Origin of the sequence: Streptomyces sp. NPDC050703 (assembly GCF_040654435.1) — a bacterium.
Classification (GTDB): domain Bacteria; phylum Actinomycetota; class Actinomycetes; order Streptomycetales; family Streptomycetaceae; genus Streptomyces.
On the sequence record NZ_JBFAHX010000002.1, the window covers coordinates 115,344 to 230,686 of the forward strand.

Genomic DNA, 115,343 nt, shown 5'->3' on the forward strand with positions numbered 1-115,343 from the left:
TTATCCACAGGGGCAACCGGAGGCTCAACTTCCGAGGCAGAGTCGGCACATGACGAATCACAGCGAAGCAGCCGACCCGATCGAGCCCCACGAGCCGATGAGGTCGGGCGAGCCCATCGCACCCGAGAAGGCGACCCGTGTGGGCGACCCCATCGCACTCGACGCTCCGACCGACACCCGTGACCCGCTCGACGAGCCCATGGTCACCCTGCGAACCCCGGCCGAGCTGGCGGACGCCCTGCCCTATCTTCTCGGCTTCAAGCCCGAGGAGAGCATCGTGCTCATCGCCCTGCACGGGGAGCGCGGGCGGTTCGGTGGCCGGGTGCGGCTCGGTATCCCCGAGCGCGCCGAGGACTGGTCCTGCGTCACCGATCAGCTCGCCCAGTGCCTGGTGGGCGGCTGCGAGCGGCGCGGCGACCGCCCCGACGGCATCGTCGCCTTCCTCTGCCGCGAGCCTCGCGCCGGGGAGTCCGGACAACAAGTCGTGCAGCACCTGCGACCGCTCGCGCAGTTGCTGCGCACGTCCTGCGGTGCCTTGGAGGTGCCGGTGTTCGAGGTCGTGTGCATCTCGGACGGCCGCTTCTGGACGTACTGCTGCCCGGACACCCACTGCTGCCCGCCGGAAGGCACCCCCCTGCTCAGGCCCGGCACCTCCGTCCTGGCCGCCGCATCGACCTACATGGGAGTCCGAGTGGATGCCACGCAGAGCGGGATCAGGGGCCGGCTCGCGCCGTGGACGGTCGGCGGCGCGGTGGAACAGGAGCGCGCCCTCGACGCGGTGAGCCTCACGCTCATCCCCCGGATTCTGAGCGAGGAGGGGCACGACACCGCCGAGGAGACGCTCGACCTGGCCCGCCGAGTCATGGCGCGGCTGGCCGACGCGCCGCCGATGCCCGACACGTCCGCAGCGGACGGCAGGGACGACCGGCTGATCGCGCACGACGAGGCCGCCGCACTCATCATCGGCCTCCAAGTGCGGACGACGCGCGATCGCGCCGCGGCCTGGATGGAGGGTGCCACGGCACCCGCGGCCCTGCGGCTCTGGAGGGCGCTGGCCCGCCGCTGTGTCGGCGCATACACGGAGCACGCGGCGGCGCCCTTGTCCCTGGCGGGCTGGGTGGCCTGGTCCCTCGGTGACTTGGTGGAGGGGCAGGAGGCCTTGGACATGGCCCTGCGCGTCGACCCGGAGTACATGTTCGCCCTGCTTCTGCACCGCGCCTGCAACGACGGCATGGACCCGGAGTCCATCCGGCGCTGCTTGCGCAGCAAAGACAAGGACAGCGAAACGCTGGACAACGGAGCACTGGACAACGGGACACCGGACAACGGGACACCGGACAACCAATCCCCTCAGGCCGAATCAGCTGGTGCCGGCACCACCGGCACACCCCCTCGGCGCCGCCGCCCACGGCTGCCTCGCTCAGCAGGAACAACCGGCAGCATCCCCTCAGACAACACCCGTCCTTCCGGTGGCCCCGGCGCGGGGCCCCAGAGCCGGCGGCGCGCGGTCAGGCGCGGTGCCAGGAAGAGCCGATGAGCACCCGGTTCCCCTGGCGGGCAACCTGGCCGGCACGCCTGTGGTCCCCACTGGCGGCCATAAGAAGTTGGCTCCATGTGGTCGGCTTCGCGCCGCGCAAGCGTGACTTGCGGCGGGGAAGACCCGTTCACCTGAGTGGCGGTATCAGTGGCCGTTGCACGCCGCGGAATCGCCCCCGACCTACCCGGGCCACGCAGCCAACGCCGAAGAAGGCGCCTCATGCCCCCTTCCACTCCGTCACCCGTATCCGACAGAGAGGGGCCCCAGCGGGCCGAGCCGATCACGGCTCGCCCGCCCGGACCACCGGCCCCGACGCCGCGGCGCCCAGCCGGCCCCGCTGCTTCCCTCGAACTCCCGCCCGCACACGCCTCCCTCATCTGCGTGGCCCTGCCCGCCCTCGCGATCTCGTCGGAGAAGGGACAGTTGACCGGTCGAGGACTGGAAGGCTTCTACCGCGCGGGACGGCGGATACTGTCCCGCTGCCAGATGCGTGTGGCCGGCCGCGAGCCTGTCCCCCTCCAGGCCCGTATGGTCACGGCGGACTGCGCCCGCTTCATGGCGACCCTGCACCTGCCGACCGGGAGTGGCCCCGATCCGGAGATCGTCATCGAGCGTGTCCGGCACGCCGACGGCGCGGAACGGATCACCCTGCGCAGCTCGGCCCCGCGCCCCCTGCGGCTGCCAGTCGAGGTCGCGCTCGGCACGGATATGGCCGAGCTCGGCGCGGTCGCATCCGGCAGAGCCGGACCGGAGTTGCCGGCCGACGTGCACGCCTCCGGCATGCGGTGGTCATCCACCTCGGGCGACTGCCTGGTCACGGCCGACCCGGCGCCTGCCGACGCGCTGGCCTCGGCGGGAATGCTGCGTTGGGAGGTGGAACTGCCACCGCATGCTTCCTGGAGCGTGGAACTGCGGGTGCGCCCCATCGGCGCGGGACCGGTTCGCATGGCGAGACACGGCACGACGCACGCCCTGGCGGCGGCGCGAGCCGTCGGCGACGACGCCAGGCTGCAGCCGCTGCTCGACCGATCCGTGGAGGACCTGCGAGCACTGCTGCTGCGGGACCGCGAACACCCCGCGGACGTGTACGAGGCCGCGGGTGCCCCCTGGCGCTGCGGACTCGCACCGGCCGAGGCGTTGGCCACGGCCCGTATGACGCTACCGCTCGGGACCAGGCTCGCCGCGGGCACGCTGCGCACCCTGGCACGTGGCCGACTCACCGGACCGGGGCAGCGGTCGGGAATGATCCCCGGCCCGATGCGAGACGCGGGACCGCATCTGCCACCCGCCTGCACAGGGACCGAGGCGACCCTGCTCTTCCCGGCCCTCCTCGCCGAGGCACGGCGTTGGGGACTGCCGAGCAAGGAGGTGGAGGAGTTGCTCCCCGCCGCGGAGGGGTGCCTGCGGTGGCTCCGCGCCGCGGTGGGTGACGAGGTCTTCCTGTCGGACGCACAACCGAGCGGAACGGTGCGCGGCACCACCCAGGCTCACGCTCCCCGGGCCGCACTCCTCGGCGCGGACCTGCTCGACGCATACGGCCGCGAAGGCGCTGCCGAACTGCGGCAGTGGGCCCAGCGGCTCCGGTCCGCGTTCCGTGCCGAGTTCTGGGTCGACGACCGAGCGGGCGGACGACCGGCCTCGGCACGACTGGCCGACGGACGCCTCGTCCCGCACCTCACCGGCGGAGCGGCCCACCTCCTGGACACCGGCCTGCTCGGATCGGGAGCGCTCGCACCCGGTCTGCTCGACGACATCCAGACCGAGCAGCTGGCACGACTGCTCGGTGGCCCCGCCATGAACTCCGGGTGGGGACTGCGCAGCCTGGGCACGAGGGAGGCCGCGTACAACCCGTTCGGGCACAGGAGCGGGGCGGTCGGTGTGCAGGAGACGGCGGTCGCCGTCGCGGGGCTTGCCGCCGCGGGCCACGAGAAGGAGGCGAGTTCGCTGCTGCGAGGCATGCTGTCGGCGGCCGAGAGCTTCGGCCACCGACTGCCCGAGATGTACGCGGGAGAGCAGCGGACGGCGGGCGCGGCTCCCCTCCCGCACCCGTCCGCCTGCCGCCCCGCGGCCACCGCCGCGGCAGCAGGGGTGCACGTTCTCACGGCCCTCGTCGGCATCCGGCCTGACGCACCGGCGGGCACGGTGACGCTGCGGCCCGTCCCCGGCGCGCCACTGGGAGAACTGAGCCTCACATCGCTGAACGTGGCCGGGGCGCCCTTCTCCGTACGGGTGAACCGACTGGGTCTGGCCATGGTCGAGGAAGCGGCCGACGCACTGCAGCTGCGGGTCTGACCTTGGGTCTCAGTGGCAGAGGGCCGGTGAGAGAGGGCCGGACGGCGGCTTCGCGATGGCCGGGAATCAGACCGGGAAGCGGCGAGCGAAGGAGATGTTTATCGTCAGGCAGACGACTATGATCGCGGCATGTCGCCCTACGACCCGTCGGCCTTCCCGCCCTTCGCCGTCACCGTCGACCTGGTCGTGCTGACCGTGCGCCGCCACGCACTCTGCGCGCTGGCCGTGCGGCGCGGTGAACAGCCCTTCCAGGGGCGTTGGGCGCTCCCCGGCGGCTTCGTCCGCCCCGACGAGGACCTGTCGTCCGCGGCAGCACGCGAGCTGAGCGAGGAGACGGGCCTCTGCGCCCACGACCCCGCCGGCCCGGCCCAGGCGAACGGAGCGCACCTCGAACAACTCGCCACATACGGCGACCCCGAGCGCGACCCCCGGATGCGCGTCGTCAGCGTCGCCCATCTCGCCCTCGCCCCCGATCTGCCCGCACCCCGCGCGGGCGGCGACGCGCACAGCGCCCGCTGGACACCCGTGGAGACCCTGCTCGACCAGGGCGGATACGGACGTGAGGGGGAACCGTCGGCGCCACTCGCCTTCGACCACGGACAGATCCTCGCGGACGGGGTCGAGCGAGCCAGATCCAAGATCGAGTACTCCTCGCTGGCCACGGCGTTCTGCCCACCGGAGTTCACCGTCGGCGAGCTGCGGCGGGTGTACGAAGCCGTGTGGGGCGTCGTCCTCGACCCCCGTAACTTCCACCGCAAGGTCACCGGAACTCCGGGCTTCCTGGTGCCCACCGGCGGTACCACGACCCGGCAGGGCGGTCGCCCCGCCCAGCTCTTCCGCGCGGGTGGCGCGACGCTCCTCAACCCGCCCATGTTGCGCCCCGAGGTCTGACACAGACGTTCACCGCAGGCCGTCGGCCGGCCCGCCGATCGACCTCTCCCGCCACCCAAGGGGACACCAGCAACAGCCGCCTTGCCCGAAAAGTCATTTATATCGCGTTATCTTGCTGGGGTACCCACGGGGTTCGTCCCCCTGATCCGGTGGACGGGCCCCGGCTGTCGAGCGGTCGCACATCCTGCGAGAGAAGCGATGATCCAGGCCATCGGACTGACCAGCAATCCCCGCCAGGAGCTCCCGCCCGCCGTCGACGACGTGTCCTTCGAGGCACGCACCGGTCGGGTCACGGCGCTGCTGGGCGCCGAGGCCGCCGGGAAGACCACGGCGCTGCGGCTCATGCTCGAACTGCAACAGGGCCGCGGCGTGACGTACTTCAGAGGGCGCCCCCTGCACCGCATCGCCCAACCCTCACGCGAGGTCGGCGTCCTCTTGGGCGAGGCCCCGGGGCACCCCGCGCGCTCCGTCCGCAATCACCTGCGGATGCTCTGTGCCGCTGTCGCGGTGCCCACCACACGTGCCGACGACGTCCTTGAGGCCGTCGGCCTCGTCAGCCTCAGGGACCAGCGCCTCGGCACTCTTTCGCGCGGCATGGACCGACGGCTCGGTCTGGCCTGCGCCCTGCTCGCCGACCCTCACACCCTCGTACTCGACGGCCCGGCCGACGGCCTCTCGGCCCGGGAAGGCGCCTGGTTGCACGAGATCCTGCGCGCCCACGCCGATCAGGGCGGCACGGTCCTGTTCACGACCGACGACCCCAAGGAAGCGGCACGAACCGCCGACCGCGTCATCACCCTGGAAGCGGGGCGGCTCATCGCGGACCAGGAAGCCGCGGACTTCGCACGGACCCGGCTCCGCCCCCGCGTCGCCGTCCTCACCCCCCACGCGGCCCGCCTCGGAGCACTCCTCACCAAAGAGGCCCGCGCGGCACGGCAACCCGTCGAAGTGGTCAAGGAAGAGGGCAACAGGCTCTCCGTATACGGCAGCAACTGCGCCGAAGTGGGCGAGACCGCGTACCGGCACGGCATCCTCGTCCACCAACTCGCCGACGAGATCGGCGACGCGGGACCGTCAGCACATCCCGGACCACCGCCTCAGGCGAAGTTGTCCACCGAACCGGCACTCGCCGTCGCCGCGGCTGCCTCCGGCGACTGCCGTACCGCAGACGTTGGCGGGCCGCCCCAGACCGAGAGCAGGCAACCGGCACCGCCCGCCCAGACCCGCGACGAGCCGCAGCTTTCGACGGCCTGCGCCAAGGAGGACCCTCAAGCGCAGCCCGCCCCGACATCCGACGCACCCCTGACGCAGGCCGAGGGAACCCCGCCGGCCCAAGCCGACGCCGCCACCAAGAACCGGAGCGGGAACACGCTGCAGAAGGTCCATGACGCGGCGGCCACAGACCGGACCGAAGGCGGCGATGCGGCGGCCACAGGGCGGACCGAAGGCAGCGATGCGGCGCCCACTCGGACCGAGACGGCGGCCATCCGCCTCGTACCACTCAGGGACAGCGACAGGGCCCCGCTGCCGGAGGACGGCGGCACCGCCCCGTTCACCGACGGGGCCAATCCCCCCGCCCCGCCCCCACCCCCTCCCACCCCCGCCTCAGCCCTGCCTCCCCCCATCACCGTCCGCCCCGGCCGTACTCCTCTGTGGCCCCTGCGCTACGAGGTGCGTCGCCTCGTGGGTGTCGGCACCGGCTACCTCACCCTGGCGGCCGTCCTCGCCGCGTCCGCCCTGATCAGCCTTGTCGTGGCGCGGGTCGGGCACACCCCGCAGCCTCGGCTGCTGGCGGCCTGGCCGCACGCGCTTCCGCTGCCGCCCGCGGCCCTGGGAGCCGGGCTTCTGGGCGCGCTCGCCTTCGGCGATGAGTTCCGGCACCCCGCCCTCGCCGCGGACCGGGGTACTGTCCCGCGCCGCCTGAGCCTGCTCGCCGCCAAGCTGCTCGTCGCCGCCGCCACGGCGCTGCTGCTCGGCACGCTCGCGGTGGGCACCGATGGTGTGCTGCTTCACCTTGTATACGGAGAGGAGCTCGTCAGAGTTCCCGCGGGTTGGCTTGTTTTGTCGGCGAGTTGGGCGGCGCTGCTGGCGGGGTGTGCGTGGGCCGGGGTGCTGGCTGCCGGAGTCTTCCGTTCCACCACCGCTGGGCTGGCCGCGGTGCTCGCGGTGCCGATCCTCGTGGTGCCGGTCGTGCAGAAAGCCGTTGATGGTCCCGCGGTGCGATCGGCGGCCGGGTTTCCGGGACGGCTGCGGGATCTGGCGCTGGTGCAGTGGCCGTTCGGCAGCGAACGGATTCTGACCGCCGGTGTCCGCATGCTCGCCCAACCCGTGGGTACTGCACTGATGTTGTCGTTGACCACCCTGCTCTGCGCATATCTGCTCACCACGGTGCGCGGCAGGGTCAGATGATGACCATCTGGGCGTCGTTCGTTGCGGGGCCTGCGCGCAACTCCCCGTACGACGCTCATTTCTTTCCGATAAGGCGTCAATTACGGCAGGGTAAGCGATCACCCTTTCGTGTGCTTTTCACCAAAGACCTCAAGGGAGTTGGGGGCCACGCCGACAACTGATCCGTGAGTACCCTTGCGCACACCATGATGTCCACCGCCCGCCCCGCCGACTCCGGTCTCGCAGGCCCGGGCGACCTCGACCGCTACCCCTACGCGGAGTCCCATGGCCGGGACCGCGTGATCCCTCCTGTGTGGGACGGCCCCGACCAGGACCTGGGGCGCGTGGGCCGGCGCGCCGCGGGCAGCCGCGGCCGCGGGCTGCACGGTCAACTCGTCCAGCAGCTCGGTCAGATGATCGTCTCCGGTGACCTCGGTGCCGACCGTCCACTCGTCCCCGAGGAGATCGGCCAGCGCTTCGAGGTCTCCCGCACCGTCGTCCGTGAGTCACTGCGCGTGCTGGAGGCCAAGGGCCTGGTCAGCGCGCGTCCGAACGTCGGCACGCGCGTGCGTCCCGTCAGTGACTGGAACCTCCTGGACCCGGACATCATCGAGTGGCGCGCCTTCGGGCCGCAGCGCGACGACCAGCGTCGCGAGCTCGGTGAGCTCCGCTGGATGATCGAGCCGCTCGCCGCCCGCCTCGCCGCGGGGCACGGCCGCGAGGAGGTGCAGCAGCGCCTCGCCGACATGGTCGAGATCATGGGCCACGCCTTGGCGCAGGGTGACATGCTCACCTTCTCCCGCGCCGACGCGGAGTTCCACTCGCTGCTCATTCAGGTGGCGGGCAACCGCATGCTTGAGCACCTGTCCGGCATCGTCTCGGCGGCCCTGCAGGTCTCGGGCGGCCCGGGCTCCGGCTGTGACCGCCCCAGCGAGAGCTCTCTGGTGCACCACTCCCGCGTCGTCGACGCCCTCGCCGCGGGTGACGGACCCGGAGCCGAGACGGCCATGCGGCAGCTCCTCACCGTCCACCCCGAGGTGGAGCGCGTCGTGCCCGCCCCTCGCGAGCACTGACCGCGTCCTCACGCCGCCGCTGGTGCGCGCGCCTCGCCGTAGCGCTCCGTCGCCTCCGGGTGGCGACGGTCACGCGTGGCAGGCGTCGCCGGATCGCCGCGGGCTCGCATGAGCCCAGCGGGGTCCGGCGGCGAGATCGCGAGGATTGCTTCGCGGGACACCGGGGGATCATTCGTGCATGCGTATAAGTAGCTTCTGGCCATATATGGACGGTTTTGATCACTTACGGGGTGTGACTCGGGCCACGTGGATTGGGCGTAACGCTCCAAGGAACAGCGCGATGACCTAAGAGGTGATAGCCGAGGAGGGAATACAGCCGTCGTTCGTGGCGCTGTGCAGCTCCCCGGCCCCCCGCCCGCGCCGTCGGCCCAATCCCCTGCCGCCGGTCGTCGGCTCCGGTCCACCATGGACGGGGCCGGAAGCCGTTTTCCAACGTTCCGAGAGGTTGTTCGTGTCGGCCAGCACATCCCGTACGCTCCCGCCGGAGATCGCCGAATCCGTCTCTGTCATGGCGCTCATCGAGCGGGGAAAGGCTGATGGGCAGATCGCCGGCGATGACGTGCGTCGTGCCTTCGAAGCTGACCAGATTCCGGCCACTCAGTGGAAGAACGTTCTGCGCAGCCTCAACCAGATCCTCGAGGAAGAGGGTGTGACGCTGATGGTCAGTGCCGCGGAGCCCAAGCGCCCCCGCAAGAGCGTCGCAGCGAAGAGCCCGGCCAAGCGCACCGCGACCAGGACGGTCGCGGCCAAGACCGTCACGGCGAAGCCCACCGCCACCGCCGCCACTGAGGCGCCGACCGCGGATGACGCCGACGACGCGCCCGCGAAGAAGGTCGCAGCCAAGAAGACGACGGCCAAGAAGGCCGTCGCGAAGAAGACCACCGCCAAGAAGGCGGCGGCCAAGAAGACCACCTCCAAGAAGGACGCCGACGAGCTCCTCGACGACGAGGCGACCGACGAGGCACCCGCCGCCGGCAAGCCCGGCGAGGGCGAGCCGGCCGAGGAAGGCGCCCAGGGCTTCGTCCTCTCCGACGAGGACGAGGACGACGCGCCGGCCCAGCAGGTCGCCGCCGCCGGTGCCACCGCCGACCCGGTCAAGGACTACCTGAAGCAGATCGGCAAGGTCCCGCTCCTCAACGCCGAGCAGGAGGTCGAGCTCGCCAAGCGCATCGAGGCCGGCCTGTTCGCCGAGGACAAGCTGGCCAACGCCGACAAGCTCGCCCCGAAGCTCAAGCGCGAGCTGGAGATCATCGCCGAGGACGGCCGCCGCGCCAAGAACCACCTCCTGGAGGCCAACCTCCGCCTGGTGGTCTCCCTGGCCAAGCGCTACACCGGCCGCGGCATGCTCTTCCTGGACCTCATCCAGGAGGGCAACCTCGGTCTGATCCGCGCGGTCGAGAAGTTCGACTACACCAAGGGCTACAAGTTCTCCACGTACGCCACCTGGTGGATCCGTCAGGCGATCACCCGCGCCATGGCCGACCAGGCCCGCACCATCCGTATCCCGGTGCACATGGTCGAGGTCATCAACAAGCTGGCCCGTGTCCAGCGCCAGATGCTCCAGGACCTGGGCCGAGAGCCCACCCCGGAGGAGCTGGCCAAGGAACTCGACATGACCCCGGAGAAGGTCATCGAGGTCCAGAAGTACGGCCGTGAGCCGATCTCCCTCCACACCCCTCTGGGTGAGGACGGCGACAGCGAGTTCGGTGACCTCATCGAGGACTCCGAAGCGGTCGTTCCGGCCGACGCGGTCAGCTTCACGCTCCTCCAGGAGCAGCTGCACTCCGTCCTGGACACCCTGTCCGAGCGCGAGGCGGGCGTGGTCTCCATGCGCTTCGGTCTCACGGACGGCCAGCCCAAGACCCTCGACGAGATCGGCAAGGTCTACGGAGTGACGCGCGAGCGCATCCGCCAGATCGAGTCGAAGACGATGTCGAAGCTCCGTCACCCGTCCCGTTCGCAGGTCCTGCGCGACTACCTCGACTAGAAGCCGACCGCGATCAAGGCTCCGACCTGCACTCATGTGCAGGTCGGAGCCTTTTTCCGAGGAGTGAGCGACACGCGAAGGGCCTGGACGACATGACAGAGACGACCACCCGTGGCTCGGGCGACGCGACTGGCGCGCCGGTCATCCTGGGCAACGAACCCGGCTCGTTCGCCCGGAGCGTGCTGGCCGAGCGCCACCCTGCCCTCATTCAGCAGGTACGAGACGCCTTCCCGTACGGCCCCCGACAGCACGAGGCCCTCGACGCCTTGCTGGACGAGACCACCAACGGGGTGATCGAGCCGCTCAGCCCCGTGGAGCACGATCATGAGCGTTGGGCGAACTGGGGGCGCGAATACTTCGGGCGCTCGTGGTACGACGCCCCCTTCCTGTGGTCGGAGAGCTACTTCTACCGCAGGCTGCTCGGCGCGGTCGGGTACTTCGGCGCCGGGCCGTGGCGGGGCGTCGATCCGTTCGCGCCGTTCAAGCGGGCCGAGCTGCGGGGCGACGCCGTGGAGGAAGAGCTGCGGGCCCTGGACGCGCTCGCGGGCGTTCCGCTGGACGAGCGGGCCGCTGCCCTGCTCCAGGCCTCGCTCTGGGGCAACCGCGCGGACCTCGGCTTCCGCGTCTCGGCGGGGGAACCGGCGGTCGGTGACGCCGCGGCCTCCGCGCTGGTGGCCGACGACAGCGCTTCGCTGTGGGACCTGCTGCCCGCCGGGAACTCCTCGACGGTCGCCGTGGTCGCGGACAACGCGGGGCGCGAGCTGATCCCGGACCTGATCCTCGTCGACCACCTCCTCGAACAGCGGCATGCCGAACAGGTCGTACTCCATCTCAAGCCCCACCCCTACTACGTCTCCGACGCGATGACGGCCGACGTCGTCGACTGCCTCCGCCGCCTCACCGGGGCACCCGGCGCAGCCGGCGCGATCGGCGGTCGGCTGTGGAAGGCCCTGGCGGCAGGGGGCCTGGAGGTCCGCACGCACCCGTTCTTCTGCGCTCCGCTGCCGTACGAGGACATGCCCGATGACCTGCGCGGCGAGTTCGAGGGCGCCACGCTCACGATCCTGAAGGGCGACCTCAACTACCGGCGGCTGGTAGGAGACCGGCTGTGGGACGCCACAGCCCCGTTCGCCGATCGCACCGCGTACTTCCCCGGTGCCGTCGCGGCGCTGCGGACCCTGAAGTCCGACGTCGTCGTCGGCCTGGAGAAGGCGACGCTGGACGCCCTCGAACAGTCAGGCGTCGTGTGGCGTACGAGTGGAACGCACGCGCTGGTCCAGGTGAGACGGTAGAGCTGGGCGGTGCCGGCTCGCGGAGCCTCGCTGCGTGACGCGTTCCGCAGAGACCCGAACCCTTTTTCGATGGCGCGGGCCTTTCGCGCGAGGGTGCGCTCTCTGTGACTCTGGATGACTCTGGGTAGGCGTTTGGAGCCGAGAGTGAGGAGATCACATGCGTCGTCACATCGTCCGAGCATGGACCGGGGCAGTGGCCATGGCGGCTGGAGCCGCTGTGCTGCCGTTGGCCGCCCCGGGGTCCGCGGCGGCCGACAGCGTGGTCATCGGGGGCGGTCCGGTCCAGGTGTCCGACCACCCGTGGGTGGTGGCCATCGCCAGCCGTGACCGGTTCGGGGGCGCCCGATCAGGGCAGTTCTGCGGCGGGGCCGTGGTCAGCCGGACCACGGTTCTCACGGCGGCCCACTGTGTGGGGTCGGACGTGCTCGGCACGTCGCTGAGCGAGGTGCGGGACCTGAAGGTCATCGCGGGCCGCAACGATCTGCGGACGTCCGAGGGCAGCGAGATCACCGTGAGCAGCGTCAAGGCCAACCCGGAGTACGACAGCTCGACCAACTCCGGCGACGCGGCGGCGCTGACCCTGGCTGAACCGCTGCCCGAGTCGTACGTGATTCCCATGGCGGGCAAGGGTGACGCCGCCTACCGGGCGGGGACGGCCGCCCACGTCTACGGCTGGGGGGACACCACGGGAGGCGGCCAGTACGCGAACTCGCTGCACGCGGCGCAGGTGCATGTCTTCGCCGACACGGTGTGTGAGGAGGCGTACCCGGGCAGTTCCGACGGCAAGTTCACGGTGGCGACCATGCTCTGTGCCGGCGAACGGGAGGGCGGGAAGGACGCCTGTCAGGGCGACAGCGGCGGGCCGCTCGTGGCGCAGGGCCGGCTCATCGGCCTGGTGTCCTGGGGGAGTGGCTGCGGCCGTCCGGGGCGTCCCGGCGTGTACACGCGGGTCTCGGACGCCGCCAAGATCCTGCGCACGCGCTGACACCGAAGTCCGGCCGGGAGGGTCGGGCCGGGCGGCACAAGAGGGCCGAGAAGGGGCTCAGAGGCCCCTGTGACGAGAGCGGGCGGCGGTCCCTGCATGGTGGCAGGGGCCGCCGCCCGTTCGCCGGCCTGGTGTGCCGGAGCTGGCTCGTCGTGGTCGCGAGGTGTCAGCGTTCCTCTTCGGATGCGGTCTCCGGAACGGCGGTGAGGCGCTCCGTCTCATCCTGTATCTCAGCGGCGATCTTCTTGAGTTCCGGCTCGAACTTGCGACCGTGGTGGGCGCAGAAGAGCAGTTCACCGCCGCTCAACAGGACAACGCGCAGGTATGCCTGGGCGCCGCAGCGGTCGCAGCGATCAGCGGCCGTCAGGGGGCTCGCGGGGGTCAGAACAGTAGTCACGTCGCCTCTTCTCTAGCTCGACGAGCTGTCGTACCAGGGTCAACATCCAACCAGGCCGAAAACGTTCCCGCTCGTGGCTTTTCCTCGAAAATTTCTTCCGAGAGGTTGTCCGTTGCCGGTTGGCGGCGAATGTGCCGTATTGCGTCTCTTACGAGTCTTACGGTTTCGCGCTGTCTGTCAGGTCGGGTCCTCCCGGCTGGCTTGCCGGTTGTTCATGAGGACGTGCCCGGAGCCTAAATGGTTCATGCCTGGAAGGGAACGTGACGTGCGCTTCACTCCATCGTGCGATCGAACATGTATGCGAGTCTGGACTAGTCTGAGTTGAGCCGAGGGTGGCGTGACAACGGCTCTACCAGGCCTCGGTACCCTCTGACGGGCAACTGAAGCCGAGTCCTTACCCCAAAGGACCCCCTTTGAAATTCAGCGAGGAGCGAACCGCGTGACCGCCGAAACGTCCGTGCCGTCCACAGCGTTGCTGACCGGAGCAGACCGGGACGGTTCCAACTACACCGCGCGGCATCTCCTCGTCCTGGAGGGGCTCGAAGCCGTCCGTAAGCGCCCTGGCATGTACATCGGGTCCACGGACAGCCGTGGCCTGATGCACTGCCTGTGGGAGATCATCGACAACTCCGTCGACGAGGCCCTCGGCGGGTACTGCGACCACATCGAGGTCATCCTCCACGACGACGCCTCCGTGGAGGTGCGCGACAACGGCCGCGGCATCCCGGTGGATGTCGAGCCGAAAACCGGCCTCTCCGGAGTCGAGGTCGTCATGACCAAGCTCCACGCGGGCGGCAAGTTCGGCGGCGGCTCGTACGCGGCCTCCGGCGGCCTGCACGGCGTGGGCGCCTCCGTGGTGAACGCGCTCTCCGCGCGCCTCGACGTCGAGGTGGACCGCGCCGGGCACACGCACGCGATCAGCTTCCGGCGGGGCGTTCCCGGCGCCTTCGCGAAGTCGGGCCCCGACGCCCCCTTCGACCCGTCGGCGAAGCTCGCCAAGGTCAAGAAGATCCCCAAGGCACGCTCCGGCACGCGCGTGCGCTACTGGGCCGACCGGCAGATCTTCCTGAAGGACGCCAAGCTGTCGCTGGAGAACCTCCACCAGCGTGCCCGGCAGACCGCCTTCCTGGTGCCGGGGCTGACGATCGTGGTGCGCGACGAGTTCGGCCTGGGCGAGGGCGGCTCGAAGGGCGAGGAGTCCTTCCGCTTCGACGGCGGCATCAGCGAGTTCTGCGAGTACCTGGCCCAGGACAAGGCGGTCTGTGACGTCCTGCGCTTCTCCGGGCAGGGCACCTTCAAGGAGACGGTGCCGGTCCTGGACGACCACGGTCAGATGACCCCCACCGAGGTCACCCGTGAACTCGGCGTGGACGTGGCGCTGCGCTGGGGCACGGGCTACGACTCGACGATCAGGTCGTTCGTGAACATCATCGCCACCCCCAAGGGCGGCACCCATGTGAGTGGCTTCGAGCGTTCGCTGACCAAGACGCTGAACGAGGCGATGCGCAGCCAGAAGGTGCTGCGGGTGGCCGAGGACGACATCGTCAAGGACGACGCCCTGGAGGGTCTGACCGCGGTGGTCACGGTCCGCCTGGCCGAACCGCAGTTCGAGGGGCAGACCAAGGAGGTCCTCGGCACCTCGGCCGCCAACCGCATCGTGGCGAACGTCATCGCCAAGGAGCTCAAGGCGTTCCTCACGTCCACCAAGCGGGACGCGAAGGCGCAGGCCAGGGCCGTGATGGACAAGGCCGTGGCGGCGGCGCGCACGCGGATCGCCGCCCGCCAGCACAAGGACGCCCAGCGCCGCAAGACGGCTCTGGAGTCCTCCTCGCTGCCGGCGAAGCTGGCGGACTGCCGCAGTGACGACGTGGAGCGCAGCGAGCTGTTCATCGTGGAGGGCGACTCCGCGCTCGGCACGGCCAAGCTGGCGCGGAACTCCGAGTTCCAGGCGCTGCTGCCGATCCGCGGCAAGATCCTCAACGTGCAGAAGGCGTCCGTCACGGACATGCTGAAGAACGCCGAATGCGGCGCGATCATCCAGGTCATAGGAGCGGGGTCGGGGCGCACCTTCGACATCGACGCGGCCCGCTACGGGAAGATCATTCTGCTGGTCGACGCCGACGTCGACGGCGCGCACATCCGGATTCTGCTGCTGACGCTCTTCCAGCGGTACATGCGCCCCATGGTCGAGGCGGGCCGCGTGTTCGCCGCGGTGCCGCCGCTGCACCGGATCGAGCTGAGCCAGCCCAAGAAGGGCCAGGACAAGTACGTGTACACGTACTCCGACCGGGAGCTGCGCGAGACGCTGCTGGAGCTGCAGCGAAAGAACGTGCGCTACAAGGACTCCATCCAGCGCTACAAGGGCCTGGGCGAGATGGACGCCGACCAGCTCGCCGAGACCACGATGGACCCGCGCTTCCGCACCCTGCGCCGGATCAACATCTCCGACCTGGACTCGGCCGAACAGGTCTTCGACCTCCTGATGGGCAACGACGTGGCGCCCCGCAAGGAGTTCATCACCAGCTCGGCGGCGACGATGGACCGCTCGCGCATCGACGCCTAGCGGGCACTTCTCCGGCGGGAGCCGGGCGCTCCACCCACGGGTGGAGCACCCGGCTCCCGCCGCGTTCCCCCCTCGCACACACAAGATGACGTATCACCTGATGGGGTGAAGAGTCCGGAGAGAAGAGTGAGGGATCTTCCCGTTCTGTCCATCCTTGGGCACGCGGTCGAACGGGGCCGCGGGCAAGGAGAGTTCGGTGAAGAAGCACGATGTGCCCGAGGCCGGGACGGGCCGGGCCGGTGCGGGCCATGGCGGCGTCGGCAGCCCGAGGGACCCTTGGCATGACGCACTCGCCTCCGGCCGGAGAGAGCTGGACGGCGAGCCCCGCGCATCGGCCGCCGGCGTGGCGCCAGGCGTATTGCCACCGGGCTTGACCCGGAAGCCGAGCGCGGGCCCCGCGGACGTCTACCTCGAAGTGCAGCACAGCGCAGCCTTCCAGGAGGTGCGCAGGCGATACCGGAGGTTCGTCTTTCCGGGGGCCGCCGCCTTCTTCACCTGGTACGTGGCGTACGTCGTGACCGCGACGGCGGCTCCGGGGCTGATGGCGCGTCCCGTCGCCGGAGCCGTGAACGTGGCGATGCTGGCGGGGCTCGGGCAGTTCCTCACCACGTTCCTGCTGACGTGGGCGTACGCCAGGCACGCGCGACTGCGCAGGGACCGGGCCGCGCTCGATCTGCGGTGGTCGGTGCTGGAGCGGAAGCGGGAGCGTGAGCGATGACCGGGGACCATCAGATGCTCGCGCTGCTGCTGTTCGGTGCCTTCGTGGCCGTCACGCTCGCGATCACGACGTGGGTCAGCCGGGCCCGGCGGGGCTCGGCCGAGGAGTTCTATGCGGGGGGACGCCTCTTCACCCCCATGGAGAACGGTTTCGCCATCGCCGGTGACTACATGTCGGCGGCGTCGTTCCTCGGTATCTCCGGCCTGATCGCGCTGTTCGGGTACGACGGGATGCTGTACTCCGTGGGGTTCCTGGTCGCCTGGCTGGTCGTGCTGTTCCTGGTGGCCGAACTGGTGCGCAACTGCGGGCGGTTCACCCTGGCCGATGTCGTCGCCGCACGGATGAGGGAGCGTCCGGTGCGGATCGCGGCGGGAACTTCCTCGGTGACCGTGTCCGTTCTCTATCTGGTGGCGCAGATGGTGGGAGCCGGTTCACTGGTGGCGCTGCTGCTCGGCGGGACGAGCGGGGCGGCGCAGGTCTGGACGGTGGTCGGCGTCGGCGCGCTCATGGTGGTCTATGTGTCGTTCGGCGGGATGCGGGCCACCACCTGGATCCAGATCGTCAAGGCGGTCCTGCTGATGGGGGGCGCCGTCGCGTTGACCGTGCTCGTGCTGATGCGCTTTCACGGGGACGTCGACCAACTGCTGCGGACTGCCGCCGATCGCAGTGGGCAGGGCGAGCGGTTCCTCGCGCCCGGACTGAAGTACGGCGGGGACTGGACGGCGCGACTGGACTTCATCAGCCTCGGGCTCGCGCTGGTGCTGGGCACCGCCGGGCTGCCGCACATCCTGTCCCGCTTCTACACGGTGCCGACCGCGCGGGCCGCCCGCCGCTCGGTCGTCTGGTCCATCGGGCTCATCGGCAGCTTCTATCTGATGACGATCGTGCTCGGTTTCGGGGCGGCCGCGATCGTGGGCTCCGATGCGGTCCGCGGGTCGAACGCCGCGGGGAACACGGCGGTGCCGCTGCTGGCGCTCGACCTGGGCGGCGGCGCGGACTCCACCGGGGGCGCGGTGCTGTTCGCGATCGTCGCCGCCGTCGCCTTCGCCACGATCCTCGCCGTGGTCGCCGGCGTCACGCTGGCCTCGTCGGCGTCGGTGGCCCATGACCTGTACGCGTCCCTGCGGCGGGGTGAGGGCACGCCGCGGGGCGAGGTGGCGGTGGCGCGGATCGCCGCGGCCGGTATCGGCGTGGTCGCGATCGGGCTGGGGCTGCTGGCCCGCGACCTCAACGTCGCCTTCCTCGTGGGGCTCGCCTTCGCGGTGGCGGCGTCGGCCAATCTGCCGGTGCTGCTGTACTCGCTGTTCTGGCGGAGCTTCACCACGCGGGGCGCGGTGTGGTCGGTGTACGGAGGGCTGCTGCCCGCGCTCGTGCTCGTCGTGCTCTCACCCGTGGTCTCCGGGGGGCCGGGATCGCTCTTCCCCGACGTGGACTTCCAGTACTTCCCTCTGGAGAACCCCGGCCTGGTCTCCGTCCCGCTGGGCTTCCTCGCGGGCTGGCTCGGCACGGTGACCTCGCGCGAACCGGCGGACGAAGCCAAGCACGCGGAGGCGGAGGTACGGTCGCTGACGGGGGCAGGGGCAGCGTAACGATCCCCTGCGAGCGGGACGGGCTAGCCGCTCGCCGCCCACTCGTAGCGGTGCTCGGGGCGGCCGGTGTCACCGTACTTGAGGCTCAGCCTGACCCGGCCCGTGCGCTCCAGGAGCTTCAGATAGCGCTGTGCCGTCTGCCGGCTCAGCCGGGTGAGGTCCGCCAGCTCCGCCGCGGAGAGCGGGCCCTCAGCGGCCATCAGGGCCCGGCGCACGAGCTCCGCCGTGGTGGGGGAGTGGCCCTTGGGCAGCTCCGGCGCAGGCGTCGCCGACAGGGCGCCGAAGATCCTGTCGACCTCGGACTGCTCGGCCTCGCCTCCGCCGTCCAGCGTGCGGCGCAGCGTCGCGTACGCGTCGAGCTTGGCGCGCAGACCCGCGTAGGAGAACGGCTTGACCAGGTACTGGAGTGCGCCGTGCCGCATCGCCGCCTGGACCGTGGCTACGTCGCGCGCCGCCGTCACCATGATCACGTCGGTCTGGTGCCCGCGCTCGCGCAGCCGTCGCACGACGGCCAGGCCCGTCTCGTCGGGCAGGTAGTGGTCGAGGAGCACCAGGTCCACCGGGACGTCCTCGACCAGCCGCAGCGCCTTGGCGGCGCTGTGGGCCTTCGCCGCCACGCGGAATCCGGGGATCTTCGCGACGTAGGCGGCGTTGACGTCCGCGACCCGGACGTCGTCGTCCACCACCAGGACCTCGATCATCGCGCCTCCTCGGTGGCGGCGAACGCGGGCTCCGTGAGCGCTTCGGGCAGGACCACGGTGAATTCCGCGCCTCCCCCGGGGCCCTCGCCGACCCGCGCGCTGCCGCCCTGCCGCTCGGCGAGCCGCCGGACCAGGGCGAGGCCGATGCCGCGCCTGCCGTGGGCGGGCGGCTCCTTGGTGGACCAGCCCTCGGTGAAGATCGTCTCGCGACGCTCGACGGGCACCCCGGGGCCGGTGTCGCGCACCCTGAGGACGACGGAACGGTTCTCCGCGCGCAGAGCGACCTCCACGCGTGCGTGGCCGGTGCCCGCGGCGGCGTCGAGCGCGTTGTCGACGAGGTTGCCGACGATCGTGACGAGGCCGCCCGGGTCGACGAGCCGGTCCGGCAGCGCCGTGTCCGACGGTACGGAGAGCGTGACGCCCCGCTCCGCCGCCACCGTGGCCTTGCCGACCAGGAGCGCCGCGAGCAGCGGATCGCGGATCTTCTCCGTGATCTGCTCGGCGGTCACCCGATGGGCGCCGGCCACCTCGCCCACGAACTCCGCGGCCTCCTCGTACATCTCCAGTTCGAGCAGGCCCAGGAGCGTGTGCATGCGGTTGGCGTGCTCGTGGTCCTGGGCGCGCAGGGCGTCGATGAGGCCGCGGGTCGAGTCCAGCTCACGGCCGAGCTGCTCCAGTTCCGTGCGGTCGCGCAGGGTGGCGACGGCGCCTCCGTCGTCGGTGGGCATCCGGTTGGCGACCAGTACCCGCTGGCCGCGGACGGTCAACAGGTCGGTGCCGCTGACCCGTCCGGACAGTACGTCGGTGGTGCGCCCGGCGCCCAGCGCGGCGTCCAGCGGCTGTCCGATCGCCTCCGCCCCGAGACCGAGGAGCCGCTGCGCCTCGTCGTTGAGCAGCCGGATACGGCCGCCGCGGTCCAGGGCCACGACCCCTTCGCGGATGCCGTGCAGCATGGCCTCGCGTTCCGCCAGCAGGGCCGAGATATCGGAGAAGGCCAGGTCACGGGTCTGCCGCTGGACGCGCCGCGAGATCAGGTACGCGGCGATCGCTCCGACGGCGATGGCGCCGCCGGCGTAGGCGAGCAGCTCCGGGATGGAGTGGATCAGGATGGCCCGCACGCTGTCGTACTCGATGCCCACGGAAACGGCGCCCACGATGTGCCCGGCGTCATCCCGCAGAGGTACCTTGCCGCGCGCCGAGCGGCCCAGGGTGCCGTCGTCGATCTCCATGACGTCGCGGCCCGCGAGCGCGTCGCTGGGGTCCGTCGAGACGACCTTGCCGATCTGACCGTGGTCGGTGTGCGACCAGCGCACCCCTTCCTTGTTCATGATGACGACGTACTCGGCGCCGCTGGCCCTGCGGATCCGGTCGGCCGCCGTCTGGACGGGTCCTTCGGCGGAGGGGCCCGAGGACCGGAGATCCTCGGCGATCCCCGGGTGCGCCGCTGTCGTCTGCGCGATGGCGAGCGCGCGGCGCATCGCCTGGTCGTCCAGCTGATCGCCGAGCGGCGCGAGGAAGAGCCCGGTGGCGAGCACCGCGACACCGGCGGCGATGGCCAGCTGCATCAGCAGCACCTGCGAGAACACGCGTCTCGGCAGGCCGAGGCGGAGGCGTCGCGCGCGAGGGGTCGGGCTCATGTGTACGAACGGTACGGCCGTGAGCGGGCTACTCCGAAGCCGGTGTGGCGGGGATCTCGTGCGCAGAGCCGTTGCGTCCGGTGGGGCGCGGCGCCCGCGGGCGCGTGGTCTCCCCTTCGGGCGGCGTCCTAGGGCCTAGGGGCCGACTGGCCCCGGGAGCCCGCCCGGCGCGCAGGGGACCCCGTCCGGAATCGTCCGGACCGCCACCACGTCCATCCGCGCCGGTGTCTTGAGGGCCGCGCCGCAGCTTTCCGGGCGGGGCGGCAGCGAGGCGCCGCTCGCGACCGTGACCTGCCAGCGGCGGCCGTCGGTGTGCGCGACGGTCACCTCCCAGCGGCCGTCCGCGCCGTCCGCCCCGTCCGCCTCCCGCGTGCCGGCGACGTCCAGGGCTCCGGCGCCGTCCTCACCCGTCGCCGCGCGCACCGCGAGCTCGGCCACCTGTCCGGGCCGTTCCCAGGCGGAGCCGCCCCGGCAGCCCCGGAGGACCACACGGCCCGCGCGCACCGCGGCGAGGACCTCCTTGACGGTGTGCGCCTCGGCTCTGCCGTAGGCGTAGCCGTACGGAAGGACGAGCACCGTGGGCGCGAAGCGGTGCCCGCCCAGGTGCGTGATCTCCCAGACGCCCTCTTCGCCCGCGTCGGCCAGCTCCGCGGCGAGCGGTCTGCCGAGCAGGGCGCAGCAGCGGTCGCGCTTGCCGTTGGTGCAGACGAGGGCCAGCGGGGCGCCCGTGTGCGGGGTGCCGACACCGCAGTGGTCACCCGAGCCGAGGGCGGCGAAGTCGAGGTCGAGCAGCCGCCGCGGGTCGTCCACCATGCAGGAGCGCAGCCAGGTGCGGCCGGGCGCGGTGTGGGCCACGTACACCTGGTGCCGGGACGCCGGAGGAAGGTCGGCGTGGCGGCCGGGGCGGCGGATGAGCGCGGCGCGGACGCCGGTGCCCTGTGCGGCCGTCTCCAGGGCCCGCCCGAGCCCGGGGGCGAGGTGGCTGTCCGTCAGCGCCTTCGCACCCCAGGGGCCCGGCTGCTCGACCAGGAGCCACGTCCTGGCGGTGGCGGCGGTGCCCGCGAGAGGCTCGTCCAGATCTCGGGAGGCGGTCGCGCAGGTACTCACGCGGGCGAGCCTAACCCGCGGCTCCCCTCAGGCTTTTCGCGCCTCGTCCGGCGCGGGCATCGCCTGAGGTGGGCGCAGCCCCACGTACTGGCCGCTCGGGCGCATGCGCAGGGGACGTTCGCCGTACTCCTCCAGGGCGTGCGCGATCCAGCCCGCCGTACGGGCCACCGCGAAGATCGTCTCGCCCGCTTCCGCCGGCATCCCCGAGGAGGCGGTGAGGACGGCGAGGGCGAGGTCGACGTTGGCCCGCAGATCGGTGTGCCGGGCGGTGGTGGCCACGATGTCGCGCGCCGCGGCGAGGGCGGGCGCCGCTCCGGGCTTGTTCTCCAGGAGGGCGAACAACGCCTGCGCGCGCGGGTCCTCGCCGGTGTAGAGGCGGTGTCCGAGGCCGGGTACGCGGCGGCCCGCGCGGAGTTCGGCGGCCACGACGGGCGCCGCGCTGCCCCGGTCGAGCACGTCGAGGAGCATGCGGTGGGCCATGCCGCTGGCCGCGCCGTGCAGAGGGCCCTCCAGGACGCCGAGCCCGGCCGAGACGGCCGCGTAGGGGTGGGCGCGTGCCGAGGCGGCGACGCGGACGGCGAGGGTCGATGCCGCGAGGTCGTGGTCGACGAGCAGGGCGAGCGCGGTGTCCAGGGTGTGCAGCGAGACCTCGTCGGGCTTGATGCCGGTCAACCTCGACCACAGGCGTCGGGCCAGCGGGCCGTCGTCGTGATGACTGGACGGTACCGGTGGGAGTGCGGTGACGAGGGTCGGGATCAACGTGCGTCCGGTGCCGATCACGGCCTCTTCGGAGAGGTCGAAGCGGAGCGGGTCGGCGGCGGCGGCGGAGATGGCCGCCACGCGCAGCCGGTCCGTCGGGCCGCTGTGCTCGGGCAGCGCGTCGACGGCCTTGCGCGCCGCGGACACGGTCTCCGCCGGGGCGGTGAACCGGACATCCCGGCGCAGGACACCGGTCCACAGCCACTCGGCCACCTCTTCGTAGGAGTGGTCCGATGCCAGCCGTACGGCGTCGACCCCGCGGTAGTAGTAGCGGTCGTCGTCGATGAGCGTGATGCGGGTGCGTACGGAGAGCTGGTCGCCGGTGGTCGGTGTCGCGGGCGCCCGGCGGTTCCTGCGGGCCAGTGCCTCGACCTCTCCCGGGTCGAACGTGCTGCCCCGTGATCCCGGGCCGCGGCGGCTGCTGAGCTGGCCCCGGCTCACGTACGCGTACACGGTCTCGGGCTTCACGCCGAGCAGCTCGGCGGCCTCTTTCGTGCTGAGCCGCCGACCCTCGGGCGCGGTTCCTTGCTCCGTCATGGGCGTCACCGTATCCGGATACACGATATGTGGATTGGTATATTGATCAAATCAATATTGACACTATTTAGTCAAGCGTGGACAGTCGAATCAAGTTCAGGGAGAGAGTCGAGGAAGAACATGCCGATCAATGGCTCCGCCGCTGTTCCCGCCGGGCCCGTCGAGGTCCCACGAGGACTCGCGGGCGTCGTCGTCACCGAGACCGCACTCGGGGACGTGCGGGGATATGAGGGCTTCTACCACTACCGCCAGTACTCGGCCGTCGAACTCGCGCAGAAGCGCGGCTTCGAGGACGTATGGCACCTGATGTTCCACGGCGAGCTGCCGGACGCCGAGCAGAGCGCGGCCTTCGCCGAGCGCACCGCGTCGCTGCGGCACCTGCCCGCCGAGGTCCGCGCGGCGTTGCCCGCCATCGCGCGCGCCGGCGTGCTGTCGGGCCCGCTCTCCGGACTGCGCACCGCGTTGTCGCTCTTCGGGGCGTCGAAGGGCCTGCGGCCGGTGTACGACATCGATGACGACCGCCGCCGCGAGGACGCCCTGGCCACGTCGGCGGTCGTGCCGACCCTGCTCGCCGCGCTGTACCGGCTCGGTCAGGGCCTTGAGCCCGTCGAGCCGCGCGACGACCTGTCGTACGCGGCCAACTACCTGTACATGCTCACCGGTTCCGAGCCGGACGCGGCCCGTGCGCGGGCGATCGAGCAGTACTTGATCTCCACCATTGATCACGGCTTCAACGCGTCAACGTTCACGGCGCGCGTCGTCACCTCCACGGGTGCGGATGTGGCGGCCTGTCTGGTGGGTGCGGTCGGCGCGCTGTCGGGGCCCCTGCACGGCGGTGCGCCGAGCCGTGCCCTCGACACCCTTGACGCGATCGGCACCGCCGACCGCATCGACGGCTGGATCCGCGAACGGGTCCTCGCGGGCGACCGCATCATGGGCTTCGGGCATCCCGTCTACCGCACCGAGGACCCGCGCTCGCGCATGCTGCGGGAGATCGCGCGGCGGTTCGGCGGTGATCTCGTGGAGTTCGCCGTGGAGGTCGAGCGCCAGGTCGAGGCGATCCTCGCCGAACTGAAGCCGGGGCGGGAGCTGCACACGAACGTGGAGTTCTACGCGGGTGTGGTCATGGAGCTGTGCGGACTGCCCCGGGAGATGTTCACGCCGACGTTCGCCTGCGCGCGGGTGGTGGGCTGGGGGGCCAACATCCTTGAGCAGGCGCACGACTCGAAGATCATCCGCCCGGCGGCGCGGTATGTGGGGGTGGAGCCGCCGGCCGCGGTGCCGCCACCGCCCGGGGCATAGGGTCCGCGTCGCCGAGCCCGGTCCGGGATGACGTGCCGTCAGCTGTCGGGAATGTCGGCCTTGGCGCGCACGAGTGTTTCCCTGGTGACGATGACGATGCGCTCGTAGTGGCCTCGGGAGGCGTCCGTAGGGAGTTCGGCGTCGAGCTTCGCGGTGGCGTCTGTGCCGATCACCGCGAAACTTCCGTCGGACAGTTCGAAGATATCCGGGCAGTTCTGTCCGGATACGCTGCCTCGCGCGCGTGGGCTGGCCCCGATCCGACGGATGATGTGGCTCACTGATTTCCCTCTGGTCTCAAGCTGACGCACGGACACCGGGACAGACCGGGCGTCCTTGTGGGCTTGCCTCGACCGGTGGGGTGGGGCGTCGGATGGGGTGGGGCGATTTCCTGCGCGGTCCGCGCGGTCAGCGGCCCGAGATGGCATTAGGTAAACGAGGGCTGCCACTTCCGGTGACTCACCCGTCCGCGTGATGCCCTGACGGCGCGGCGACGGACGAAACGAGGGATGAAACGAGGGATGAAACGAGAGATGCGCAAGTGAAGGGGGGAGAGCGGCGGTGACGGTGCGGGAGGCGTGCCGCAGTCTCGCGGGGCCACGGCGAGCTGCGGCTTTCCCGTCTCAGGGCTCTCTGCTCGGCGGCTCGCCGATGACCCACCATTCGTCGATGTCGGCCTCCTCCAGTTGCATCAGCAGGTCGTCCACCAGATGTCCGAGCTCGGCCTCGTCCGAGGCGTTCGCGATGGTGGCCCTGTGGTGCCTGCCCGCGTTCCAGTACTCCCTGACGATCGGGTTCTGGAAGATTCCGCGCACGAACCCGAAGAACTCGTCGCGGTCGATATTGCCGACGCGGTGGTAGAACAGCAGATTCGTGTAGAGGGCGTTGGCGAAGAGGTACTGGCGGTGTCGCTGCGGAGTGACGTCCTCCTCGTAGGTGTTCAGGACTTCGGCCAAGTCCTGGTCGTCCATCGCTTTGCTCAGCAGCTCCCAGTGGAGGCGCTGCTGCATGGCCAAGTTGGCGTCGTGCTGGTCGTGTGCGGCCTGTTCCAGTTGTTCGAGCCGGACGCGCAGCGCGTCAATGGTGTGGCGCTGTGCGGTCAGCGCGCCGATGGCTCCTGCCACGAGGCCGAACCCGGCCGCGACGGCGGGCCGGAGGCTACCGGCGGCTATTCTTATAGTGAGCATGTCAACCCCCGATTTAGGCGACCGTCCGCCGGTCGTCGGGGTGCGGGTCGACAGGGAACGGACCGGCGAGCGATGGGCGTGCGCTTGCCGTCTCCCAGAGTGCCGAGCGGCTCTGATCGGCGGGGAGGCGGAGAGGAGGCGCACGGAAGGAAGCGGTGGCCGCACATCCCGACGCCGTGCACAATGTGTGCCCCGCGAGCGCCGCTAACAATCGTTCACTTCGAGGCACCTCCACGCGCACGTGACGCCGCTTTTCCACGCGCGTCCATGTGACTCGCGCGCCGCGCATATCCTGGCCCCGGTCTTATTCGTCGTACGGAATGCACCGGCGTCCGTACGAGTGTCGGTGTGAGGGGCACACGGTTGTGAACAAGCGGCAGATTCCCGTAGTCGTCCTCGCCGGGTTCCTCGGGTCCGGCAAGACCACCCTGCTCAACCATCTGCTGCACCGCAGCGGCGGCACCCGTATCGGGGCGATCGTCAACGACTTCGGATCGATCGAGATCGACGCCATGTCGGTCGCCGGGCAGCTCGGCGACTCCACCGTCTCCCTCGGCAACGGGTGCCTGTGCTGTGCCGTGGACGCGAGCGAACTCGACGAGTATCTGGAGCGGCTGGCCGCTCCCGCCGCCGGGATCGACGTCATCGTCATCGAGGCCAGCGGGCTCGCCGAGCCGCAGGAACTCGTCAAGATGGTGCTCGCCGGCGAGAACCCGCACACCGTCTACGGGGGGCTCGTCGAGGTCGTCGACGCCGCCGAGTTCGACGCGACGCGGCAGCGGCACCCCGAGGTCGACCGGCATCTGGGCATCGCCGATCTCGTCGTCGTCAACAAGACCGACCGGGTGCCGGGGGCCGAGCGCGAGCGTGTACTCGACGTCGTCCGCGGTCTCGCCGGGCGCGCGGCCGTGGTCGCCGCCTCCTACGGGCGCGTCGACGTCGAGCTGTTCTTCGACCGTGCTCCCGTGGGTGAGCGGGTCGGGCAGCTCTCCTTCGACGACTTGCGGGACCACGACGCGACCGTCGGCCAGGACGGCGATGCGGACGCCCTCCAGGGGGAGTGCGCCGACGGCGAGTGCTCCGGACACGCCCACCATCCGCACTCCGCCTACGAGAGCCTCTCCTTCACCTCGGAGGTGCCTCTCGATCCGCGTCACCTGATGGCCCTGCTCGACAGCAGGCCCGAAGGGCTCTACCGCATCAAGGGGTACGTCGATTTCGGCGCCTCCGATCCGCGGAACCGGTACGCCGTGCATGCCGTCGGGCGGTTCCTGCGGTTCTACCCGGAGCCCTGGGGCGCCGATGAACCCCGGCTGACCCGGCTCGTGCTCATCGGGTCGGACATCGACGCGGCGGGCCTGGGGAAGGGCCTCGACGCCTGTCGCGCGGACGCCCCGCACACCGCTGACGAGCAGGGCATGTGGGGCGTGCTGCGCTATGTGCAGGAGCCCGAGGAGACGGCGGAAGCCGACCCGGAGGGGTAGAGCGGCTACACCGGTCCGGCCACCGCCGCCACCGGCTTCGCCAGGGAGACGCCCGAGCCGTCGCGGCGCGGGTCGATGTCCGGGAGCGTGGCCGGCGTGCCGTTGCGCTGTGCCGCGTGCGGGGGCGTCGGGCCCGCCCAGGCGAAGCTCAGGCAGTCCTCGCCCTTCAGGAACCGCTGGACGCGCACGCCGCCCGTGGCGCGGCCCTTGCGCGGATACTGGTCGAACGGCGTCAGCTTGGCCGTGGTCTGGACGGAGTCGTCGAGCGTGCCGCGCGATCCCGCCACCGTGAAGACGACCGCGTCCACCGCCGGGTCGACCGCGGTGAAGGAGATGACCTTCGCCCCCGCGGCCAGCTTCACACCCGTCATACCGCCCGCGGGACGGCCCTGGGGGCGGACCTGGGAGGCCTGGTAGCGCAGGAGCTGGGCGTCGTCCGTGATGAAGACCAGGTCCTCCTCGCCCGTACGCAGCTCGGCCGCGCCGACGATCCTGTCGCCGTCCTTGAGGGTGATGACCTCCAGCTCCTCCTTGTTCGAGGGATAGTCCGGCACCACCCGCTTGACCACGCCCTGCTCGGTGCCAAGGGCCAGGCCCGGCGACGACTCGTCGAGGGTCATCAGACAGATGAGCTTCTCGTCCTTCTCCAGGGGGAGCAGCTCGGAGACGGGTGCGCCGCCGGAGAGGTTGGGCGCGCCCATCGTCTCCGGGAGCTGCGGCAGGTCCACCACGGAGAGGCGCAGGAGCCGCCCCTGGGAGGTGACCGCGCCGACCTCGCCGCGCGCGGTGGCGGGCACCGCCGAGACGATCACGTCGTGCTTGACGCGCTTGGTGCTGCCCTCCCCGAAGGGGTCGCCGTTGGCCGTGCGGGCCAGGAGGCCCGTGGACGACAGGAGCACGCGGCAGGGGTCGTCGGCGACCTGGAGCGAGACCGTGGCGGCGGGCGAGCCCGCCGACTGGAGGAGCACCGTGCGGCGGTCGGTGCCGAACTTCTTGGCGACCGCGGCCAGTTCGGACGAGACCAGCTTGCGGAGCTCCGCGTCCGAGTCAAGGATTCCGGTCAGCTCGTCGATCTCGCCGTTGAGCTTGTCGCGCTCGGACTCCAGCTCGATGCGGTCGAACTTGGTCAGACGGCGCAGCGGGGTGTCCAGGATGTACTGCGTCTGGATGTCGCTCAGCGAGAAGCGCTCGATCAGGCGCTCCTTGGCCTGCGCGGAGTTCTCGCTGGAGCGGATGAGGCGGATGACCTCGTCGATGTCCAGGAGCGCGACCAGGAGGCCCTCGACCAGGTGCAGGCGGTCGCGCTTCTTGCCGCGGCGGAACTCGCTGCGCCGGCGCACCACGTTGAAGCGGTGGTCGAGATAGACCTCAAGGAGTTCCTTGAGGCCGAGGGTGAGGGGCTGGCCGTCGACCAGTGCCACGTTGTTGATGCCGAAGGACTCCTCCATCGGCGTCAGTTTGTACAGCTGCTCCAGGACGGCCTCCGGGACGAAGCCGTTCTTGATCTCGATGACCAGACGCAGGCCGTGCGAGCGGTCGGTGAGGTCCTTGACGTCGGCGATGCCCTGGAGCTTCTTCGAGCCGACCAGGTCCTTGATCTTGGAGATGACCTTCTCGGGCCCCACGGTGAAGGGCAGCTCCGTGACGACGAGGCCCTTGCGGCGCGCCGTCACGTTCTCCACGGTGGCCGTGGCGCGGATCTTGAAGCTGCCGCGGCCCTTCTCGTACGCGTCCCTGATGCCGGTCAGGCCGACGATCTTGCCGCCGGTGGGCAGGTCGGGGCCCGGCACGTACTTCATCAGGGTGTCGAGGTCGGCCCCCGGGTGCCTGATCAGGTGCCGGGCGGCGGCGATGACCTCGCCGAGGTTGTGCGGCGGCATGTTCGTCGCCATGCCGACCGCGATGCCCGACGCGCCGTTGACCAGGAGGTTCGGGTATGCCGCCGGGAGGGCTGACGGCTCCATCTCCTGGCCGTCGTAGTTCGGCTCGAAGTCGACCGTGTCCTCGTCGATCGACTCCGTCATCAGGGACGTGGCGTCGGCCATCCGGCACTCGGTGTACCGCATGGCGGCCGGCGGGTCGTCGTTGCCCAGCGAGCCGAAGTTGCCGTGGCCGTCCACCAGGGGCAGGCGCATCGAGAAGGGCTGCGCCATGCGCACCAGGGCGTCATAGATCGACGCGTCGCCATGGGGGTGCAACTTACCCATGACCTCGCCGACGACACGGGCGCACTTCACATAGCCGCGGTCGGGGCGCAGACCCATCTCGTTCATCTGATAGACGATCCTGCGGTGCACCGGCTTCATGCCGTCGCGGGCGTCCGGCAGGGCGCGGGAGTAGATGACCGAATACGCGTACTCGAGGAAGGAGCCCTGCATCTCGTCGACGACGTCGATGTCGAGGATCCTCTCCTCGAACGACTCGTCGGGCGGCGGGGTCTTCGTGCTGCGGCGGGCCATCGCTGCTGCGGCTCCTTCGACAAGCAAGTGCGGGTTCTGACGCCGACCATTGTGGACTGTCCCACTGACAACGCCGACCACGACCCGTGCACCGGCGGTGTCGGAGGCGACTACGCCGTGAGCGGACCGGGAACTTCGTGAGGTGTCGGCACGCTGCATACAGTGGCGGGACTCGCAGCAATTCTGCAGATTCAGCGATCGAAGGGACGTACATGCCCATGGGTCACACGGCCACAGCCGAGCCCGGCTCCGGCGGCCTGACAGCGACCGAGCACCGGCTGGCCAACGGCCTGCGCGTGGTGCTCTCCGAGGACCACCTGACCCCGGTCGCCGCGGTGTGCCTCTGGTACGACGTCGGCTCGCGCCACGAGGTCAAGGGACGGACAGGTCTTGCTCACCTTTTCGAGCACCTCATGTTCCAGGGCTCGAAGCAGGTGTCGAACAACGGCCACTTCGAGCTGGTCCAGGGCGCCGGCGGCTCGCTCAACGGCACGACGAGCTTCGAGCGCACCAACTACTTCGAGACGATGCCCGCCCATCAGCTGGAGCTGGCCCTGTGGCTTGAGGCCGACCGGATGGGCTCGCTGCTCACCGCGCTAGACGAGGAGTCCATGGAGAACCAGCGGGACGTGGTGAAGAACGAGCGCCGCCAGCGCTACGACAACGTCCCCTATGGCACCGCCTTCGAGAAGCTGACCGCCCTCTCGTACCCGGAGGGCCATCCGTACCACCACACGCCGATCGGCTCCATGGCGGACCTGGACGCGGCCACCCTGGAGGACGCGCGCCAGTTCTTCCGTACGTACTACGCGCCGAACAACGCGGTGCTCTCGGTCGTCGGCGACATCGACCCGGAGCAGACGCTCGCCTGGATCGAGAAGTACTTCGGGTCCATCCCCTCGCACGACGGCAAGCAGCCGCCGCGCGACGGCTCCCTGCCCGAGCGCATCGGCAGGGAGATCCGCGAGGTCGTCGAGGAGGAGGTCCCCGCCCGCGCCCTGATGGCCGCCTACCGGCTGCCGGAGGACGGCACGCGTGCGTGCGACGCGGCCGACCTGGCGCTGACCGTCCTGGGCAGCGGTGAGTCGTCGCGGCTCTACAACCGGCTCGTGCGCCGGGACCGCACCGCCGTCGCCGCCGGGTTCGGCCTGCTGCGGCTCGCCGGCGCGCCCTCGCTCGGCTGGCTCGACGTGAAGACCTCGGGCGACGTCGAGGTCCCCGTCATCGAGGCCGCCGTCGACGAGGAGCTGGCCCGCTTCGCCGAAGAGGGTCCCACCCCGGAGGAGATGGAGCGCGCGCAGGCGCAGCTGGAGCGCGAGTGGCTCGACCGGCTCGGCACGGTCGCGGGCCGCGCGGACGAACTGTGCCGGTACGCCGTCCTCTTCGGTGACCCGCAGCTCGCCCTCACCGCCGTGGGACGCGTCCTCGACGTCACCGCGGAGGAGGTCCAGGAGGTCGCCAAGGCCCGCCTGCGGCCCGACAACCGCGCGGTGCTCGTGTACGAGCCCGTGGCCGCCGGAGGCGCCGGGGAGACGGCCGCCGACGGGACCGAGCAGACCCCCGCCGGCGAGACCGAACAGGAAGAGGAGGCGGCGAAGTGACCGAGGCCGCGACCATGCAGTTCCACCCGCAGCCAGAGCCCGGCACGGCCAAGCCGTGGGCCTTCCCCGCCCCCGAGCGCGGCGCCCTGCCCAACGGCCTGACGGTGCTGCGCTGCAACCGCCCCGGCCAGCAGGTCGTCGCGGTGGAGGTCCACCTGGAGGCCCCGCTGGAGGCCGAGCCCGCGGGCCTCGACGGCGTCGCCACGATCATGGCGAGGGCCTTCAACGAGGGCACGGACAAGCACTCCGCCGAGGAGTTCGCCGCCGAGCTCGACCGCTGCGGCGCCACCATGGACGCGCACGCCGACCACCCCGGCGTCCGCGTCTCCCTCGAAGTGCCCGTCTCCCGCCTGCCGAAGGCGCTCGGACTGCTCTCCGACGCCCTGCGCGCCCCCGCCTTCGCGGACAGCGAGATCGAGCGCCTGGTCCGCAACCGCCTCGACGAGATCCCGCACGAGGCGGCCAACCCGGCGCGCCGGGCCGCCAAGGAGCTGTCCCGGCAGCTCTTCCCGGCGAGCTCGCGCATGTCGCGCCCGCGCCAGGGCACGGAGGAGACGGTCGGCGCCATCGACTCGGCGGCGGTGCGCGCCTTCTACGAGAAGCACGTCCGTCCGGCGGCGGCCACCCTGGTGGTCGTCGGCGATCTGCAGGGCGTCGACCTGGACGAGATGCTCGCGGACACCGTCGGCACCTGGACGGGCAGCACGGCGGAGCCGCGCCCCGTGCCGGCCATCACCGCCGACGACACCGGCCGTGTGGTCATCGTCGACCGTCCCGGAGCCGTGCAGACGCAGCTCCTGATCGGCCGCATCGGCCCGGACCGGCACGACCGCGTCTGGCCGGCCCAGGTCCTCGGCACGTACTGCCTCGGCGGGACCCTCACCTCCCGGCTCGACCGCGTCCTGCGGGAGGAGAAGGGCTACACCTACGGTGTGCGCTCCTTCGGCCAGGTCCTGCGCTCGGCCCCGGACGGCTCGGGCGCCGCGATGCTCGCCATCAGCGGATCGGTCGACACGGAGTCCACGGGCCCCGCGCTCGAAGACCTCTGGACGGTGCTGCGCACGCTCGCCGCGGAGGGCCTGACCGACGCCGAGCGCGACGTGGCGGTGCAGAACCTGGTGGGCGTCGCTCCGCTCAAGTACGAGATGGCGGCCTCCGTGGCGGCCACGCTCGCCGACCAGGTCGAGCAGAACCTCCCGGACGACTACCAGGCGCAGCTCTACCGGCAGTTGGCCGCCACCGGCACCGTGGAGGCCACCGCGGCGGTCGTGAGCGCCTTCCCGGAGGACCATCTGGTGACGATCCTCGTGGGTGACGCCGCGCGCATCGAGGAGCCCGTCAGGGCCCTCGGCATCGGCGACGTGAGCGTCGTCTCCGGCTGAGCGGCGGCGCGGAGTCAGGGCATACCGGGACCCCGGTGGCCGTTTGTGGCCCCGGGGTCCCCATATGTCCGAATTACCATGGAGGTTGCCTGTCTGCCGTGTGGCGTGCGCTACAAAAGAGGCGTTCTGTTTGTCGTTCGAAAGAGGACACGTTTAGCGTCGGTCCGGCTGTTCGTCACGCAGTACGCCGCAGCCGCGGCACCGGACAGTCATCGCCGAGTCCCCGTACGGCGCGAGCCAGGGGAGCCGGGGACCCACACGTCCCTTGGGGTGAATCGGGCACCTTGCCGCACGGTGAGGGACTCGTAGGAGACCTTCCTGCTCCGAACCCGTCAGCTAACCCGGTAGGCGAGAGGGAAGGAAAGGACCAGCCGCTTCATGGCGTTCACCCGTGCCACCGGGAAGCACCGTCGTCCGAGCCGCCTGACGCGCACCACGGCCAACGCCGCCGGTGTCGCCGCGCTCACCACCACCGGTGTCATCGGGAGCCTGGCGGGCCCCGCGCTCGCCGCCGCCGACGACGCGCCCATCGAGCACACCGGACTCACCCAGGCGATCTCCGTCGGCGACTCGCTCGCCGACGGCGTCGACGCGCAGGCCGCCGCCCAGCGCCAGGCCGCCGACGACGCCGCCGCGGCCAAGAAGGCCGAAGAGGCGGCCAAGAAGGCCGAAGAGGCCGCCAAGAAGAGGGCCGCCGAGGAGAAGCGCAAGGCCGAGGCCGAGGCCAAGGCGAAGGCCGAGAAGGAGCGCGAGGAGAAGGAGCGCGCCGCCCGCGCGGCCGAGCGCAAGCGCCTGAACACCTACGCCTCCCCGATCGCCGGCTCCTACGTCTCCACGGGCTACCAGACCGGCGGGGCCATGTGGTCCTCCGGCAGCCACACCGGCGTCGACTTCCACGCCTCCTCCGGCACCCCGGTCCACGCGGTCGGCTCCGGCACCGTCGTCGAGGCCGGCTGGGGCGGTGCCTACGGCAACAACGTCGTGATCAAGATGAACGACGGCACGTACACCCAGTACGGCCACATGTCCTCCCTCGGTGTCACCGTTGGCCAGACGGTCACCCCGGGCCAGCAGATCGGCCTCTCCGGCTCCACGGGCAACTCCAGCGGCCCGCACCTGCACTTCGAGGCCCGCACCAGTGCGGAGTACGGCTCGGACATCGACCCCGTCGCCTACCTCCGCGCGCACGGCGTCAACGTCTGACACGTCTGACCGACGCGACCGACACCCCCGCGTCGTACCGACACCCCCGCGTCGTACCGACACCCCCGCGTCGTACCGAAAGCCCCGGCTCACGAATGAGCCGGGGCTTTCGCCGTCTGGCCAAAAGATATCCATGAATTCCCTCGCCCCGTCGGAAAACGCGACACCCTGCAATAGAGTCGCGGAAAGAGCGTCGGTCGACCGCGTCGCGCGGTATCAAGGCGGAGGTCAGGGCATGCGCATTCCCGCGCACTCGGTATGCACGGCGATACGGGACGACATCATTTCCGGAGTCCATGAGAGAGGCAGCCGGCTCACCGAGGACCTCCTCGCACGCCGCTACGGCGTCTCGCGCGTTCCCGTGCGCGAGGCCCTGCGCACCCTGGAGGCCGAGGGCTTCGTCGTCAGGCGCAGGCACGCGGGCGCATGCGTCGCCGAACCCACCGAGCAGGAGGCGGCCGACCTGCTCGACGTGCGCTCGCTGCTGGAACCGCTCGTCGCGGCCCGCGCGGCGCGCCGCCGCACCGACGCCCACCTCAAGGTCCTGCGCGGCCTCGTCAAGGTGGGCGGGGAGCGCTGCCGGAAGGGTCAGGGGGAGGATCTGGCCTCGCTGGAGGGCTGGTTCCACGAGACGCTCGCCCAGGCGTCCGGCAGCCCCGGGCTGATCACGCTGCTCGCCCAGCTCCGGCAGAAGACCGCCTGGATGTACGCCGTCGAGCCCTCCGCCGCGCCGGACGAGGCCTGGGCCGAGCGCGCGGCGATCGTCGACGCGGTCTCCCGCGGGGACGCGGAACGGGCCAGGGCGCTCGCCGCGGCGCACGCGGAGCGCACGGCGTCGGCCCACAGGCCGCGGCCCGCCGGACGCGCCCACCGCGTGAGGGGTCCGCAACGTGCCGTAAACACGGCGGGCCTTCTGAATTAACGCGGGCGCCGTACAAAAGAGAGTGGACGCCGGTGTGAGAAGGGCGCGGAATTTCAATGCGCTTTATGCGCCATGCTCCGTTGGCGATGTTGGCGATGTTGGCGATGTTAGCGATGCGCAGAGCGCCGCAATGCCGTGAAATCAGGAAGCGCGGAAAGCGCCGCATACGCCAAAGGGTCCACCCCGTGGCAGGGTGGACCCTTCAGTCGGTGCCGCTCGGTTCAGACCGTCTCCGGGAGCTCCTCAAGGCCCTCGGCGACGAGCTTGGCCAGACGGTCGAGGGCGGCGTCGGCGCCCTCGGCGTCGGACGCGAGGGTGATCTCCTCGCCGCCCTGGGCGCCGAGGCCGAGCACCGCGAGCATCGAGCCGGCGTTGACCGGGTTGCCGTCGGCCTTGGCGATCGTCACGGGTACGCCGGCGGCCGTGGCCGCGCGGACGAAGATGGAGGCGGGTCGGGCGTGGAGGCCCTCGGCCCAGCCGACGTTGACGCGGCGCTCAGCCATGTGTTGCTGCCCTTCCAGGTGTTTCCAAGTTGTCTAGACCAGTGTCTCATGTCGGCACGGGTGCTCTGCCGACCGTACGCCCAGGTCATCCGGCCGGCTGTCCCCGCGGTCACCGGGCTCCCAGCCTGCCAAGGTCCGAGCCGCCCCGCGACCCGTACCCTGGCTCCATGCAGACCCCGTCGGATCAGTCGGATCAGCAGGAGCGGCACGACTACCCCGCGCACTGGGAAGCCGATGTGGTGCTGCGAGACGGAGGCACCGCCAGGATCAGGCCCATCACGGCCGAGGACGCGGACCGCCTGGTCAGCTTCTACGAACAGGTCTCGGACGAGTCGAAGTACTACCGGTTCTTCGCGCCCTACCCCCGTCTCTCCGCCAAGGACGTGCACCGCTTCACCCACCACGATCTGGTGGACCGCGTGGGCCTGGCGGCGACGGTGGGCGGCGAGTTCATCGCGACCGTGCGGTACGACCGCATCGACGAGCGCGGCATGGCAGCCGCCGCGCCCGCCGACGAGGCCGAGGTCGCCTTCCTCGTGCAGGACGCCCATCAGGGCAGGGGAGTGGCCTCCACCCTCCTCGAACACATCGCGGCGGTCGCCAGGGAGCGCGGCATCCGGCGCTTCGCGGCCGAGGTGCTGCCCGCCAACACCAAGATGATCAAGGTGTTCACGGACGCGGGCTACCAGCAGAAGCGCAGCTTCGAGGACGGCGTCGTACGCCTGGAGTTCGACCTGGAGCCGACGGACCGCTCGCTCGCCGTGCAGCGCGCCCGCGAGCAGCGCGCCGAGGGCCGGTCCGTGCAGCGCCTGCTGACGCCGGGATCGGTCGCGGTCATCGGCGTGGGCCGGACCCCGGGCGGCGTCGGGCGCAGCGTCCTGAGCAACCTCCGTGACGCCGGGTTCGCCGGGCGCCTGTACGCGGTGAACAGCGCCTTCGAAGAGGGCACCCGGGTCGAGGGCGTGCCCGCGCACCGCGCCGTGGCGTCCGTGGCCGAACCCGTCGACCTCGCCGTGGTCGCCGTGCCCGCCGACCGTGTGCCGCAGGTCGTCGCCGAGTGCGGCGAGCGCGGGGTGCAGGGCCTCGTCGTGCTCTCCGCCGGGTACGCGGAGAGCGGCCCCGAGGGGCGCGAGCGGCAGCGCGAACTGGTGCGCCGGGCGCGCTCGTACGGCATGCGCATCATCGGCCCCAACGCCTTCGGCGTCATCAACACCTCCCCCCGGGCGCGGCTCAACGCCTCGCTCGCCCCGCAGTCGCCCGCGCGCGGGCGCATCGGTCTGTTCACCCAGTCGGGGGCGATCGGCATCGCGCTGCTCTCCGGGCTGCACCGCAGGGGAGCCGGCCTGTCCACGTTCATCGGCTCCGGCAACCGGGCCGACGTCTCCGGGAACGACGTCCTCCAGTACTGGTACGAGGACCCGGACACCGACGTCGCGCTGATGTACCTGGAGACCATCGGCAACCCCCGCAAGTTCACCCGCCTCGCCCGCAGGGCCGCGACCGCCAAGCCGCTCGTCGTCGTCCAGGGAGCCCGGCACAGCGGCATCGCCCCCACCGGGCACGCGGTGCAGGCCACGCGGCTGCCGCACGCCACCGTGTCGGCCCTGCTGCGCCAGGCGGGCGTCATCCGCGTGGACACCGTCACGGAGATGGTCGACGCCGGGCTGCTGCTCGCCGGGCAGCCGCTGCCCTCGGGGCCCCGGGTGGGCATCCTCGGCAACTCCGAGTCGCTGGGACTGCTCACGTACGACGCCTGCGTCGCCGACGGGCTGCGACCGCTGCCGCCGCGCGATCTGACCACGGGGGCCACCCCCGCCGACTTCCGGGCCGCGCTCGCCGAGGCGCTGTCGGACGACGGGTGCGACGCGGTGATCGTCAACGCGATACCCTGGGTGCGCGAGGACAACGTCGCCGCCGACCCCGAGACACTGGCCGGCGAGCTGCGCGCCGCCGCCGCGGGGTGCCCGGCGAAGCCCGTGGCCGTGGTCCACGTGGAGCTCGGCGGCCTCGCCGAGGCCCTGGCCGCCGCCGCCAGGACCCGGCCCGACGCCCCTGCCGCGCCCTCCGGCGGGAGCGAGCCCCCCGCGCCCGCCCCGGCGGCCGAGACCGCCCCGGACACCGGGGCCGCCGGGGAAGCGGCGCACTCCCACCGCATCCCGGCCTACCCCGCGGCCGAACGCGCCGTCCGCGCCCTCGCCGAAGCCGTCAGGTACGCCCAGTGGCGCCGCGAGGCGGCCGAACCCGGCAAGGTGCACGAGTACGACGACATCGACGAGAGCGGGACCGCCGACCGCATCGCGGAGCTGCTCGCGCGCGAGGAGGGCCGCCGCGGCCTCACCCTCGCCGCGGCCGACGCCCACGAACTGCTCGGGCGGTACGGCATCCCCGTACGCGAGGCGCTGCCCGCGCCGGGCCCCGACGAGGCCGTGGAGGCCGCGCGCAGGCTCGGCTACCCCGTGGCCCTGAAGACCACCGCCCCGCACCTGCGCCACCGTGCCGATCTCGGCGGGGTGCGGCTCGACCTCGCCGACGAGGATCAACTGCGACGGGCCTATCAAGAGTTGATCGACCTGTTCGGCAAGCCGGCGGAGCTGCGGCCCGTCGTCCAGGGGATGGTGCCGCGCGGCGTCGACACCGTCGTGCGCGCCGTCATCGATCCGGCGGCCGGAGCGGTGCTCTCCTTCGGACTCGCGGGCGCCGCCTCGGAACTGCTCGGCGACACCGCGCACCGGCTGATCCCGGTCACCGACCGCGAGGCGGCCTCCCTCGTCAGGTCCATCAGGACCGCCCCGCTCCTCTTCGGCTGGCGCGGCTCGGCCCCCGTCGACACCCCGGCGCTGCAGGAACTGCTCCAGCGGGTCTCCCGGCTCGTCGACGACCACCCGGAGGTGGCCGGCGTCTCCCTGGAGCCCGTGGTCGTGGCCCCCCGCGGGCTCTCCGTGCTCGGCGCGTCGGTCCGGCTCGCGCCCCCGCCCGCGCGTGACGACCTGGGCCCGCGGACGCTCCCCCGCTACTGACGACGCTTCCCGGCGCCGGGCCGCCCGCGGGGGCTCATGGGCCCCTCGCCGGGCCGTAGGATGGACGGCATGGCAAAGACCGGTACGACGACCCAGGGGCTGCGCGCGGCGATCGAGCGCAGCGGCTACTACCCGGCCCTCGTGGCCGAGGCCGTGGAGGCCGCCATCGGCGGCGAGGCCATCGGGTCGTACCTGGTCCACCAGGAGACGACGTTCGACGCCAACGAAGTGCGCAGGCACGTCACGGTCCTCGTGCTGACCGGCACCCGCTTCATCGTGAGCCACACCGACGAGCAGGCGGCGGACGGCACGTCCCCGACGCCGTACGCGACGACCTCCACGGAGTCGGTCAAGATCGGCCGGATCTCCTCCGTCGTCCTCAGCCGCGTCGTCGCCAACCCCGAGAAGTACGTGCCCGGCACACCGCCCCGCGAGGTCGTCCTGACCATCGGCTGGGGCGCCGTCTCCCGCATCGACCTGGAGCCCGCGGCCTGCGGCGACCCCAACTGCGAGGCCGACCACGGGTACACCGGCAGCTCCACCGCCGACGACCTCAGCCTGCGCGTCAGCGAGGCCGGTGACGGCCCCGACGCCGTGCGGCAGACGCTCGCCTTCGCCCAGGCCCTGTCCGAGGCCACCGCGGAGACCGCCCGCTGATGTCGCTGCCCGCCTGGGACGACGTGGAGCCGCTCGCCCTCGACACCGCCCCCGTGCCCGCGTACGGCTCGGGATCGCTCGCCGACCTGCTGCCGACGCTCGTCGCCCACCAGGGCGTGCCGGGCCACGCTCCGGCCATCGCCGAGCTGGCTCCCGCCGACCGCAACTGCGTCTTCCTGATCGACGGCCTCGGCTGGGAGCAGCTCAAGGCGCACCCCGCGGAGGCCCCCTTCCTCAGCTCGCTGCTCGCCGGCTCGCGCGGCGGCACGGGACAGCCGATCACCGCCGGTTTCCCCGCCACCACAGCGACGTCGCTCGCCTCGGTCGGCACGGGGCTGCCGCCGGGCGCCCACGGCCTGCCCGGGTACACCGTGCGCGATCCCGCCACGGGCGAGCTGATGAACCAGCTCCGCTGGAACCCGTGGACGGACCCGCACGCCTGGCAGCCGCACCCCACCGTCTTCCAGCAGGCCCACGAGGCGGGGGTGCACACCGCCCAGGTCTCGGCGCCCGGCTTCGAGCACACCCCGCTCACGAAGATCGCCCTCAGCGGCGGCACCTTCCGCGGCAGACTCTCCGGGGAGGACCGCATGGACCTCGCCGCCGAGCAACTGGCGGCGGGGGACCGGTCCCTGGTCTACACGTACTACGCGGAGGTCGACGGCAAGGGCCACCGCTTCGGCGTGGACTCCGACGACTGGCGCGGCCAGCTCATGTACGTCGACCGGCTCGCCCAGCGCCTCGCGGAGCGGCTGCCGCCGCGCAGTGCCCTGTACGTCACCGCCGACCACGGCATGCTCGACATCCCCTTCGACGAGCGGTCCCGTATCGACTTCGACGAGGACTGGGAGCTGCGCGCCGGCGTCGCCCACCTCGGCGGCGAGGGCCGCGCCCGCCATGTCTACGCGGTCCCCGGTGCGCAGAACGACGTATTGACGGTGTGGCGCGAGGTGCTGGGCGAGCAGTTCTGGGTCGCCTCACGTGACGAGGCGATCAACGCGGGCTGGTTCGGTCCACACATTGATCAACGTGTGTACGAGCGCATCGGCGACGTGGTCGCCGCCGCGCACGACGACGCGGCGATCATCGCCACGCGGCGCGAGCCCAACGAGTCGGCACTGGTCGGCATGCACGGGTCCATGACCGCCGTCGAACAGCTCGTTCCCCTCCTCGAAGTACGCTCCTAGACCCCCACTCCGCACGCCTCGAAAGGTCCGCCACCCCCCATGCCCGAGCTGGTGTTCTTCTCCGGAACGATGGACTGCGGAAAGAGCACACTGGCTCTGCAGATCGAGCACAACCGCTCGGCCCGCGGGCTCCAGGGACTGATCTTCACGCGGGACGACCGCGCGGGCGAGGGCAAGCTCTCCTCCCGGCTCGGCCTGGTCACCGACGCGATCGAGGCCGCGGACGACTTCGACTTCTACGCCCACCTCGTCGACCACCTCTCGCGCGGCGGACGCGCGGACTACGTGATCGCCGACGAGGCGCAGTTCCTCACCCCGGACCAGATCGACCAGCTGGCCCGGATCGTCGACGACCTCGCACTCGACGTCTTCGCCTTCGGCATCACCACGGACTTCCGCTCCAAGCTGTTCCCCGGCTCGCAGCGCCTGGTGGAGCTCGCCGACCGCGTCGAGGTGCTCCAGGTCGAGGCCCTGTGCTGGTGCGGCGCCCGCGCCACGCACAACGCCCGCACCATAGGCGGCGAAATGGTCGTCGAGGGCGCCCAGGTCGTCATCGGCGACGTCGACCAGTCGCCCGACGAGGTCGGCTACGAGGTCCTGTGCCGCCGTCACCACCAGCGCAGGACGACGGCGGCGACCGCACGCGCGGGTGCCCTCTCACCCGACGTCCTGCCGGTGGACACCGCCGCCCTCCGCGCCTGAACGCGCCTGGGGGCCCGCGTCACCGCTCCGGCCGGATCAGCCCTCGCGGTCGGAGCGCACGACGGTGAAGACCGCGCCCTCCGGATCGGCCACCGTCACCATCCGCCCGTAGGCGTCGTCCCACGCGGGCCGGACCACGTGGCCGCCCAGCTCGACGACCCGGCCCGCCGCCGCGTCGGCGTCGGCGACCTCGAAGTACGTCATCCAGTGCGGGCCCGTGTCGCGGGGCAGCGCGTCGCCCACGCCGTGCATGGACGCCACGGGGCGCCCGTCGACACACAGCCGCAGATAGTCGACGTCGGCCGAGACGACGGGCTCCTCGGTGAAGCCGAAGACGTTGCGGTAGAACGGGAAGACGCCGGAGGTCTCCCTGGTCACCAGCTCGTACCAGGCGGGCGCTCCCGGCTCGCCGACCACCGCGGAGCCCAGGTGGCGCGCGGCCTGCCAGAGCCCGAACACCGCGCCCGTGGGGTCGAGCGCCACGGCCATCCGCCCCGCCTTCCCGGCCGTGATGGGGCCGACGCCCACCGTGCCGCCGCAGTGGCGCACCGCCTCGGCCGTCGCGTCCGCGTCGTCCGTCGCCAGATACGGCGTCCAGGCGATGGGGAGCTGCCGGCCGGGCGGAAGCTGGCCGATCCCGGCGACCTCGTGGCCGTCGAGCAGCGCCCGCACATAGGGGCCGAGCTGTTCGGGTCCCGGCCGGAACTCCCAGCCGAAGAGCGCTCCGTAGAACTCCTGGGTCGCTGCCAGGCCGTGCGCCATCAGGCTCACCCAGCAGGGTGTGCCGGGTGTGCTCGGACCGGCTCCCGCGCCGTCACGCCGTCCGGCGGACGCCCGTGCCTCGGTCATCGTCACCTTCTCCTCGGCCTTCGTCACGGCCGCTTCGTCTTCGCTTCCGAGCGCGCGTGCCCTCGACGCACGCCCGCGCACCGTGCAGATGCTCGCACCACCCGCAGCGCTTCGCGTTCCGGCCGCGCCGCGCCGGGGGCTTCCCGCTCCGGCTCTCCGCCTCCGGCCTCCCGCGGAGCATGCCCGTTTCGCGGTCATCGACCCGCTGACGACCCGCTGACGCGGAATGTCCGGCCGGTGTCCGCCCACGGTACGGGGAGTGCCAGGTTCGGTACGCCCCGTGTCCGGTCGGGGTCCGGCCGAGCAGGCTAGCCGGACCTTGGCCGCGCGGCCACCCCATGCGCAAGGATGGGGTCCATGAACGCCATCATCTCCGCAGCCGAACTCGCGAGCGACCTGGCGGGCGAGAATCCGCCGGTCCTCCTCGACGTCCGCTGGCAGCACCAGGGCTCGATGCGATCCGCGTACGAGGAGGGGCACATCCCCTCGGCCGTCTTCGTCGACCTGGACGCCGACCTGGCGGGACCCCCCGGCCCGCGCGGCAGGCACCCCCTGCCGGACGTGGACCGCTTCGGCGCGGTGATGCGGGCCGCGGGGGTCTCCGCGGACCGGGACGTGGTGGTGTACGACGGTGGCCAGAACTGGGCGGCGGCGCGCCTGTGGTGGATGCTGCGCTGGACCGGGCACACCTCTGTCCGCGTCCTCGACGGCGGCATCGCCCTGTGGACCGGACCGCTGGAGCGGGGCGAGGGCAAGGCGCCCGCCGAGGGCACCTTCGCACCCGCCCCGAACAGCACGGACTACTTGGACGCGGACTCCGCGGCGGCTCTCGCCCGTTCGGGGCTGCTCCTCGACGCCCGCGCGGCCGAGCGGTACCGCGGCGAGGTCGAGCCGATCGACAAGGTGGCGGGCCACATCCCGGGCGCGGTCTCCGCGCCCACCACGGAGAACGTCCGGGAGGACGGCCGCTTCAAGCCGTCCGCCGAACTGGCCGACCGCTTCCGGTCGCTCGGCGCGGACGGCGGCACGGAGGTCGGCGTCTACTGCGGCTCCGGCGTCTCGGGCGCGCATGAGGTGCTGGCCCTCGCGGTCGCCGGCGTCCCGGCCGCCCTGTACGTCGGTTCGTGGTCGGAGTGGTCCGCGGACGGATCGCGGCCCGTCGCCACGGGCGCCGACCCCGGGTAGCGGTACGGGCCCACGCGCGGCGGCCCCGCACCTTCGAGGTGCGGGGCCGCCGGCGTACGACCTGCTACTCCTGCTTCTTGCGGCGTGTGCCGAAGACGATCTCGTCCCAGCTCGGGACCGCGGCGCGGCGCCCGGGGCGGACGCCGTCGGCCTCGGCCTGACGGTCCGTGGAGCCGACGAGGCGGTCGCGGTGGCTGGCCACCGCGCGTGGCATGAGCACGTCCGCGTAGGCCGCCCCGGCGCCGGCCGAGGCCGCGGGGGGCTCCTCGGCGTCGATCTCCTGCTCGGGCTCGTCCTGCACGGGCACGGGCGGCAGTTCCGCGGTGGACGCGACCGAGGGGCGCTCGGGCACCACCATGTCGCCGCGGAAGCTCGGCACCGCCTCCAGGAGGCTGGTCAGCGAGTCGCGCTCCTGCTCGGCCACCGCGGCGCCCGCGCCGATGCCCTCCTCCGGCGGCTCGACGGGGGCCGGAGGCACACTTGGACGGTCCATCTGCCGGTCGAGGGCGCGGTCGAGCGGCCGGTCGAGGGGGCGGTCCCTGGGCAGCCGGGCGATGCGCGGCACGAACGGGAAGCTGGGCTCGGGCGCGGCGATGTCGTCGGTCTCACCGATCAGCGAGCGCGCCTCGTCGTCCACGGCCTGGACGAGCCGCCGGGGCGGGTCGTACGTCCAGCTCGCGGAGTGCGGCTCGGTCGCGACGCGGTAGACGAGCAGGACCTCCCAGGTGCCGTCGTCGCGGCGCCAGGAGTCCCACTGGACGGTGTCCTTGTCGGCCCCGCGCAGCAGCAGCCGCTCCTGGACGGCCTCGCCGAGCTGGGGCCCCGTGTTCTCCCCGGGGCGGCGGACGGGTGTCTTCCGTGCGCGCTCGGCCATGAAGGCGCGCTCCGCGAGGACGGGTCCCTCGAAGCGGCGGACGCGGTCGACGGGGATGCCGGCGAGCTGGGCCACTTCCTCCGCGCTGGCACCGGCACGTATCCGCGCCTGGATGTCACGGGGGCGGAGGTGGCTCTCCACCTCGATCTCGATCTGGCCGAGTCGGGGCCGGTCACCGCGGACGGCCGCGCGCAACCGTTCGTCGATCGGAAGCGTGTACTCCGTGCTGTCCGCAGCTTTCAGCACCAGCCGTGTGCCGTCGTTGCTGACGGCCACGACACGCAGTTCGGGCATGGGAACCTCCCGGGTGGTGCCTGCCGACGTCACGTGCGTCGCTGCTTCCGCTAGTCGAGTGTGGCCTGCCCGGGTGCAGCCTGCCACAACCTTGCCGAGTTGCCCGGCGTGTCGGGCATGGGCCCTGGATCGCCGTTATGGCACGGTTACCCCTTCGCAACGCTAAGTGACGACGTTCGTCACCCTGTGCAGCAGGTCCCCCACCCGGCGGTCCTTGGAGGCCCGGGCACCCTGGCGGGAGACCGGACCCAGGGCTCGCAACAGTACTCCATTCGGGCCACCCGGGTGGACCGCCGCGCCGCCGAAGTTCTCGCAGGGGAAGGGAGTTGAACGCCTTCCCCGATCCCGTGTTCGTACACATGCGTGGCGCACTTCACGGAATCGCCCGAAACGGAACTAATCACTTCGCCCATACGTCCCTTTCTCGTGCAGTCAGTCGAGAAAGGCGAGAAAGGCAGGCAAGGGGCGGAGATGCGAGTAAAGCCGGATTCCGGCAAGGAGTCGAAGGACCAGGAGGAGCCGGAGGGCAAGCGGCGCCTCGATCTCAGCGTGCCGCAGGTCGCGGGCAGCGCCATGGCCGCGGTGGTGGCGGCCAAGCTCGCCTCGAACCTCGGTGTCTACGGGACGATCCTCGGCGCCGGCGTCGTGAGCGGCGTGGCGACCTGTGGCGGCACCATCTTCCAGCACTTCTTCAAGCGTACGGGTGAACAGATACGCGTCGTGGCCGTCCAGGCCAAGCCCAGGGCGCAGCAGGTGCCGGTGGCCCGGAGCCCCTCGGTGCCCGACACTTTCAAGCCACCGGAGACGTCCAAGCTCTCCGGCGCCGCCGCGGGCGCCACCGGGCCCGTGACCACGACGTGGGGCAGACCCCGCGACACCGCGGCCGGGACCGGCGCCGGCGCCGACGAGACGACGGTCCTGCCCGTCTCCGGAGCGGACGAGACGACGGTGCTGCCCGTCCCCGGCGGCGACGCGGACCCCACGACGGTCCTGCCCTCGGTCGCCGCGGCGGGCGCCGACGCCGAGCGGACCCAGCTCCTCGGCTCCGTCGACGCCACGCGCGCGTTGCCGACGGACGACGCCACGCGCGTGCTGCGCGCCGGCGCCCTGCCGGGGGCCCCGGAGGCGGCGGCTCCCGGGACGGCCGCCATGCCGCCGCTCCCGCCCGACGAGTTCACCGAGGGGACGACGCACCGCGCGCGTGTCCGCAGCTGGAAGCGGCCGCTGATCGCTGCGGCCCTGGTGTTCGGTGTCTCCATGGCCGGCATCACCACGTACGAGCTGGTCTCGGGCAAGGACTTCAGCGGCGGCGAGGGCACCACCATCAGCAACCTCACGCGGAACAACCACACCTCTCCGAAGGAGCCGTCCGCGCCCGCGGGCGATCCGACGGGGCAGCCCTCGGACAGCGGCACCTCGGGCACGGACGAGGGCTCCACCCAGGATGACGGCGGCGCCACGCGGGACCCGGAGGGGACCGGCGGCCAGACCCCGGGCACGGGCGAAGGCACCGGCTCGGGCTCCGCGTCCGAGGACCCCGGCACGGACTCCGGCGACACCGGCGAGGACAAGGGCACGGACTCCGGTTCCGGGAGCGACGACTCGCGTACGGACCCGACACCGACCACGGCCCCGACGCCCACCCCGTCCACCGGCACCGGCACGGGCGCCGGCGGCGACGCGCGGGAGGGCGAGACCCCGAGCCCGTAGGCGGGTCAGTCGCCGAGGACCCGCCGCAGGTAGTCGTTGCCGAACATGCGGTCGGGGTCGAGGCGGTCGCGCAGGGCCGTGAACTCGCCGAAGCGGGGGTACACCCCGGCGAGGTACGCCGCGTCGCGCGTGTGCAGCTTGCCCCAGTGCGGCCGCCCCTCATGGGCCGTGAAGATCCGCTCGGCCGCCGTGAAGTAGGCCTGGTACGGCGTGCCCTTGTACATGTGGACGGCGATGTACGCGCTCTCCCGGCCCGAGGCCGTGGAGAGCGCGATGTCGTCGGCGGGCGCGGTGCGGACCTCCACGGGGAAGCTGATCCGCAGCCGTGAGCGGTCCACCATGGCCTTCAGCTCACGCAGCGTCTCCACCAGGGCTTCGCGCGGCACGGCGTACTCCATCTCCGTGAAGCGCACCCGGCGCGGACTCGTGAAGACCTTGTACGGGATGTCCGTGTACGTCCGTGCGGAGAGCGCCTTGCTGGAGACCCTGGCGATGGCGGGGATGGTCGCGGGCGCGGCCCTGCCGATGGTGTTGACCACCTGGAAGAGGCCGTTGGAGAGGAGTTCGTCCTCCACGAAGGCGCTGATCCGGCCGGGCGGGGCGGCGGGACCCGGGCCGCGGTTGTTGCGCTTGGTGTTGCAGTTGCCGGTGTGCGGGAACCAGTAGAACTCGAAGTGCTCGTTCTCCGTGAAGAGCGCGTCGAAGTCCGAGGTGACCTCGTCGAAGGTCATCGGCTCCTCGCGGGCGGTGAGGTAGAAGACCGGCTCCACGGCGAACGTGATCGCGGTGATGACGCCGAGGGCGCCGAGCCCGACGCGGGCGGCGGCGAAGACGTCGGCGTTCTCCGCCGCGGAGCAGGTGAGGACCGTGCCGTCGGCGGTGACCAGTTCCAGGGCGGTGATCTGGGCGGCGATCGACGCCGAGTCCCGGCCCGTGCCGTGCGTACCGGTGCTGACGGCCCCGGAGACCGTCTGCTCCATGATGTCGCCCATGTTGGTCAGGGACAGGCCCTCGCGCGCGAGGGCCGTGTTCAGCCGCTTCAGCGGGGTGCCGGCCTCCACGGTGACCGTGCCGCCCTCGCGGTCGATGCGGCGGATGCCGGTGAGCAGGTCCGGGCGTATGAGGAGGCCGTCGGTGGCCGCCGCCGCGGTGAAGGAGTGCCCCGACCCCACGGGCTTCGCCCTGAGACCGTCCTCCTTGGCCCCGCGCAGCGCATCGGCCAGCTCGTCCACCGACGCGGGCATGGCCTCCCTGGCCGGCCGCGAGGTGACGGTGCCCGCCCAGTTACGCCACGCCGGTGTGCTCTTCGCGCTGCCCGTGCTCATGGGTCCCCCTCCGTTGCGGAACCGGCCGCTTCAGCCGGCGATACCCCAAGAACCCGACGACGACCGCGGCGGCCCCGGAGACGCCCGGGACCGCGTACCCGGCGTCCGGGCCCGCGGCGTCGATCACCCAGCCGGCCGCGGAGGAGCCGAGCGCGACGCCGACCGCGAGTCCGGTGCTCACCCAGGTCATGCCCTCGGTCAGTTTCGCGCGTGGTACGTGCTGCTCGACGAGGGCCATCGTCGTGATCATCGTCGGAGCGATGAAGAGGCCCGCCACGAACAGCGCCACGGCCAGGAACAGCAGGTTCCCGACCAGTTGAAGCGGGATCATACTCACGGCCATCGCACAGACGCCCAGCAGCCACCTGGGGGCCGGTGCGCCCTTGAAGTGCAGCAGGCCGAAGACGGCACCGGCGAGACAGGAGCCGAGCGCGTACACGGCGAGCACCAGGCTCGCCAGGGACTTGTGACCCTGGTCCTCCGCGAAGGCCACGGTGACCACATCGATCGCCCCGAAGATCGCGCCGGTCGCGACGAAGGTGGCCACCAGCACCTGGAGCCCGCCGGAGCGCAGCGCCGAGCCGCCGGTGTGGTGCTCGCGCGGGTGGGGGACGGGTTCGGTCTCCCGCTGGGCCGTCAGCCAGAAGACGCCCACGGCGAGGAAGGCCCCGGCGAGCAGGGGGCCCGCCTCGGGGAACCACACCGTGGAGAGACCGATCGAGATGATCGGCCCGAAGATGAAGCAGACCTCGTCCACCACGGACTCGAAGGAGTACGCGGTGTGCAGCTGCGGGGTGTCGCGGTAGAGCACGGCCCAGCGCGCCCTGATCATCGAGCCGACGCTCGGCACGCAGCCGACCAGCGCGGCGAAGAGGAACAGCGTCCAGTCGGGCGCCTCGAACGTGGCGCAGAGCAGCAGCCCGCTGACCGCCGCGAGGGAGACCAGTGTCGCGGGGCGGAGCACCCGGCGCTGGCCGTGCCGGTCCACCAGGCGCGAGATCTGCGGCCCGATCACGGCGGCGGACAGCGCGACGGTCGCCGAGAGCGCGCCCGCGAGTCCGTACCGCCCGGTCAGCTGCGACACCATGGTCACGATGCCGATGCCCATCATCGACAGCGGCATGCGGCCGAGGAACCCGGCGATGGAGAAGGACTTCGTACCGGGGGCGGCGAAGATGGCGCGGTAGGGGCTGGGCACGTGGACTCCGCTGGGGCGCCGGAGCGGCTCCCGCGGGGGAGGGGCTCCGGTAAGGCGTAAAGGTGGCCAATACAGCTTACGGCTCCCGCGGGGGGTGCCGCACCGGAATTCCCCGGACGGGAAGCGCGGGTCCCGGCCGGTCGGCGAGCCCCTCTCCGCGGCTGTCAGTGGGGGGTGGCAGGATCGGCTGCATGTCCGATGCGCTTGACCCCACTCCCTACGACGCCCTGCTGCTGCTCTCGTTCGGCGGTCCAGAAGGCCCTGACGACGTCGTCCCGTTCCTGGAGAACGTGACGCGTGGTCGCGGCATCCCCAAGGAGCGACTCAAGGAGGTGGGGCAGCACTACTTCCTGTTCGGCGGGGTCAGCCCGATCAACGACCAGAACCGCGCCCTGCTCGACGCCCTGCGCAAGGACTTCGCGGAGCACGGCCTCGACCTGCCGGTCTACTGGGGCAACCGCAACTGGGCGCCGTACCTCACCGACACCCTGCGCGAGATGGTGCGGGACGGCCGCCGCCGCATCCTGGTCCTCGCCACCAGCGCCTACGCCTCGTACTCCGGCTGCCGCCAGTACCGCGAGAACCTCGCGGAGTCCCTGGCCGCCCTGGAGGCCGAGGGCCTGGAGCTGCCGCGCGTCGACAAGCTGCGGCACTACTTCAACCACCCCGGCTTCGTGCGCCCCATGACGGACGGCGTCCTGAAGTCCCTCGCCGAGCTGCCCGACGACGTGCGGGACGGCGCGCACCTGGCCTTCACGACGCACTCCATCCCCGACTCCGCGGCCGACACCTCCGGCCCGGTCGAGCAGCACGGGGACGGCGGGGCGTACGTCAAGGAGCACCTGGACGTGGCCCGGCTGATCGCCGACGCGGTCCGCGAGGAGACCGGCGTCGAGCACCCCTGGCAGCTCGTCTACCAGTCGCGCAGCGGCGCCCCGCACATCCCGTGGCTCGAACCGGACATCTGCGACCACCTGGAGGAGCGGCACGGCGCCGGGGCCCCCGCGGTCGTCATGGTCCCCATCGGCTTCGTCTCGGACCACATGGAGGTCCTGTACGACCTCGACACCGAGGCCGAGGCCAAGGCGGCGGAGCTCGGCCTCCCGGTGCGCCGCTCGGCGACGGTCGGCGCCGACCCGCGGTTCGCCGCGGCGGTCAGGGAGCTGGTCATGGAGCGCGCCGCGCGCGAGAGCGGCACGGCGGTCGCGCCCTGCGCCCTCGGAGCCCTCGGCGCGAGCCACGACGTGTGCCCGGTGGGCTGCTGCCCGGCCCGTGCCCCCAGGCCCGCGGCCGCCGGCGCCGACAGCCCGTACGCGTGAACCAGAGCACGCAGAGCACGCAGAGCACGAGGAGCACCATGACGGACCCGCTGAGGGCGCTGAAGGCCGAGCTGCTCGACGTCGCCCTGGAGACCGCGCACCGGGCCGGCGCCTTCCTGCGCGACGGCCGCCCCGCCGACCTGGGGGTCGCCGCGACCAAGACCAGCGCCGTCGACGTCGTCACGGAGATGGACCTCGCCTCCGAGAAGCTGATCACCGACTTCCTCGCCGAGCGCAGGCCCGACGACGGCGTGCTCGGCGAGGAGGGTGCCAGCTTCGAGGGCAGCAGCGGCGTGCAGTGGGTGATCGACCCGATCGACGGCACGGTCAACTACCTGTACGGCCGCCCCGACTGGTCGGTGTCCGTCGCCGCCCGCAAGGACGGCGAGACCCTGGTCGGCGTCGTGTACGCCCCGGTGCGCGGGGAGACCAGCCGCGCGGTCCTCGGCGGGGGCGCCTTCCTCGACGACGAGCCCACGCGCGTGCGTCCCGCGCCGCCGTTCGAGCAGGCCCTGGTCGGCACCGGCTTCGGGTACGTGGCCGAGCGCCGCGCCCAGCAGGCCGAGGTGGCCCGGCAGCTGATCCCGCGGGTGCGGGACATCCGGCGCGGGGGCTCGGCCGCGATCGACCTGTGCGATGTGGCGGCGGGCCGCCTCGACGCGTACTACGAGCGCGGGCTCAACCCCTGGGACTTCGCCGCGGGCGAGCTCATCGCCAGGGAGGCGGGCGCGCTGACCGGTGGCCGCCCCGGAGAGCGCCTCTCGGGCGAGCTGGCCGTCGCGGCCCCGCCCGGTCTCTTCCCGGCGCTCCAGGGCCTCTTGGAGGACCTCGGCGCCTGGCACGACTGACCCCGGACCCCCGCGCGGGAACGCGAAGGCCCCGGCACCTCGTCCACAGGTACCGGGGCCTCGCGCGCGGTGGGTCAGACGTGCAGAGCGTTTACCTCGACGCCGTGCTCGGCGGCCAGGCGGTGGAGGTCTTCCAGCTCCGCCTGCTCGACCTCGGCAAGGAAGTCGTCTCCCGTCTCACGGGCCATCGTGAGGTCGGACTCCGTGGCCTTTATGCGCTGCAGAAGACCTGCGGTGAATGCGTCCATGGTTGCGCCCCCTCGGCTGGGTCGTGGGTCGATGGCACGGGGGTGTGCCCTCAAGAAGGGGCGATCACGTCTCTCGCCGCCCTGGAGTAAGCGGTTGGTGGCACGCCACTGACAAAGCGTGATCGCGGGTGTAAGCCCGTCCTCCCCCCGCACGGCGCCGCAGAAACCTCGGCGGCCCGAGAAAGTCCCGCGTTCGCGGGGGCCGGTCCGCCTTACAGCCGGTTTATGGCCGAAAGGGGCAGGATGGAGCCCTACCCCCAGACAGACCTGCCCGCAGGGGCACAGAGGAAGGACAGCGACGTGCGCGTACTCGTCGTCGAGGACGAGCAGCTGCTCGCCGATGCGGTGGCCACCGGACTGCGCCGGGAGGCCATGGCCGTCGACGTCGTGTACGACGGGGCGGCCGCCCTGGAGCGCATCGGCGTCAACGACTACGACGTCGTCGTGCTCGACCGGGACCTCCCGCTCGTGCACGGTGACGACGTCTGCCGCAAGATCGTCGAGCTCGGCATGCCGACCCGCGTCCTGATGCTCACCGCGTCGGGCGACGTCAGCGACCGCGTCGAGGGCCTGGAGATCGGCGCCGACGACTATCTGCCCAAGCCGTTCGCGTTCAGCGAGCTGACGGCACGCGTGCGTGCCCTCGGCCGGCGGACCAGCGTGCCGCTGCCGCCCGTCCTGGAGCGCGCCGGGATCAAGCTCGACCCCAACCGCCGCGAGGTCTTCCGCGAGGGCAGGGAGATCCAGCTCGCCCCCAAGGAGTTCGCCGTGCTTGAGGTGCTGCTGCGCAGCGAGGGCGCGGTCGTCTCCGCGGAACAGCTCCTGGAGAAGGCCTGGGACGAGAACACCGACCCGTTCACGAACGTCGTCCGGGTGACCGTCATGACCCTGCGCCGCAAGCTCGGTGAGCCCGCCGTCATCGTGACGGTCCCCGGCTCGGGCTACCGGATCTGACCCCCGGTGGCCTCGACACCGGCGCCACCGACAGCGCCACCGAAGCCGACGTGGGACCCGAGGAAGGTCGAGCCGCCCTTCCCGTGGCTGCGGCCCACGATCCGCATACGCCTCACCCTGCTGTACGGCGGGATGTTCCTGATCGCGGGCATCCTGCTGCTCTCGATCATCTACCTGCTCGCCGCGCAGGCGCTGAACGTGGGCAGTGAGCTGCCGTTCAAGATCATCGAGGGCCAGGTGGCCAGCACGGTCTGCAACCTGCCCCGCAACCCCAGCGCCGACGACCTCAACCAGGCCATGGGCGCGTGCGTCAACGAACAGCGCCAGCACGCGCTCGACAACCTCCTGAGCCGTTCGCTGCTCGCGCTCCTCGGCCTGGCCGTGATCGCGTTCGCGTTCGGGTACGCGATGGCGGGCCGCGTGCTCTCGCCGCTCGGCCGCATCACCCGTACCGCCCGCAGGGTGGCCGGCACGGACCTGTCCCGGCGCATCGAGCTCGACGGGCCCGACGACGAGCTGAAGGAGCTGTCCGACACCTTCGACGAGATGCTGGACCGCCTGGAACGGGCCTTCACCGCCCAGCAGCGCTTCGTGGGCAACGCCTCGCACGAGCTGCGCACGCCCCTGGCGATCAACCGCACGCTGCTGGAGGTGCACCTCTCCGACCCCGGGGCGCCGCCGGAGCTGCACCAGCTCGGCAAGACGCTGCTCGCCACCAACGAGCGCAGCGAGCAGCTCGTGGAGGGCCTGCTGCTGCTCGCCCGCAGCGACAACCAGATCGTGGAGCGCAAGCCGGTCGACCTCGCCGAGGTGGCCGACCGCGCCGTCGACCAGGTCCTGGCCGAGGCGGAGGCCAAGGGCGTGGAGATACGCGGCGAGCGCGGCGTGGCCGTCGTCCAGGGCAACGGCGTCCTCCTTGAGCGCATCGCCCTGAACCTCGTCCAGAACGCCGTGAGGTACAACGTGCCGAGCCACGAAGGGCAGGGCGGCTGGGTCGAGGTCACCACGGAGGCCCAGCACGGCCAGGCGGTCCTGGTGGTCTCCAACACGGGGCCGGTGGTGCCCGCGTACGAGATCGACAACCTCTTCGAGCCGTTCCGGCGGCTGCGGACCGAGCGCACGGGCAGCGACAAGGGCGTCGGGCTCGGCCTGTCGATCGCCCGGTCGGTCGCGCGGGCCCACGGGGGCCGTATCATCGCGGAGCCGCGCGAAGGGGGTGGGCTCGTGATGCGTGTCACCCTGCCCCTCTGAGGAGGTGCCGCAGCCGCGAGCGCTTGTTCGCTTTGCGCGGAATTTTCGGGACCCGTTCCCGGGGAATCCGTGTGCGATCGATCACAGGGGCGATTTTTTCGCCATCTACTCTCCGTGATCACGAAAGTCGCCGGAAAGCCGGGAAAATCCGGGTTTTCGGGGGTCTTGATCACGGGAAGTACACGGGGTGGCGCCCGTGAGTGCGACATTCGGACCGTGTACGGTCCCCATCGCCATCCAACCCATCGCCTCTTCAGAGGTGCGGTTGGGTGTCGATTGAGTAACAGACCTTGATGTGAGGCAAAATCTCCGCCTCGGGTCGGGCACAAGTCCGGCTCCTCACGCGTTACGTGCGCTGAGACACCGCAGACACCCAGAGGGGGAGAGCGACAATGGCAACGGACTACGACACCCCACGCAAGACCGACGATGATGTCAACGAGGACAGCATCGAGGAACTGAAGGCGCGGCGGAACGACAAGTCGACCTCGGCCGTCGACGTCGACGAATTCGAGGCCGCCGAGGGCCTTGAGCTGCCCGGCGCGGACCTTTCCAACGAGGAGCTCGCCGTGCGCGTGCTCCCGAAGCAGCAGGACGAGTTCACCTGCATGAGCTGCTTCCTGGTCCACCACCGCAGCCAGCTGGCCCGCGAGAAGAACGGCCAGCCGATCTGCCGCGACTGCGACTGAGGCGGGGTCGGCCAATGACTGGCTCGACCCCGTCCAGGAAGCGCCGCTTCCGCAGGCGTGGAGCGGACGAAGCCGGCGCCACGGGCGACGGCGTGCGTGACGACGGGCGAGGCTCTTCCCCCACAGGATCAGCCTCGCTCGAACCGGCGGACGCCCTCACCTCGGTGCCGGACCGGACGGCGGACGACAAGGGAACCGAGGTCGCCCGGAGAGCCGGGGCCAAGGGCCGTGTTGCCGCCGTCGCGGGCGGGATGAGAGAAGGCGTGCGCAAGGGCGGGCGCGGCGCCAAGGCCGCCATCGGCCATCTCGCCGACCGGATCATCGACATCGCCCCCCGGGTCCCGGTCCGCGACCTGGCGACCCTCCGCAAGCAGTTCCCCGGCCTCGGCCCCGAGCAGCTCGCGGACAAACTGATCGCCGGTGCGGCCAACGCCTCGTCCACCGTGGGCGCGGGTGTGGGCGCGGCGGCGATGCTCCCCGTACCGCCCGCGATGCCCGCCGAACTCGCGGCGGAGATCACCGGCGTGGCCGCCATCGAACTGAAGCTGATCGCCGAGCTGCACGAGGTCTACGGACGGCGCCCCGAGGGCAGCCTCGCCCAGCGCAGCACGGCCTATCTGACCGCGTGGACGCAGGAGCGCGGCGTCGACGTGGCCAAGCCCTCGACGCTCAACGCGGCCCTGGGCGGCCAGGTCAAGCGCGAGCTGCGCCAGCAGATCATGAAGCGGATGGTCCGGAACCTGCCGAACCTCATGCCCTTCATGGTGGGCGCCGCCGTCGGGGCGGTCATGAACCGCCGGGACACCAAGAAGCTGGCCGCGCGGGTCCGTGCGGACCTGCGGAAGACCCAGGTGCCGTGGGACTCCCTGCGGGAGCTGCCCCCTCTCGAAGCCCCCGCGAACGCGCTGCCGCCCGGACGGTTCCCCGGGGAGCCCGGAGCCTGACGGCCCCCGCGGGGCCGCTGCTCAGGCGGCGTTGTTCCGCACCGACTCCAGGGCCTCCGCCAGGGCCTCGGGGTGCCGGGTGGAGATGTAGGCGTACGGCGTCGGGTCGTCCGGGTCGGTGATGTTCACGCGCAGGGCCGTCGGGATGTACGCGCGCAGCAGCATGAAGGCGCGCGGATCGGCCTTGTACGTGCGCCAGGCGCGGGTCTCCTCGTCCTTCAGGACCTCGGCGTCACCCAGCGCCGACACCGGGATCTTCGCGTCGCCCGCGACCAGCGAGCCCGCCACCACGCGGACCCGCACCGAGCCGTACGCACTGGTGACGACCGCCGCCACGGCCGTCCCGCCGACCAGCCCCGCGAGGAGCGGCAGCGTGCCGAACGGCAGCAGGACCAGGGCCATCGCGACACCCACCAGGACCGAGGCGAGCCACCAGGAGCGGGGTGCGGTCAGGCGTTCTTCGTAAGGCTGCATGGAACCAAGCTTGGCACGGTGCGCCGACCGGCTGACGCGGAGGTAAGGTCTGCGCCTGTGAGTGGTACATCTGCAGCTCTGAAGCCCCCGGCCGAGGCCATAGCGCCCGTACGCCATCCTGACGCGCCCGCACCCGGCGAGCTGATCGGGGCCCACTACGAACACTGTTTCGGATGTGGGGGAGGGCAGGAGCACGGCCTGCACCTGGCGGCGCGCGCCGGGGAGGGCGTGGCGATCACCGCCGAGTTCACCGTGCGCGACGCGCACCAGGGCGCCCCGGGGCTCGCCCACGGCGGCATCCTCGCCACCGCGCTCGACGAGACGCTCGGCTCGCTGAACTGGCTGCTGCGGGTGATCGCCGTGACCGGCCGCCTGGAGACCGACTTCGTACGGCCCGTGCCGCTGGGCACCGTGCTGTACCTGGAGGCCGAGGTCATCGCCGTCGCCGGCCGCAAGATCTACTCGACCGCCACCGGCCGGATCGGCGGCCCCGAAGGGCCCGTGGCGGTCCGTGCCGACGCCCTCTTCATCGAGGTGAAGGTCGACCACTTCATCGACAACGGCCGCCAGGAGGAGATCCGGGCGGCCATGAACGACCCGGACCAGATCCGGCGCTCCCGCGCCTTCGAGGTGAACCCGTGACGTCCCTTGCCCCCGACGACGGCCCGAGCGGGCTGGACGTGCTCATCAGGCGCGTCGACCCCGACGTCCCGCTGCCGGCGTACGCGCGGCCCGGCGACGCGGGTGCCGATCTGCGGACGACCGAGCCCTGCGAACTCGCGCCCGGTGAGCGGGTCGTCCTGCCCACCGGGGTGTCCATCGCGCTCCCCGAGGGGTACGCGGCCTTCGTGCACCCCCGTTCGGGGCTCGCCGCACGCTGTGGTGTCGCTCTGGTGAATGCCCCGGGGACGGTGGATGCCGGGTACCGTGGAGAGATCAAGGTGATCGTGGTGAATCTCGACCCGCGCGACAGCGTGCGGTTCGAGCGCTTCGACCGGATTGCCCAACTGGTGGTCCAGCGGGTCGAGAAGGTGCGCTTCCAGGAGGTGGCGGAGCTTCCCGTGTCGGCACGGGCCGAGGGGGGCTTCGGGTCCACCGGCGGCCATGCCGCCGTGGACGCCGGCTCGGGCGAGCGTACGGGCGTGGGTCCGCGCGAGAGTGCGGGCGGGCAAACGGGTGGGAATCGATACGCATCGGTCGTATCCGACCGGGAAGGACAGTGACGTGTTCGGACGTCGCAAGAAGGACAGTGCCGCCGAGGACGCGGCGGGCGCGGACGAGCAGGTCGTCGACAGCGTGGCCGACGACTCGGCCGACGCCGCGCGCACGCGCGTGAGGCTCGAACCCGAGCCCCGTCCCGACGGTCCCTGGGACGTCTCCGAGGTCCGTGAGCCCGGCGAGGGCCGCGTGGACCTCGGCGGACTCTTCGTGCCGGGGGTCGAGGGCATGGAGCTGCGGGTGGAGGTCGCGGGCGACGCGATCGTCGCGGCCACCGTCGTGCTCCAGGACAGCGCCATCCAGCTCCAGGGCTTCGCCGCCCCGAAGAAGGAGGGCATCTGGGGCGAGGTCCGCGAGGAGATCGCCACCGGCATCACCCAGCAGGGTGGTGTCATCGACGAGGTCGAGGGCCCCCTCGGCTGGGAGCTGCGCGCCCAGGTCCCGGTGCAGCTGCCGGACGGCACGGGCGGCGTGCAGGTCGTGCGCTTCATCGGCGTCGACGGCCCGCGCTGGTTCCTGCGCGGGGTGATCTCCGGACAGGGCGCGGTGCAGCCGCAGGCCGCCGGGCTCCTTGAGCAGATCTTCCGGGACACCGTCGTCGTGCGCGGCGAGGGCCCGATGGCGCCGCGCGACCCGATCGTCCTGAAGCTGCCCGACGACGCGCAGATGGTCGCGGAGGGCGTCAAGGAGGAGCAGCAGGAGGGTTCCCGCTTCTCCGGCGGCATGGGCCAGCTCCAGCGCGGCCCCGAGATCACCGAGGTGCGCTGACCCCTCACCCGCTGCCTTCGCGACGCGAAGACAGGGGGCCGGCCGCCCTTCCTGTGGCCCGCGACGATCCGGTGTGTCCGGACCGTTGCGGGCCACAGGCGTGTCCGCCCATACTGTGCCGGGCTCGCACCGGGGGGCGACCGTGGCGTTGAGGGGAAGAGGGGCACCCGCGGCGGTGCGGGGGAGCCTGCGGCACGGGCTCGTCCTGGGAGCCGCCGGGCTCGCGGTGCTGCTCGCGGCCACCGTGCTCGCCGCCCTCGCGGCCCTCGCGGAGAAGTCCGTCGAGGGCGCGGTGCAGCGTCGGCTCGCCGCCGACAGGGACGCCGTCGTGGAGATCGCGGGACCCTACCGCCGGGGCGCCGACCGCGACCTCGACCGGGCCGCCCGCGCCGCCCTGGCCCGTACCTACGGCGACGCGCCCCAGCACACCTGGCCGGCCCTGCGCGCCCCCGCCGCCCGCAACGACGAGCTCGCCGTCACCGAGGCCGCGGGCCATCCGCGCCAGGACGCCACGCTCTCCGTCGTCGCCCCCGAAGGCGTACGGCGACACGCCTCGCTCGTGGCGGGGCGGTGGCCGCGCCCGCGCCCGGGGGCGGTCGAGACCGCGCTGACCGAGGCGGCCGCCGCCGAACTCGCCGTACGGCCCGGTGACGCGCTCACCGTACGGGGAGCGGACGCGCGGCTCGTACGGCTGAGGGTCGTCGGCCTCTACGCCGCGAAGGAGCGGGCGCCCGCCGTATGGGCCTCCCTGAGCAGCACGTTCGGGGTGCCCGGCACGATCGCGGTGGTGCCGCGCCGGGCGTTCGCCGGACAGCCGGGCCTCGCCGGGGACGCGACGGCGCTCTGGCTCGGGGTGCCCGACACGGGCGGGCTGCGGCTCGGGGAGATCGAGGCGCTGCGGGAGCGGGCCGGGCGGTTCGCGGGCAGTGACGCCTCGCTCTCGGTCCTCGCGGGACGGAGCGCGGGCGAGGGGGCCGACCGGGTCGACGGCAAGGACCTCACCGTCTCCGCGGGGCTGCGCAGGGCACTCGACCGGCTCACCACGCCGATCGCCGTGGCCCGCACGGGCCTCTACGTCCCCGCGACGCTCCTCGCCGCCCTCGCCGTGGCCGCGCTCGCCCTCACCGCGCGGCAGCTCGCCGAACACCGGCGCCCCGAGCTGGCGCTGCTCGCCGCGCGCGGGGCGGGCACCCGGCGGCTCCTGCTCTCCACGGCCGCCCTGTGGGCCTGCGCCGCCGTGCCCGCCGCGGTGGCCGCACCGTTCCTCGCGGGGCCGCTCCTGCGGGGGCTCGCGGCGGCCGGGCTCGTCGAGGGCGAGGTGCCGGGGACGGCGGCCACCGGCCTCGGTTGGGCGGCGGCGTCGGCCGCCCTCCTCGTGCACGGGGCCGCGGTGCTGCTGCCGACGGCCCGGACGGTGCGCGACCGGCGGGCGGTGGCGCGGCTGCGGCTGCGGGTCGCGCGGTTCGCGGGGGCCCAGCGGCTCGGCGCGGACCTGGCGCTCGCCGCGGTCGCCGTCCTGGGCTGGCTGCAACTGCGCCAGTACCGGTCGCCCGTGACCGGCGGCGACGGCGTCGACCCCGTCCTCGTGCTCGCCCCCGTCGCGATGACCGTGGCGGCGGCACTGCTCGCCCTGCGGTTCCTGCCGCTCGTCGCCCGCGTCATCGATCCCCTCGCGCGGCGGAGCAGCGGCCTCGTCCTGCCGCTCGGCGGCTGGCAGATCGGGCGGCGCGCGGCACGGCACGCGGGTCCTGCGCTGGTGGTGACGCTCGCCCTCGCCGTCGCGGCGCTCAGCAGCACGGCGCTGACCATCCTCGACCGGGGCGACCGCGACCAGGCCGCCTTCCGGGTCGGCGCCGACCTGCGCGTCGAACCGGGCGAGGGGACACCGGCCGGCGAGCGGCGCGCCCGGTACGAGGCGCTGCCGGGTGCCGAGGCCGTCACGCCCGTGATCACCTCCGAGGGGTACGTCGGGCAGGACGCGGTGGCCGTCACGGCCGTCAACACGCGGCGCGGTCCCCTGCCCGCCCTCCGCGGCGATCTCGCGGACGCGCCCGTGGCGGAGCTGATGGAGCGGCTGGGGCGGGGAGTTCCTGCGCATGGACTTCCGGTGCGGCTGCCGAAGGGCGGCGCGGTGCGGGAGGTGCCCCTGCGGGTGCGGATGTCCGCCACCGGCCGCGGCGAGGCGGTGCCCGTACGGCTCACCGTCTTCTACGAGGACGCCGACGGGCTCGCGCGGTCCGGCTCCGTGCGGATCGAGGAGGGCGGGGCCAGGGCCGTGCCGCTGCGGGTCGCGGTGCGCGGGGCGTCCCTGCGGGTGCTCCAGGTCGAGCTGAGCATGGTCGGCGAGCGCGTCCGGCGGACCTACCGGGTCACGGTCGACCGGGTGCCGGGGCTGCGGACGCCCGCGCGGTGGCGGGACCTGCGGGCCGACGCCCCCGACCGGGCCGTCGCCGGGTGCCCCGGGGTGGAGCGGCGTCCTCCGGGCCGGCGGGCCGCCGAGGGGGACGCGCCGGGACCCGTGCTCTGCCGGGACAGGGCGGCGGCCGGCACGCTCATCGACGCCGTGCTGCGGGGGCCCGACGGGCGGCTCACCCACCCCCCGTGGGGCGTGCGGCTCGGCACCGACCGGGCGAAGGGGCGGCCCGCGGCGCCCGTCCTCGCGGATGACCTGCTGCTGCGTTCGGGCGCTGTGCGGGTCGGCGACACGGTGACCGTGCGGCGCAGTACCGGCGGGAGCGCGCGGGTCCGCGTCGTCGGGCGGATCGCCGGGGTGCCGGGGGAGCCGCGCGACCGGCCGCGGCTGCTCGCGGACTCCCGGTGGATGGCGGCGCAGTGGGCGTTCGGCGGGGCGCTGCCCGGTGCCGACGGTGCCTGGTGGGTGGGGGTGCGGGGCGCCGACGCGCGCCCGGCGCTCGCAGCCGTGCGGGCGGAACCGCGGCTCGGCCGGGCCGTCGACGTGCCGCGGGCGCGGGACGCCCTGGCGGCCGATCCGCTGCGGCGGGGGGCCCGGGGCGCGCTGACGCTGTGCCTGGTCCTCGCCCCTGCCTTCGCGGTCATCGCGTTCGCCCTGCATACGGTCGTCTCGGCGCGGGGCAGGGAACGGGAGTTCGCCCTGCTGCGGGCGCTGGGGGTGCGGCGGCGGGAGCTCGCGGCATGTCTGTGGGTGGAGCAGGTCGGTCTCGCCGGGGTCGCGGCGACCCTGGGCACCCTGCTCGGAGCGGGTCTCGCGGCCCTGGTCATGCCGGTGGTGACGGTGGACGCCGGCGGGCGGCCCGTCTTTCCCTCGCTGGTGGTGGAGGTGCCGTGGGGCCGCGTGGGACTCACGGGAGTGGTCACGGCGGGGGTGATCTGCGGGGTGGTGGCCGTGGCGGCACGGGTGCTCGGCCGGGTGGACCTGGCGCGGGTGCTGCGGGCGGGGGACGGGGGGTGAGCCGCGTGGGCGGTCCCGCGGGATCTCACGCGGTGCGGGGAGCCGCGCGGCCTCGCGGCGCACCGGGCCCGGCGGGGGCGTGCGGACGCCGGGGGCGCCGCCATGCGTGAGTGGACGCGGGACGCGCCCCTCGCCGTGGGCTTCGCCGTGCTGGTCGCGGTCCTCGTGGCGATCGGTGCGGGCGGGGGCGGGGCTCTCGACCGGCTCGGGGGAGAGGCCCTGCGGGAGCGGTTCGCGCAGGTCCAGCGGGCCGCGCCCGGGATCGTGCACAGCACGCGGTTCGACCCCGAGGACCCCCGGGCGGGGAGCGCGGACGAGGACTTCGGGGAAGTGCTCGGACGGTACGGGGCGGCCGTGGAGAACGCCTCGCCCAAGGCCCTGGGCGGCGGGCTCGTGCTCGACGCCACGCGGGTCGTGCTGCCCACCGTCCGCGGCGACGCTTCGGAGGGCGCAGTCGGCCTCTCCCTGGTGTACGCCTCCGACGCTCCGGAGTCCGCCGGGTACGTGGCCGGGCGCGCGCCCCGGGCGCGGGGGAACGTGGTGGAGCTCGCGGTGTCCACGCGTACGCGTGACGCGCTCGGACTGCGGGTCGGACAGCGGTTCCGGCTCGGGGACGGGGCCCTGAAGGACGTCGACTCCGTGGCACGGGTCTCGGGGGTCTTCCGGGCCGACGGCGAGCGGCGGCTCTGGAACGAACAGCCCCTGCTGGTCCGCCCGCTGCGCGCGCCGGGCGCCTCGAACGCCGGGGCGCTGGTCGCTGCCCGTGGCGTCGAGGTGCTGCAGAGGCAGGCCGGCGCCGAGCTGACCGTCGACTGGAACATGCGTCTGACGCCCGCGGACGAGGTCGCCGACCGGTTCGTGAGCGCCGAAGGGCAGCGGGAGTTCCAGCGGATCATGACCCGCTACCCGCCCTCCGCGCGTCAGGCGTTCTGCGGTGCCGAAGGGGCGTACGGGGGCAAGTTGTGCGCTCTCGGGAACCATCTGGCCACGGAGCTGGAGACCGTCACCGCACTGCCGGACACCATGGAGGAGTTCTTCCGGCAATGGGGCCAGGCCCGTGTGGTGATCTCGTTCGCCTGGGCCTCGCTGCTCGGGGTCGGGTTCGCCGCCCTGGTCGTGACGGCCCTGTCGGTGGTGCGGCGCGGGCTCGAAGGGGACCGGCTGCGGCGGGCGCGCGGCGCGTCGGCCGCGGGGATCGCCGCACGGCGTGCCCTGTGGAGCGCGCCCGCCGTCCTGGCCGGGTTCGGCGGCGGCTGCGCCCTCGCCGGAGCGGTGACCGGGATCTCCCCCTCGTACGAGGGCGGGCTCGCCGTCGCCCTGCTGTGTTCGGTGCCGCTGCCCCTGCTGACCTGGGCGGCCCTGCGGGACGCGGCCCTGCTGCGGGGGCGCGCGGGGCGCACGGGGCGGCGGCTGGTCGGCGAGGCCGCGGTGCTGCTGCTCGCCGCGGGCGGCGTGTTCGCGCTGCGGGCGCGCGGGACCGGGGGGAGCGCGGGCCCCGATCCGCTGGTCGCCGCCGTCCCCGCGCTGCTCGGGGTCGCCACCGTGGTCCTGCTGGTGCGGTGCTACCCCTGGCCGGTGCGGGCCGCGGCGCGGTGGTCGGCCGCGGGGCGCGGCGTCGTCCCCCTCGTCGCGCTGTCCCGTGCGGCCAAGGAGGCTCCCGCGCGTGGGCTCGCGCTGCTCGTCCTCGTGGTGACGCTCGCCGGAGCCGTCTTCGGCGGGCTCGTGTCGGGGACCTTGCTCGAAGGGCGGCGGGCGGCCGCCGCCTGGCACGTCGGCGCCGACGCGTCGTTCCTCGGGGCGGGCCGCGACCCCGCCATGGCCGAGCGGCTGGCACGCGCGCGTGGGGTGCGGGAGACGGCCGCGGTGCGGCAGCTGCGGGTCGACCCCCTGAGCGGGACCGACGGCGGACGGTACGGCATCTCCAGCCTGGTCGGGGTGGACACGGACGCCCTGCGGGACGCGGGCGCGGGCTCCGCCGCCGCCCGCGCGTTGGCCGACGCCGGGCTCGACGGGGGCGGCGGGGGCGGGGACATCCGCGTGCTGGCCTCCGAGGGGCGGGCCGGCGAACTGCTGACCTTCACCCGGCACGGCAAGGAGAAGCGGATACGGATCGTGGGGGCGCTGCCCGACGACGTGGCGCGTGACCCCGCCCTCGGCCCCGTACGCGGTGCCACCGAGGCCCGGCAGCATCTGCTGCTCGCGGACTCCGGCGACCTGAAGGGGTTCGCCGCGTCCGACTTCGAGGAGGCCGCGCTGCTGCTCTTCGGGGACCGGCTCGACACCGCCGAGCTGCGGTCCCTCGTACCGCGAGCGGCGCCGGGAGCGGCCACCGGGGAGCTGCGCGTCCTCGCCGAGGAGCGGGCCGGGGCGGCGGACGACGGGCTCGTCGCCGCCGTGGACTCCGCCCACGCCGGCTGCACCGCCCTCGCCGTCGTGCTCGCGCTGCTCGCCCTGGTCATCGATCTGTCGCTGGCGGCGCCTTCGCGCGGGCGCGTCGCCTCGTACCTGCGGACGCTCGGGCTCGGCGGCCGTGCCGCATCCGCGCTGCATCTGCTGCAACTGCTGCCCATGGTGTGCGCGGCCGTCGTGGGCGGTGTCGCGCTCGGGCTCGCCCTGCCCGCGCTGCTGGGGCCCGTGGTCGACCTGCGGGAGTTCACCGGAGGTCCCGTCGTGCCGGAGCGGCACGTCGATGTGTTCTTCGTCGCCGCCCTCGGTGCGGGGATCTGCGTCCTGGTCGCCGCGGCGGTCGCCGTGGAGAGCCGGATCGGGCGCGGGCGGCGGCTTGGTGCCGTCCTGCGGCTCGGGAGAAGTGATGACTGACGACGCCGTGAACGAGCTGGCCGGTCTTGAGGCGCGGGCCCGTGCCCGGAACCGTCCCGCGGACGATGACGGGCTCGTCGTCTGCGACAACCTCGTGCGGGTCTACCGGACGGACGGGGTGGAGGTGCAGGCGCTGCAAGGGCTCGACCTCGTCGTGGCGGAGGGCGAGTGCGTCGCGCTGGTCGGCGCCTCGGGGTCGGGGAAGTCCACGCTCCTGTCGATCCTGTCCGGGCTCGACCTGCCCACCGCGGGCCGCGCGAGGGTCGCCGGGCACGATCTGCTCGCCATGGGGCGCAAGGAGCGCCTGGGGTACCGGAGGCGGACCGTCGGCTTCGTGTGGCAGCAGACCGCGCGGAACCTGCTGCCCCACCTGACCGCGCTGGAGAACGTGGCGCTGCCCATGCGGTACGCGTGCGTGCCGCGCCGTGCCCGGCACGGGAGGGCCGCCGGACTGCTCGATGTGCTCGGCGTCGCCCACTGCCGCGACCGGCGGCCCGGCGAGCTGTCCGGGGGCGAGCAGCAGCGCGTCGCCGTCGCGGTCGCCACGGCGAACTCCCCGCGCGTCCTGCTCGCCGACGAGCCGACCGGTGAACTCGACACGGCGGGCGGCGAGGAGGTCTTCGCGGCACTCCGCCGCGCGAACGAGGAGCTGGGCGCGACCGTTCTCGTCGTCACCCATGACCCCCTCGTCTCCGGGCAGGTGCGCCGCACGGTCCGTATCCGCGACGGGCGCACCTCCACGGAGACGCTGCGCGAAGCGGGCGGCGGCGGCGAGGAGTTCACCGTCCTCGACCGGGCGGGCCGCCTGCAGCTGCCGGGCGACTTCGTGGAGCGGTACGGGCTGCGGGGGCGCGTGCGGCTCACCGCGGAGACCGGCCACGTGGGCATCTGGCCCGACACGGCCGCGGCGCCGGGCGAGCGGACGGGGCCCCGGACGCGATCACCGCGTACGCCACCGCCACCGCCCCCGCCCGGGAAGTCCTGACGCCCGCCGGCGACCGAGCCGGCCGGGTCCTTGTCGGCCGCGCGCCCGGACGGTGATACTGGCGCCCGGCCGACCGGGGGGTGTGGTGCGGGTGGCAGAGGCCATGGTCGTCGTCGAGGATCTCCACCGGACCCACGGCAGCGGTGCCGCCGCCGTGCACGCGCTGCGCGGCGTCTCCCTCACGGTGCCGCGCGGCGAACTCGTCGCCCTCAAGGGCCGCTCGGGCTCCGGCAAGACGACGCTGCTGAACCTGGTCGGCGGGCTCGACACCCCGGACCGGGGGACGGTCGCCGTCGACGGCGTGGAGCTGGCGGGTCTGGGGGAGAGCGGCCTCCTGGAACTGCGCAGGGACCGTTTGGGGTTCGTGTTCCAGTCCTTCGGCCTCATCCCCGTCCTCACCGCGGCCGAGAACGTCGGCGTCCCCCTGCGGCTGCGCAGGACCGACCCACGCGCGCGTGAGGAACGCGTCGCCCGGCTGCTCGCCCTCGTCGGCCTCGCGGACCACGCCGCCCAGCGGCCGGGCGAACTCTCCGGGGGACAGCAGCAGCGCGTCGCCATCGCACGGGCCCTCGCCAACGAACCCGCCCTGCTCATCGCCGACGAACCCACCGGGCAGCTCGACGCCGAGACCGGCCACGCCGTGATGGAGCTGCTGCGCGCGGTCGTGCGCAGCCAGGGCGTCACGGCCCTGGTCGCCACGCACGACGCGGCCCTGCTCGACCTCGCCGACCGGGTCCTCGAACTGCGTGACGGCACGGTCGTCCAGCACTGAGCCGCCCCGCCGACGCGTCACCGCGCGCGGCGGGCGCCGGGCGTATCAGGGTTGTGTCAAGGGTCGCCCCCCGGCGGCCCCACGTCCGCAATGTCGGGATCGGTGGCCGTAGGGTCGGCTCTGCGTACACAGCGGTTCCAGGAAGACAATGAGGCCATGGCACGCGGCAAGCTTCGGATATACCTCGGCGCGGCACCGGGCGTCGGCAAGACGTACGCCATGCTCTCCGAGGCGCACCGCCGCGTGGAGCGGGGCACCGACTGCGTGGTCGGCTTCGTGGAGCACCACGACCGGCCGCGCACCGAGGTCATGCTGCACGGCCTGGAGGAGGTCCCCCGCGACCGCCTGGAGCACCGCGGCACCACCTTCACCGAGATGGACGTCGACGCCGTCCTGGCGCGCGCCCCCGCCGTCGCCCTGGTCGACGAGCTCGCCCACACCAACGTCCCCGGCTCGCGCAACGCCAAGCGCTGGCAGGACGTGGAGGAACTGCTCGCCGCCGGCATCGACGTCGTGTCCACCGTCAACATCCAGCATCTGGAGTCGCTCGGCGACGTCGTCGAGTCGATCACCGGGGTGCGCCAGCGCGAGACCGTGCCGGACGAGGTGGTGCGCCGCGCCGACCAGATCGAGCTGGTCGACATGTCGCCCCAGGCGCTGCGCCGCCGCATGGCGCACGGCAACATCTACAAGCCCGACCGGATCGACGCCTCCCTCTCGAACTACTTCAGGCCCGGCAACCTGACGGCTCTGCGCGAGCTGGCGCTGCTCTGGGTCGCCGACCGCGTCGACGAGTACCTCCAGCAGTACCGGGGCGAGCACAACATCCGCTCCACCTGGCAGGCCCGCGAGCGCATCGTCGTCGGGCTGACCGGCGGCCCCGAGGGCCGCACGCTGATCAGGCGCGCGTCCCGCATGGCCGCCAAGGGCTCGGGCAGCGAGATCCTCGCCGTCTACATAGCCCGCAGCGACGGTCTGACGGCCGCCTCGCCCAAGGAACTCACCGTCCAGCGCACCCTGGTCGAGGACCTGGGCGGCACCTTCCACCACGTCATCGGCGACGACATACCGGCCGCGCTGCTCGACTTCGCCCGCGGCGTCAACGCCACCCAGATCGTCCTCGGCTCCTCGCGCCGCAAGACCTGGCAGTACGTCTTCGGGCCCGGCGTCGGCGCGACCGTCGCCCGCGAGTCCGGGCCCGACCTCGACGTGCACATCGTCACGCACGGCGAGGTCGCCAAGGGCCGCGGCCTGCCCGTCGCCCGCGGCGCGCGCCTCGGCAGGGCCCGGATCATCTGGGGCTGGCTGGTCGGCACCGCGGGACCGGTGCTCCTGACGGTGCTGCTCACCCATGTCGACGCCGACCTCGGCCTCGCCAACGACATGCTGCTCTTCCTGACGCTGACGGTGGCTGCCGCACTGCTCGGCGGGCTGCTCCCGGCGCTGGCGGCGGCGGCCTCCGGCTCGCTGCTCCTCAACTACTACTTCACGCCGCCCCTGCACCTGTGGACGGTCTCCAACAACAAGAACATCGTCGCCATCGCCGTCTTCGTGGGCGTCGCCGTCTCGGTCGCCTCCGTCGTGGACCTGGCCGCCCGGCGCACCCACCAGGCGGCCAGACTGCGCGCGGAGTCGGAGATACTGTCCTTCCTCGCGGGCAGCGTCCTGCGCGGCGAGACCAGCCTGGACGCCCTCCTCGACCGGGTCCGCGAGACGTTCGCCATGGACTCGGTGGCCCTCCTGGAGCGGGCGGGCGACACCGACCCCTGGACCTGCGCGGGCAGCGCGGGCGAGGGCCGTCCCTCGGCGCGCCCCGAGGACGCCGACGTGGACGTGCCGGTCGGCGACCACATGGCGCTCGCCCTGACCGGACGGGTCCTGCCCGCGGCCGACCGCCGCGTCCTCGCCGCGTTCGCCGCGCAGGCGGCCGTCGTCCTGGACCGCCAGCGCCTGCAGTCCGAGGCCGACAGGGCCCGCGCGCTCGCCGAGGGCAACCGCATCCGCACCGCGCTGCTCGCCGCCGTCAGCCACGATCTGCGTACGCCTCTCGCGGGCATCAAGGCGGCCGTGTCCTCGCTCCGCTCCGACGACGTCGAGTGGTCCGACGAGGACGAGGCCGAGCTGCTCGCGGGCATCGAGGACGGCGCCGACCGGCTGGAGCACCTGGTGGGCAACCTGCTCGACATGTCACGCCTGCAGACCGGCACCGTGACCCCGCTGATCAGGGAGATCGACCTCGACGAGGTCGTCCCCATGGCGCTCGGCGGCGTCCCCGACGGCAGCGCCGAGCTGGACGTCCCCGAGACGCTGCCGATGGTGGCCGTCGACAAGGGCCTCCTGGAGCGGGCGGTGGCCAACGTCGTCGAGAACGCCGTCAAGTACGCCCCCGCGGGGCAGCCCGTCAAGGTCTCCGCGAGCGCCCTCGGCGAGCGCGTGGAGGTCCGCGTGGTGGACCGCGGCCCCGGGGTACCCGACGCCGCCAAGGACCGCATCTTCGCCCCCTTCCAGCGCTATGGTGACGCCCCGCGCGGCTCCGGCGTGGGCCTCGGCCTGGCCGTCGCCCGCGGCTTCGCCGAGGCCATGGGCGGCACCCTCACCGCCGAGGACACCCCCGGCGGCGGCCTGACCATGGTCCTTACGCTGCGGGCGGCGGCCGGCCGGCCACCCGCCCGCCCCGATCTCTCCGCGCGGGTCACCTCGTGACCCCGAACCAGAAGCACGAAAGGCAGGCCGGCATGACCCGGGTGCTCGTGGTCGACGACGAGCCGCAGATCGTCCGCGCGCTCGTGATCAACCTGAAGGCGCGCAAGTACGAGGTGGACTCGGCCCCCGACGGCGCGACGGCGCTCCAGGTGGCCGCCGCCCGCCACCCCGACGTGGTCGTGCTCGACCTCGGTCTGCCCGACATGGACGGCGTCGAGGTCATCAGGGGCCTGCGCGGCTGGACCCGGGTGCCGATCCTGGTCCTCTCCGCGCGGCACAGCTCCGACGAGAAGGTCGAGGCGCTGGACGCGGGCGCCGACGACTACGTGACCAAGCCGTTCGGCATGGACGAGCTGCTGGCCCGGCTCCGCGCCGCCGTCCGCAGGGCCGAGCCCACCGGTCCCGGCGAGGACGACGTGCTCGTGGACACCGAGGACTTCTCCGTCGACCTGGCCGCCAAGAAGGTGAACAGGAACGGCCGTGACGTCCGCCTGACCCCCACGGAGTGGCACCTCCTGGAGGTCCTGGTGCGCAACACCGGCCGCCTGGTCAGCCAGAAGCAGCTGCTCCAGGAGGTGTGGGGACCCTCGTACGGCACGGAGACCAACTACCTCCGCGTCTACATGGCGCAGCTCCGGCGCAAGCTGGAGGCCGACCCCGCGCACCCGCGCCACTTCATCACCGAACCGGGGATGGGGTACCGGTTCGAGAGGTGACCGAGCGGGCATGAGCACAGATGAGCGCACCGCTTCCCCCGGTGTCGGCACCCCCCGGTACGCTTTCTGTATGAGTGCTGCCCCAGGTTCCGAAAAGCCGGCAGGCCGTTTCCGGCGCATGCTCGACCGGCTGTCCTCCTCGCAGGAGGACCTGGAGTCGGAGGAGCTGCGGGAGGACGCCGAGACCGCGGGCTGTGTGCGCATCGGCGACTGTCACGACCGCCAGATAGTCACCGTTACTGGTACCTTGCGCACGGTCACCCTGCGGCCGCGCGCCGGGGTCCCCGCGCTGGAGGCCGAGCTGTTCGACGGCTCGGCGGCGCTGGACGTGGTGTGGCTCGGCAGGCGCTCCATCGTGGGGATCGAGCCGGGGCGCAGACTGATCGCGTCGGGCCGGATCTCGATGAGCCGGGGCCGCCGGGTGCTGTTCAACCCCAAGTACGAACTCAGACCGCTCGGACGGGAGTAGCCGGTGACGTCCCTCGACGACAAGCCGAAGGACCAGGAGAACGGCCAACGGGACGCGGGCCACAGGGCCGTGACCGAAGCAGCGCTCTTCGAGGCCTTCGGCGGCGTGCGGGGCATGGTGGAGACGGTCGTCCCCGGCCTGCTCTTCGTCACCATCTTCACGGTCAACAAGGACCTGCACATGTCGGCCATCGCGGCCCTCGCGGTGTCCCTGGTGCTCGTCGTGGTCCGCCTGGTCATGAAGGACACCGTCAAGCACGCCTTCAGCGGCGTCTTCGGGGTCGCCTTCGGCGTGGTCTTCGCGATGATGACCGGCAACGCCAAGGACTTCTACCTGCCGGGCATGCTCTACACCCTGGGCCTCGCCCTGGCCTACCTCATCACGACCCTCGCGGGCGTCCCCCTGATCGGCCTCATCCTCGGCCCGGTCTTCAAGGAGAACCTCTCCTGGCGCACCCGCAACCCCGGCCGCAAGAAGGCGTACGCGAAGGCCAGCTATGCCTGGGGCCTCATCCTGCTCGCCAAGTGCGCGATCCTCTTCCCGCTGTACTGGTGGGGCGACACGACGCAGTTCGGCTGGGTCCTCGTCGCCCTGAAGATCCCGCCGTTCCTGCTCGCCGTCTACCTCACCTGGGTCTTCCTGGCGAAGGCCCCGCCGCCGATCGACGTCTTCGCCGAGATGGAGGCCGCCGAGAAGGCGGAGGAGGAGCGCAGGGCGGAGCGCGAGCGGGAGCGCCGCGAAACCTGATTCCTCGTCCGTACGTAGATGGGGGGCGCCCGGTGACCACCGGGCGCCCCCCATCCACGTACGAGCCGGGGCGCCTAGCCCGCCGCGTCCTCGCGGCGCACGGACAGCAGGTCCTCCAGCTGCTCCTCGCGGGCCTGGGCCGCGACGAAGAGCAGCTCGTCGCCCGCCTCCAGGGAATCGTCCGCGGTCGGCGCGAGGACGCGCGTACCGCGGATGATCGTCACGAGCGAGGTGTCCTCGGGCCACTGCACGTCGCCGACCTGCGTGCCCGCGAGGGCCGACTCGGGCGGCAGCGTCAGCTCGACGAGGTTCGCGTCGCCGTGGCTGAAGCGGAGCAGCCGGACGAGGTCGCCGACGCTGACGGCCTCCTCCACGAGCGCGGACATCAGACGCGGCGTGGAGACCGCGACGTCGACGCCCCAGGACTCGTTGAAGAGCCACTCGTTCTTGGGGTTGTTCACGCGGGCGACGACCCGCGGGACGCCGTACTCGGTCTTCGCGAGCAGGGAGACGACGAGGTTGACCTTGTCGTCGCCGGTCGCGGCGATCACCACGTTGCAGCGCTGGAGCGCGGCCTCGTCGAGAGAGGTGATCTCGCAGGCGTCGGCGAGCAGCCACTCGGCCTGCGGGACGCGCTCGACGGAGATGGCCGTCGGCGCCTTGTCGATGAGAAGGACCTCGTGGCCGTTCTCCAGGAGCTCACCGGCGATGGAGCGGCCCACCGCGCCGGCTCCGGCAATGGCGACCCTCATCAGTGACCGCCCTCCTCGGGGCCTTCGGCGAACGCCGCCTCGACCTTGTCGACCTGGTCGGTCCGCATCATCACGTGCACCAGGTCACCCTCCTGCAGGACCGTCTGCGAGGTGGGCAGGACCGCCTCGCCCAGCCGGGTGAGGAAGGCCACGCGTACGCCGGTGTCCTCCTGGAGCCGGCTGATCTTCTGCCCGATCCAGGACGGGGACGTGTGCACCTCGGCGAGCTGCACACCGCCGGTGGGGTCGCGCCAGAGCGGCTCGGCCCCGGAGGGGAGCAGCCTGCGCAGCATCTGGTCGGCGGTCCAGCGGACCGTGGCGACCGTGGGGATGCCGAGGCGCTGGTAGACCTCGGCGCGGCGCGGGTCATAGATCCGGGCCGCGACGTTCTCGATGCCGAACATCTCGCGGGCGACGCGCGCGGCGATGATGTTCGAGTTGTCGCCGCTGCTGACGGCGGCGAAGGCGCCCGCCTCCTCGATGCCGGCCTCGCGCAGGGTGTCCTGGTCGAAGCCGACGCCGGTGACGCGGCGTCCGCCGAAGCCGGAGCCCAGACGGCGGAAGGCCGTGGGGTCCTGGTCGACCACGGCGACCGTATGCCCCTGTTGTTCCAGGGTCTGCGCGAGAGCGGAACCGACTCTCCCGCAGCCCATGATGACGATGTGCACGACCGTCCTTCCGGCTGTGTCAATACTCTGTGCTCGGGCTGAACGGTGAATAGCGTCTCAGACCGGAGCCCAAGCTACACACGCGCGGTCCGCGGACGGCACCCCCGTGCGTCTGCCGCGAGGGGCGGAAGGGGCTCAGTCCACGCTGCGCAGCAGGCCCTCGACGTTCTGCAGCCGGTGGCTGAGCTCGACCAGCTGGAGACGGGTCGCCTCCTGCTCCGACCTGGCACGTTCGACGACCTGGCGGTACTCGTGCATGGCCTCGGCGTACTGCCGGTCGCGCTCGCGGTTGCGCTGCGTCTGGAAGTAGGCGACGGCGACGATGGCACCGGCGAGTATCAGGAAAAATGCGACGGGAATGATCACGTCGTCCACTAGGGCGTCCCCTTTGCTGAGTGCTGTTCGTCGTCGCCCGTCCGGCCGGCCTCGCGCGTCTCTTCCGTCCCCGCGGCCTCGTCCGTCTCCCTCGACGGGGTCTTACGGGCGGCAGCGGTGATCGTATCGACGGTCAACCGCACGTCGAACGGCGCGAGTTCGAAGTACTTGAGCGCCTTGCCGTCGTCGGAGAGCTCCAGGCGGCCGACGACGAGGCCGGCCTTCTCCATGCGCTCCAGGTGCATGTAGAGCAGGGGGCGGGACACCCCGAGGCGCCGGGCCAGCTCGCTGACGTACAGCTGGCCGGAGGCGAGCTCGCTGATGATCCGGATGCGCTGGGCATGGCCGACCGCGGCGAGGAAGGCCAGAAGCTCCTCGCTGTCCATGGTCCGCCTTCGTGCTGATCGCGCTGGTCCCGAAACCTGTCAGCCAACACTTACGCATGACGGGAACGGCTGTCAATCCTCCTCGGTGACGGTTGACGTCGTGAACCTTCACCTGTCAGTGTCCACTTACATGTCAGTTCGGACTTACAGATGAAACAGGTGTGGGACGCGGCGGAGGGGCGGGACATGAGGAAGCGATCGGTCACGGTGCGCGTGGCCAGATGGAGCGCGCTGCACCCGTGGCGGGCGGTCATCGGCTGGCTCGTCTTCGTGGTGCTGTGCCTCGGCGGCGGGATCGCCGCGGGGATGAACAGCGCCACCACGGAGGACTACCGGGTGGGGGAGGCGGGCCGCGCCGAGGCCCTGGCGGCCGAGGGCGGCGTCCAGCTGCGGCCCACCGAGCAGGTGCTGATCCGCGCCCGCACGGAGTCGGCGAGGCCGCGAGGGGCCGCGGCCGACGCCGCGGTCGAGGACCTCACCGCGCGGATGCGGGCCCTGCCCGAGGTCGCGTCCGTGGGGGCGCCCGTGCGCTCGGCCGACGGGCGGGTCCTGCGCGTCCAGGTCGAGCTGCACGGCCCCGACCAGGACGCCAAGAAGAACGTCATCCCGCTGCGGGACGTCACCGAGCAGGTCAGGAAGGCCCATCCGGGGCTCGTCATCGAGGAGACCGGCTCGGGCTCCGTCAGCAAGGGCGTCAACGACCAGCGCGGCGAGGACCTCGCCTTCTCCGAGGCGATCACCCTGCCCATCACGCTCGTCACGCTCGCCGTGGTCTTCGGCTCGGTGGTCATGGTCGGCGTACCGCTGCTGCTCGCCGTCACCTCGATCATGGCGACCATGGGCCTGGCGATGCTGGCCTCGCACCTGCTGCCCGACACCGGGGTCGGGATGAACATGATCCTGCTCATCGGCATGGCCGTCGGCGTCGACTACACCCTCTTCTACCTCAAGCGCGAACGCGAGGAGCGGGCCCGCGCGGGCGGAAGCCTCACCTCCGAGGGGCTCGTCGAGGCCGCCGCGGCGACGGCGGGCCGCGCCATCGTCGTCTCCGGACTCGCCGTGATGGTCTCCACCGCCGCGCTCTACCTGGCCGGCGACGTCATCTTCGACTCCCTCGCCACCGGCACCATCCTGGTCGTCGCCGTGGCCGTGGTCAGCTCCGTGACCGTGCTGCCCGCGCTGCTGGTCAAGCTCGGCAGGCGCACCGAGCGCCGCGCCGCGAAGCGGCTGAGGGACGGCAGGACGGCGCGCCCGTACGCGGGGGAGAAGCCGGGGCGGATCTGGAACGCGCTGCTCACGCCCGCGCGCAAGCGGCCCGCGCTCACGCTCGGCCTGTCGGTCCTCGTCCTGCTCGGCCTCGCGGTGCCCGCGCTCGACATGAAGCTCAAGGACCCCGCCCGCGACAGCTTCTCGCGCGACATCCCCGCGATGCGGGGGTACGACCGGCTGCTCGAAGCCTTCCCCGAGCAGCGCATACGCCACCAGGTCGTGGTGCGCGCCGATGCCTCGCGGGCCGGCGAGGTGAAGGCGGCCCTGCGCGCGCTCGACCGCAGGGCGCAGGCGGACCCGCTGTTCTCCGACCACGCCCCGGGACGCCCGCTCCTCCGCTCCTCGGAGGACCTGAGGACCACGACACTGGAGCTCAACGCGCCGCACCCGACGTACTCCGACAAGGCCACCGCCTCCCTCGCCCACCTCAGGGACGACCACCTGCCCGCGACCGTCGGCAAGCTGCCCGGCGACGTCGAGACCGCCGTCACCGGCGAGGTGCCGCGCGGCACCGACTACGTCGAGCACCAGAACCAGAAGCTGCCGCTGGTCCTCGGCTTCCTGCTCCTCATGACGTTCGCCATGACGGTGTACGCGTTCCGCTCGGTCGTCCTCGGACTGCTCGGCGTCGGGCTCAACCTGCTGTCCGCCGCCTCCGCGCTCGGGCTGCTCGTCCTCGTCTTCCAGGGCGACTGGGCCGAGGAACTGCTCTCGTTCGTCTCCCTCGGCGGGATCTCCTCCCGCGTACCGCTGTTCCTCCTCGTGATCCTCTTCGGGCTCTCGATGGACTACCAGGTCTTCGTGGTCAGCCGCATCCGCGAGGCCGCCCTGGACGGCGTGCCCACCCGGCAGGCGGTCCTCGACGGCATCGCGTCCTCCGCCAAGGTCGTCACCAGCGCCGCGATCGTCATGGTCACCGTCTTCGCGAGCTTCGTGATGCTGCACATCCTGGAGATGAAGCAGATGGGCTTCGTCCTCGCGGCGGCCGTCCTGCTCGACGCCTTCGTGATCCGCGTCATGATCCTGCCCTCCGCGCTGCTGCTGCTCGGCCGCGCCACGTGGTGGCCCTCCGGCGCGGTCCGCCGCGCCGAGGAACGCCTCGCGTCCCGGCCGTACGCGGCCCCCGAGGCCGCGGGACACCACGCCGTGGCGGCGGGGCAGGATCGCACGGAGCGGATATCCCGAGCAGATGGGGGTGGTGGGTGGGCGGCCACGGGCACGACCGCTTACGATCCTCTGCGTGTCCAAACTGACCGACGTGCCCAAACGGATCCTCATCGGGCGCGCACTGCGCAGTGACCGGCTCGGAGAAACGCTCCTGCCGAAGCGCATCGCACTCCCCGTCTTCGCATCCGACCCGCTCTCCTCCGTGGCGTACGCGCCGGGAGAGGTCCTCCTCGTCCTCTCCATCGCGGGTGTCTCGGCGTACCACTTCAGCCCGTGGATCGCCGTCGCGGTCGTCGTCCTGATGTTCACCGTCGTCGCGTCGTACAGACAGAACGTGCACGCCTACCCGAGCGGTGGTGGCGACTACGAGGTCGCCACCACCAACCTCGGCCCCAAGGCCGGACTCACCGTCGCCAGCGCCCTGCTCGTCGACTACGTCCTGACCGTCGCCGTCTCCATCTCCTCCGGCATCGAGAACCTCGGCTCGGCGATCCCCTTCGTGGTGGAGCACAAGGTGCTCTGCGCCGTGGCCGTGATCCTGCTCCTCACCGTGATGAACCTGCGCGGCGTGAAGGAGTCGGGCAAGCTCTTCGCCATCCCGACCTACGTGTTCGTCGCCGGCGTCTTCCTCATGATCGCGTGGGGCGCCTTCCGGGGCCTCGTCCTCGACGACACCATGCGGGCGCCCACCGCCGACTACGAGATCAAGCCCGAGCACCAGGGCCTCGCGGGCTTCGCGCTGGTCTTCCTGCTGCTGCGCGCCTTCTCCTCCGGCTGCGCGGCGCTCACCGGCGTCGAGGCGATCAGCAACGGCGTCCCGGCCTTCCGCAAGCCGAAGAGCAAGAACGCGGCGAGCACCCTGACGCTGATGGGCGCCCTCGCCGTCACCATGTTCTGCGGCATCATCGCGCTGGCCATGACGACCAAGGTCCGCATGGCGGAGTACCCGGGCAAGGACCTCTTCCACAACGGCGTGCCGGTCGGCGCCGACTACGTGCAGAACCCGGTGATCTCCCAGGTCGCCGAGGCGGTCTTCGGCCACGGCAGCATCCTCTTCATGATCCTCGCCGCGGCCACCGCGCTGGTGCTCTTCCTCGCGGCCAACACCGCCTACAACGGCTTCCCGCTGCTCGGCTCGATCCTCGCCCAGGACCGCTACCTGCCCCGCCAGCTGCACACCCGCGGCGACCGCCTGGCGTTCTCCAACGGCATCGTGCTCCTCGCCGGCGCCGCGGCCCTGCTCGTCGTCATCTACGGCGCGGACTCGACCCGCCTCATCCAGCTCTACATCGTCGGCGTCTTCGTCTCCTTCACCCTCAGCCAGATCGGCATGGTCCGGCACTGGAACCGCCACCTGGCGAGCGAGAAGGACGCGAACAAGCGCCGCCACATGGTCCGCTCCCGCGCGATCAACACCTTCGGCGCGTTCTTCACGGGCCTCGTCCTGGTCGTCGTACTCGTCACCAAGTTCACGCACGGCGCCTGGGTCGCGCTGCTCGGCATGTGCATCTTCTACGTGACGATGACCGCGATCCGCCGCCACTACGACCGCGTGGCCGAGGAGATCGCCGCCCCGGAGACCCCCGACGACGACAGCATGCGCCCCTCGCGGGTCCACTCGATCGTCCTCGTCTCCAAGATCCACCGCCCGACGCTGCGCGCCCTCGCGTACGCGAAGCTGATGCGCTCGAACACCCTTGAGGCGCTCAGCATCAACGTCGACCCGGCGGAGACCAAGGCCCTCAAGGAGGAGTGGGAGCGGCGCGGCATCACGGTCCCCCTGAAGGTCCTCGACTCGCCCTACCGCGAGATCACCCGGCCGATCATCGAGTACGTCAAGAACCTGCGCCGCGAGAGCCCGCGCGACGTGGTCAGCGTGGTCATCCCGGAGTACGTGGTGGGCCACTGGTACGAACACCTGCTGCACAACCAGAGCGCGCTGCGCCTGAAGGGCCGCCTCCTGTTCACCCCCGGCGTCATGGTGACGTCCGTCCCCTACCAGCTCGACTCCTCCGAGGCCGCGAAGAAGCGGGCCCGCAAGCGCTCGGAGTGGAACGCGCCGGGCGCGGTGCGCCGCGGCCCGGTGGAGAAGCCGAGGCGGACGAAGGAGCCGAGCAGGAAGGGCTGAAGCCGCGGGCAGGGCTCGGGGCAGGGCTTCGGGCACGGCTTCGACACTGCTTAGGCATGGCTTAGGCATGGCTTATGGCGAGTGGCCGGGCGGCACCCACGTAGACTGGTGGGCTGTTGTCCGGCCGTACCCCTTATGACGTTGTGGAGCCACCCGCCATGCAGGCAGAACCGAAGAAATCGCAGGCGGGGAACGCGGCGGACGCGCGGCCTCCGGCCACGTCGCTGATCGGCCGGGAGTACGAGGTGGAGGTCGGCCCCGTCGCGCACGGCGGCCACTGCATCGCCCGCACCGAGGAGGGCCAGGTCCTCTTCGTACGGCACACGCTGCCGGGGGAGCGGGTCGTCGCCCGCGTGACCGAGGGCGAGGAGGGGGCCCGTTTCCTCCGCGCGGACGCGGTCACCGTGCTCGACCCCTCCAAGGACCGGGTCGAGGCCCCCTGCCCCTACGCAGGACCCGGCCGCTGCGGCGGCTGCGACTGGCAGCACGCGAAGCCGGGCGCGCAGCGCCGCCTCAAGGGCGAGGTCATCGCGGAGCAGTTGCAGCGCCTCGCGGGGCTGACCCCGGAGGAGGCCGGCTGGGACGGCACCGTGATGCCGGCGGAGGGCGACAAGCTGCCGCCCGGCGAGGTACCGTCCTGGCGTACGCGTGTGCAGTACGCGGTGGACGAGGACGGCAACGCGGGCCTGCGCCGCCACCGCTCGCACGAGGTCGAGCCGATCGAGCACTGCATGATCGCGGCCGAGGGCGTCTCCGAGCTGGGCATCGAGCAGCGGGACTGGTCGGGCATGGCGTCGATCGAGGCGATCGCGGCGACGGGCTCCCAGGACCGCCAGGTGATCCTGGCCCCGAAGCCGGGCGCGCGCCTGCCGATCGTGGAGCTGGACAAGCCGGTCTCGGTGATGCGGATCGGTGAGAAGGACGGCGGGACGCACCGCGTCCACGGCCGCCCCTTCGTCCGCGAACGCGCCGACGGCCGCACGTACCGCGTGGGCAGCGGCGGCTTCTGGCAGGTCCACCCGAAGGCGGCGGAGACACTGATGCTCGCCGTCATGCAGGGCCTCACGCCCCGCAAGGGCGACACGGCCCTGGACCTCTACTGCGGCGTCGGCCTCTTCGCGGGCGCGCTGGCCGACCGCGTCGGCGACAAGGGCGCGGTCCTCGGCATCGAGTCCGGCAAGCGAGCGGTGGAGGACGCCCGCCACAACCTGGCCGCGTTCGACCGCGTCCGCATCGAGCAGGGCAAGGTCGAATCGGTACTCCCGCGCACGGGCATCACCGAAGCGGACCTGATCGTCCTGGACCCCCCGCGCGCGGGCGCGGGCAAGCAGACGGTCCACCACCTGTCCTCCCTCGGCGCCCGCCGCATCGCCTACGTGGCCTGCGACCCGGCAGCCCTGGCCCGGGACCTGGGGTACTTCCGGGAGGGCGGGTACCGGGTGCGGACTTTGCGGGCGTTCGATCTGTTTCCGATGACGCATCATGTGGAGTGTGTGGCGATTCTGGAGCCTGCTGACAAGGGGCGCTGACCTCCGGTTTCATCTGGTGTGCACTATGAGGCGTTCGTGCAGGTGGCGATCCGTCGATGCGGCCTGTCGAGGCTTCTTCTGCACTGCCTCTTGGTGAAAACCCGTGGAACGCCAGCCATGCTTCGATCTCGGTCCTTTCTTGTCCGAGCGGCAGTGGTGTGGCGTGTGGTTGCGTACTGCCGTGACGTACTCGGTCAGGCGCTTGGCCTGGTGCCAGGCGCCTGCCTGTTTTCGATGTGCTTGACGCGATAGGCAGGGGCGTATGCGGCGTGGGCTTCGTGCATGAGCTCGACCTCGGATGGATTGGGGCAGGCCCAGGCCCATGGGCTGTGGCTGCTCTTTGAGGGCGGTCACGACGGCGTGAGTTCGGTGAGGCGCCAGGCGGGGATGTCGACGAGCTTGATTTCGTAGCCACGGTGGGTGCGGTATCCGTAGAGCCCCTGCGTCTGGAGGATCTTGTCGGACTTGCGGGCGGTGTTGACCCGTCATGACCAGTTCACTGCGTGCGGGCCGGATTCGATGGGCTTGATGAGGCAGCCATTGTTCGCGGCCGGTCCTTCGAGGAGTGGTCCGCGTAGCTCGTACGAGTTTTCGGACCTGTCTTGGGTCGTGGAGGCGCCGACTTTTGGCCGGGTCGGTGAGGCGGTTCAGCGTTCTGAACCACGGGGCGGACGCCGCGTTCGGTGACTTGACGAGCCCTCGGTTTTGCAGGGCATGTGCGCTGGCCTCGTACGGGCTGTCTGGTCAGACTCGGTCGGGACGCCCCTGGCCCACCCAGTCGAGTACAGCCTGCTGCCGCTCGTTGAGGGCCTGTTGCATATGGTTCTCCTGTGGTTCCCGGGCGTGCTGTCCCCTCCGGAGACAACGCTCGTTGCTTCCGAGGGAAATCGCGGCAGCCGTCGGGGACCCTTGTTCGGAGGAGGTGTGCTGGGCGGCCCGTCTACCATCCTCTTCGGCTGGGCTCCAACGGTCAGGCAGGGCCGCGACGCCGCCTGGCGCGCCGGACGGGGTGCGTAGATGGGTGTGCTGTGGGCGGCGTGGTACTTGCGGAGTCGTTCGGCAGGGACAAAGGCTCGACGGGGCCTGGCAGTTGGCCATCGACTGTGTCCATGCCAGGCAGAAGTGCATGGTCCGGACCGGTGCGAGCGTGCCGTGCGCGCTCGGGTACCGGGAGGACGTGGCGACGGACGAGTTCAGCGACGTCGATCAGGGGGCCGGTGACGATGCGGCTGAGGATCTCTGCCTGCTGCGGTTCTAGGTTTGTGAGATGCCTGAGTACGGCAAGGACTTCAACGAGTTCCCGGCTCCAGTCGGGTTCCCAGCGCTCGGGGCGCTCACGGTCGAGCTCGCTGGTTACTTTGCCGACGTTGCGATCACTGCGGTAGGCGAGCCAGCTGTCGAGCACGTTGCGCCCGCCTGTGGAGTAGTCACGCATGCGTGGGGTGACGCCGGTGAAGATACCGCCCTCGATATCAAGGTGCTGGTGTTCGACGTCGTAGTTGACGGCCGATGGGAGGCAGCCTGATGCGATCTCCCGGGCGTACGTGATCTCGGGGTGCAGGCGTCGCCACCAGTTCCATGTGCCTGCCGGGCGACCGTCGTCGGGGTCGATACAGCGTGTGCCGAACGTTGAGGCCCACAAGACGTGGCGCCCAACGCTGATGGCCTCGTGCCAGAGGTCACGATCGGAGGTCAGGGGGACACGGGCTCCGAGGGAGTTGAGGTCATCCGCATACCGCTCAGTGAAGGCGGGGTGGGCAGTGACAGCGGCGATATAGGCGAGCAAGTCCTCGGGGAGGACTTGCTGGAGGCCGTAGGAGTTCGCGAGATGGGGCAAGAGGCCTGGCGTGATGTTGGGGGTTCGGTCGGCGTGCATGAGAGGTAGGACACGGCCACCGTTTCCGTTGAAGTAGTGCATGTCGGGGACCAGGGCCGTGAAAAGCAGTCCCGCACCTGTCTGCAGGCGTTGGGTGTGTTGTTCGGCTACGAAGATTTGGCAGTCGATATCGGCTTGCCACAGCTCGGGGCGGGCAAAGTCGATGACGCGGCCGTCGGGTATGAGCCATTGGCGATCCAGGGCTCTACGGGCAATGCGTATAGGAGTGGGGCAGGGGCCTCGCTCGATGCGCAGGTGGATCGGGGGGTGGGGATGGCCCGGGATCTGGAGGGCTTCCTTGTCCAGGGTGCGGTCTCGGGTCTCTTTGAACAGTTCCTGTTTCGCTGCGGGGTCGCGTTCTTGAACGAGGCGGTTCCAGCGTCGTTGCAGGATGGTCTTGGACGGACTGATGACCCAGTTCCGGTTGGTCTTGATGCCAGGCTTGCACCAAGGCATTAGCTCAGTGAGGGCGGGGAAAGTGTCCCAGCCGCTCTGAGGGGCAGGTGCCCCTCGGCGGTGCCGTCCTGGCTCACGGACAGGGACCGGCCCCGGCGGGTGCTGATCACGCTGGGCACGATCGTGTCGCAGGGCCCCGAGGCCCACCGGCTCCTTGAGCAGACGCTCGACGCCACGGCGGGCCCGGACGTCGAGGTCGTGGTCGCCGCCCGCCCCGGGACCGTCCCCGAGGGCCTCGCGAAGCGCGCGCGAGCGGTGCGGTGGCTGCCCGTCGGGCTGGCCGCACGGCACTGCGACCTGATCGTCCACCACGGCGGATCGGGCACCACGATGGCCGCGCTGGCGAACGGCGTGCCGCAGGTGGTCTGCCCCTCGGTGCTGGACCAGACGGACAACGCCAGGCGGCTCGAAGCCCTGGGGGCCGGACGGCTGGTCCCCGTGCCCACGGCCCTGGCGGGCGGCGAAGAGCTGGGCCGGGCCGTCGAGGAGGTTCTCGCCGACCCCGGCTACGCGAAGACGGCGACGGTCCTGCGGGACGAGAACGACGCGGCGCAGGACCCCGGCAGGGCCGCCGTGGAACTGCTGCGCACGACGGGTGAAAGGTGAGGCGATGCCGGAGTTGACACAGTCCCAGATGAAGGGGTTCGAGAGGGACGGGTTCGTCTTCCCCGTGGAGGCGCTCACGGAGGACCGGGCCGCGGAACTGCGGGACACCGTGCTCACGCACCTGGCCGACTGCCATCGGCAGGGCGGTGCGCGAGCCGCGCTGGCCTTCGGACCCAAGGTGCACCTGATGGCGGAGTGGGCCCATCGCCTGGTGCGGGAGCCGGCGCTGCTGGAGATCGCCGAGAGCATGCTGGGCCCCGACATCCTGGTGTGGGGGACCCAGGTCTTCGTCAAGGAACCGGGCGGCAGGACCGACCTCGCCTGGCACCAGGACGCCCTCACCTACGACCTGGACTCCGAGGGCCGCCTGGCGGCCTTCCGGGTCTGGCTCGCCCTGACCCCCACGTCGGTGGAGAACGGCACGCTGCGCTTCGCCGCGGCGACCCACCGGGACGGCATCCGCACCCACCGCAGGACACCGGGTCTGAGAGGCATGCTGCGCGGCGACGAAGCCACCTTCGACGAGGGTGACTTCGTCCGGCACGACGTGGTGCTGCGGCCGGGCCAGTGCTCGCTGCACAACATGCTCGTGGTGCACGGCTCCGGTCTGAACACGACCAAGGAGACCCGGGTGGCCTTCGCCATCGACTACCTGGCGCCCTCGGTGCGTCCCGGCAACGGCCGGGACTCGGCGCTGCTGGTCCAGGGACAGGACTCCTACGGGCACTTCATCCTCGAACAGCCCCCGCGGGACGACCTGGGCGACGAGGCGCTGGCCCGGTGCGGCGACGCCGTGCGGATGAGGATGGTGCGCCTCCAGGCGGCGCAGGCGGAGCGCGAGAAGTCGGGGGCCCTGGTCCATGGCTGACCCGGCCGGAGGGGTGCGGGAGAGCGGGCGGCGGGTAGGTGTCTACTACCCGCTCCAGCCCCGCGATCCGCGGCAGCTTGCGCCCTTCGCCAAGCTCGCGGCCAAGAGCGCGGACCGGCTCTGGATGGGCCAGTCGCTCAACCTGGACACCCAGCAGACGCTCGCCTACCTGCTCGGACAGGGCATCACCCCGGCCCTGGGCGTGGGCCTCTCCCTCATGCCGCTGACCCATCCGTACCAGGCGGCGGTCGCGGCACGGTCACTGGCCGCGCTGTCCGGTAAGCCGCTCACCGCCGTCTTCGGCACCGGCAGCCCGGAGTTCCAGCGGGCGCTGAACGGCGCGCCCTACGACAGCCCGCTGGGAGCCGCACGCGAGTACGTCACCGAGGTCTCCCGGCTGCTCAGGGGCGCGCCGGGCGAGACGCGGGAAGGGGACGCCACCGCCGGCACGCGGCTCGACCCCACGCTGGGCGACTTCCCTCCGGTGGAGACGGGCCTCGGCGTACTGCGGGAGAGGATGGCCCGGCTGGCGGCGGACCACGCGGACGTGGCGCTCACCTGGCTGACCCCGCGGGACCACCTGCGGGATCGGCTGCTGCCGGTGCTCACGGGTGGTCTGCGGCGTCCCCGGGTGGTCAGCGTCGTCCACGTCGTCGTACGCCGGCCCGGCCGCGACATACCGCGTGCCGTGCATCTCGCCGTCAGGAACCACCTGAGCGGTCCGCACTACCGGCGGGCACTCACCGCCGCGGGAGTGTCACTGACCGGAAGCGATCAGGACATCGCCCGGAATCTCGTTGATCACGTTGTGGTACTTGTGGGTACAGCTGACGAAATCGCTTCAAATGTCAGCACGTACTGGGCAGTTGGCATCGATGAGGTCGTGCTCAACCCCGGAGTGCTCATGGCGGCGGGCCCGGTGGAAGCCCTGCGGGACCTGCTGGAGGTCACTGCGGCGTGCCGGGCGGCGGCGGAGCCTCAGATGGAGGAAACACCATGAGCGACGCGAAGTTGATCACCGGGGGCGGGGCGAGCATCGGCGCCGCCGCGCGGGCGCCGTTGGCGGCACTCGGCAAACGCGGCGGTGGAACAGCGATTCCCAGCCAAGATGGCAGTGCCGTCGGCGTGGGCGTGATCCTCTTCCTGTCCGTGGTGGAGATCGTCCTGGTCGACCTGATGCTGTCCTCCCCGTGGGCCCGGCTGGTGGCGCTGGCCGCCGGTCTCGTCGCGTGCTATCTGATGACGGGCTTCGCGGTGGCGCTGAGCGCCTACCCGCACCGACTGGCCGACGGAGCGCTCACGGTCTCCTATGGTGCCTCCTTCCACGCGCGCGTGCCGCTCGACCTGATCAGCGAGGTCACGCAGCGGCGGGTCTTCAGTGACCAGCAGCGGACGGCCGCGGTCGACGGGGGCGTGTTGTCGCTTCCGGTCATGTCCACCACCAACGTGGTGCTGAAGCTCCACGGCACCGCCCGGCTCGAAGCGGGCAAGACCGTCGGGGAGATCCAGGAGATCCGCATCCACGCGACGGACGCCCCGGGCGCGGTGACCTTCATCCGCCGGGCCATGGAAGGCACGCTGCCCGCCGCCGAGGCGGCGGAGACGGCCGGGCCCCCGGCTCCGGCGCCCGGCCAGGTGCCCACGTGGCTGCGCCGGCTGCGGTGGGCCGGACTCCTCGTCCTGGTGATCGAGATCCTGCTGGTGACGACCGGCCTGCTGGACTGGCGCATCGCCGCCGGCATCCTCGTCGTCACCGAAGGCACCCTGTCCGTGCTCGGGCTGGTCTTCGGCGCCGCGTTCATCAGCCAGTACCGCAAGCTCCGCCGCACCGGCCGGGGGCGGCGGGCCGCCCTCGGCGAGGCGTTCTACTCCCTGCTGCCGCCGCCCATCGCGGAGATGGTGCGCCATGAGGTCTCCGTGTGGGGAATCCTCGCTCTCGCCGTCACCTTCCGCACCCAGGCCGGACCCGGGGAGAGGCCCCTCGGCCGGGCCGGTTTCGGCTGGGGGGCGGGTGCCCTGGCGGCCCTGCTCGCCGCGGCCGGGATCACGCTGATCACCCGGGCAGGGGTGAGCCCGCTGCCCATCGCCGGCACCGTCGCCCTGCTGTACGCGGCCGCCGCCGCCGCGGCCTTCGCCGCGGCGGGCACGGTACGACCGCACACCGTGGGCCGGGAGGGCATCGTCCTCCGGTGGGGCATGCACCACAGCGCGCGCATTCCTTTCACGGCCATCAGCCACGTCCAGGACGAGGAACGGCCCGGTCAGCGGCCGGCCGAGGACGGCTTCCGGGTGCCGGGGCGGGCGTCGGAGGCCATCGAGTTCCACTTCCGGGAGCACGTCGAGGTGCCTGCCCGCCTCGGTGCCCTGCGCCCGGTCACCACCCTCGTGGTGCCCGTCGCGGACGCCACGGCCGCGCGCGCCCTCATCGATGAACATCAGGTTAGGGAGTCACGTTGAAGGCCCTTGTCCTCGCGGGCGGATCAGGCACCCGCATGCGGCCGATCACGCACACGTCCGCCAAGCAGCTGGTGCCCGTCGCGGGCAAGCCGGTGCTGTTCTACGGCCTGGAGGCGATCGCCGCGGCCGGGATCACCGACGTCGGTCTGATCGTCGGGGAGACGGCGGACGAGATCGCCGCGGCCATCGGCGACGGATCGCGGTTCGGCCTGCACCTGACGTACATCCGCCAGGAGCGTCCGCTCGGACTGGCCCACGCCGTGGCCGTGGCCAGGGACTTCCTGGCCGATGACGACTTCGTGATGTACCTCGGCGACAACTTCCTGCTCGGTGGCATCACCGAGGTCGTCGAGAGGTTCCGCGGGCACGGGCGGCACGACGCCCAGATCCTCCTGAGCCGGTCCGCCGATCCGACCGCCTTCGGCGTGGCGGAGCTGGACGGCACCGGCCATGTCATCGGGCTTGAGGAGAAGCCGCGGCACCCCAAGAGCGACCTCGTGCTGGCGGGCATCTACCTGTTCACCCCGGCCATCCACGAGGCGGTGGAGTCGATCCGGCCCTCCGACCGCGGGGAACTGGAGATCACCGACGCCATCCAGTGGCTCATCGACCACGGCAGGAGCGTCCACTCGTCCGTCATCTCCGGCTACTGGAAGGACACCGGGAACGTGCCGGACATGCTGGAGGCCAACCGTTCCGTCCTGGAGACCGTCGATGCCCTCCAGGAGGGCTACGTGGACGGGGCCAGCACGCTCACCGGACGCGTCAGGATCGGGGCCGGAGCCAAGATCATCGGCAGCCGGGTGGACGGCCCCGCGGTCATCGGGCCGGGGACCGCGGTCATCGGCTCCCGCATCGGCCCGTACACCTCGGTCTCCGAGGACTGCCACATCGAGGACAGCGAGATCAGCGGGTCCATCGTGCTGCGGGGCAGCGTGCTGACGGGGGTGCCGCGGATCGAGGAGTCGCTGATCGGGCGGGACGTGGAGGTGCGGAGGTCCCGGAGCGTGCCCACGGTGCACCGCCTCGTCCTCGGCGACAACAGCAAGGTGCAGATAGCGTCATGACGGCACCGAGAATCCTGGTGACGGGCGGAGCCGGCTTCATCGGCTCCCACTACACGCGCACGCTGCTGCGGGACCCGTCCGCGCGCGTCACCGTGCTGGACGCCCTCACCTACGCGGGCAACCGCGACAACCTCCGGGCGGTCAGCGGCCACCAGGGGCTGCGGTTCGTGCGGGGCGACATCCGCGACGCCGCCGTCGTGGACCACCTGATGGCCGGGAGCGACCAGGTGGTCCACTTCGCGGCCGAGTCGCACGTGGACCGGTCCATCGCGGACGGCAGGGACTTCACCGAGACCAACGTCGTCGGCACCCAGACCCTGCTGGACGCGGCGCGCCGCCACGGCGTGCGCCGTTTCGTGCACGTCTCCACCGACGAGGTGTACGGCTCCCTGCCGTCGGGTGCCGCGGCCGAGACCGCGCCGCTGCGTCCCTCGTCCCCGTACGCCGCCTCCAAGGCGGCGTCCGACCTGATGGCGCTCGCGTACCACCGCACCTACGGACTGGAGGTGCTCGTCACGCGGTGCAGCAACAACTACGGCACGCACCAGCATCCCGAGAAGCTCATACCGCGCTTCGTCACGCGGCTGCTGAGCGGCCGCAGTGTGCCGCTGTTCGGGGACGGCGGGCACATACGGGACTGGCTGCACGTCGAGGACCACGTCCGCGGCATCGAACTGGTGCGTGCCCAGGGCGTTCCCGGCGAGGTCTACAACATCGGGGGCGGGACGGCCCTGACCAACAAGGAACTGACGGGCCGGCTCCTCGCGGCCTGCGGACGCGGTTGGGACATGGTCGACCACGTGCGGGACCGCAAGGGCCACGACCGGCGGTACGCCGTCGACGACAGCAAGATCCGCACGCAGCTGGGATACCGGACGGCCAGGGTGCTCGGCACGGCCCTGGAGGAGACCGTGCGCTGGTACCGCGACCACCCGCAGTGGTGGGCGCCGCACACGGAAGCCGTCGCCCGATGAGCTGGCTGGTCACCGGGGCCGGCGGACTGCTGGGCCGGCACCTCGTCCGCCGCTGCGGCGACGAGCACGTGGTGGCACTCGACCGCCGCGGCCTGGACATCACCGACGCGGACGCGGTGGACGCGGCGATCGCGCACCACCGGCCCCGCGTCGTCGCCAACTGCGCGGCCTGGACTGCCACCGACGACGCGGAGAACCACCCCCGGGCGGCCTGGCGCGTCAACGTGACGGGGACGCGGAACCTCGCCCGGGCCTGCCGCAGGCACGGGGCGGTCCTCCTCCAGCTGTCCAGCGACTACGTCTTCTCCGGACACGCCCGCACGCCCTACCGGGAGGACGCTCCGACCGGTCCGCTCAACACGTACGGGCGCACCAAGGCCGCCGCCGAGAGCACGGTGCTCGACGTGCTCCCGGACACGGGATACGTGGTGCGCGCCGCCTGGCTCTACGGCGTCGGCGGCCGCAACTTCGTGGACACGATGATCGGCCTGGAACGTACGCACCCGAGCGTGCGCGTCGTCGACGACCAGGCGGGACAGCCCACGTGGGCGGAGGACCTGGCCGGACTCATCGCCAGGCTCGGCGGCGCCGCGCTGGAGGGCACCGCCCCGCCCGGCGTCTACCACGGCACCAGCGGCGGGGCGGTCTCGTGGCACGGACTCGCCCAGGAGGTCTTCCGCCTCGTGGGCGCCGATCCCGCGCGCGTACTGCCGGTCACCAGCGCCGAGTTCGGCCTCGCCGCCGCCCGCCCCGGCTACAGCGTGCTGGGCCACGACGGCTGGGCGCGGGCGGGAATCCCACCGCTGCGGCACTGGCGCAGCGCCCTCCACGCCGCCTTCCCCCTCCTCCACCAGGCCCATGAGCAGAAAGGAAGTCCGCGTGCGTCCGTCGGGAATTGAGGGCCTCTGGATCGAGAGGTCCTCCGTCCACCAGGATCACCGGGGAAGTCTCCACGAGTGGTTCCGCGCCTCGCGCTTCCTGGACGCGACGGGGCAGCCCCCTTCCATCGCCCAGGCGAACTGCACCGTCACGAGGCGCGGCGGCGTCCGGGGCATCCACTTCGCCACCCCGGGTCAGGCCAAGAGCGTCACCTGTGTGCAGGGGACGGTGCTCGATGTCGTCGTCGACATCCGGACCGGCTCCCGTACGTACGGGACGTGGCACGCGGTGCGGCTGGACGGCGAGAGCCCCGCGACCGTCCATCTGTCCGAGGACCTCGGCCACGCCTTCATGGCCCTCAGCGAGAACGCCGTCGTCATCTACCTGTCCTCCACGGAGTACGAACCGGGCCGTGCCCGCGCCGTCAATCCGCTCGATCCCGGTCTGGGCATCGACTGGCCCCTGACACCCGTCCTGTCCGAGCAGGACAGATCCGCTCCCACCCTCGCGGAGGCGCGGGCGGAAGGGCTGCTGCCCACCGGAGCACCTCGCACCGGAACACCCGGTGCCGGAACACCTCGCGCCGCGGCACCCGCGGCCGGAACACGGAGGCTGCCATGACAGACGTGACGCAGGCCCTCATCGAGGCGGCCGACCGCGGCCACGCCGACGTGGCGGCCGCGGTGGAGACGGCCGGCCTGCGCAAGGTCGCGGCGGTCCTCATCAACGAGATGCTCTTCCGCGCGCACCTGGACGAACTGCCCGCGCCCGAGGGCGCGGGCGAGGGTTCCCTCGTGATCACGCTGACGCACGGCGGCGAGGAGACGTCCGTGCTCGTCTCCGTGGGCCCCGGCGGCGTGGAACTCGGCAAGGCCGCCGCCGCCCGCCCTGCCGAACTCCCGCCGACCGTGATCGTCCAGGACGCGTGCGAGACGGTGCTCGCCCTGTACGGGCCACCGGAACGCGTCCCCCCGGCCGGACCGGAGATCCGCTGGCCGAGTCCGCACACCATGGTCCCCCGCCTGGTGCACGGCCCGGCCGTCCCGCTTCTCTTCCACGCGGTGGTGCAGCGCGTCGTACAGGTCCTCGAACGGAACCGGCCCGCGCACCTGACGGAACTCGCGGTCAGGCACGGCACGGACAAGTGGGGCTTCCTCCATCAGTACACGCAGCACTACCAGCGGCACTTCGGCCACCTCCGCGACCGGCCCGTGAGGATCTGCGAGATCGGTGTGGGCGGATACGGCGATCCGCGAGCGGGCGGCGGCTCGCTGAGCATGTGGAAGGAGTTCTTCCCGCGCGGACTCGTGTACGGCGTCGACATCGCCGACAAGCGGGCCCTCGACCGGCCCCGGATCACCACGGTCCAGGCGGACCAGTCGGACCCGGAGGCGCTGCGCTCGATGGCCGAGGAATTCGGCCCCTTCGACATCGTCATCGATGACGGCAGCCATATGAGTCCGCACGTCATCACGTCCTTCAGGACGCTTTTCCCCTACCTCGTCGAGGGCGGCGTCTACGCCGTCGAGGATCTCCACGGCTCGTACTGGCCACAGCTCTTCGAGGGCTCGGAGGACGACCTGAACGACCCCGCGTACACCGTCGGTTTCCTCAAGAAGATGGTGGACGGACTCAACCACGAGGAATTCCTGAAGAAGGAGACGCGGGCCGCGGAACCGACCGACAGGTCCGTCAAGGGCATGCACTTCTACCACAACCTCGCCTTCATCGAGAAAGGCAGGAACGAGGAAGGCGGCCAGATCGCTTCCGTCCTGCGCGAGGCGCCGGAAATCCTCGGGGTCGAAGGGCCCCGGTGACACACGTCCCAGCCGGTGAATCACTCGGCGGTATCGGTGAGGAAGGAAGACGCACGTGACGGTCGAGCAAGTCGGCGCGCTGTTCTCACGGGAGTGGGAACGCGACCCGAGGGCCACCTACCGGCAGCTGCACGAGACCGGCCCCGTCCACCGGGTCACACTGCCCAGCGGATCGCAGGCGTGGCTCGTGACACGGCACGAGGACGCCGCGGCGGCACTGGCGAACCCCGCGCTGATCAAGGACCCGCTCCGGTTCGGCAAGCGCTCGCGCGGAATCCTCGCGAAACTGCCCGACCGGCTCCGCACCGTGCTGTTCCGCAACATCCTGGAGATGGACCCGCCCGAGCACACCCGGGTACGGAAGCTGGTGGCACGGCCCTTCAGCGCTGCCCGCATCAGCCGCAGGCTGGCGGACGTGGAGACGCGGGCCGTCGCGATGGTGGACGCGCTGCCCGAGCGCGAGCCCGTGGACATCGTCAACGCCTTCTGCTCCCCGTACCCCTTGCGCATCGTCTGCGACCTGCTCGGCGTGCCGGACAGCGAGGAGAGCCGGCTGCGCGTGCAGCGCTGGGCCAGGGTGCTCAACGCGGGGCACGCCGCCGAGGTCGGCGCGTATGTCGAGTGCGCGCGCGAGGCCATGGCCTACCTGGAGGAACTGGTCGCCCTCAAACGGCGCGAGCCCGGCGACGACCTGGCCAGCGCCATGGTCGCGTCCCAGGAGGAGGACGACGGCCTGAGCCGGGAAGAGGTCATCGGGACGCTCTTCATGCTGATCCTCGCGGGACACGAGTCGACCGCCCACCTGCTGAGCATGTCCCTGCTCGAACTGGCCGGGGACCCGGGGCTGCGCCGGGACCTGGCCGGACACCCCGAGCTCCTCCCCAACGCCGCCGAGGAACTGCTCCGGTACACCTCCCCGGTGAAGCTGGCGCCCTGGCGGTACGCCGCCCACGACCTCACGCTCGCGGGAACGGACATCCGCGCCGGTGAGGGCGTCATGGTCGGCGTGGCGGCGGCGAACATGGACCCGGAGGTCTTCCCCGAGCCCGGGCGTCTGCACGTCCGCAGGAAGGAGGCGGTCCGGCACCTCTCCTTCGGACGCGGCATCCATTTCTGTCTCGGCGCGCAACTGGCGAAGATGGAGGCGGCGGCCGCGCTCCGCGCCGTACTGGCCCGCTTCCCGGACTTCACCCTCGCCGTACCGGCCGACTCCGTCGAATGGCAGCGCGGCGCGATGATCAGAGGGCCGCTGGCTCTTCCCCTGGTCTTCGGACGCCGGTGACACGACCCGCAGAAACGTGGCGGCACCGGCCCGCTCCGTCATGTCAACTCCGAACAAGGAATGCGAGCGCATGTCCGACAACTGGGAATCGATAGCGGTCATCGGTATGGGATGCCGGTTCGCCGGCGGGGTGAATTCGACCGAGAGCTTCTGGGAACTGCTCATCGAGGGCCGCGACGGCGTCTCGCGCGTACCCGAGAACCGCTGGGCACGGTATCTGGAGGCGGACCCCAGGAACGTGGCCGCCCTGCGCGACACGACCCGCATGGGTGCCTTCGTCGACGGCATCGCGGAATTCGACGCCGGTTTCTTCGGCATCCTGCCGCGTGAGGCGGAGCAGATGGACCCGCAGCACCGGATGATGCTGGAGGTGACCTGGGAGGCGCTGGAGCACGCGGGCATTCCGCCGCACCGGCTGGCGGGCGGGGACACGGCCGTCTACGTGGGAATCGGCACCGAGGACTACGGACGCCGCCTCATGGAGGACGTACCGCAGGTCGAAGCCTGGACCGGCATAGGCTCGGTGCACTGCGGGGCCGCGAACCGGATCTCGTACCACCTCGACCTGCGAGGCCCCAGCATGGCCGTGGACACGGCCTGCTCCGCGTCGCTGACCGCCCTGCACCTGGGGTGCCGGGCGCTGGCGTCGGGCGAGACCTCGCTGGCCATCACGGGCGGCGTCAACGCGATGCTGCACCCGGCCGTCACCAAGATCATGGACGACGCGGGCGCCTGCTCCCCGGACGGGCGCTCCAAGGCCTTCGACGCCAGTGCCGACGGATACGGGCGCGGCGAGGGCGCGGGGGTGCTGATCCTCAAGAGGCTGTCCGACGCCGAACGCGACGGCGACCGCGTGCTCGCCGTGGTCCGGGGCACGGGCATCATGCAGGACGGCCGCACCAACGGCATCATGCAGCCCAGCGCCCGGGCCCAGGCGGACCTGTTGCGCAGGACCTACCGGGAAGCGGGCATCGATCCGTCCTCCGTCGGATACGTGGAGGCCCACGGGACCGGCACCAGCGTCGGCGACCCCATCGAGGCGTCGGCGCTGTCCGAGGTCCTCGGCGCGGGCAGACCCGCCGACCGGCCGCTGCTGATCGGCTCCGTCAAGACGAACGTCGGCCACCTGGAGGCGGGCGCCGGGGCCGCCGGGCTCATCAAGGCCGTGCTCACCCTGCGGCACGGCGAGATCCCGCCCAGCCTGAACTGCACGGTCCCCAACCCGGCCATCCCCTGGGACACCAACGGCCTGCGAGTCGTCACCGAGCCCACGCCGTGGAAGCCCGGCGCGGACGGCCCGCGGCGCGCGGGAGTCTCCGGCTACGGCTTCGGCGGAACGATCGGGCACGTCATCCTGGAGGCGCCCGGCACCGAGGCTGCCGACGGCCCGGCGCGGGCGGCCGACGGGCCCGGCGGCACCCCGGCCGGCCCCTGGCTCTTCCCGGTCTCCGCCGCGAGCGAGGAGGGCCTGCGGGCGAACGCGGCCCGGCTCGCCGACTGGATCGAGGGGCGCGGACGCCACGTGGCCCTGGAGTCGGTGGGGCACACCCTGACCGAGCGCCGCACGCCGCTGGCCCGTCGGGCCGCGGTGATCGCCGAGGACCGGGCCGGACTCGTCGCCTCGCTGCGGGGCCTCGCCGCGGGGGAGGAACAGGCGAACGTGGTCACCGGCACCGCGGCCGCCGAACCGGCCGGGGCCGTCTGGGTCTTCGCGGGGCAGGGCGCGCACTGGATCGGCATGGGCCGGGAACTGCTCACCACGAGCCCGGCCTTCGCCCAGGTGATCGACCAGCTCGACCCCGTGTACCGGAACGTGCTCGGCCGCACCGCCAGGGACATCCTGGAGGGAGACACCCTGGAGGGCCCGGAGGTCCTCCAGCCGGCCACGTACGCCGTCCAGATCGCCCTCGCGGCGGTGTGGCGTTCCCACGGCGTCGAGCCGGCGGCGGTCATCGGCCACTCCATCGGCGAGCTGGCCGCGGCCGTGACGGCGGGCGGGATCTCCCTGCTCGACGCGGCGGAACTGGCGTGCCGGCGGGCGCTGCTGCTGCGCCCGGCGGCGGGCGCCGGGGCGATGGCGCTGGTCGGCCTGCCGTTCGCGGAGGCCGGCGAACGCCTGGCGGACGAGGAGCGGGTGTTCGCCGCCATCGAGTCCTCGCCCGTCTCCACCGTCATCGCCGGCGAGGCGGCGGCCGTGGCGCGGATCTGCGAGCAGTGGGAGGCCGACGGCCTGGTCGTGCGCAAGGTCCAGGCCGACATCGCCTTCCACACCGCCGAGATGGACCCGTACGCGGCCGAACTGCCGGGAGTGCTGGCGGGCCTGCGGGGAGGAAGGCCCACGACCGCCTTCTACTCGACGTCCCTGGAGGACCCGCGGGCCGAGGCGGACCTGGGCACCGACTACTGGACGGGCAACCTGCGCAACCCCGTGCGCTTCGCGCAGGCCGTGACCGCCGCGGTGGAGGACGGCCACCGGCACTTCCTGGAGATATCCAGCCACCCCATCGTCTCGCATTCCATCGCCGAGACCCTCGAAGCGCTCGGCGTCGACGACCCCCACGTGACCGGCACGCTGCGGCGCGACGCACCCGAGCAGCGGACCGTGCTCCGCAATCTCGCGGCCCTGCACTGCGCGGGCGTCCCGGCCGACCCGGGAGCCCGGTTCGCGGCCTCGGCGGGCCTCGCCGACCTGCCCCTCATGGCGTGGCAGCACCAGACGTACTGGAAGGACTCCCGGCCCGGCGGGCGGCCCGGTGTCCGGCAGCACGACCCGGAGACCCACACGCTCCTCGGCGGTGCCACCCGTATCGCGGGCAGCACCCCGCTCTGGCTCTGGCAGACGTACCTGGACATGGCCAGCCGCCCCTACCCGGGCAGCCACCCGGTCCACGACGTGGAGATCATCCCGGCGGCGGTGCTGATGCACACCTTCCTGGAGGCCCTGGCGCAGGCCGGGGCGGACGGGCCGGGACGGACGCGCCCGGCGCTGGTGGACGTGGCGCTGCGGGTGCCCGTCGCGGTGTCCGTACCGCGCGACATCCAGATCTCCTACCAGGACTCGACCCTGCGGCTCGCCTCCCGGATCAGCGACGAGGACACACCGGAGGAGGAGGACTCCTGGCTGACGCACACCACGGCCTCCGTCGACCCGCTGGGCGGGGTCCCGGAGAGCCGGTTCGACGCCGACGCGGTACGCGAGCGCTGCTCGGACGTGGTCAGCCCGGACTACCTGCACGAACGCGTCAAGCAGATCGGCGTGGCCGGCATGGGCTTCCCCTGGGAGGTCGAGGAGCTGCGCAGGGGCGGACCCAACGAGCTGTTCGCCACGATCGACACGGGAGCGGCGGGGACCGGCACCTGGGCCTCCCTGCTCGACGGCGCGATGACGGTGACCTCCGTGCTGTTCCTCGGCGAGCCGGTCGTGCGGATGCCCTCGAACATCGCGCGCCTGGCGCTTCTCGGCGACCCGCCGCGACGGGCCCACGTACACGTACGGGCCGCTGAACGGGCGCACACCACCGACACCCTCGACGTCGTGGTGGCGGACCTCGAAGGGCACGTCGTCGCCGCCGTCAGCGGCATCCGGCTGACGGTCCTGACCGGTGACCCGAGCGCCGCCGCGGCACCTCGCGACCTGGTGCACGAGGTGGTGTGGAGACCGCTGGAGCTGCCCGCGGCCCGCATCCTGAAGGCCGTGGTGGCCGTGGGCGCGGCACCGCGGGGCCTGGCCGCCGCGTGCGCCGACGCCGGCCTGGACTTCGTCGCCGTGGACTCACCCGAGGAACTGGCCGCGGCAGGTCCGCGGCTCACCGACACCACCGCCGTCCTGGCGTTCGCCCGGGCCCGCCCGGGGCAGGGGCCAGACGTCGAACGGGCGGCGCACACCGCGGTCTGGAGCGTCGGCCGCACCGTGCAGCAGGTCCTGGCCCACGCGGCAGGACGGCCACGGGTGTGGGGGGTGACGACCGGAGTACGGGAGAGCGCGGACCACGCGGCACTCGCGCAGTCGCCCGTCTGGGGCCTCGGCCGGATCACCGCGGCCGAACACCCCGACCTGTGGGGCGGGATCATCGACCTGGACCCGGCGGCCCCGGACGGGTCCGGGTCACTGCTCCAGGTGGTACGGGCGCGCCCCGAGGCGGACGTGATCTCGGTCCGCGGCGGCGTCCACGAGGAGACGAGACTGGTCCCCGTGACCGGCGTGCCCCGGCAGGGCTCCGTCGAATGCCGCCCCGAGGGCACCTATCTGATCACCGGGGGCCTCGGCGCGCTCGGTCTGGAGACCGCGCGCTGGCTGGCGGGCCGCGGCGCCCGGCGCCTGGTCCTCGCGGGCCGCCGCCCCTTCCCGCCCCGTTCCGACTGGGACCAGCGGCACGACCCGGTGACACGCGGCCAGATCGAGGCACTGCGGGCCCTGGAAGGGCTGGGAGTCACCGTCACGGTGGTGTCGCTCGACATCACCGACGCCGAGCAGGCCCGCAAGGTCCTCAGCAGCGCCGAGCTGGGTCTGCCGCCGATCCGCGGAGTGGTGCACGCCGCCGGCGTCGTGGACGCGCGGATGGTCGCCGACCTGGACGCCGATTCGCTGCGCGCCGTGCTGCGGCCCAAGGTGGCCGGAAGCATGGTGCTCGACGAGCTGTTCCCGGCCGGCAGCGTCGACTTCATGGTGTTGTTCTCCTCCTGCGGCCACCTCTTCCGCTTCCCCGGCCAGGGCGCCTACGGGTCGGCCAACGCCTTCCTCGACGCGCTCGCACGCCACCGGAACGCGACCGCGCACGACCGGACGATCAGCTTCGGCTGGTCCTCGTGGCGCGGCCTCGGCATGTCGGCCTCCTCCGAGTTCATCGCGGCGGAACTCGCGGCCTTCGGCCACGCGGAGATCTCCGCCACCGAAGCCCTGCGCTCCTGGGAGCACGCGGAGCGGTTCGGCGGGGGGCACTACGCCGTCTTCCGGCTGGTCCCCACGGACGGCGGGCCGCGCCGCATCCCTCTCACCGCGGAGCTGGAAGCCGCCGCGGGCGGGTCCGACGACAAGGCGGCCCGGGGGCCGGACTGGACCGGTCTCTCCCCGCGGGAGCTCATCGCGCTGCTGGTGGAGGAGGTGCGCGGGGAAGTGGCCAGGGAGATCAAGCTGGTGCCCGAGGAGATCGGACCGCAGCGCCCGCTCCTCGAAATGGGCATGGACTCCGTGATGACGGTGGCGGTCCGCCGGCGGCTTGAGCGGCTCTTCGGGCTGACGCTGCCCGCGACCCTCCTGTGGAACCGGCCCACCGTGCTGGCCATCGCCGAGTACCTGGCCGAGTGCCTGGTGCCCGCGGGGGCGGTGGAGGGCGACGCCTGAACGAGTGGTTCCGGCGTGGCTCGGCCCAGGGGCCGTAGGCGGTGAGTGACCCGGTGCGGGGCGCGCCGACGGTGCGCTCGCGCCGGGTCCCGCCGGGCTGCGGGCCCCCGCGTGCGAGAACCCCGCACCCGCCCTACTCGTCCGGCCCCCGGGCGGGCCGCCGGGCCCCCGCGAGCCACCGCGGCGGGGGCCCGGCCGCGTCCGGCTCCCGGGCCTCGGGGCGGTCGCACCGCCACCCGGAGAGCAGGTGGAGGGCGGCCTGTGACGGGGAGCCCGGTTCGGCGACGGCCAGCACGATGTGACGGTCCTCGTCCCCCGGGGGACGCAGGCTCTGCTGCGTCACCGTGACGCTGCCCACCAGCGGGTGGCGCATCTCGTGGACCGCCGCGTCGCAGGGGCGGACCCCGTGCTCCGCCCACATGGCGGCGAACTCCGGGCTGCTCATCGTCAGTTCGCCGACCAGTGAGGCGAGCAGCGGGTCGTCGGGGTGCCGGCCCGCCGTCATGCGGAGGTTCTCGACGACCCCCCTCGCCTTGCGCCGCCAGTCGGCGTACAGCGCGCGCGTGTGCGGGTCGAGGAAGACCAGACGGGCCAGGTTGGGGCGGTCGCGGGGGTCCGTCGGGGCGGCCGGGTCGATGTGGGAGGCGAACAGGGCGTGGCCCGTCCGGTTCCAGGCCAGGACGTCGCTTCGCCGCCCGCTGACGAGGGCGGGGACGTCGCCGAGGGCGTCCAGGAGGTCGAGGGTCGCCGCGTCGACGTGTTCGACGGGCGGACGGTGGACCACCTTGCGCCGCTTCGCGCCGCCCGCCAGGTCGTGGAGGTGGCGCTGCCCGGCCTCGTCCAGGCGCAGCGCCCTGCCGATGGCGTCGAGGACCTCCGGTGAGGCGCCCACCGACTGGCCCTGTTCCAGACGCGTGTAGTACGAGGCGCTCACGCCGGCCAGCAGGGCCAGTTCCTCCCGCCGCAGACCGGGTACGCGGCGCCGGTCGCCGTAGTCCCTGAGCCCGACGTCCTCGGGCCGCAGCCCGGCGCGCCGCGTCTGCAGGAAGTCCCCGAGTTCTCGCCGTCCGCTCATGGCGCCCAGTATGTGCGCCCCGCGGACCGGAAGCCTGACCCGGCCAGGGACAGGCACGGGCCGGTCTGGCTCGGCCGCCGCGATGCCGCTGACATGGGAGGCATGAGCACCGAGCCGTTCACCCGCGTACCCGCACCCGAGGCGAAGACGGACGAGAGGCCGACCGTGGACACCATCACCCTGGGGGATGTCACCCTCACCCGCGTCCGGGAGTACTTCGGGCCCGTCGGCATGACACCCGAGACCTTCTTCCCGGACGGCTCCGCCGAGGCGTGGGAGGAGCACCGCGCCATGCTGGTCCCCGACTTCCTCGACGACGACACCCGGATCGTCAACTCCGCGATCCAGACCTGGCTGCTGCGCAGCGAGGGCAGGACCATCCTCGTCGACACCGGTGTCGGTAACCACAAGGAGCGCCCGTACGCCCCCGTGTGGAGCCGGATGGACACCGGGTTCCTCGGCGGCCTCGCCCGAGCCGGGGTCCGCCCCGAGGACGTGGACATCGTGATCAACACGCACCTCCACGTCGACCACGTCGGCTGGAACACGTATCTCGACGGGCGCACCTGGGTCCCCACCTTTCCCCGCGCCACCTACCTGATGCCCAAGGACGACTTCGACTTCTGGAACCCGCAGAACGGCCACGGAACCGTACTCGGCCGCGGCAACCAGAACGTGTTCGAGGACAGCGTCCTCCCGGTGCACCGCGCGGGCCAGACGCTGCTGTGGGAGGGCGGCCACCGGATCGACGCCGGGCTGCGCCTGGAACCCGCACCGGGGCACACCCCCGGTTCGTCCGTACTGACCCTCACCTCAGGGACGGACCGGGCGGTCTTCGTCGGCGACCTGCTGCACAGCCCGGTGCAGATCCTCGAACCGGACACCAACAGCTGCTTCTGCGAGGACCCCGCGCGGGCGCGCGCCACCCGTCGCGAGGTGCTCGGCAGGGCGGCGGACGACAACGCCCTCGTCATCCCCGCGCACCTGGGCGGCCACGGCGCCGCGCAGGTGTCGCGCGACGGCAGCAGGTTCGCCGTCAAGGGCTGGGCGCCCTTCTCCCCGTACACCGAACAGGGCTGACACCCACGGAAAGGCATCCGAGTGAAGCACCGCACCCACCTCGGCCCGGACAGCGGTCGAGGCGCCGCCCCCGTCGTGACCACCACGCGGGGAGCCGTCCGCGGTCTGCGCCGCGGCGGCGTCGACACCTTCCTGAACATTCCCTACGCCGCCCCGCCCCGCGGCGCCGGCCGGTTCGCCCCGCCCCTGCCGCACGCGCCCTGGGACGGCGTGCGGGACGCCACGGTGCCGGGGCCCAACGCCCCGCAGGCCGCGCGCACCCTCGGCCGCGTCGACATGTCCCCCTACTTCGGCGCCGGTTGGAGCCGCGGTGCCGACTACCTCACGGTGAACGTCCGGGCGCCCGCCGGCGCGGCCGGTGGCGGCCTGCCCGTCATGGTGTTCGTCCACGGCGGCGGATTCGTCGCGGGGTCGACGCGGTCCGCGCTCTACGACGGCTCCGCCTTCGCCCGCGGCGGTGTCGTGCTCGTCACCCTCAACTACCGCCTCGGCATCAGCGGGTTCCTCGACATACCCGGAGCGCCCGCCAACCGCGGGCTGCTCGACGTCGTGGCCGCCCTGCGCTGGGTGCGGGACGACATCGCCGCCTTCGGCGGTGACCCGGACCGCGTCACCCTCTTCGGGCAGTCGGCGGGAGCGACCGTCGTCGGGGGCGTCCTCGCCGCTCCCGAGGCGGCGGGGCTGTTCCGCCGGGCGATCGTCCAGAGCGGCAGCGGCCTCGGCGCGTTCACGGCCGAGCAGGCCGCCCGCGTCACCAGGGCGGCCGCCCTCCACCTGGGCATCGAACCGCACGTCGACGCCTTCGCGCGGATGCCGGACGCCCGCCTGGTGGAGGCGGCCTCCGCGCTCGCGGGCACGGAGCTGCGGACGGCCACGCACCACGATCCGCTGCTCGGGCTCAGCCCCTTCAGCCTCGTCCTCGACACCCAGCCCGCCGTGTCCGTCGCCGGGGGCCTCGGCGCCGACGTCGACCTGCTCGTCGGGACCAACGCGGAGGAGGGGAACCTCTACCTCGTCCCCGTGGACGCCTACGCCACCTCGACCCGCGCGGACGTCGAAGCCCTCGCGGCCCGCGCGCACCCCGATCCGGTACGGCTCGTGGAGACCTACCGCAGGGCCCGGCCGGGGGCCGCCCACGGCGAGCTGCGCTCCGCCATCATGGGCGACGCCCTGTTCGGGGCGGGCAGCCACGCCCTCGCCGACGCCCATGCCGGTGCTGCCGTCCCTGTCGGCCGTCGACGTGGCGGCACCTTCAGGTACGAGTTCGCGTGGCGCTCGCCCGCCCTCGGCGGAGAACTCGGCGCCGCCCACACCGTGGAGCTGCCCTTCGTCTTCGGCCTCACGCGGCTGCCCGCGCTGCACGGGGCCCATGCCCTGCTCGGCCCCGACGGGCCACCGGCCGGTCTCGCGACGCGCGTGCACGAGACCTGGGTGCGGTTCGCCGCGACGGGCGATCCCGGGTGGGACCCGTACGACTCCGGGCGCCGGGCCACCCTGCGCATCGACGCCGACTGGACCCAGGCCGACGACCCCCGCGGCGAGGAACGCCGCGTGTGGAGGTGACCGGAAGCGCTCCACGGCCCGCGCCGTATCATCCGGTCCCAAGCGATGAGCGGATGGGCAGCCGCCGAGGGGGAGCCGATACGGATGGCCGGAGTACGCGTACGCATGGCGGGGGCAGCGCCGGCGGCACCCCCGGTGCTGCCGCCGGTGCTGCGCGCGTGGCTCGGGGCGGTCTCGGCCCTCGCCGCCCTGGTGGTCGTCGTGCTCGGGGTCATGTACGCCGGGCACGGCAGGTCCGGCACGGTGGACCGGTGGTTCGTCCTGCCGACGGCGGACAGCGTGCGGCCGCCGTGGCGGTACGCCGCGCTGGCCACGGACTTCCTCGGCGAGCCCGCCGGAGCGGCGGTGCTGGTCGTGGCCGCCGTGACGGGGTGCCTGCTGCTGCGGCGGCCCCGCGCGGCGGTGCTCGTCGTCGTGGGCGTCGGCGTGTCCGTGGGGGTGACGAAGCTCGTCAAGCCCCTGGTGGCGCGCACCATCCACGGCGAGGGCAACCTGTCCTACCCCAGCGGGCACACCGCCTTCCTCACCGCGCTCGCCCTCGTGGTGGCGCTGGTCATGGCCGGGCGGTCCGGTCTCGGCAGGGCGGCCGGCGTGTCACTCGTCCTGGGTGCCGCGCTGGTCGCCGGTGCCGCCATGGGCTGGGCGCAGGTCGCCCTGAGCGCCCACTACCCGACCGACGCCCTCGGCGGCTGGTGCACCGCGCTGGCGGTGGTACCGGGGACCGCGTGGCTGGTCGACCGCGTCGCCGACCGCGTCGCGGGCCGCCCTCCCGGGCGGGTGGGGGACGGTCAGGAGCGGCAGCGGCTCCGCTGACCGCCCCTCACCACGCGGCCGGTGGCACCGCTTCGGCCTCCGCGGCACCGCCCCCTCACGCCATCCGCCTGAACACCGGCCGCACCGGCCGGCCGCCCAGCCATGGTGTGGGGTCGGCCGCGTCCAGCGCCTTGCGGTACAGCGCGCACGCCTCCGCCACCACGTCCACGGTGCGGTCGACGTCCGCCTCGGTGAGCGCGCTGCTCACCACGAAGGACGGGGCGAGCACCCCGCCCGCGATGAGGCGGCGCAGGAACAGCGTGCGGTACTGCTGCGACGGACGGTGGTTCTCGTCGAGCGTGGCGAAGACCAGGTTGCTCGCCCGGCCCCGGACGACGACGTGGTCGCCCACGCCCAGGCCGGCCGCGACCTCGCGGACCCCGGCCGCCAACCGCTCGCCCAGGGTGTGCAGTCGGGCGGTGATGCCCTCCTCGACGTAGGTGTCGAGCACGGCCATCGCGGCGGCCAGGGAGTGTGTCTCCGCGCCGTGCGTGGTGGACAGCAGGAACACCCGCTCGTGGGAGTGGCGCAGCCCGCCCCGCTCCATCAGCTCGCGGCGCCCGGCGAGGGCGGAGACGGCGAAGCCGTTGCCCAGCGCCTTGCCGAACGTCGAGAGGTCGGGGACGACGCCGTACAGGCCCTGGGCGCCCGCCTCCGACCAGCGCAGGCCGGTGATCATCTCGTCGAAGACCAGGACGCAGCCGTGCCGGTCGGCCAGTTCGCGCAGGCCGGCGAGGTAGCCGGGCGGCGGCTCGGTCTGGGTGGCGGGTTCGAGGATCAGGCAGGCGATCTCGCCCCGGTACCGGGTGAGCAGCTCCTCCGTGGCCGCCAGGTCGCCGTAGGGGAAGGACACCGTGAGGTCGGTGGTCGCCGCCGGGATGCCCGCGGACATGGGGGTGGTGCCGATGAACCAGTCGTCCACGGAGAAGAACGGGTGGTCGCCGCAGAGGGCCACCCGGCGGCGCCCCGTGACGGCGCGGGCCAGGCGTACCGCGGCGGTGGTGGCGTCGGAGCCGTTCTTCGCGAACTTGACCATCTCGGCGGTCGGAACCGTGGCCAGGAAGCGTTCCGCCGCGTCGGCCTCCACGATGGACGGCCGGACGAAGTTGGCGCCGCGGTCGAGTTCGCGGCGTACCGCCTCCGTCACGCGCGGGTGGGCGTGGCCGAGGCTGACCGACCGCAGGCCGGAGCCGTATTCGAGGTAGCGGTTGCCGTCGACGTCCCACACGTGGGCGCCGCGGCCGTGGCTGATGACCGGGGCCAGGTCCTCGGGGTACTGGTCCTCGCCCTTGGCGTAGGTGTGCGCGCCGCCGGGGACCATGGCGTGCAGCCGCTCGTTCGCCTGCCGCGACCGGGGCAGCGGGAACTCCGGGGTGCTCTCGCCGCCGGTGCCGTGGGTGTGCACGTCGTTCACCTCTCCGCGCGCTTCAGGGCCTCGGCGAGGCTCGGGGCCTCCCGGTCCCGCTGGGACATCGACGTGACCGGCAGCGGCCAGGGGATGGCCAGTTCGGGGTCGTCGAAGGCGATCGTGACGTCCTCGGCGGGATCGTGCGGGCGGTCGATCCGGTACGAGGTGTCGGCCGTCGCGGTCAGCGCCTGGAAGCCGTGCGCGCATCCCGCGGGGATGTACAGGGTCGTCTGGGTCTCGTCGGACAGTTCGTAGTAGGCCCGGCCCAGGTACGTCGGCGAGTCCGGCCGCAGGTCCACGACGACGTCGAAGATCTTCCCGTACGAGCACCGCACCAGCTTGGCCTCGCCCGCTCCGGAGCGCAGGTGCATGCCGCGCAGCACGCCCCGGGCCGAGCGGGACACGCTGTCCTGGACGAAGGCGTGCGGGTCGAGGCCGACCGAGCGGAGCACGTCGGCGTCGAAGGTGCGGCAGAAGAAGCCGCGCTCGTCGGCGTACGGCGTCGGTTCGAACAGGTGGGCGCCGGCGACCGCCGGGACTTCGGTGGCTTTCATGAGACCTCTCGCATGGCAGCGGCGGGGGTGGGTCCGGCCGAGGGGAACAGGGCCGCGGACAGAGCGGTGAACTGGCCCGCGAGGTGCCGCGCGACGGCCAGGTTCCGCTCCGCCAGCGTGTGTCGCAGTTCCGCCGAACGCGCCTGGAGCGACCGGAACTGTTCGAGGAGGCGGTCGGCGTCGACCTCGCGCGCCGGGTGGCAGTAGGCGCCGAGACCCATGTCCGCCATGAGCGCGTCGCTCTTGGCCGCGTAGCTGAGGGCGAGCGTCGGCGTACCGACCCTCAGCGCGCCGACGAGGTTGTGGTACCGGGTCGCCACCACGGTGTCGGCGGCCGCCATCTCCGCCATCAGGTCCGCGAGGGACGTCGCGTCGGCGGCGGTGACCAGCGGTGACCGCACCGCGTCGAGGATCGCGTCGACCACCTGCCGGTCGGCCTCGTCGCCGGTGAGCAGCCGGACCGGCCTGCCGTCCGCCACCAGCGCCCGTACGAAGCGGGTCGTCCCTTCGAGATAGCGCCCGTGGATCTCCTCGGCGCGGGCGCGGTCGTCGTTGCCGCCGTGGAAGGCCATGACGCCGACGCAGACCGGGCGGGGGGAGCCCGGGGGAGCGCTCGCCGCCGGGGCCGGCAGGGCGAACGCGAGGTCCGGGTGGACCTCGTCCCGCGCGGTGTCCACGCCCATCTCCCGCATCGCGTCGCGCGACAGGGTGTCCCGGTACGAGCGGTAGGCGGCGAGCCGCGCCGACCAGCGCACCAGGGCCCGGGTCGGCCGGTCCTCGATCGGGGCGGCGCCCACGCCGACGAGCGCCACCCGGGTGCCGAGGAGGCGGCCGGAGGCGCAGAGCAGGAAGAGCGAGTACGGGAAGCCCCACGGCCGCAGCGGCAGCGTGGCTTCGAGGACGCCCATGCCCGGCACGATCACCACGTCGTGCCGGCGCACCCAGGCGGCGGTGCGGAAGACGTCGACGACCTTGCCGAGGCCCTTGGCGGCGATCGAGCCCGCGCGTGACGCGGTGCGGTACTCGCCGCGGTACCAGTGCAGCCGCGTCGCGGGTATCCGGTGGCGGGCCGTGACGGCCTCGGGGCCGCCGCACAGCGCGTCGACGGACGCCTCCGGGTGCGCCGCGCGGAGATGGCCGAGCAGGGCTTCGAGGGACCCGTCGTTGCCGAGGTTGCCGGAGCCGAGCAGGCCGAACACCCCGACGCGGACGGCGGTCACGGCTGCCTTCCCCGGCGGTCCGCACGGCCGGCCACGAGGTCGTCGACGGAGACGGTGAGCCGCGCCGGGTCGACCGGGGCGCGGTCCTCGACCCGCTCGCCCGCGCCGGGCCGGGACCGGCTGGCCATCCAGGCGGCCAGGTGGCCGTAGCAGGCGCGCCGGTCGGCGGCGGACAGCGGCGCCCGCCGGATCGCCGCCACGAAGCCCCAGACGTACTCGGCGAGCAGCCGGGGCGTGGGGTGCAGCGGGCCCGCCCTGCGCGGGTCCAGGTTGACGCAGCGGGAGCGCTTGGAGGGGTTCGCGCGCTCGGCGCGCGTGGGGTGGTCGCGGCGGAAGTACAGCAGCTCGGGCACCTGGTGGAACGGCCCGTGCAGGCCGATCTCGGCGACGAAGGTGCGGTCCGCGTGGTGGTAGCTGTCGTGCGGCTTCACCCGGCGCAGCACGTCGGCGCGCATCACCCCGTAGAAGTCGTCGCCGCCGGGTTCGAAGAGCATGCTGCGGAAGCGCTCGGGCGCGCGCGGCGAGTCGGTGGCGAGCGTGTACTCGTAGGGGACCTTCACCTTGCCTTCGGCGTCGATGACCGCCTGGTCGGCGTGGGCGAGGACGGTCTCGGGCCGCTCGTCGAGCGCGTCGACGCAGCGCCGCAGCAGGTCCCTGGCGTACAGGTCGTCGTGCGACGCCCACTTGAACAGCTCGCCGCGGCACTGGGTGAACACGTAGTTGTGGTTCGGCGCGGCGCCGATGTTCCGGGCCAGCCGGAGGTAGCGGATGCGCGGGTCGCGCGCGGCGTAGTCGCGGCAGATGTCCTGCGTGCCGTCGGTCGACGCGTTGTCGGTGATGACCAGCTCGAAGTCCGTGTACGTCTGCCCGAGCAGGGCGTCGAGCGACTCGGCGAGGTACTCCTCGCCGTTGTACACGGGCAGGCCGATGCTCAGCCGGGGGTGGGCGGTCATGGTGTCCTTTCTTCGCTGACGGGGTTGTGGGGGCGCTCGCGCAGGGCGGACCGCAGGTGCAGCCACCACACGGCCGAGCCGCAGACGGTCGCCGCCGCCACGCCCCATGCCGAGCCGACCGTGCCGGCCACGGCCGCGCCGCCGAGCCCGCCGCCGACGTAGCAGGCGGAGGCGAACAACTGGCTGCGCAGGCTGCGCCGGGCCGCGCCGAGCGCGCGGAGCCCGGCCGCCGCGCCGGTGCCGAGCCCCGCGCCCGCCACGCCGAGCGTGACCGGCACGATGAGTTCGGCGGCGGAGCTCCAGACGTCGCCGAGTACCAGCTCGCCGAGCCGGTCGGGTACGAGCAGCAGGGCCGCGCCCCAGAGCAGCGCGGCGGCGGCCTGCGCGCCGCCGAGCAGGAGGCAGAACCTGCCGAGGCGGTGCGGGGCGCGCCGCAGCACCCGTGCCGCCTCCGCGACGGTGACCAGGGACAGGCCCATCAGTACGGCCATGAACGGGCCGAGCAGCAGCTCGGCGCCCCGGATCACCCCCACCGCGCCGACCCCGACGATGGCGCCGAGCCCGTACGCCCGCAGCTGGGCGGCGCCGCTGTTGCTGACGTTCTCGATCAGGTAGCGGGAGCCGAGGTCGCGGTGGTCGCGCAGCCACGCGCGCACCCCGGCCGCCCGTGGCCGGATGCCGGACTGGAGGCAGCCGTACCCCGCGGCCACCGCGGCGGACCCGCCCCAGGCGAGCACGAAGGCGGCCACGCTGCCGACGCGGGCCGCGACCAGCAGGGCGGGGACGAGCGCGACGCCCCACACGACGTCGTTGACGAACGCCTTGCGCCCGGCCCCCGCGGCGAAGAACGCGAACCGCCACGCGTCCTGGAGGAGCAGCCCCGGCAGGACGACGCCGAGGCAGGCGAACGCGAGCCCCGCCCGGCCGCCGAGACCCAGCCCGGCCACCACGGAGACCGCGCCGAGAGCGGCACCGACGCCGAGCGCGGTGCCCGACGCGCGGGCCGCAGCCCCGCGCCAGGACGCCTCGGGCACCGCGCTGAAGCGCACCATGAGGGGGTCGGTGGCCAGGCCGCGGGAGACGTTGAGCACCAGGCCGTAGGTCACCCAGGCCAGGCTGAACACGCCGAACGCGGTCACCCCGAGCGACCGGGCCACGTAGACGCCCACCGCGAAGTTGGACAGGCTGGAGGCCGCCTGGTCCGCGAGCCCCCAGGACAGCCGGCCGGCCAGCGCGCGCCCGGCGTTCGTGGCCGGTGCCGTCGTCTTCTCCCCCTCGGTGGTCATCCGCGTCATGCCTTGATCAGCCCGGCGTCGTGCAGCGCGTCGGCCGCGGCGGCGACGGCGTCGAACGGCAGCCCCGACCGCTCGGCGACCTCCAGCAGTCCGTGCTCGCCGTCGGAGAGGCTGAGCACCCAGAGCATGGCCATCTGGGCCTGCTGGGTGTCGCTGCGGCCGCCGAGCGCGTCGTACAGACCGCGCCGGCCCAACTGCGGTTCGCCGTACGGGCTGAGGTTGACGTACCGCCGGTTCCGGTCGAGCACGGCGAACGCCTCGCGGCAGACGGCGAGCGTGTCCTCCATCGCCTCGGGGGAGACGAAGTCCGGGTCGTCCGCCGAGGTGTGGTACTCGGGGTAGCCGGCCCACGGGGTCCGGCTGAGCGAGCCCACGCCGAGGTCGAACCCGGGCGAGCAGTACTGCCGCTCGTCGTACCCGTACGGGGTGAACTCGGTGATCTCGTGCGGGCGTCCGGAGGTGCGGAGCACGTGCCGCAGCACCCGGTCGATCTCCGCGTCGCCGCGCCGGCTCTGCTTGTAGGTGAGCCGGCCCCGGTCACCCGCGCAGGCCAGCACCAGGCCGTGCTTGACCTGGTCCACCCGCTCCTTGTTCCTGGCCAGCCAGGTGATCGCCCCGATGGTGCCGGGCGCGAAGATGAACCGGTAGGTGTAGTACGGCGTCCCCTCCGCCAGTGCCCGCGCCAGGAACGCCGCCACCGCGACGCCGGCCAGGTTGTCGTTGGCCAGCGACGGGTGGCAGACGTGGCAGGAGATGATCACCTCGTCGGCGACCTGCCCGGGGACGACGTGCTCGGCGTAGGTGAGGTGGCCGTCGGCGAGGGTGGAGTCGACACGCACCTCGTACTCGCCGTCCGGCAGCGCGTCCAGGGTCTCCTGGGCCAGGCAGAACCCCCACTCCGGCTTGTAGTAGCTGGTGCGGTACGGCACCCAGGACGGGTGGTCGGGCAGGGTGTGCAGGTGCGCGCGGAGTTCGGCGAGCGGCATGGTCGCCGCCACCGGCACGCTGTAGCCGAGCACGTGCAGGCTGGACGCGGCGAAGTCGACGACGCGGTTGCCCGATGCGTCGGCGATGTACGCGTCCCGGATGTTCCACTCCTGCGGCACCGTCCAGTCGAGCACCCGCGTCCCGGTCGGCACCTCGTGCACCTGGAGCGGTATGTACTCGTCGACGATCTCCAGGGTGGCGCGCACCCCGTCGCCGGTGATGCTCCGGCACAGCGGATACAGCCGCTCCACCAGCGCGTGCATCCGCTCGCCCGTCGTGGTCACCGGCGCCACCGCAGGGTCGCGTCGACGGTGCCCGCCTCCGACGCCGCGCGCAGCACGGCGAGGCGGGTGAAGCGCTGCTCGAAGTCCTCTCTGGTCAGCCCGTATTTCCGGTAGGCGTCGGCGAGTTCGAGCGCGCCCCGCTTCACCGTCCACTCGCAGTCGAAGCCCTCGATCGCGGCGCGGAACCGGGAGAAGTCCACCCGGTAGGACCGCGGGTCGGCTCCCGTCTCCCCGGTGATCACCACCTTGGAGCCGGAGACCGCCTCGGCGACCTGCCCGGCGATCTCGGCGACCGTGACGTTGTTGGCCTCGCTGCCGATGTTGAACGCCCGGTCGTGCACCGCGTCCCGCGGCGCGTCGAGGGCCGCGGTGAAGGCGCGCGCGATGTCGGCGGCGTGCACCAGCGGGCGCCAGGGCGTGCCGTCGGACATCACGAGCACCTCGCCGGACAGGAGGGCGTGGCCCACCAGGTTGTTCAGGACGATGTCGGCGCGCAGCCGGGGCGAGTAGCCGAAGGCGGTCGCGTTGCGCATGTACACCGGGCTGAAGTCGCCGTCGGCCAGCGCGCGCAGGTCGTCCTCCACCCGCACCTTGGACTCCGCGTACGGCGTGACCGGGCGCAGCGGGGCGTCCTCGCCCACCAGGTCGCCGCCGCCGGCGGCGCCGTACACCGAGCAGGTGGACGCGTACAGGAAGCGCCGCACCCCCGCGTCGCGGGCCAGCCGGGCGAGGCGTACGGACGCGTGGTGGTTGATGTCGTAGGTGAGTTCCGGCGCCAGCGAACCCAGCGGGTCGTTGGAGAGCGCGGCCAGGTGGATCACGGCGTCCACGCCGGCCACGTGCTCGGCCGTGACGTCGCGCAGGTCGACCCGGTGGCCCGGCGGGTCCTCGGGCATGGGGTATCCCCTGCTCGAAGAGCTTGGGGAGGGGCCGAGGACGCAGTCGGCGAAGAGGCCGGCGTCGAGACCGACGACCTCGTGTCCGGCGGCCGCGAGGACCGGGGCCATCACGGTGCCCAGATAGCCCTGGTGTCCGGTGAGCAGTACGCGCAAGGTTCATTCCCCCAGGTCGAGAGTGAGTTTGGTGACGGCGAACGCCTCGGCGTAACGCGCGTGGCATTCGATGCCGCGGATGCGGGCGAGGCCGAGGAAGGCCTCACGGTCGTACCAGGGCCGGTGCCGCTGCGAGGGGTAGTGCTCCTGGAGGAGCCGCACCTTCTCCTCGGCGGTCCGCGGCGACAGCGGCTGGTACGCGGCCATGCGGCCGAGGTCGCCGTCCCACTTGACGATCTCGTAGCCGAGTACGAGGTGGTCGCGGAACGCGGTGGTCATGAGCTTCGCCAGGCCGCGGTGGTCCTGGTGCGCGTCGTCGGTGCGCGGGGCGAGCACGAGGTCGGGATCGCTCCGCGCGCGCAGCTCCTCGACCGCGGCCTTGGCCTCCTCCCACTGCGCGGGCAGCCGGCCGTCCGTCAGCTTCAGCACGGTGAGCCGCAGGTCGGCGCCGGGGCAGAAGGCGGCGAGCGCGGCCTGCTCCTCCTGCTCCCGCTCGCTGCCGCCGCCGGTGAGCACCAGCGCGTCGACGCGCAGGCCCGGCCGTGCCGCGCACAGGGCGAGCAGGGTGCCGCCCGCGCCGATGGCGATGTCGTCGCAGTGCGCGCCCACCGCGACGATCCGCTCCAGGGGCCGGGTCCCGAGCCGGATCACGCGCCCACCCCGGCGGCGTCCCGCTCCCACACGGCCCAGGGGCGGTCGCCCCGCGAGTAGGCATCGTCGAGCGCCGCCCGCTCCTTCACGGTGTCGGTCGGCTTCCAGAAGCCGCGGTGCTGATGGGCCACCAGGCGCCCGCTCTTGGCCAGTTGGGCGCAGCCGTCGGCGACCAGGTCCCCGTTCTCCGGGATGTGGTCGAAGACCTCCTGGCGGAGCACGAAGTAGCCGCCGTTCTCCCACAGCGGCAGCTCGCTCACCGCGGTGATGCCGCCCACCAGGCCGTCGTCGCCGAGCTCCACGCAGTGGAACGACGACTGCGGCGGCACGACCATCATCGACGCCCCGGCGTCGCGCCGGGAGAACTTGTCGATCATCTCCGGCAGCGGGGCGTCGGTGAGCACGTCGGCGTAGTTGGCGAGGAACATCTCGTCGCCGTCCAGGTGGTGGCGCACCCGGCGCAGCCGCTCGCCGATCGGCGACTCGATGCCGGTCTGCGCGAAGGTGATGGTCCAGTCGGCTATGTCGGTGGAGAGGAGTTCGGTCTTCCCGCCGCGCAGCACGAAGTCGTTGGAGGTCGTCTCCTCGTAGGTGAGGAAGAACTCCTTGATGTGGTGGGCGCCGTAGCCGAGGCAGAGGATGAACTCCTTGTGCCCGAAGTGCGCGTAGTAGCGCATGACGTGCCAGATCAGCGGGCGCGGGCCGACCATCGCCATGGGCTTGGGCACGTCGTCGGAGGCCCCGTTGCGCATCCGCATCCCGTAGCCGCCGCAGAACAGAACGACCTTCATGCTGTGACCTCTTCCGAAGACGCGCCCTCGACGACGTCGAGTTCCGGGATGGGAAAGACGAGGCGGCCGCCCCACTCGTGCACGTACGCGAGCTGCTCGGCCAGTTCGGCCCGCAGGTTCCACGGCAGGACCAGGACGTAGTCCGGCTTGTCCGCGGCTATCCGCTCGGGCGGCAGGATCGGGATACGGGTGCCCGGGGTGAACCTGCCGTGCTTGTAGGGGTTGCGGTCGACCGTGTACGCGAGCAGGTCGGGCCGGATGCCGCAGTGGTTGAGCAGGGTGTTGCCCTTGCCGGGGGCGCCGTAGCCGACGACCGTCTCGCCGCGCTCGGCGGCCTGGACGAGGAACGTCAACAGGTCCCTGCGCACCTTGGCCACCCGCGCGGAGAACTCGGTGTAGCCGGACAGCTCCTGGAGCCCGGCGGCCTTCTCCCGGTCGAGTACGTCGGCCACCTGCCGGGACGGTTCGCCCGCCACCTCGGCCGGCCGCGCCCACAGCCGGATGGAGCCGCCGTGCGTGGGCAGCAGCTCCACGTCCACGAGGGCGAGTCCGCCGCTGGCGAGCGCCCGGATCGCGGACGCGACCGTGTAGTACTGGAAGTGCTCGTGGTAGATCGTGTCGTACTGGTTCCGCTCGATCAGGGTCAGCAGGTGCTGCACCTCGATGGAGACCCAGCCGTCGTCGGCGACCAGGGCGCGCAGCCCCCGGGTGAACCCGACCACGTCGGGGATGTGCGCGTACACGTTGTTCGCCACGACCAGGTCCGCGGGGCCGTGCTCGGCGCGGACGGCCGAGCCGGTCCCCGGGCTCAGGAACTCCGTGAGCGTGGGCACCCCGGCGTCCCGCGCCGCGGCGCCGACGTTCACCGACGGCTCGATGCCGAGGCAGCGGATGCCCCGGTCCACCACGTGCCTGAGCAGGTACCCGTCGTTGCTCGCGACCTCGGCCACGAAGGAGTCGGGGCCGAGCCCCACCCGCCGCACGGCGTCGTCGACGAACGCGCGCGCGTGCTCCACCCAGGAGGTCGAGAACGAGGAGAAGTACGCGTACTCCTCGAACGTCTCCTCCGGCGTGATCAGCGGCGGGATCTGCGCCAGCCAGCAGTCGGTGCAGACCCGCAGGTGCAGCGGGTACGTGGGCTCCGGCTCGTCCAGCTGGTCCGCGGCGAGAAAGCTCTCGCACGGGGGCGTCGCCCCGAGGTCCACGACGCTCGCCGTCGCGTGCGAGCCGCAGAGTCGGCATTCAGTCATCTACTGTCCCCATCCCCCCTGCTCGCGCGCGTGTCGCCGCCGCGAGCCAGTGCTGACCGACCCGCGATCGCGGTGCGGTATCCCTCCACCAGGCGTTCGAGACCGACGGCCGGGCTGAAGCCCTGCTCGTAACGGTGCCGGGCCGCCTGGCCCATCTCCTGGTTGCGGACCGGGTCGCCCGTGATCGCGCGTATCCGGGACACCAGCGAGGCACGGTCGCCCGGCCGGTGCAGCAGCCCGCTCACGCCGTCCTCGACGAGCTCGACGAAGGCGCCGTGACCGGCGGCGACGGACGGCACCCCGGCCGCCATCGCCTCCGCCACCACCAGGCCGAACGTCTCCATCGCCACCGACGGGGCCACCATGGCGACCGACCGCGCGACGGCCCGCCGGCACTGGTCCGGGTCGTACAGGCCGAGGTGGCGCACGTCGTCCCGGCCCGCGGCCCAGGCGGTCACCTCCCGCTCCAGCGGCCCCGCGCCGACGATCGCGAGCGGTACGCCCACGCCCCCCTCCGCGGCGATCTCGTCCCACGCGGCCATGAGCAGCCGCACGCCCTTCGCCTCCGCGAGCCTGCCGAGGAACAGCAGGTGCTCACCGGGGCCCGTGCGGCGGGCGCCCGGGTCGGGCACGAAGTTGTGCTTCACCATCAGCCGCTCGGCCGGCATGCCCGACCTGACCAGGACGTCGCGCTGGGCCGCCGAGATGCAGAAGAACCGCTCCACGCCGGACCACCAGCGCCGCCGGTTGACCGACAGGCTGACCGCGAGCGGCACCGTCGCGAGCCGGGAGTTGCGGTAGCAGCCGTGCCGCACGGCGGGCAGCGACGCCTTCGACCCGACGCACTCGGTGCAGCGGCTCCCGTCCCGGTGCAGGGTGCCCGGCGGGCACACCTGGGTGTAGTTGTGCAGCGTGGCGACCACGGGCACACCGGCGTCGGCGCAGGCCGCGAGGACCGCGGGCGACAGGAGCGGGAAGACGTTGTGGACGTGCACCACGTCGGGCCGCTCGGCGCGGAGCCGGGCGGTGAGTTCCTTGCGGACCGCCGGGTTCCAGGGCACGAGGAGCGGCACCGCGGCCTTGGAGAGCAGGGACCGCGCGGCGATGTCGTCGCTGCGCCGCTCGAACACCTCGGCCCGGTGGCCTGCCGCGCGCAGCAGGGCCACCTCTTCGTCGACGACCCGGTTCTCCCCGCTCGGCTGTGCCGAGGAGTAGCGGTTGTGCACCACGAGGACGTGCATGGTCAGTTCACCTTCCGGTCCCGGGCCCAGCTCGGGACACGTCGTCGAGGGGCCGGCGGGGCCGGCGCGGCCGTGGTCCCGGCGGGTGCCGCGAGCAGCGTGGCGGCCAGGGCCAGGTGCAGCAGGTACGGCGACGCGTCGCCGAGCCCGGCCTCGGTGTACGAGGAGATCCCGCAGTAGCTGATCAGGAAGATCGCGCAGGCCCGCCGCAGCGACGGCGGACGCAGCAGCGCGACGCCCGCCAGCACGACGACGAACGCCGCCACGATGGCGGTGCCGACCAGACCCTGCTCCTGGTAGACGGCCAGCCAGCTGTTGTCGATCGGCAGCCCGCCGAACGACTTGTCGCCGAGCCCCATCCCGAACAGCTTCTCCGCCGTCGTCCTCGGCTCCGCGAGCAGGGCGTCCCAGACCTTGGCGCGTCCCGTGAGGTTGGAGAGGTTCTCCTGGCTCTGCCCGCGCAGGTACCACGCCTGCAGCGCGGAGCTGAACGCCGCCGCGGCCACCACGGCGCACAGCACCGTCCAGGTGAAGAACCGGCGGGCCGCGGCGCTGGTCAGGACGAGCGAGCCGATCGCCAGGGTCAGCCCGATGAGCAGCCCGAGCGTGGCCGTACGGGTGTGGGTCAGCGCGAGCAGGACGGCCGAGGGCACGATGATGGCCGCCGCGCTCGCCTTGTCGGTGCGGCGGCCGAGCACGAGCAGCACGGTGAGCCCGATGATGACGGCGGCGTACTGGCCGATCTGCGGCGGCGTGAGCGGCCACAGCGCGCCGACGAGGCGCCCTCCGTAGTACTCGGGCATGGCGGTGCCCGGCGAGATCACCAGGCCGACGGCCACCGAGCCGAGCACCGCGAAGTACATCCGGATGTGGTGCCTGACGAACGTCAGGCTCCCGTCCCACCAGCGGCTGAGCAGCCACAGCGTGGCGACGAACAGGGCGAGGCGCGCGCAGCGGAACAGCGCGCCGAACCCGACCTCCAGGTTCGCGCTGGAGATCACGCTCGGCACCAGCAGCAGGGTCAGCAGGAACACGAAGGCGCTGGGCCGGACGCGCAGCCGGAGGTTGAGCGCGAGCGCCAGGGCGAACGCGGCGACGAGCGCGCCCATGGTGACCATCTGGATCAGGGAGCGGGGGATGGTGACGATGGTCTTCGCCCCGGCGGAGCCGAGGGTGTTGAGGCCGAGCAGCGCCCAGGCGGCCCCGACGGCCCTGGGCGTGCGGCGCACCGGGGCCTCACCCATCCCGACCACCGGCCCGGGGGTCGAAGGTGCTGCCCTTGTCCTGCCGGTACGGCGCGTCCTGCCACTGCCCGGAGTCGAGCTTCCGGCTGGTGTCGACGGCGACGAAGCTCCACGGCCCGCGGTAGACGTTGTCGTACCAGCGGTTGCGCTGCTTGTGGGTGATCGCCTCGGCCACCCGCTTGCCCTTGTACGGCGACCACTTCGGGTAGGTGCCGTAGTTGGCGAGCACCGCCATGCGGCCGCACTCCACCGAGCACTTGATGACGGAGGTGTCCAGGGTGAAGCGGTTGTCGTGGATGTCCACCCGCTGCGTCTTCCACCGGCAGTCGGAGTAGAGGGGCGCCTCGGTGATCCCCGGCCGTGCGCAGCGGTCGGTGTCCTTCACCAGCAGGGTGCAGTAGCCGGTGGAGGTGTTGGCCGGGCTGTTGCAGAACCGGTCGGCGTTCTCCCACAGGGTGATCCCGGACCAGTTGTCCTCCAGCAGGTTCCGGTAGATCTCGATCTTGTCCGTGCGGGCCCGGACCCGTGGCTCGCCGCCCGCCTCGGAGATGTAGACCGTCGCGTACGGGAAGTCGTCGCCGCGCTCGGCGTACTTGCGCCCCTCGACCCAGTTGTTCCGCCGGATCGTGTTGTTCCGGATGACCGCGTTGTAGCTGGTCTCGTACATCAGCGCGGCGCCGTCGTTGCTTTCGAGGACGTTGTCCTCGATGCGGAAGTCGTTGTTGTTGTTGTCCGCCCACAGTCCGGCCCCGCGGTTGTCGTGCACCCAGTTGCCGCGGACCTCGGCACCGTCGACGGCCCAGAACTTCACGCCCCCCGTGCAGCCGCAGCCCTGCTGCCGCCGCTCCCAGTCGTCGGTGTTGTTGCCCACGATCTCGTTGTCCTCGACGACCAGGCCCTTGATGGAGTCACCGGTCTTGTACGCGTTCATCCCGTACTGGCCGTTCTCGCGCAGGCAGCTCGCGCGCACCTCCTGGCGGGCCCCGGCCATCAGCCCGGCACCGGAGTTGTTCTGGATCGTGGCGTGCTCGATCACCCACCTGTCGGCCATGTCGTGGTTGACCACTCCCTCGTTCTGCGGCGCGACGAAGCGCTGCACGGTCAGATGGCGGATGGTGACGCCGGGGGCGGTGCCGCTGAACGCGTACTGGTTCTTCTTCCGGCCGTCGAGCACCGCGCCCGGAGCGCCGATGTAGCGGTTGCCCTTCTTGGTCATGACCTGGGCGTAGCGTTCCGGCGCGAGCCTGTGCTTGCCGGGCCGGAGCCAGAACGTGGTGTTCGGGGGATGGCTCCTGGTCTTCTCGGCCAGGTCGCCGACGACCGCGGGGTCGACCGTCACCGCGCCCTTCGGCGCCTTCGCGGGGCCGGCCGGCGGCTTCGCGCACACCCGGGCCACCGCCGTGGAGCGCGCTCCGGACGCGGCGGGCCCGCCGGTCGGCTCCGCCGCCGGGCCGTCCGACGCGCCCGTGCAGCCGCTCGCCACCAGCAGGACGAGCGCCAGCGGTGCCGCCGGCGCGGTCAGGCGCCGCCACGTGATCCCCACGCCTCCCCCTCTCCTAGCCGCGGAACCCGAGTACGGTGGTGAACCCCGTCACGCCGTCGGCGAAGCCCGTGCCGACCAGCGTCGTGGCGGGTTCCTTGCGCCCGAAGCCGGGGGAGTACCAGCCCAGCGGCGGATCGGTCTCACCGCGGTGCGCCCGCCAGGTCAGCTCCCCGGGCAGTTCGAGCACCGCCGAGCGGTCCTCGCCGTCCCGGGTCCAGCTCAGCACCGCCCGGCTGCCCACCAGGTCCGCGGTGACCGCGGGGCCGAGGTGGAACGCCAGGCGCGCGGGCCTGCGCGGACCACGGACCTCGTCGACCACGCGCAACTCCCGGCTCACCGCGTCCAGTTCCACCCGGCGGCGGTGCACGGCGCCCTGGTAGCCGTCGTGTTCGGCGCACCAGCGGGACACCTTCGGGTCGGAGGTGTCCGCGACCAGGACACGGCTGCGGGCGTGCCGGGTCCACAGGAAGGGGCCGCCGGACACGGACTGGTCGGTGCCGTCCAGTTGCAGGGTGTTGTGGCCGAGGGTCGAGCGGAAGTACTGCCGCCACTGGGGCTGCCCGTGGTAGCAGAACGTCCCCGGGTCGGCGAGCACGTCGACCCCGTCGTGCCGGACCTCCACGGACAGCGCGTCGGCGTGCGCGTGCGCGGCGATGGAGAGGAACCCGTGCGGGCCCCCGTCGCAGCGGCACCAGATCTCCCCGGGAGCGCGCAGGACGGACATGCCCGCGTCGGGGAAGTGCACCGGCCTGCGCGCCGGGCGCGCCACGGCCCGCGTGCTCCCCTTCTCCGGGTACGGCCGGACGAGCGCGGCCAGGAGCGGGGTGCGCACATCGGTGCCGGGCACCGCGGGCCACCAGTCGAGCCGCCCGAACACGGCGTCCCCGGTGGCGAGCAGCGAGCCCCACCGGTCGGTGCCCGCGCCGTCCACGACCAGCCCGTGCCCGTCGTCGGCGTCCCCCTGGCGCGGCGGCCGCAACCGGTTGTCCACGACGGCCGCGAGCGCGTCCGTCATGCGGAGCAGCACGAGCCGCACGGCCCCGGGGACCGGCACCCCGGCGGCGTCCGCCTCGGCGACCGCGGCCAGGCCCAGCTCCAGGACGAGCCCGTGGTACTCGGTGGCCAGCTCGCGGTTGAGGCCGGAGCCGAAGGTGTTGCTCCGCAACTGCCGTTCGAGGGACCGCAGCGCGTCGTCACGCCAGCGCTCCGAGGCGGGGAACCACCCGAACGCGCAGGCCGCGGCGGCCTGCCCGGCGGCCTCCGCGACGACGTGGTTGTTCGCCGAGGAACCCCGGCTCGGGAAGGCCGCGAGCCAGCGCTGGTGGTGCCAGATCTGCCGGTGAGCCACCGGGTTGTCCTCGAAGAGACCGGCCGCGCCGGACCAGCCGTCGAGCAGCCGGCGGACCCACACCCAGGAGATCAGCCGTATCCCCAGCTCGATGCCGCTGATCCAGTGCACGCCCCGCAGCGGCGGGTTGGCCGCCCACCACGACCGCAGATGCACGGCCACCCGCTCGGCGTACCGCTCGTGCCCGGTCACCGCGTAGGCGGCGGCGAGCACGGTGAGGTACTGGTGCCGGGACGGCTCCCAGATCT

Annotated in this window: 92 protein-coding genes and 1 riboswitch (1 of these 93 only partly in view); of the genes, 57 read left to right on the forward strand and 35 right to left on the reverse strand. The window is 72.4% G+C overall.

Going from position 1 to position 115,343, the window contains the following annotated elements; genetic code table 11:
- Positions 1-199: 199 nt before the first annotated feature.
- The 8 genes from AB0I16_RS02185 (at position 200) to AB0I16_RS02220 (ending at position 12,445) form a co-directional block, all read left to right on the forward strand.
- On the forward strand, positions 200-1,537 hold the full coding sequence (locus tag AB0I16_RS02185; RefSeq protein ID WP_363247562.1) for a DUF4192 domain-containing protein: 1,338 nt from the start codon (positions 200-202) through the stop codon (positions 1,535-1,537).
- Positions 1,538-1,918: 381 nt separating this feature from the next.
- Entirely contained in the window at positions 1,919-3,829 is a 1,911-nt protein-coding gene (locus AB0I16_RS02190; protein ID WP_363247382.1) for a glycogen debranching N-terminal domain-containing protein, read from the forward strand.
- Between the two features lie 129 nt (positions 3,830-3,958).
- On the forward strand, positions 3,959-4,720 hold the full coding sequence (locus AB0I16_RS02195; RefSeq protein WP_363247383.1) for an NUDIX hydrolase: 762 nt from the start codon (positions 3,959-3,961) through the stop codon (positions 4,718-4,720).
- A gap of 198 nt (positions 4,721-4,918) precedes the next feature.
- A complete protein-coding gene (locus AB0I16_RS02200) occupies positions 4,919-7,129 on the forward strand; it encodes an ATP-binding cassette domain-containing protein (RefSeq protein WP_363247384.1) in 2,211 nt (736 codons plus the stop codon).
- Positions 7,130-7,293: 164 nt separating this feature from the next.
- A complete protein-coding gene (locus AB0I16_RS02205; protein ID WP_363247385.1) occupies positions 7,294-8,181 on the forward strand; it encodes a FadR/GntR family transcriptional regulator in 888 nt (295 codons plus the stop codon).
- A 451-nt stretch (positions 8,182-8,632) separates the two neighbouring features.
- Positions 8,633-10,168 carry an RNA polymerase sigma factor gene (locus AB0I16_RS02210; protein WP_363247386.1) on the forward strand — a complete coding sequence of 512 codons (1,536 nt, stop codon included), beginning with the start codon at positions 8,633-8,635 and terminating at the stop codon, positions 10,166-10,168.
- Between the two features lie 92 nt (positions 10,169-10,260).
- The gene (locus AB0I16_RS02215; RefSeq protein WP_363247387.1) at positions 10,261-11,460 is read left to right on the forward strand and encodes a damage-control phosphatase ARMT1 family protein; all 1,200 of its coding nucleotides are present in this window, start codon (positions 10,261-10,263) and stop codon (positions 11,458-11,460) included.
- Positions 11,461-11,617: 157 nt separating this feature from the next.
- Positions 11,618-12,445 carry a serine protease gene (locus AB0I16_RS02220; RefSeq protein ID WP_363247388.1) on the forward strand — a complete coding sequence of 276 codons (828 nt, stop codon included), beginning with the start codon at positions 11,618-11,620 and terminating at the stop codon, positions 12,443-12,445.
- A gap of 166 nt (positions 12,446-12,611) precedes the next feature.
- On the opposite strand, the gene AB0I16_RS02225 is transcribed toward AB0I16_RS02220, so the two are convergent.
- A complete protein-coding gene (locus AB0I16_RS02225) occupies positions 12,612-12,842 on the reverse strand; it encodes a hypothetical protein (protein ID WP_363247389.1) in 231 nt (76 codons plus the stop codon).
- 439 nt (positions 12,843-13,281) lie between these two features.
- On the opposite strand from AB0I16_RS02225, the gene AB0I16_RS02230 reads away from it, so the two are divergent.
- The 3 genes from AB0I16_RS02230 (at position 13,282) to AB0I16_RS02240 (ending at position 17,712) form a co-directional block, all read left to right on the forward strand.
- Positions 13,282-15,405 (forward strand): DNA topoisomerase IV subunit B, encoded by a 2,124-nt coding sequence (locus AB0I16_RS02230; protein WP_363247390.1) that lies wholly within the window; start codon positions 13,282-13,284, stop codon positions 15,403-15,405.
- A 211-nt stretch (positions 15,406-15,616) separates the two neighbouring features.
- Positions 15,617-16,123, forward strand: coding sequence for a DUF485 domain-containing protein (locus AB0I16_RS02235; RefSeq protein ID WP_363247563.1), 507 nt, complete (start codon positions 15,617-15,619; stop codon positions 16,121-16,123).
- The gene (locus AB0I16_RS02240; RefSeq protein WP_363247391.1) at positions 16,120-17,712 is read left to right on the forward strand and encodes a cation acetate symporter; all 1,593 of its coding nucleotides are present in this window, start codon (positions 16,120-16,122) and stop codon (positions 17,710-17,712) included. The genes AB0I16_RS02235 and AB0I16_RS02240 overlap by 4 nt, the downstream gene beginning before the upstream one ends.
- Positions 17,713-17,735: 23 nt before the next feature.
- Here AB0I16_RS02240 and AB0I16_RS02245 read toward each other — a convergent pair whose 3' ends face one another.
- From AB0I16_RS02245 to AB0I16_RS02260, 4 genes are all read right to left on the reverse strand, one after another.
- Complete coding sequence (locus AB0I16_RS02245) at positions 17,736-18,413, reverse strand: response regulator (protein WP_363247392.1); 678 nt, start codon at positions 18,411-18,413, stop codon at positions 17,736-17,738.
- Positions 18,410-20,050, reverse strand: a complete 1,641-nt coding sequence (locus AB0I16_RS02250) for a sensor histidine kinase (RefSeq protein WP_363247393.1) — start codon at positions 20,048-20,050, stop codon at positions 18,410-18,412. Before AB0I16_RS02250 ends, AB0I16_RS02245 begins: the two co-directional genes overlap by 4 nt.
- A 135-nt stretch (positions 20,051-20,185) precedes the next feature.
- On the reverse strand, positions 20,186-21,157 hold the full coding sequence (locus AB0I16_RS02255) for a sucrase ferredoxin (protein WP_363247394.1): 972 nt from the start codon (positions 21,155-21,157) through the stop codon (positions 20,186-20,188).
- 27 nt (positions 21,158-21,184) lie between these two features.
- A complete protein-coding gene (locus AB0I16_RS02260) occupies positions 21,185-22,453 on the reverse strand; it encodes a citrate synthase family protein (protein ID WP_363247395.1) in 1,269 nt (422 codons plus the stop codon).
- A 120-nt stretch (positions 22,454-22,573) separates the two neighbouring features.
- On the opposite strand from AB0I16_RS02260, the gene AB0I16_RS02265 reads away from it, so the two are divergent.
- A complete protein-coding gene (locus AB0I16_RS02265; protein ID WP_363247396.1) occupies positions 22,574-23,755 on the forward strand; it encodes a citrate synthase/methylcitrate synthase in 1,182 nt (393 codons plus the stop codon).
- 38 nt (positions 23,756-23,793) lie between these two features.
- On the opposite strand, the gene AB0I16_RS02270 is transcribed toward AB0I16_RS02265, so the two are convergent.
- Both AB0I16_RS02270 and AB0I16_RS02275 read right to left on the reverse strand, forming a co-directional pair.
- A complete protein-coding gene (locus AB0I16_RS02270) occupies positions 23,794-24,033 on the reverse strand; it encodes a hypothetical protein (protein WP_363247397.1) in 240 nt (79 codons plus the stop codon).
- A gap of 342 nt (positions 24,034-24,375) precedes the next feature.
- Positions 24,376-24,939: a DUF6082 family protein gene (locus AB0I16_RS02275; protein WP_363247398.1), complete on the reverse strand. Its 564-nt coding sequence runs from the start codon at positions 24,937-24,939 to the stop codon at positions 24,376-24,378.
- A gap of 365 nt (positions 24,940-25,304) precedes the next feature.
- Here AB0I16_RS02275 and AB0I16_RS02280 point away from each other — a divergent pair, with 365 nt between their 5' ends.
- The gene (locus AB0I16_RS02280) at positions 25,305-26,423 is read left to right on the forward strand and encodes a GTP-binding protein (RefSeq protein WP_363247399.1); all 1,119 of its coding nucleotides are present in this window, start codon (positions 25,305-25,307) and stop codon (positions 26,421-26,423) included.
- A 5-nt stretch (positions 26,424-26,428) separates the two neighbouring features.
- On the opposite strand, the gene AB0I16_RS02285 is transcribed toward AB0I16_RS02280, so the two are convergent.
- On the reverse strand, positions 26,429-28,882 hold the full coding sequence (locus AB0I16_RS02285) for a DNA topoisomerase IV subunit A (protein WP_363247400.1): 2,454 nt from the start codon (positions 28,880-28,882) through the stop codon (positions 26,429-26,431).
- Between the two features lie 212 nt (positions 28,883-29,094).
- Here AB0I16_RS02285 and AB0I16_RS02290 point away from each other — a divergent pair, with 212 nt between their 5' ends.
- The 4 genes from AB0I16_RS02290 (at position 29,095) to AB0I16_RS02305 (ending at position 33,990) form a co-directional block, all read left to right on the forward strand.
- Complete coding sequence (locus AB0I16_RS02290) at positions 29,095-30,483, forward strand: pitrilysin family protein (protein ID WP_363247401.1); 1,389 nt, start codon at positions 29,095-29,097, stop codon at positions 30,481-30,483.
- Positions 30,480-31,865, forward strand: coding sequence for a pitrilysin family protein (locus AB0I16_RS02295; protein WP_363247402.1), 1,386 nt, complete (start codon positions 30,480-30,482; stop codon positions 31,863-31,865). The genes AB0I16_RS02290 and AB0I16_RS02295 overlap by 4 nt, the downstream gene beginning before the upstream one ends.
- A gap of 203 nt (positions 31,866-32,068) precedes the next feature.
- Positions 32,069-32,231: riboswitch (cyclic di-AMP (ydaO/yuaA leader) on the forward strand.
- A gap of 12 nt (positions 32,232-32,243) precedes the next feature.
- On the forward strand, positions 32,244-33,068 hold the full coding sequence (locus tag AB0I16_RS02300; RefSeq protein ID WP_363247403.1) for a M23 family metallopeptidase: 825 nt from the start codon (positions 32,244-32,246) through the stop codon (positions 33,066-33,068).
- 235 nt (positions 33,069-33,303) lie between these two features.
- The gene (locus tag AB0I16_RS02305) at positions 33,304-33,990 is read left to right on the forward strand and encodes a GntR family transcriptional regulator (RefSeq protein ID WP_363247404.1); all 687 of its coding nucleotides are present in this window, start codon (positions 33,304-33,306) and stop codon (positions 33,988-33,990) included.
- Between the two features lie 221 nt (positions 33,991-34,211).
- Here the strand turns inward: AB0I16_RS02305 and AB0I16_RS02310 are convergent, their stop codons facing one another.
- Complete coding sequence (locus AB0I16_RS02310) at positions 34,212-34,493, reverse strand: HPr family phosphocarrier protein (protein WP_062780101.1); 282 nt, start codon at positions 34,491-34,493, stop codon at positions 34,212-34,214.
- Positions 34,494-34,660: 167 nt separating this feature from the next.
- Here AB0I16_RS02310 and AB0I16_RS02315 point away from each other — a divergent pair, with 167 nt between their 5' ends.
- From AB0I16_RS02315 to AB0I16_RS02330, 4 genes are all read left to right on the forward strand, one after another.
- Positions 34,661-37,510, forward strand: a complete 2,850-nt coding sequence (locus AB0I16_RS02315; protein ID WP_363247405.1) for a GNAT family N-acetyltransferase — start codon at positions 34,661-34,663, stop codon at positions 37,508-37,510.
- 69 nt (positions 37,511-37,579) lie between these two features.
- The gene (locus tag AB0I16_RS02320; protein ID WP_076684164.1) at positions 37,580-38,167 is read left to right on the forward strand and encodes a DUF5998 family protein; all 588 of its coding nucleotides are present in this window, start codon (positions 37,580-37,582) and stop codon (positions 38,165-38,167) included.
- Positions 38,167-39,354 carry a nucleotide pyrophosphatase/phosphodiesterase family protein gene (locus AB0I16_RS02325; protein ID WP_363247406.1) on the forward strand — a complete coding sequence of 396 codons (1,188 nt, stop codon included), beginning with the start codon at positions 38,167-38,169 and terminating at the stop codon, positions 39,352-39,354. Before AB0I16_RS02320 ends, AB0I16_RS02325 begins: the two co-directional genes overlap by 1 nt.
- A 39-nt stretch (positions 39,355-39,393) precedes the next feature.
- Positions 39,394-40,056 (forward strand): thymidine kinase, encoded by a 663-nt coding sequence (locus AB0I16_RS02330; RefSeq protein WP_363247407.1) that lies wholly within the window; start codon positions 39,394-39,396, stop codon positions 40,054-40,056.
- A 36-nt stretch (positions 40,057-40,092) separates the two neighbouring features.
- Here AB0I16_RS02330 and AB0I16_RS02335 read toward each other — a convergent pair whose 3' ends face one another.
- A complete protein-coding gene (locus AB0I16_RS02335) occupies positions 40,093-40,905 on the reverse strand; it encodes a VOC family protein (RefSeq protein WP_363247564.1) in 813 nt (270 codons plus the stop codon).
- 357 nt (positions 40,906-41,262) lie between these two features.
- Between AB0I16_RS02335 and AB0I16_RS02340 the strand changes: the two genes are divergently transcribed.
- Positions 41,263-42,090: a sulfurtransferase gene (locus tag AB0I16_RS02340; protein ID WP_363247408.1), complete on the forward strand. Its 828-nt coding sequence runs from the start codon at positions 41,263-41,265 to the stop codon at positions 42,088-42,090.
- A gap of 64 nt (positions 42,091-42,154) precedes the next feature.
- Here the strand turns inward: AB0I16_RS02340 and sepH are convergent, their stop codons facing one another.
- Positions 42,155-43,258, reverse strand: a complete 1,104-nt coding sequence (gene sepH / locus AB0I16_RS02345) for a septation protein SepH (protein WP_363247409.1) — start codon at positions 43,256-43,258, stop codon at positions 42,155-42,157.
- A gap of 471 nt (positions 43,259-43,729) precedes the next feature.
- Between sepH and AB0I16_RS02350 the strand changes: the two genes are divergently transcribed.
- Complete coding sequence (locus AB0I16_RS02350) at positions 43,730-44,968, forward strand: hypothetical protein (protein ID WP_363247410.1); 1,239 nt, start codon at positions 43,730-43,732, stop codon at positions 44,966-44,968.
- A 5-nt stretch (positions 44,969-44,973) separates the two neighbouring features.
- Here the strand turns inward: AB0I16_RS02350 and AB0I16_RS02355 are convergent, their stop codons facing one another.
- Both AB0I16_RS02355 and AB0I16_RS02360 read right to left on the reverse strand, forming a co-directional pair.
- A complete protein-coding gene (locus AB0I16_RS02355) occupies positions 44,974-46,293 on the reverse strand; it encodes a D-arabinono-1,4-lactone oxidase (RefSeq protein ID WP_363247411.1) in 1,320 nt (439 codons plus the stop codon).
- Positions 46,253-47,491, reverse strand: a complete 1,239-nt coding sequence (locus tag AB0I16_RS02360; RefSeq protein ID WP_363247412.1) for an MFS transporter — start codon at positions 47,489-47,491, stop codon at positions 46,253-46,255. The genes AB0I16_RS02355 and AB0I16_RS02360 overlap by 41 nt, the downstream gene beginning before the upstream one ends.
- A 191-nt stretch (positions 47,492-47,682) precedes the next feature.
- On the opposite strand from AB0I16_RS02360, the gene AB0I16_RS02365 reads away from it, so the two are divergent.
- Together AB0I16_RS02365 and AB0I16_RS02370 are read left to right on the forward strand one after the other, a co-directional pair.
- Positions 47,683-48,810, forward strand: coding sequence for a ferrochelatase (locus AB0I16_RS02365; RefSeq protein ID WP_363247413.1), 1,128 nt, complete (start codon positions 47,683-47,685; stop codon positions 48,808-48,810).
- A gap of 38 nt (positions 48,811-48,848) precedes the next feature.
- Positions 48,849-49,658: an inositol monophosphatase family protein gene (locus AB0I16_RS02370; RefSeq protein WP_363247414.1), complete on the forward strand. Its 810-nt coding sequence runs from the start codon at positions 48,849-48,851 to the stop codon at positions 49,656-49,658.
- A 74-nt stretch (positions 49,659-49,732) separates the two neighbouring features.
- On the opposite strand, the gene AB0I16_RS02375 is transcribed toward AB0I16_RS02370, so the two are convergent.
- The gene (locus tag AB0I16_RS02375) at positions 49,733-49,906 is read right to left on the reverse strand and encodes a hypothetical protein (protein ID WP_363247415.1); all 174 of its coding nucleotides are present in this window, start codon (positions 49,904-49,906) and stop codon (positions 49,733-49,735) included.
- Between the two features lie 300 nt (positions 49,907-50,206).
- On the opposite strand from AB0I16_RS02375, the gene AB0I16_RS02380 reads away from it, so the two are divergent.
- From AB0I16_RS02380 to AB0I16_RS02395, 4 genes are all read left to right on the forward strand, one after another.
- Positions 50,207-50,860, forward strand: a complete 654-nt coding sequence (locus tag AB0I16_RS02380) for a response regulator transcription factor (RefSeq protein ID WP_062780089.1) — start codon at positions 50,207-50,209, stop codon at positions 50,858-50,860.
- Positions 50,861-50,866: 6 nt separating this feature from the next.
- Positions 50,867-52,111, forward strand: coding sequence for a HAMP domain-containing sensor histidine kinase (locus tag AB0I16_RS02385; RefSeq protein WP_363247416.1), 1,245 nt, complete (start codon positions 50,867-50,869; stop codon positions 52,109-52,111).
- Positions 52,112-52,503: 392 nt separating this feature from the next.
- A complete protein-coding gene (locus tag AB0I16_RS02390) occupies positions 52,504-52,800 on the forward strand; it encodes a DUF4193 domain-containing protein (RefSeq protein ID WP_055544889.1) in 297 nt (98 codons plus the stop codon).
- A 14-nt stretch (positions 52,801-52,814) separates the two neighbouring features.
- Positions 52,815-53,744 (forward strand): hypothetical protein, encoded by a 930-nt coding sequence (locus tag AB0I16_RS02395; protein ID WP_363247417.1) that lies wholly within the window; start codon positions 52,815-52,817, stop codon positions 53,742-53,744.
- A gap of 21 nt (positions 53,745-53,765) precedes the next feature.
- On the opposite strand, the gene AB0I16_RS02400 is transcribed toward AB0I16_RS02395, so the two are convergent.
- Complete coding sequence (locus AB0I16_RS02400) at positions 53,766-54,218, reverse strand: DUF3093 domain-containing protein (RefSeq protein WP_363247418.1); 453 nt, start codon at positions 54,216-54,218, stop codon at positions 53,766-53,768.
- A 57-nt stretch (positions 54,219-54,275) separates the two neighbouring features.
- Between AB0I16_RS02400 and AB0I16_RS02405 the strand changes: the two genes are divergently transcribed.
- The 11 genes from AB0I16_RS02405 to AB0I16_RS02455 all read left to right on the forward strand — a co-directional run bounded on the left by AB0I16_RS02405 (position 54,276) and on the right by AB0I16_RS02455 (position 68,846).
- The gene (locus tag AB0I16_RS02405; protein ID WP_363247419.1) at positions 54,276-54,860 is read left to right on the forward strand and encodes a PaaI family thioesterase; all 585 of its coding nucleotides are present in this window, start codon (positions 54,276-54,278) and stop codon (positions 54,858-54,860) included.
- 32 nt (positions 54,861-54,892) lie between these two features.
- Positions 54,893-55,441, forward strand: a complete 549-nt coding sequence (gene dut / locus AB0I16_RS02410; RefSeq protein WP_363247565.1) for a dUTP diphosphatase — start codon at positions 54,893-54,895, stop codon at positions 55,439-55,441.
- A gap of 1 nt (position 55,442) precedes the next feature.
- Complete coding sequence (locus tag AB0I16_RS02415) at positions 55,443-56,204, forward strand: DUF3710 domain-containing protein (protein WP_062780085.1); 762 nt, start codon at positions 55,443-55,445, stop codon at positions 56,202-56,204.
- 175 nt (positions 56,205-56,379) lie between these two features.
- Positions 56,380-59,634, forward strand: coding sequence for an ABC transporter permease (locus AB0I16_RS02420; protein ID WP_363247420.1), 3,255 nt, complete (start codon positions 56,380-56,382; stop codon positions 59,632-59,634).
- 102 nt (positions 59,635-59,736) lie between these two features.
- Positions 59,737-62,454, forward strand: coding sequence for a hypothetical protein (locus AB0I16_RS02425; RefSeq protein ID WP_363247421.1), 2,718 nt, complete (start codon positions 59,737-59,739; stop codon positions 62,452-62,454).
- Complete coding sequence (locus AB0I16_RS02430) at positions 62,447-63,439, forward strand: ABC transporter ATP-binding protein (RefSeq protein WP_363247422.1); 993 nt, start codon at positions 62,447-62,449, stop codon at positions 63,437-63,439. The genes AB0I16_RS02425 and AB0I16_RS02430 overlap by 8 nt, the downstream gene beginning before the upstream one ends.
- Positions 63,440-63,542: 103 nt before the next feature.
- Positions 63,543-64,211, forward strand: a complete 669-nt coding sequence (locus AB0I16_RS02435; RefSeq protein WP_363247566.1) for an ABC transporter ATP-binding protein — start codon at positions 63,543-63,545, stop codon at positions 64,209-64,211.
- A gap of 156 nt (positions 64,212-64,367) precedes the next feature.
- On the forward strand, positions 64,368-66,914 hold the full coding sequence (locus tag AB0I16_RS02440; RefSeq protein ID WP_363247423.1) for an ATP-binding protein: 2,547 nt from the start codon (positions 64,368-64,370) through the stop codon (positions 66,912-66,914).
- Positions 66,915-66,946: 32 nt separating this feature from the next.
- A complete protein-coding gene (locus AB0I16_RS02445) occupies positions 66,947-67,630 on the forward strand; it encodes a response regulator (RefSeq protein WP_363247424.1) in 684 nt (227 codons plus the stop codon).
- Between the two features lie 70 nt (positions 67,631-67,700).
- Positions 67,701-68,099 (forward strand): OB-fold nucleic acid binding domain-containing protein, encoded by a 399-nt coding sequence (locus AB0I16_RS02450; protein ID WP_363247425.1) that lies wholly within the window; start codon positions 67,701-67,703, stop codon positions 68,097-68,099.
- A gap of 3 nt (positions 68,100-68,102) precedes the next feature.
- Entirely contained in the window at positions 68,103-68,846 is a 744-nt protein-coding gene (locus AB0I16_RS02455) for a DUF3159 domain-containing protein (RefSeq protein ID WP_363247426.1), read from the forward strand.
- Between the two features lie 74 nt (positions 68,847-68,920).
- Here AB0I16_RS02455 and AB0I16_RS02460 read toward each other — a convergent pair whose 3' ends face one another.
- The 4 genes from AB0I16_RS02460 to AB0I16_RS02475 all read right to left on the reverse strand — a co-directional run bounded on the left by AB0I16_RS02460 (position 68,921) and on the right by AB0I16_RS02475 (position 71,027).
- A complete protein-coding gene (locus AB0I16_RS02460; protein ID WP_363247427.1) occupies positions 68,921-69,598 on the reverse strand; it encodes a TrkA family potassium uptake protein in 678 nt (225 codons plus the stop codon).
- Positions 69,598-70,266 (reverse strand): TrkA family potassium uptake protein, encoded by a 669-nt coding sequence (locus AB0I16_RS02465; RefSeq protein WP_062770897.1) that lies wholly within the window; start codon positions 70,264-70,266, stop codon positions 69,598-69,600. The genes AB0I16_RS02460 and AB0I16_RS02465 overlap by 1 nt, the downstream gene beginning before the upstream one ends.
- Before the next feature lie 135 nt (positions 70,267-70,401).
- Positions 70,402-70,641 carry a hypothetical protein gene (locus AB0I16_RS02470; protein WP_363247428.1) on the reverse strand — a complete coding sequence of 80 codons (240 nt, stop codon included), beginning with the start codon at positions 70,639-70,641 and terminating at the stop codon, positions 70,402-70,404.
- Positions 70,641-71,027 carry a winged helix-turn-helix domain-containing protein gene (locus AB0I16_RS02475; RefSeq protein WP_363247430.1) on the reverse strand — a complete coding sequence of 129 codons (387 nt, stop codon included), beginning with the start codon at positions 71,025-71,027 and terminating at the stop codon, positions 70,641-70,643. Before AB0I16_RS02475 ends, AB0I16_RS02470 begins: the two co-directional genes overlap by 1 nt.
- Before the next feature lie 186 nt (positions 71,028-71,213).
- On the opposite strand from AB0I16_RS02475, the gene AB0I16_RS02480 reads away from it, so the two are divergent.
- From AB0I16_RS02480 to AB0I16_RS02490, 3 genes are all read left to right on the forward strand, one after another.
- Complete coding sequence (locus tag AB0I16_RS02480; RefSeq protein WP_363247431.1) at positions 71,214-73,595, forward strand: MMPL family transporter; 2,382 nt, start codon at positions 71,214-71,216, stop codon at positions 73,593-73,595.
- The gene (locus AB0I16_RS02485) at positions 73,537-75,591 is read left to right on the forward strand and encodes an APC family permease (protein ID WP_363247432.1); all 2,055 of its coding nucleotides are present in this window, start codon (positions 73,537-73,539) and stop codon (positions 75,589-75,591) included. The genes AB0I16_RS02480 and AB0I16_RS02485 overlap by 59 nt, the downstream gene beginning before the upstream one ends.
- Before the next feature lie 158 nt (positions 75,592-75,749).
- Positions 75,750-77,120 (forward strand): class I SAM-dependent RNA methyltransferase, encoded by a 1,371-nt coding sequence (locus AB0I16_RS02490; RefSeq protein ID WP_363247433.1) that lies wholly within the window; start codon positions 75,750-75,752, stop codon positions 77,118-77,120.
- Positions 77,121-78,090: 970 nt separating this feature from the next.
- On the opposite strand, the gene AB0I16_RS02495 is transcribed toward AB0I16_RS02490, so the two are convergent.
- Positions 78,091-79,452, reverse strand: coding sequence for a type ISP restriction/modification enzyme (locus AB0I16_RS02495; protein ID WP_363247434.1), 1,362 nt, complete (start codon positions 79,450-79,452; stop codon positions 78,091-78,093).
- A 60-nt stretch (positions 79,453-79,512) separates the two neighbouring features.
- Between AB0I16_RS02495 and AB0I16_RS02500 the strand changes: the two genes are divergently transcribed.
- From AB0I16_RS02500 to AB0I16_RS02550, 11 genes are all read left to right on the forward strand, one after another.
- Positions 79,513-80,058 (forward strand): glycosyltransferase, encoded by a 546-nt coding sequence (locus AB0I16_RS02500; RefSeq protein WP_363247435.1) that lies wholly within the window; start codon positions 79,513-79,515, stop codon positions 80,056-80,058.
- A gap of 4 nt (positions 80,059-80,062) precedes the next feature.
- On the forward strand, positions 80,063-80,926 hold the full coding sequence (locus AB0I16_RS02505; protein WP_363247436.1) for a phytanoyl-CoA dioxygenase family protein: 864 nt from the start codon (positions 80,063-80,065) through the stop codon (positions 80,924-80,926).
- Entirely contained in the window at positions 80,919-81,926 is a 1,008-nt protein-coding gene (locus AB0I16_RS02510) for an LLM class flavin-dependent oxidoreductase (RefSeq protein WP_363247437.1), read from the forward strand. The genes AB0I16_RS02505 and AB0I16_RS02510 overlap by 8 nt, the downstream gene beginning before the upstream one ends.
- On the forward strand, positions 81,923-83,383 hold the full coding sequence (locus AB0I16_RS02515) for a hypothetical protein (protein WP_363247438.1): 1,461 nt from the start codon (positions 81,923-81,925) through the stop codon (positions 83,381-83,383). Before AB0I16_RS02510 ends, AB0I16_RS02515 begins: the two co-directional genes overlap by 4 nt.
- Entirely contained in the window at positions 83,380-84,450 is a 1,071-nt protein-coding gene (locus AB0I16_RS02520; protein WP_363247439.1) for a glucose-1-phosphate thymidylyltransferase, read from the forward strand. The genes AB0I16_RS02515 and AB0I16_RS02520 overlap by 4 nt, the downstream gene beginning before the upstream one ends.
- Entirely contained in the window at positions 84,447-85,424 is a 978-nt protein-coding gene (gene rfbB, locus AB0I16_RS02525) for a dTDP-glucose 4,6-dehydratase (RefSeq protein WP_363247440.1), read from the forward strand. Before AB0I16_RS02520 ends, rfbB begins: the two co-directional genes overlap by 4 nt.
- Positions 85,421-86,323, forward strand: coding sequence for a dTDP-4-dehydrorhamnose reductase (rfbD, locus tag AB0I16_RS02530; protein ID WP_363247441.1), 903 nt, complete (start codon positions 85,421-85,423; stop codon positions 86,321-86,323). Before rfbB ends, rfbD begins: the two co-directional genes overlap by 4 nt.
- Positions 86,304-86,924, forward strand: a complete 621-nt coding sequence (locus tag AB0I16_RS02535; protein WP_363247442.1) for a dTDP-4-dehydrorhamnose 3,5-epimerase family protein — start codon at positions 86,304-86,306, stop codon at positions 86,922-86,924. The genes rfbD and AB0I16_RS02535 overlap by 20 nt, the downstream gene beginning before the upstream one ends.
- The gene (locus AB0I16_RS02540) at positions 86,921-88,120 is read left to right on the forward strand and encodes a hypothetical protein (protein WP_363247443.1); all 1,200 of its coding nucleotides are present in this window, start codon (positions 86,921-86,923) and stop codon (positions 88,118-88,120) included. Before AB0I16_RS02535 ends, AB0I16_RS02540 begins: the two co-directional genes overlap by 4 nt.
- A 55-nt stretch (positions 88,121-88,175) precedes the next feature.
- A complete protein-coding gene (locus AB0I16_RS02545; RefSeq protein ID WP_363247444.1) occupies positions 88,176-89,402 on the forward strand; it encodes a cytochrome P450 in 1,227 nt (408 codons plus the stop codon).
- A 70-nt stretch (positions 89,403-89,472) separates the two neighbouring features.
- Positions 89,473-94,743, forward strand: a complete 5,271-nt coding sequence (locus AB0I16_RS02550; protein WP_363247445.1) for a type I polyketide synthase — start codon at positions 89,473-89,475, stop codon at positions 94,741-94,743.
- Positions 94,744-94,876: 133 nt separating this feature from the next.
- Here the strand turns inward: AB0I16_RS02550 and AB0I16_RS02555 are convergent, their stop codons facing one another.
- The gene (locus AB0I16_RS02555) at positions 94,877-95,818 is read right to left on the reverse strand and encodes a helix-turn-helix transcriptional regulator (protein WP_363247446.1); all 942 of its coding nucleotides are present in this window, start codon (positions 95,816-95,818) and stop codon (positions 94,877-94,879) included.
- A 165-nt stretch (positions 95,819-95,983) separates the two neighbouring features.
- Between AB0I16_RS02555 and AB0I16_RS02560 the strand changes: the two genes are divergently transcribed.
- From AB0I16_RS02560 to AB0I16_RS02570, 3 genes are all read left to right on the forward strand, one after another.
- Complete coding sequence (locus AB0I16_RS02560) at positions 95,984-96,898, forward strand: MBL fold metallo-hydrolase (protein WP_363247567.1); 915 nt, start codon at positions 95,984-95,986, stop codon at positions 96,896-96,898.
- 75 nt (positions 96,899-96,973) lie between these two features.
- Complete coding sequence (locus AB0I16_RS02565) at positions 96,974-98,461, forward strand: carboxylesterase family protein (protein WP_363247447.1); 1,488 nt, start codon at positions 96,974-96,976, stop codon at positions 98,459-98,461.
- A 105-nt stretch (positions 98,462-98,566) separates the two neighbouring features.
- Positions 98,567-99,274 (forward strand): phosphatase PAP2 family protein, encoded by a 708-nt coding sequence (locus AB0I16_RS02570; RefSeq protein WP_363247568.1) that lies wholly within the window; start codon positions 98,567-98,569, stop codon positions 99,272-99,274.
- 55 nt (positions 99,275-99,329) lie between these two features.
- On the opposite strand, the gene AB0I16_RS02575 is transcribed toward AB0I16_RS02570, so the two are convergent.
- The 14 genes in view from AB0I16_RS02575 to AB0I16_RS02640 are tightly spaced (at most 13 nt apart) and all read right to left on the reverse strand, a layout consistent with a single transcriptional unit that may run on beyond the window.
- Complete coding sequence (locus AB0I16_RS02575) at positions 99,330-100,679, reverse strand: glutamate-1-semialdehyde 2,1-aminomutase (RefSeq protein WP_363247448.1); 1,350 nt, start codon at positions 100,677-100,679, stop codon at positions 99,330-99,332.
- 5 nt (positions 100,680-100,684) lie between these two features.
- The gene (rfbC, locus tag AB0I16_RS02580) at positions 100,685-101,236 is read right to left on the reverse strand and encodes a dTDP-4-dehydrorhamnose 3,5-epimerase (protein ID WP_363247449.1); all 552 of its coding nucleotides are present in this window, start codon (positions 101,234-101,236) and stop codon (positions 100,685-100,687) included.
- Positions 101,233-102,456: a polysaccharide pyruvyl transferase family protein gene (locus AB0I16_RS02585; protein WP_363247450.1), complete on the reverse strand. Its 1,224-nt coding sequence runs from the start codon at positions 102,454-102,456 to the stop codon at positions 101,233-101,235. The genes rfbC and AB0I16_RS02585 overlap by 4 nt, the downstream gene beginning before the upstream one ends.
- Positions 102,453-103,409: a glycosyltransferase family 2 protein gene (locus AB0I16_RS02590; protein ID WP_363247451.1), complete on the reverse strand. Its 957-nt coding sequence runs from the start codon at positions 103,407-103,409 to the stop codon at positions 102,453-102,455. Before AB0I16_RS02590 ends, AB0I16_RS02585 begins: the two co-directional genes overlap by 4 nt.
- Positions 103,406-104,695 (reverse strand): hypothetical protein, encoded by a 1,290-nt coding sequence (locus AB0I16_RS02595; protein ID WP_363247569.1) that lies wholly within the window; start codon positions 104,693-104,695, stop codon positions 103,406-103,408. The genes AB0I16_RS02590 and AB0I16_RS02595 overlap by 4 nt, the downstream gene beginning before the upstream one ends.
- A gap of 5 nt (positions 104,696-104,700) precedes the next feature.
- Positions 104,701-105,984 (reverse strand): DUF4910 domain-containing protein, encoded by a 1,284-nt coding sequence (locus AB0I16_RS02600; protein ID WP_363247452.1) that lies wholly within the window; start codon positions 105,982-105,984, stop codon positions 104,701-104,703.
- Complete coding sequence (locus AB0I16_RS02605; RefSeq protein ID WP_363247453.1) at positions 105,972-107,027, reverse strand: SDR family oxidoreductase; 1,056 nt, start codon at positions 107,025-107,027, stop codon at positions 105,972-105,974. The genes AB0I16_RS02600 and AB0I16_RS02605 overlap by 13 nt, the downstream gene beginning before the upstream one ends.
- 3 nt (positions 107,028-107,030) lie before the next feature.
- Positions 107,031-107,678 (reverse strand): PIG-L deacetylase family protein, encoded by a 648-nt coding sequence (locus AB0I16_RS02610; RefSeq protein WP_363247454.1) that lies wholly within the window; start codon positions 107,676-107,678, stop codon positions 107,031-107,033.
- Entirely contained in the window at positions 107,675-108,469 is a 795-nt protein-coding gene (locus tag AB0I16_RS02615; protein ID WP_363247455.1) for a glucose-1-phosphate cytidylyltransferase, read from the reverse strand. The genes AB0I16_RS02610 and AB0I16_RS02615 overlap by 4 nt, the downstream gene beginning before the upstream one ends.
- Positions 108,466-109,719 (reverse strand): class I SAM-dependent methyltransferase, encoded by a 1,254-nt coding sequence (locus AB0I16_RS02620; RefSeq protein ID WP_363247456.1) that lies wholly within the window; start codon positions 109,717-109,719, stop codon positions 108,466-108,468. The genes AB0I16_RS02615 and AB0I16_RS02620 overlap by 4 nt, the downstream gene beginning before the upstream one ends.
- Positions 109,716-110,960 (reverse strand): glycosyltransferase, encoded by a 1,245-nt coding sequence (locus AB0I16_RS02625; protein ID WP_363247457.1) that lies wholly within the window; start codon positions 110,958-110,960, stop codon positions 109,716-109,718. Before AB0I16_RS02625 ends, AB0I16_RS02620 begins: the two co-directional genes overlap by 4 nt.
- A gap of 2 nt (positions 110,961-110,962) precedes the next feature.
- The gene (locus AB0I16_RS02630; protein ID WP_363247458.1) at positions 110,963-112,204 is read right to left on the reverse strand and encodes an O-antigen ligase domain-containing protein; all 1,242 of its coding nucleotides are present in this window, start codon (positions 112,202-112,204) and stop codon (positions 110,963-110,965) included.
- On the reverse strand, positions 112,197-113,747 hold the full coding sequence (locus tag AB0I16_RS02635; protein WP_363247459.1) for a right-handed parallel beta-helix repeat-containing protein: 1,551 nt from the start codon (positions 113,745-113,747) through the stop codon (positions 112,197-112,199). The genes AB0I16_RS02630 and AB0I16_RS02635 overlap by 8 nt, the downstream gene beginning before the upstream one ends.
- 13 nt (positions 113,748-113,760) lie before the next feature.
- A protein-coding gene (locus AB0I16_RS02640) for an alginate lyase family protein (protein WP_363247460.1) crosses the window boundary here: on the reverse strand, positions 113,761-115,343 show its 3' portion. The gene runs 376 nt beyond the window's last position; the window shows 1,583 of its 1,959 coding nt (coding positions 377-1,959); its start codon lies beyond the right edge, outside the window; its stop codon occupies positions 113,761-113,763.

Bases quoted from the DNA above. Each gene is read 5' to 3' on its own strand.
- AB0I16_RS02320 (WP_076684164.1), top strand. From the start codon at position 37,580: ATGGCAAAGACCGGTACGACGACCCAGGGGCTGCGCGCGGCGATCGAG.
- AB0I16_RS02370 (WP_363247414.1), top strand. From the start codon at position 48,849: ATGACGGACCCGCTGAGGGCGCTGAAGGCCGAGCTGCTCGACGTCGCC.
- AB0I16_RS02195 (WP_363247383.1), top strand. From the start codon at position 3,959: ATGTCGCCCTACGACCCGTCGGCCTTCCCGCCCTTCGCCGTCACCGTC.
- AB0I16_RS02250 (WP_363247393.1), bottom strand. From the start codon at position 20,050: ATGAGCCCGACCCCTCGCGCGCGACGCCTCCGCCTCGGCCTGCCGAGA.
- AB0I16_RS02430 (WP_363247422.1), top strand. From the start codon at position 62,447: ATGACTGACGACGCCGTGAACGAGCTGGCCGGTCTTGAGGCGCGGGCC.
- AB0I16_RS02475 (WP_363247430.1), bottom strand. From the start codon at position 71,027: ATGGACAGCGAGGAGCTTCTGGCCTTCCTCGCCGCGGTCGGCCATGCC.
- AB0I16_RS02260 (WP_363247395.1), bottom strand. From the start codon at position 22,453: ATGACGGAGCAAGGAACCGCGCCCGAGGGTCGGCGGCTCAGCACGAAA.
- AB0I16_RS02240 (WP_363247391.1), top strand. From the start codon at position 16,120: ATGACCGGGGACCATCAGATGCTCGCGCTGCTGCTGTTCGGTGCCTTC.
- AB0I16_RS02505 (WP_363247436.1), top strand. From the start codon at position 80,063: ATGCCGGAGTTGACACAGTCCCAGATGAAGGGGTTCGAGAGGGACGGG.
- AB0I16_RS02490 (WP_363247433.1), top strand. From the start codon at position 75,750: ATGCAGGCAGAACCGAAGAAATCGCAGGCGGGGAACGCGGCGGACGCG.
- AB0I16_RS02540 (WP_363247443.1), top strand. From the start codon at position 86,921: ATGACAGACGTGACGCAGGCCCTCATCGAGGCGGCCGACCGCGGCCAC.
- AB0I16_RS02510 (WP_363247437.1), top strand. From the start codon at position 80,919: ATGGCTGACCCGGCCGGAGGGGTGCGGGAGAGCGGGCGGCGGGTAGGT.
- AB0I16_RS02440 (WP_363247423.1), top strand. From the start codon at position 64,368: ATGGCACGCGGCAAGCTTCGGATATACCTCGGCGCGGCACCGGGCGTC.
- AB0I16_RS02245 (WP_363247392.1), bottom strand. From the start codon at position 18,413: ATGATCGAGGTCCTGGTGGTGGACGACGACGTCCGGGTCGCGGACGTC.
- AB0I16_RS02620 (WP_363247456.1), bottom strand. From the start codon at position 109,719: ATGACTGAATGCCGACTCTGCGGCTCGCACGCGACGGCGAGCGTCGTG.
- AB0I16_RS02265 (WP_363247396.1), top strand. From the start codon at position 22,574: ATGCCGATCAATGGCTCCGCCGCTGTTCCCGCCGGGCCCGTCGAGGTC.
- AB0I16_RS02365 (WP_363247413.1), top strand. From the start codon at position 47,683: ATGTCCGATGCGCTTGACCCCACTCCCTACGACGCCCTGCTGCTGCTC.
- AB0I16_RS02185 (WP_363247562.1), top strand. From the start codon at position 200: ATGGTCACCCTGCGAACCCCGGCCGAGCTGGCGGACGCCCTGCCCTAT.
- AB0I16_RS02290 (WP_363247401.1), top strand. From the start codon at position 29,095: ATGCCCATGGGTCACACGGCCACAGCCGAGCCCGGCTCCGGCGGCCTG.
- AB0I16_RS02310 (WP_062780101.1), bottom strand. From the start codon at position 34,493: ATGGCTGAGCGCCGCGTCAACGTCGGCTGGGCCGAGGGCCTCCACGCC.
- AB0I16_RS02425 (WP_363247421.1), top strand. From the start codon at position 59,737: ATGCGTGAGTGGACGCGGGACGCGCCCCTCGCCGTGGGCTTCGCCGTG.
- AB0I16_RS02335 (WP_363247564.1), bottom strand. From the start codon at position 40,905: ATGACCGAGGCACGGGCGTCCGCCGGACGGCGTGACGGCGCGGGAGCC.
- AB0I16_RS02375 (WP_363247415.1), bottom strand. From the start codon at position 49,906: ATGGACGCATTCACCGCAGGTCTTCTGCAGCGCATAAAGGCCACGGAG.
- AB0I16_RS02200 (WP_363247384.1), top strand. From the start codon at position 4,919: ATGATCCAGGCCATCGGACTGACCAGCAATCCCCGCCAGGAGCTCCCG.
- AB0I16_RS02590 (WP_363247451.1), bottom strand. From the start codon at position 103,409: ATGACCGCCCACCCCCGGCTGAGCATCGGCCTGCCCGTGTACAACGGC.
- AB0I16_RS02400 (WP_363247418.1), bottom strand. From the start codon at position 54,218: ATGCAGCCTTACGAAGAACGCCTGACCGCACCCCGCTCCTGGTGGCTC.
- AB0I16_RS02300 (WP_363247403.1), top strand. From the start codon at position 32,244: ATGGCGTTCACCCGTGCCACCGGGAAGCACCGTCGTCCGAGCCGCCTG.
- AB0I16_RS02615 (WP_363247455.1), bottom strand. From the start codon at position 108,469: ATGAAGGTCGTTCTGTTCTGCGGCGGCTACGGGATGCGGATGCGCAAC.
- AB0I16_RS02355 (WP_363247411.1), bottom strand. From the start codon at position 46,293: ATGAGCACGGGCAGCGCGAAGAGCACACCGGCGTGGCGTAACTGGGCG.
- sepH (WP_363247409.1), bottom strand. From the start codon at position 43,258: ATGCCCGAACTGCGTGTCGTGGCCGTCAGCAACGACGGCACACGGCTG.
- AB0I16_RS02630 (WP_363247458.1), bottom strand. From the start codon at position 112,204: ATGGGTGAGGCCCCGGTGCGCCGCACGCCCAGGGCCGTCGGGGCCGCC.
- AB0I16_RS02450 (WP_363247425.1), top strand. From the start codon at position 67,701: ATGAGTGCTGCCCCAGGTTCCGAAAAGCCGGCAGGCCGTTTCCGGCGC.
- AB0I16_RS02515 (WP_363247438.1), top strand. From the start codon at position 81,923: ATGAGCGACGCGAAGTTGATCACCGGGGGCGGGGCGAGCATCGGCGCC.
- AB0I16_RS02570 (WP_363247568.1), top strand. From the start codon at position 98,567: ATGGCGGGGGCAGCGCCGGCGGCACCCCCGGTGCTGCCGCCGGTGCTG.
- AB0I16_RS02350 (WP_363247410.1), top strand. From the start codon at position 43,730: ATGCGAGTAAAGCCGGATTCCGGCAAGGAGTCGAAGGACCAGGAGGAG.
- AB0I16_RS02435 (WP_363247566.1), top strand. From the start codon at position 63,543: ATGGTCGTCGTCGAGGATCTCCACCGGACCCACGGCAGCGGTGCCGCC.
- rfbC (WP_363247449.1), bottom strand. From the start codon at position 101,236: ATGAAAGCCACCGAAGTCCCGGCGGTCGCCGGCGCCCACCTGTTCGAA.
- AB0I16_RS02550 (WP_363247445.1), top strand. From the start codon at position 89,473: ATGTCCGACAACTGGGAATCGATAGCGGTCATCGGTATGGGATGCCGG.
- AB0I16_RS02215 (WP_363247387.1), top strand. From the start codon at position 10,261: ATGACAGAGACGACCACCCGTGGCTCGGGCGACGCGACTGGCGCGCCG.
- rfbB (WP_363247440.1), top strand. From the start codon at position 84,447: ATGACGGCACCGAGAATCCTGGTGACGGGCGGAGCCGGCTTCATCGGC.
- AB0I16_RS02625 (WP_363247457.1), bottom strand. From the start codon at position 110,960: ATGCACGTCCTCGTGGTGCACAACCGCTACTCCTCGGCACAGCCGAGC.
- rfbD (WP_363247441.1), top strand. From the start codon at position 85,421: ATGAGCTGGCTGGTCACCGGGGCCGGCGGACTGCTGGGCCGGCACCTC.
- AB0I16_RS02315 (WP_363247405.1), top strand. From the start codon at position 34,661: ATGCAGACCCCGTCGGATCAGTCGGATCAGCAGGAGCGGCACGACTAC.
- AB0I16_RS02305 (WP_363247404.1), top strand. From the start codon at position 33,304: ATGCGCATTCCCGCGCACTCGGTATGCACGGCGATACGGGACGACATC.
- AB0I16_RS02285 (WP_363247400.1), bottom strand. From the start codon at position 28,882: ATGGCCCGCCGCAGCACGAAGACCCCGCCGCCCGACGAGTCGTTCGAG.
- AB0I16_RS02395 (WP_363247417.1), top strand. From the start codon at position 52,815: ATGACTGGCTCGACCCCGTCCAGGAAGCGCCGCTTCCGCAGGCGTGGA.
- AB0I16_RS02340 (WP_363247408.1), top strand. From the start codon at position 41,263: ATGAACGCCATCATCTCCGCAGCCGAACTCGCGAGCGACCTGGCGGGC.
- AB0I16_RS02220 (WP_363247388.1), top strand. From the start codon at position 11,618: ATGCGTCGTCACATCGTCCGAGCATGGACCGGGGCAGTGGCCATGGCG.
- AB0I16_RS02275 (WP_363247398.1), bottom strand. From the start codon at position 24,939: ATGCTCACTATAAGAATAGCCGCCGGTAGCCTCCGGCCCGCCGTCGCG.
- AB0I16_RS02595 (WP_363247569.1), bottom strand. From the start codon at position 104,695: ATGACCACCGAGGGGGAGAAGACGACGGCACCGGCCACGAACGCCGGG.
- AB0I16_RS02480 (WP_363247431.1), top strand. From the start codon at position 71,214: ATGAGGAAGCGATCGGTCACGGTGCGCGTGGCCAGATGGAGCGCGCTG.
- AB0I16_RS02460 (WP_363247427.1), bottom strand. From the start codon at position 69,598: ATGAGGGTCGCCATTGCCGGAGCCGGCGCGGTGGGCCGCTCCATCGCC.
- AB0I16_RS02445 (WP_363247424.1), top strand. From the start codon at position 66,947: ATGACCCGGGTGCTCGTGGTCGACGACGAGCCGCAGATCGTCCGCGCG.
- AB0I16_RS02330 (WP_363247407.1), top strand. From the start codon at position 39,394: ATGCCCGAGCTGGTGTTCTTCTCCGGAACGATGGACTGCGGAAAGAGC.
- AB0I16_RS02495 (WP_363247434.1), bottom strand. From the start codon at position 79,452: ATGCCTTGGTGCAAGCCTGGCATCAAGACCAACCGGAACTGGGTCATC.
- AB0I16_RS02325 (WP_363247406.1), top strand. From the start codon at position 38,167: ATGTCGCTGCCCGCCTGGGACGACGTGGAGCCGCTCGCCCTCGACACC.
- AB0I16_RS02555 (WP_363247446.1), bottom strand. From the start codon at position 95,818: ATGAGCGGACGGCGAGAACTCGGGGACTTCCTGCAGACGCGGCGCGCC.
- AB0I16_RS02390 (WP_055544889.1), top strand. From the start codon at position 52,504: ATGGCAACGGACTACGACACCCCACGCAAGACCGACGATGATGTCAAC.